This is a genomic window from Pseudomonas sp. SWRI99 (assembly GCF_014270125.1).
Lineage (GTDB): Bacteria > Pseudomonadota > Gammaproteobacteria > Pseudomonadales > Pseudomonadaceae > Aquipseudomonas > Aquipseudomonas hamedanensis.
On the sequence record NZ_JABWQR010000014.1, the window covers coordinates 1 to 115,343 of the forward strand.

General features: G+C 61.6%; 85 protein-coding genes and 1 pseudogene (1 of these 86 running past the window's edge). 42 read left to right on the forward strand and 44 right to left on the reverse strand.

The genetic code is table 11. The features are described 5' to 3' along the window. Positions 1 to 166: 166 nt before the first annotated feature. Complete coding sequence (locus tag HU743_RS13240; RefSeq protein ID WP_186649051.1) at positions 167 to 1,111, reverse strand: class I SAM-dependent methyltransferase; 945 nt, start codon at positions 1,109 to 1,111, stop codon at positions 167 to 169. 14 nt (positions 1,112 to 1,125) lie between these two features. Further along, positions 1,126 to 2,496 (reverse strand): iron-containing redox enzyme family protein, encoded by a 1,371-nt coding sequence (locus HU743_RS13245; RefSeq protein ID WP_186649053.1) that lies wholly within the window; start codon positions 2,494 to 2,496, stop codon positions 1,126 to 1,128. Positions 2,497 to 2,697: 201 nt separating this feature from the next. On the opposite strand from HU743_RS13245, the gene HU743_RS13250 reads away from it, so the two are divergent. After that, on the forward strand, positions 2,698 to 3,228 hold the full coding sequence (locus HU743_RS13250) for a DUF4142 domain-containing protein (RefSeq protein WP_186649055.1): 531 nt from the start codon (positions 2,698 to 2,700) through the stop codon (positions 3,226 to 3,228). 55 nt (positions 3,229 to 3,283) lie between these two features. Here the strand turns inward: HU743_RS13250 and HU743_RS13255 are convergent, their stop codons facing one another. Then, entirely contained in the window at positions 3,284 to 3,514 is a 231-nt protein-coding gene (locus tag HU743_RS13255; RefSeq protein ID WP_186649057.1) for a hypothetical protein, read from the reverse strand. 190 nt (positions 3,515 to 3,704) lie between these two features. Here HU743_RS13255 and HU743_RS13260 point away from each other — a divergent pair, with 190 nt between their 5' ends. The 5 genes from HU743_RS13260 (at position 3,705) to HU743_RS13280 (ending at position 6,900) form a co-directional block, all read left to right on the forward strand. Continuing rightward, positions 3,705 to 5,117 carry a saccharopine dehydrogenase C-terminal domain-containing protein gene (locus tag HU743_RS13260; RefSeq protein ID WP_186649058.1) on the forward strand — a complete coding sequence of 471 codons (1,413 nt, stop codon included), beginning with the start codon at positions 3,705 to 3,707 and terminating at the stop codon, positions 5,115 to 5,117. 204 nt (positions 5,118 to 5,321) lie between these two features. Continuing rightward, on the forward strand, positions 5,322 to 5,585 hold the full coding sequence (locus tag HU743_RS13265) for a hypothetical protein (RefSeq protein ID WP_186649060.1): 264 nt from the start codon (positions 5,322 to 5,324) through the stop codon (positions 5,583 to 5,585). An 88-nt stretch (positions 5,586 to 5,673) separates the two neighbouring features. Next, positions 5,674 to 6,225, forward strand: a complete 552-nt coding sequence (locus HU743_RS13270) for an ATP-dependent Clp protease proteolytic subunit (RefSeq protein WP_186547962.1) — start codon at positions 5,674 to 5,676, stop codon at positions 6,223 to 6,225. Positions 6,226 to 6,409: 184 nt separating this feature from the next. Beyond that, the gene (locus HU743_RS13275) at positions 6,410 to 6,664 is read left to right on the forward strand and encodes a DUF6555 family protein (RefSeq protein WP_186632723.1); all 255 of its coding nucleotides are present in this window, start codon (positions 6,410 to 6,412) and stop codon (positions 6,662 to 6,664) included. Next, on the forward strand, positions 6,661 to 6,900 hold the full coding sequence (locus HU743_RS13280) for a hypothetical protein (RefSeq protein WP_186621436.1): 240 nt from the start codon (positions 6,661 to 6,663) through the stop codon (positions 6,898 to 6,900). The genes HU743_RS13275 and HU743_RS13280 overlap by 4 nt, the downstream gene beginning before the upstream one ends. Here the strand turns inward: HU743_RS13280 and HU743_RS13285 are convergent. Further along, on the reverse strand, positions 6,897 to 7,826 hold the full coding sequence (locus tag HU743_RS13285; protein ID WP_186547968.1) for a ZIP family metal transporter: 930 nt from the start codon (positions 7,824 to 7,826) through the stop codon (positions 6,897 to 6,899). The two genes, HU743_RS13280 and HU743_RS13285, sit on opposite strands and share 4 nt — an antisense overlap. 33 nt (positions 7,827 to 7,859) lie before the next feature. After that, the gene (locus HU743_RS13290) at positions 7,860 to 8,087 is read right to left on the reverse strand and encodes a PLD nuclease N-terminal domain-containing protein (RefSeq protein WP_186547970.1); all 228 of its coding nucleotides are present in this window, start codon (positions 8,085 to 8,087) and stop codon (positions 7,860 to 7,862) included. A 256-nt stretch (positions 8,088 to 8,343) separates the two neighbouring features. Between HU743_RS13290 and HU743_RS13295 the strand changes: the two genes are divergently transcribed. Next, positions 8,344 to 9,072 carry a helix-turn-helix transcriptional regulator gene (locus tag HU743_RS13295; protein ID WP_186649062.1) on the forward strand — a complete coding sequence of 243 codons (729 nt, stop codon included), beginning with the start codon at positions 8,344 to 8,346 and terminating at the stop codon, positions 9,070 to 9,072. Positions 9,073 to 9,098: 26 nt separating this feature from the next. Here HU743_RS13295 and HU743_RS13300 read toward each other — a convergent pair whose 3' ends face one another. The 5 genes from HU743_RS13300 to HU743_RS13320 all read right to left on the reverse strand — a co-directional run bounded on the left by HU743_RS13300 (position 9,099) and on the right by HU743_RS13320 (position 40,144). Then, the gene (locus HU743_RS13300; protein WP_186649064.1) at positions 9,099 to 11,057 is read right to left on the reverse strand and encodes a MacB family efflux pump subunit; all 1,959 of its coding nucleotides are present in this window, start codon (positions 11,055 to 11,057) and stop codon (positions 9,099 to 9,101) included. 2 nt (positions 11,058 to 11,059) lie between these two features. Beyond that, the gene (gene macA / locus HU743_RS13305) at positions 11,060 to 12,208 is read right to left on the reverse strand and encodes a macrolide transporter subunit MacA (RefSeq protein ID WP_186649066.1); all 1,149 of its coding nucleotides are present in this window, start codon (positions 12,206 to 12,208) and stop codon (positions 11,060 to 11,062) included. A 67-nt stretch (positions 12,209 to 12,275) separates the two neighbouring features. Next, the gene (locus HU743_RS13310) at positions 12,276 to 20,582 is read right to left on the reverse strand and encodes a non-ribosomal peptide synthetase (RefSeq protein WP_186649068.1); all 8,307 of its coding nucleotides are present in this window, start codon (positions 20,580 to 20,582) and stop codon (positions 12,276 to 12,278) included. Continuing rightward, positions 20,579 to 33,541 carry a non-ribosomal peptide synthetase gene (locus HU743_RS13315; RefSeq protein WP_186649070.1) on the reverse strand — a complete coding sequence of 4,321 codons (12,963 nt, stop codon included), beginning with the start codon at positions 33,539 to 33,541 and terminating at the stop codon, positions 20,579 to 20,581. Before HU743_RS13315 ends, HU743_RS13310 begins: the two co-directional genes overlap by 4 nt. A 192-nt stretch (positions 33,542 to 33,733) precedes the next feature. Continuing rightward, positions 33,734 to 40,144, reverse strand: a complete 6,411-nt coding sequence (locus HU743_RS13320) for a non-ribosomal peptide synthetase (protein ID WP_186649071.1) — start codon at positions 40,142 to 40,144, stop codon at positions 33,734 to 33,736. Between the two features lie 480 nt (positions 40,145 to 40,624). Between HU743_RS13320 and HU743_RS13325 the strand changes: the two genes are divergently transcribed. The 4 genes from HU743_RS13325 (at position 40,625) to HU743_RS13340 (ending at position 44,087) form a co-directional block, all read left to right on the forward strand. After that, positions 40,625 to 41,419 (forward strand): helix-turn-helix transcriptional regulator, encoded by a 795-nt coding sequence (locus HU743_RS13325; protein WP_186547985.1) that lies wholly within the window; start codon positions 40,625 to 40,627, stop codon positions 41,417 to 41,419. A gap of 74 nt (positions 41,420 to 41,493) precedes the next feature. Further along, positions 41,494 to 42,846: an efflux transporter outer membrane subunit gene (locus HU743_RS13330; RefSeq protein WP_273508497.1), complete on the forward strand. Its 1,353-nt coding sequence runs from the start codon at positions 41,494 to 41,496 to the stop codon at positions 42,844 to 42,846. 156 nt (positions 42,847 to 43,002) lie between these two features. Beyond that, entirely contained in the window at positions 43,003 to 43,608 is a 606-nt protein-coding gene (locus tag HU743_RS13335) for an SCO family protein (protein WP_186547990.1), read from the forward strand. Then, on the forward strand, positions 43,608 to 44,087 hold the full coding sequence (locus tag HU743_RS13340) for a copper chaperone PCu(A)C (protein ID WP_186649073.1): 480 nt from the start codon (positions 43,608 to 43,610) through the stop codon (positions 44,085 to 44,087). The genes HU743_RS13335 and HU743_RS13340 overlap by 1 nt, the downstream gene beginning before the upstream one ends. Before the next feature lie 465 nt (positions 44,088 to 44,552). Here the strand turns inward: HU743_RS13340 and HU743_RS13345 are convergent, their stop codons facing one another. Next, positions 44,553 to 45,569 carry an ABC transporter substrate-binding protein gene (locus HU743_RS13345; RefSeq protein ID WP_186649075.1) on the reverse strand — a complete coding sequence of 339 codons (1,017 nt, stop codon included), beginning with the start codon at positions 45,567 to 45,569 and terminating at the stop codon, positions 44,553 to 44,555. A 97-nt stretch (positions 45,570 to 45,666) separates the two neighbouring features. Next, entirely contained in the window at positions 45,667 to 45,861 is a 195-nt protein-coding gene (locus tag HU743_RS13350; protein WP_186547997.1) for a hypothetical protein, read from the reverse strand. Positions 45,862 to 45,897: 36 nt separating this feature from the next. On the opposite strand from HU743_RS13350, the gene HU743_RS13355 reads away from it, so the two are divergent. Then, positions 45,898 to 48,108, forward strand: a complete 2,211-nt coding sequence (locus HU743_RS13355; protein WP_186649077.1) for a sulfatase-like hydrolase/transferase — start codon at positions 45,898 to 45,900, stop codon at positions 48,106 to 48,108. A gap of 63 nt (positions 48,109 to 48,171) precedes the next feature. Here the strand turns inward: HU743_RS13355 and HU743_RS13360 are convergent, their stop codons facing one another. Beyond that, positions 48,172 to 48,555 (reverse strand): hypothetical protein, encoded by a 384-nt coding sequence (locus HU743_RS13360; RefSeq protein WP_186548001.1) that lies wholly within the window; start codon positions 48,553 to 48,555, stop codon positions 48,172 to 48,174. Positions 48,556 to 48,862: 307 nt separating this feature from the next. Between HU743_RS13360 and katG the strand changes: the two genes are divergently transcribed. Beyond that, the gene (gene katG / locus HU743_RS13365) at positions 48,863 to 51,136 is read left to right on the forward strand and encodes a catalase/peroxidase HPI (protein WP_186649079.1); all 2,274 of its coding nucleotides are present in this window, start codon (positions 48,863 to 48,865) and stop codon (positions 51,134 to 51,136) included. Between the two features lie 342 nt (positions 51,137 to 51,478). On the opposite strand, the gene pepN is transcribed toward katG, so the two are convergent. Genes pepN through HU743_RS13395 form a run of 6 tightly spaced genes read right to left on the reverse strand, consistent with a single transcriptional unit; the run spans position 51,479 to position 57,997 of the window. After that, positions 51,479 to 54,136, reverse strand: a complete 2,658-nt coding sequence (gene pepN, locus HU743_RS13370) for an aminopeptidase N (RefSeq protein ID WP_186649080.1) — start codon at positions 54,134 to 54,136, stop codon at positions 51,479 to 51,481. A 10-nt stretch (positions 54,137 to 54,146) separates the two neighbouring features. Further along, positions 54,147 to 54,977, reverse strand: coding sequence for a DUF2797 domain-containing protein (locus HU743_RS13375; RefSeq protein WP_186649082.1), 831 nt, complete (start codon positions 54,975 to 54,977; stop codon positions 54,147 to 54,149). Continuing rightward, a complete protein-coding gene (locus HU743_RS13380) occupies positions 54,974 to 55,234 on the reverse strand; it encodes a DUF1315 family protein (RefSeq protein ID WP_016774215.1) in 261 nt (86 codons plus the stop codon). Before HU743_RS13380 ends, HU743_RS13375 begins: the two co-directional genes overlap by 4 nt. A gap of 35 nt (positions 55,235 to 55,269) precedes the next feature. After that, positions 55,270 to 56,139, reverse strand: a complete 870-nt coding sequence (locus tag HU743_RS13385) for a rhomboid family intramembrane serine protease (RefSeq protein ID WP_186649086.1) — start codon at positions 56,137 to 56,139, stop codon at positions 55,270 to 55,272. Next, positions 56,136 to 57,107 carry a metallophosphoesterase gene (locus tag HU743_RS13390; RefSeq protein ID WP_186621457.1) on the reverse strand — a complete coding sequence of 324 codons (972 nt, stop codon included), beginning with the start codon at positions 57,105 to 57,107 and terminating at the stop codon, positions 56,136 to 56,138. Before HU743_RS13390 ends, HU743_RS13385 begins: the two co-directional genes overlap by 4 nt. Next, positions 57,107 to 57,997 (reverse strand): NAD(+) kinase, encoded by an 891-nt coding sequence (locus HU743_RS13395; RefSeq protein WP_003224174.1) that lies wholly within the window; start codon positions 57,995 to 57,997, stop codon positions 57,107 to 57,109. Before HU743_RS13395 ends, HU743_RS13390 begins: the two co-directional genes overlap by 1 nt. Before the next feature lie 115 nt (positions 57,998 to 58,112). On the opposite strand from HU743_RS13395, the gene HU743_RS13400 reads away from it, so the two are divergent. Further along, a complete protein-coding gene (locus tag HU743_RS13400; protein WP_186649087.1) occupies positions 58,113 to 59,063 on the forward strand; it encodes a DUF1853 family protein in 951 nt (316 codons plus the stop codon). A gap of 104 nt (positions 59,064 to 59,167) precedes the next feature. On the opposite strand, the gene HU743_RS13405 is transcribed toward HU743_RS13400, so the two are convergent. Then, positions 59,168 to 60,451, reverse strand: a complete 1,284-nt coding sequence (locus HU743_RS13405; protein ID WP_186621462.1) for an arsenic transporter — start codon at positions 60,449 to 60,451, stop codon at positions 59,168 to 59,170. Positions 60,452 to 60,639: 188 nt separating this feature from the next. Further along, positions 60,640 to 61,197, reverse strand: a complete 558-nt coding sequence (locus HU743_RS13410) for an NAD(P)H-dependent oxidoreductase (RefSeq protein WP_186649089.1) — start codon at positions 61,195 to 61,197, stop codon at positions 60,640 to 60,642. Positions 61,198 to 61,380: 183 nt separating this feature from the next. Between HU743_RS13410 and HU743_RS13415 the strand changes: the two genes are divergently transcribed. Then, positions 61,381 to 61,611, forward strand: a complete 231-nt coding sequence (locus HU743_RS13415) for a hypothetical protein (protein WP_186621464.1) — start codon at positions 61,381 to 61,383, stop codon at positions 61,609 to 61,611. Between the two features lie 85 nt (positions 61,612 to 61,696). Next, on the forward strand, positions 61,697 to 62,590 hold the full coding sequence (locus HU743_RS13420; protein WP_186649091.1) for a LysR family transcriptional regulator: 894 nt from the start codon (positions 61,697 to 61,699) through the stop codon (positions 62,588 to 62,590). Here HU743_RS13420 and HU743_RS13425 read toward each other — a convergent pair. The 4 genes from HU743_RS13425 to HU743_RS13440 form a co-directional block, all read right to left on the reverse strand. After that, the gene (locus HU743_RS13425) at positions 62,556 to 63,170 is read right to left on the reverse strand and encodes a GNAT family N-acetyltransferase (RefSeq protein ID WP_186548025.1); all 615 of its coding nucleotides are present in this window, start codon (positions 63,168 to 63,170) and stop codon (positions 62,556 to 62,558) included. The two genes, HU743_RS13420 and HU743_RS13425, sit on opposite strands and share 35 nt — an antisense overlap. Before the next feature lie 398 nt (positions 63,171 to 63,568). Further along, positions 63,569 to 64,327 (reverse strand): DNA polymerase III subunit epsilon, encoded by a 759-nt coding sequence (gene dnaQ / locus HU743_RS13430; protein WP_186621466.1) that lies wholly within the window; start codon positions 64,325 to 64,327, stop codon positions 63,569 to 63,571. 222 nt (positions 64,328 to 64,549) lie between these two features. After that, positions 64,550 to 65,020, reverse strand: coding sequence for a ribonuclease HI (gene rnhA / locus HU743_RS13435; protein ID WP_007910572.1), 471 nt, complete (start codon positions 65,018 to 65,020; stop codon positions 64,550 to 64,552). A gap of 90 nt (positions 65,021 to 65,110) precedes the next feature. After that, entirely contained in the window at positions 65,111 to 65,869 is a 759-nt protein-coding gene (locus HU743_RS13440) for a methyltransferase domain-containing protein (RefSeq protein ID WP_186548029.1), read from the reverse strand. A gap of 66 nt (positions 65,870 to 65,935) precedes the next feature. On the opposite strand from HU743_RS13440, the gene gloB reads away from it, so the two are divergent. From gloB to HU743_RS13485, 9 genes are all read left to right on the forward strand, one after another. Next, positions 65,936 to 66,703, forward strand: a complete 768-nt coding sequence (gene gloB, locus HU743_RS13445; protein ID WP_186649093.1) for a hydroxyacylglutathione hydrolase — start codon at positions 65,936 to 65,938, stop codon at positions 66,701 to 66,703. A gap of 99 nt (positions 66,704 to 66,802) precedes the next feature. Beyond that, the gene (locus HU743_RS13450) at positions 66,803 to 68,266 is read left to right on the forward strand and encodes a transglycosylase SLT domain-containing protein (RefSeq protein WP_186649095.1); all 1,464 of its coding nucleotides are present in this window, start codon (positions 66,803 to 66,805) and stop codon (positions 68,264 to 68,266) included. A gap of 380 nt (positions 68,267 to 68,646) precedes the next feature. Continuing rightward, complete coding sequence (locus tag HU743_RS13455) at positions 68,647 to 70,479, forward strand: extracellular solute-binding protein (RefSeq protein WP_186649097.1); 1,833 nt, start codon at positions 68,647 to 68,649, stop codon at positions 70,477 to 70,479. Beyond that, complete coding sequence (locus HU743_RS13460) at positions 70,476 to 72,317, forward strand: extracellular solute-binding protein (RefSeq protein ID WP_186548038.1); 1,842 nt, start codon at positions 70,476 to 70,478, stop codon at positions 72,315 to 72,317. Before HU743_RS13455 ends, HU743_RS13460 begins: the two co-directional genes overlap by 4 nt. 4 nt (positions 72,318 to 72,321) lie before the next feature. Next, positions 72,322 to 73,395, forward strand: a complete 1,074-nt coding sequence (locus tag HU743_RS13465) for a microcin C ABC transporter permease YejB (protein ID WP_186548040.1) — start codon at positions 72,322 to 72,324, stop codon at positions 73,393 to 73,395. A gap of 1 nt (position 73,396) precedes the next feature. Continuing rightward, entirely contained in the window at positions 73,397 to 74,416 is a 1,020-nt protein-coding gene (locus HU743_RS13470) for an ABC transporter permease (RefSeq protein WP_007910587.1), read from the forward strand. A 1-nt stretch (position 74,417) separates the two neighbouring features. After that, complete coding sequence (locus tag HU743_RS13475) at positions 74,418 to 76,028, forward strand: ABC transporter ATP-binding protein (protein WP_186649099.1); 1,611 nt, start codon at positions 74,418 to 74,420, stop codon at positions 76,026 to 76,028. 19 nt (positions 76,029 to 76,047) lie between these two features. Then, positions 76,048 to 76,842, forward strand: a complete 795-nt coding sequence (gene fabI / locus HU743_RS13480; protein ID WP_007906751.1) for an enoyl-ACP reductase FabI — start codon at positions 76,048 to 76,050, stop codon at positions 76,840 to 76,842. Between the two features lie 147 nt (positions 76,843 to 76,989). After that, positions 76,990 to 80,160: a hypothetical protein gene (locus HU743_RS13485; RefSeq protein WP_186649101.1), complete on the forward strand. Its 3,171-nt coding sequence runs from the start codon at positions 76,990 to 76,992 to the stop codon at positions 80,158 to 80,160. Positions 80,161 to 80,230: 70 nt separating this feature from the next. Here HU743_RS13485 and HU743_RS13490 read toward each other — a convergent pair whose 3' ends face one another. The 4 genes from HU743_RS13490 to HU743_RS13505 all read right to left on the reverse strand — a co-directional run bounded on the left by HU743_RS13490 (position 80,231) and on the right by HU743_RS13505 (position 84,233). Continuing rightward, entirely contained in the window at positions 80,231 to 80,809 is a 579-nt protein-coding gene (locus HU743_RS13490) for a hypothetical protein (RefSeq protein ID WP_186621476.1), read from the reverse strand. Position 80,810: 1 nt separating this feature from the next. Further along, complete coding sequence (locus tag HU743_RS13495) at positions 80,811 to 82,970, reverse strand: xanthine dehydrogenase family protein molybdopterin-binding subunit (protein WP_186649103.1); 2,160 nt, start codon at positions 82,968 to 82,970, stop codon at positions 80,811 to 80,813. 22 nt (positions 82,971 to 82,992) lie between these two features. Then, a complete protein-coding gene (locus tag HU743_RS13500) occupies positions 82,993 to 83,448 on the reverse strand; it encodes a (2Fe-2S)-binding protein (RefSeq protein WP_186649105.1) in 456 nt (151 codons plus the stop codon). 392 nt (positions 83,449 to 83,840) lie between these two features. Then, complete coding sequence (locus HU743_RS13505; protein WP_186649106.1) at positions 83,841 to 84,233, reverse strand: GFA family protein; 393 nt, start codon at positions 84,231 to 84,233, stop codon at positions 83,841 to 83,843. A gap of 383 nt (positions 84,234 to 84,616) precedes the next feature. On the opposite strand from HU743_RS13505, the gene HU743_RS13510 reads away from it, so the two are divergent. From HU743_RS13510 to HU743_RS13520, 3 genes are all read left to right on the forward strand, one after another. Beyond that, on the forward strand, positions 84,617 to 84,970 hold the full coding sequence (locus tag HU743_RS13510; RefSeq protein WP_186649108.1) for a DUF6124 family protein: 354 nt from the start codon (positions 84,617 to 84,619) through the stop codon (positions 84,968 to 84,970). Positions 84,971 to 85,097: 127 nt separating this feature from the next. After that, positions 85,098 to 85,601 carry a VOC family protein gene (locus HU743_RS13515; protein WP_186649110.1) on the forward strand — a complete coding sequence of 168 codons (504 nt, stop codon included), beginning with the start codon at positions 85,098 to 85,100 and terminating at the stop codon, positions 85,599 to 85,601. A gap of 34 nt (positions 85,602 to 85,635) precedes the next feature. Further along, entirely contained in the window at positions 85,636 to 86,469 is an 834-nt protein-coding gene (locus HU743_RS13520) for an AraC family transcriptional regulator (protein WP_186649112.1), read from the forward strand. Positions 86,470 to 86,612: 143 nt separating this feature from the next. Here HU743_RS13520 and HU743_RS13525 read toward each other — a convergent pair whose 3' ends face one another. From HU743_RS13525 to HU743_RS13550, 6 genes are all read right to left on the reverse strand, one after another. Continuing rightward, entirely contained in the window at positions 86,613 to 87,200 is a 588-nt protein-coding gene (locus HU743_RS13525; RefSeq protein ID WP_186649114.1) for a LysE family translocator, read from the reverse strand. A 221-nt stretch (positions 87,201 to 87,421) separates the two neighbouring features. Continuing rightward, on the reverse strand, positions 87,422 to 89,659 hold the full coding sequence (locus tag HU743_RS13530) for an ATP-binding protein (RefSeq protein ID WP_186649115.1): 2,238 nt from the start codon (positions 89,657 to 89,659) through the stop codon (positions 87,422 to 87,424). Next, positions 89,656 to 90,261 (reverse strand): biliverdin-producing heme oxygenase, encoded by a 606-nt coding sequence (locus HU743_RS13535; RefSeq protein ID WP_186649117.1) that lies wholly within the window; start codon positions 90,259 to 90,261, stop codon positions 89,656 to 89,658. Before HU743_RS13535 ends, HU743_RS13530 begins: the two co-directional genes overlap by 4 nt. Before the next feature lie 173 nt (positions 90,262 to 90,434). Next, positions 90,435 to 92,084 (reverse strand): malate dehydrogenase (quinone), encoded by a 1,650-nt coding sequence (gene mqo / locus HU743_RS13540; RefSeq protein WP_186621493.1) that lies wholly within the window; start codon positions 92,082 to 92,084, stop codon positions 90,435 to 90,437. A 37-nt stretch (positions 92,085 to 92,121) separates the two neighbouring features. Beyond that, complete coding sequence (locus HU743_RS13545; protein WP_186621494.1) at positions 92,122 to 92,397, reverse strand: hypothetical protein; 276 nt, start codon at positions 92,395 to 92,397, stop codon at positions 92,122 to 92,124. Positions 92,398 to 92,501: 104 nt separating this feature from the next. Next, complete coding sequence (locus HU743_RS13550) at positions 92,502 to 92,921, reverse strand: VOC family protein (protein WP_186649118.1); 420 nt, start codon at positions 92,919 to 92,921, stop codon at positions 92,502 to 92,504. A gap of 163 nt (positions 92,922 to 93,084) precedes the next feature. On the opposite strand from HU743_RS13550, the gene HU743_RS13555 reads away from it, so the two are divergent. From HU743_RS13555 to HU743_RS13565, 3 genes are all read left to right on the forward strand, one after another. Next, a complete protein-coding gene (locus tag HU743_RS13555) occupies positions 93,085 to 94,167 on the forward strand; it encodes a trifunctional transcriptional activator/DNA repair protein Ada/methylated-DNA--[protein]-cysteine S-methyltransferase (RefSeq protein ID WP_186649119.1) in 1,083 nt (360 codons plus the stop codon). 92 nt (positions 94,168 to 94,259) lie between these two features. Continuing rightward, positions 94,260 to 94,877, forward strand: coding sequence for a DNA-3-methyladenine glycosylase (locus tag HU743_RS13560; protein WP_186621499.1), 618 nt, complete (start codon positions 94,260 to 94,262; stop codon positions 94,875 to 94,877). Positions 94,878 to 95,125: 248 nt separating this feature from the next. Beyond that, positions 95,126 to 95,608, forward strand: coding sequence for a transposase (locus HU743_RS13565; RefSeq protein WP_186649120.1), 483 nt, complete (start codon positions 95,126 to 95,128; stop codon positions 95,606 to 95,608). A gap of 215 nt (positions 95,609 to 95,823) precedes the next feature. Here the strand turns inward: HU743_RS13565 and HU743_RS13570 are convergent, their stop codons facing one another. Next, entirely contained in the window at positions 95,824 to 97,437 is a 1,614-nt protein-coding gene (locus HU743_RS13570; RefSeq protein WP_186649121.1) for a L,D-transpeptidase family protein, read from the reverse strand. Positions 97,438 to 97,589: 152 nt separating this feature from the next. On the opposite strand from HU743_RS13570, the gene HU743_RS13575 reads away from it, so the two are divergent. After that, positions 97,590 to 98,303, forward strand: coding sequence for a murein L,D-transpeptidase catalytic domain family protein (locus HU743_RS13575; RefSeq protein ID WP_186552618.1), 714 nt, complete (start codon positions 97,590 to 97,592; stop codon positions 98,301 to 98,303). Here HU743_RS13575 and HU743_RS13580 read toward each other — a convergent pair. Then, positions 98,300 to 98,917: a cell wall hydrolase gene (locus HU743_RS13580; RefSeq protein WP_186649122.1), complete on the reverse strand. Its 618-nt coding sequence runs from the start codon at positions 98,915 to 98,917 to the stop codon at positions 98,300 to 98,302. The genes HU743_RS13575 and HU743_RS13580 overlap by 4 nt on opposite strands. Before the next feature lie 197 nt (positions 98,918 to 99,114). On the opposite strand from HU743_RS13580, the gene HU743_RS13585 reads away from it, so the two are divergent. The 5 genes from HU743_RS13585 to HU743_RS13605 all read left to right on the forward strand — a co-directional run bounded on the left by HU743_RS13585 (position 99,115) and on the right by HU743_RS13605 (position 105,558). After that, positions 99,115 to 99,966, forward strand: coding sequence for a CAP domain-containing protein (locus HU743_RS13585; protein WP_186649123.1), 852 nt, complete (start codon positions 99,115 to 99,117; stop codon positions 99,964 to 99,966). A 120-nt stretch (positions 99,967 to 100,086) separates the two neighbouring features. Beyond that, positions 100,087 to 101,085: a GTP 3',8-cyclase MoaA gene (gene moaA, locus HU743_RS13590; protein ID WP_186649124.1), complete on the forward strand. Its 999-nt coding sequence runs from the start codon at positions 100,087 to 100,089 to the stop codon at positions 101,083 to 101,085. 25 nt (positions 101,086 to 101,110) lie between these two features. Beyond that, on the forward strand, positions 101,111 to 102,010 hold the full coding sequence (locus HU743_RS13595; protein WP_186649125.1) for a bestrophin family protein: 900 nt from the start codon (positions 101,111 to 101,113) through the stop codon (positions 102,008 to 102,010). A gap of 757 nt (positions 102,011 to 102,767) precedes the next feature. Then, entirely contained in the window at positions 102,768 to 104,132 is a 1,365-nt protein-coding gene (locus tag HU743_RS13600; RefSeq protein WP_186649127.1) for a glutamine synthetase family protein, read from the forward strand. A 142-nt stretch (positions 104,133 to 104,274) separates the two neighbouring features. Next, complete coding sequence (locus HU743_RS13605) at positions 104,275 to 105,558, forward strand: FAD-binding oxidoreductase (protein ID WP_186649128.1); 1,284 nt, start codon at positions 104,275 to 104,277, stop codon at positions 105,556 to 105,558. 114 nt (positions 105,559 to 105,672) lie between these two features. Here HU743_RS13605 and HU743_RS13610 read toward each other — a convergent pair whose 3' ends face one another. Both HU743_RS13610 and HU743_RS13615 read right to left on the reverse strand, forming a co-directional pair. Further along, on the reverse strand, positions 105,673 to 106,458 hold the full coding sequence (locus HU743_RS13610) for a DeoR/GlpR family DNA-binding transcription regulator (RefSeq protein ID WP_186649129.1): 786 nt from the start codon (positions 106,456 to 106,458) through the stop codon (positions 105,673 to 105,675). A gap of 255 nt (positions 106,459 to 106,713) precedes the next feature. Next, entirely contained in the window at positions 106,714 to 107,607 is an 894-nt protein-coding gene (locus tag HU743_RS13615) for a LysR family transcriptional regulator (RefSeq protein WP_238351741.1), read from the reverse strand. A gap of 86 nt (positions 107,608 to 107,693) precedes the next feature. Here HU743_RS13615 and HU743_RS13620 point away from each other — a divergent pair, with 86 nt between their 5' ends. From HU743_RS13620 to HU743_RS13630, 3 genes and pseudogenes are all read left to right on the forward strand, one after another. Continuing rightward, positions 107,694 to 108,470 carry an NAD(P)H-dependent oxidoreductase gene (locus HU743_RS13620; protein ID WP_186649131.1) on the forward strand — a complete coding sequence of 259 codons (777 nt, stop codon included), beginning with the start codon at positions 107,694 to 107,696 and terminating at the stop codon, positions 108,468 to 108,470. Between the two features lie 127 nt (positions 108,471 to 108,597). After that, positions 108,598 to 108,783 (forward strand): annotated as a pseudogene (locus tag HU743_RS13625) (PAAR domain-containing protein); the annotation flags it as partial. A 403-nt stretch (positions 108,784 to 109,186) separates the two neighbouring features. Further along, the gene (locus tag HU743_RS13630; protein ID WP_186649132.1) at positions 109,187 to 109,804 is read left to right on the forward strand and encodes a hypothetical protein; all 618 of its coding nucleotides are present in this window, start codon (positions 109,187 to 109,189) and stop codon (positions 109,802 to 109,804) included. A 22-nt stretch (positions 109,805 to 109,826) separates the two neighbouring features. Here the strand turns inward: HU743_RS13630 and HU743_RS13635 are convergent, their stop codons facing one another. From HU743_RS13635 to HU743_RS13645, 3 genes are all read right to left on the reverse strand, one after another. Then, positions 109,827 to 110,846 (reverse strand): AbrB family transcriptional regulator, encoded by a 1,020-nt coding sequence (locus HU743_RS13635; RefSeq protein ID WP_186649133.1) that lies wholly within the window; start codon positions 110,844 to 110,846, stop codon positions 109,827 to 109,829. Positions 110,847 to 110,990: 144 nt separating this feature from the next. Next, complete coding sequence (locus HU743_RS13640) at positions 110,991 to 111,413, reverse strand: HD domain-containing protein (RefSeq protein WP_186623877.1); 423 nt, start codon at positions 111,411 to 111,413, stop codon at positions 110,991 to 110,993. A gap of 16 nt (positions 111,414 to 111,429) precedes the next feature. After that, entirely contained in the window at positions 111,430 to 111,819 is a 390-nt protein-coding gene (locus HU743_RS13645) for a hypothetical protein (protein WP_186649195.1), read from the reverse strand. A 167-nt stretch (positions 111,820 to 111,986) separates the two neighbouring features. Between HU743_RS13645 and HU743_RS13650 the strand changes: the two genes are divergently transcribed. Both HU743_RS13650 and HU743_RS13655 read left to right on the forward strand, forming a co-directional pair. Beyond that, positions 111,987 to 112,418 carry a hypothetical protein gene (locus tag HU743_RS13650; RefSeq protein ID WP_186649134.1) on the forward strand — a complete coding sequence of 144 codons (432 nt, stop codon included), beginning with the start codon at positions 111,987 to 111,989 and terminating at the stop codon, positions 112,416 to 112,418. Between the two features lie 345 nt (positions 112,419 to 112,763). Continuing rightward, positions 112,764 to 113,045 carry a fructose-bisphosphate aldolase gene (locus tag HU743_RS13655; protein ID WP_186552616.1) on the forward strand — a complete coding sequence of 94 codons (282 nt, stop codon included), beginning with the start codon at positions 112,764 to 112,766 and terminating at the stop codon, positions 113,043 to 113,045. An 85-nt stretch (positions 113,046 to 113,130) separates the two neighbouring features. Here HU743_RS13655 and HU743_RS13660 read toward each other — a convergent pair whose 3' ends face one another. After that, on the reverse strand, positions 113,131 to 113,679 hold the full coding sequence (locus HU743_RS13660; RefSeq protein WP_003226097.1) for a cupin domain-containing protein: 549 nt from the start codon (positions 113,677 to 113,679) through the stop codon (positions 113,131 to 113,133). 492 nt (positions 113,680 to 114,171) lie between these two features. Further along, positions 114,172 to 115,343 carry the 3' portion of an FAD-binding oxidoreductase gene (locus HU743_RS13665; RefSeq protein WP_186623864.1) on the reverse strand. It continues 112 nt past the right edge of the window, so only the last 1,172 of its 1,284 coding nucleotides appear in the window; the start codon falls outside the window, past its right edge; it ends in the stop codon at positions 114,172 to 114,174.

A 115,343-nucleotide genomic window follows, 5' to 3' on the forward strand; every position in this document is an offset into this window, starting at 1 on the left:
CCACACGGGCCTTAGGGTGCCAGCCGGATCTGGGCCATTTCCCGGATTTTAATGTGGGAGCGAGCCTGCTCGCGAAGAGGCCCTAACATTCAACATCCATGTCGCCTGGGATGCCGCTTTCGCGAGCGAGCTCACTCCCACCCTGAAAAAGCCAGATTGTCCGCGCTCAGCGTTCTCGGGTCACGGTCAGGGCAACCACGGCGATGCGTTCGACGCGTTCGTAGCCGGGCTTGAGCAGTTCTTCGCTGAACACATCCGGGTCGAGTTCGCGATAGGTCCAGGCGTATTGTTCGCCGGCTACCATCGGCTCGATCGCCTGACGAAACGGATCCTGCCCCGCGACGATCGCCACTCCGGTGTACACCAGCAAAGTGCCGCCCACTTCCAGGCGCGGCAGCGACTCGCGCACGATACGCACCGACAGGCCTTCGCCCAGCGTGCCGCCGCCGTGGCGATAGGCGCGCTGCTGCTGATCGTTCATGTAAGGCGGGTTGGCAACGATCAGATCAAACTGCCCTTCTACGCTGGCCAGGACATCGCTGCGATAGACGCTGACGTTGCTCGCCCCGGCCAGTTCGGCATTGACCGCCGCCAGGCGCAGCGCCCGCGGATTAATGTCCACCGCGAGCACCTCGGCATCACGCCGCGAACGGCCCACCACGACCGCACCGATGCCGCTGCCGCAGCCGATGTCGACGGCGCGTCTGACCGGTGCGAAGCGTGTTTGCAACTGCGCGTCGATCGCCTGGGCGAAGCGATAACTGTCCGGGCCAAAAAATACTGCGTCAGTGTCGCTGGTCGGCCAGGCCGAATGCACAAACAACAGCTCGCCGAGCCGCGACCAGCGCACGCTACTGCGCCACAACGTGTCTTGGCGCTCGATCACCCCGGCGCGATCGAGCAGCGCCCGATCCTCGTCACTGAACAGCTCAGGATCGAACGGCATCGACCAACCGAATACATCGCGCCAATCCCGCGCCTGAGGCACCGGGACGCGCTGGTAGTAGCGCTCATGGGTCAAGGGTGACGGGGTGATGAACTGATAACCGCTGTCGAGCAAGCGCTTGCCCAGATCGAGCAACGCCCGATCCGCCGTTTGTTGTACTGACATGTTTCCTCCTGAAATCAGCGCAGTTGCCCGCGCAACTCGACAAAACGCCGGGTCGCAAACAGCCCCGCCGGCCGCCAGTGACGCCGGGCCGATAGCCACGGCAACAAGGCTTGCATCTGTTCGGCAGGCGTCAGCGGTTCGAGCTGTTCGCGCAGCGCGAGCAGCTCTGCATCCTCAATTTCGTCCTGAGCCGTGCCCGGGGCCTGAGCCGCGACGTGCGGCCGGGTCCGCGGGGCGTATTGCGTGTCAGTGATCCAGTCACGCAGCAGTTGTTTTTCATAGCCGCTGAACACCCCGAACATCACGGCCTCGCTGCCATCGATCAGTTGCCAGAAACGACTCTGTTCTACCGGCTCGCCGCGCTTGATCCAGCCTTTGCGCTGCAATGCCGCGAGGAACTCGCCCATCTGCCCCGGCACCGCCAGCCATTGATTGATCGTGCGATTTTCGAGGCGGCAATAATCGGAGTGCATGTGCTGACCGAACACGCATTTGCGTTCCAGCATGGCAATCACTTCCCGCTCCAGATCAAACGCCTGGATGACATCGGTCGAGCCTTTGCCCAGATCATTGAGTCGATACCCCAGGCTGACGCGCCGATAAAACGCCTCGCGCTCGGCGCCCAGCGGCAGCAACTGCAACAGCGCCTGCACGGCTTTGTGCGCGTGACCGGTACTGGCGTTGTCGATGGTCACGTGCAAGCGGAAATACTGCGGATCGATACCCAGCTCGCGCAGCTCATAGGTGCTGATCAACAAGTGCAGCGGCAACTGTTCGTAACCCAGGTTGTAGCCGATCACTTCCGGCAGAAACTCATCGCTGCACTGGCCCAGCGCGAGTTGCAACGCGCCTTGCAAATAGAGGTCGTCAGTCAGGCCACGCAGGTCGTCGCAATCGTGCTCGGCGAGCAGCTTGCGGTAGATCAGCACATGGTTTTGCCGAGGCAGGCCATCGCCCAATTCTTCCAGGTAAGTGTCGAGCAAATGGTCGAAACGCGGGTCCTGCCAGTGCGCGGCAATCCCGGCCAGCCAAGCGCCGTCCACTACTTTCGTCGGTGCCACATGCTGAATGAAATACAACGCGTGGGAGCGGTTGCGGAAGTAGCGCCGCTCGCCGCCCTGCTGACGCGCCTGCAAATATTCAGCGTATTGCGCGGCCACCGCCGCGCAACGATGCTGGGCCCACTGTTCAAGCTCTTCAGGGGTCGCAGGCAGATCGCTTGACAGCTCAGCCGCGCGGCGCAGTTGTGCTTGCAGCAGCGTCCTGGCTTGCCGACTGGCCTGTGAGTCCCGGGCCAGCAGCCGCTCATATTCCTGACGATACGAGGCCGCCTGAAAAGTACGCGTCGTGGAGGGGGTCTTGATCGCGGTTTCGATCATCGTCATGGCCGTTCACCTTCGCCTTGTGCGAGCAGTTTGTTCATGAACAAAAGAGTCGAACACGGAAAAAATAATTCCTTTTTTTTGCCTTGAACATGCGCTTTGCGCCGCTTGTCGCTCATGCGCCGATTTTTCTGAATCCTCGCCCAGCCGCTCAATCGAACCTCATGACCCCTGCCCAAAGCTGAACCGCAAAGGGATGCACCCATGAAAACGCTTGCCACCACATGCCTCGCCGCACTGCTCCTGAGCCTTCAGACCGTCACGCTGTGCTACGCGGTCACGCTTAATGCCTTCGTTGAAGAAGCCGCTGAACAGAGCCTGTTCCAGAACGACAGCGCGCGCATCGCCTTGGAAAAAAGTGCACTGCCCGACGTCAGGGACTTTGCCCGGCAAATGATCGCTGACCACGACCGCGTCTATTCGCAGCTCCAGAAACTGGGGCAAGCGTTGCGCATGGACGTGCCGGCGCAACCCTCGGTCGCCTCGAAAGCCAAGCGCCTGCGGCTTGAATCCCGCGACGAATCGTTCGACCGCGTCTACATCGACAGCCAGGCGCAGACCCTCGAACGCAAACTGATGCTGTTCAAGAAGGAAGCGATGTCCTCGGAGAACCCGCAGCTCAAGGCCTTCGCCAGCACCGAACTGCCAGGCATCGAAAAGCAGGCGCAAAAGGCCAAAGACTTGCAGGAACAACTCAAACCCTCGGCGGGCGCCCTGAAGTCTGCCAGGCCGTGAGGCTGGCGCGGTCGCCGCTATCGAAGGCAACGCCCGCGCAACCTCGCCCGCCGTCTCAATCGATCGGGCCGATATTGATGGTCAGGTCAGCGCCCAGCCCCGGCACCTTGGCCAACACGTCGACCGGCGTCTCGCTGGAAAAGTGCACCACATAACCCATGCCGCTGCCATCCTCCTCTATTGAGCTGACCCACAGTTCGACTTCGTCGGCGTCCAGCCCGAGGGCTTGGCCAAACTGACGGTGGCGGTGATCGGAATCGGTTTCGTCCATGGGGTAATCGTTCATGTGCAGCCTCCTCAACCGATGAATACGTGTTCGTGGATCGTCCTAACCATGGACGCCGGCGCTACTCCGGCAGTTCGTTTTTTTTGCCGCGGCTGCCCCTTGGCGCAATGCAACGGCACGGTCATGCACCGATGCGGTCGCAATAAAAAGACTTAGGTTTTTCTGCCCCGCCGCCTATCGGGAGAAGCGCATGCCAGCCGTACAACGCCAACCGTTTTGTGCACGTCTGATCATCATTGGCTATGGCAGCATCGGCCGTGGCGTGTTGCCGCTGCTGCTGCGTCACATCGAACTCGATCCAGCGCAGGTCTGGGTGATTTGCCCGTCCGGGGCCGCCGAGCAAGCGGCTCATGACTATGGCGTGCAGGTCGAGCAACAAGCGTTGATCGCAGACAACTTCCACGCGTGCCTGGAGCCGAAACTGCGCGCCGGCGATTTTCTCTTGAACCTGTCGGTCGAAGTGTCCAGCCAGGCATTGCTCGCTTTTTGCCAGACGCGCGACGTGCTGTATCTCGATACCTGCACCGAGCCTTGGGCCGGCGGGTATGACAGTGCCGAACAGCCACCCCAGGCCTGCACCAATTACGCCTTGCGTCACGGCATTCTGGCGTTGCGTGGCGCTCAGGACAGCGCCACGGCGATTCTCACCCACGGCGCCAACCCCGGCCTGGTCTCGCATTTGGTCAAGCAGGCACTGGAAAATCTGGCGGCGGACATCGGCCAGCAGCATCCGGTCTGTACTTCACGGGAGGATTGGGCGCGGCTCGCCCAAGCGTTGCAGGTCAAGGTCATTCACATCGCTGAATACGATTCGCAATATGCCGCCCGGCGCAAGGAGCCCGGCGAGTTCGTCAACACCTGGTCGGTTGAAGGCTTTATCGCCGAAGCGTGCCAGCCGGCGGAACTCGGTTGGGGCAGTCACGAGCGCGCATTGCCGGCCGATGCCCGACGACACCCCTACGGCAGCCAGGCCGCCATTTACCTGCAACGGCCGGGCGCCGCGACGCAAGTGCGCACCTGGACCCCGGGCGTCGGGCCGACCCTCGGCTTTCTGGTCACCCACAGCGAGGCTATCTCCATCGCCGAATACCTGACCGTCGGCGCAGGCGCACATCCCGATTACCGGCCGACCGTGCATTACGCCTACCGACCCTGTGACGATGCGCTGTTGTCGCTGCATGAACTTGCCGCTCGCCAATGGCAACCGCAACCGCGGCAACGCTTGCTCGACGATGACATCGCAGGCGGGCGCGACGAACTCGGCGTGTTGCTGCTCGGTCATGGGAAAACCGCCTATTGGTATGGCTCGACCTTGAGCATCGATCAGGCCCGCGCGCTGTGCCCGCACAACAGCGCGACGTCACTGCAGGTCACCGCGGCGGTCATGGCCGGAGTAGTCTGGACGATACGCAACCCTCGGCGCGGCATCCTCGAACCAGATGAGTTGCCGCACCGGGAAATCCTCGAGCTGTGCCGTCCTTATCTCGGCCCTCTGCAAGGTTTTTACAGTGACTGGACGCCGCTTGCGCAGCGCCATGTCGGCATTGATCCGCCAAGTGATGAGGAGGATCCGTGGCAATTTCGCAACCTGCGTTTCACGTGAACGACGCCCTATAACGGGCAATTCTTGGGACTCGCTGACCGCCTATCGGGCCAAGGCAAAACTTTCAAAACATTTTCGCGCTGACGGCTATCGGAAGTAGTGTCTGTTGCGATCAGGTCACGGTAGGCCATCTGACCCGCGGCGGACACCCATCAACCGCCACACAGGGATCGGGCGCGTGGCCCTTCCCCTTCGAGGTCCGCCATGAAAGCTTCGATCGAATCCCGGCCATGCGCCCCGCAACTGGAAAAAGCCGAAGAACCGGCCCATGAAATGGAAGTGTGTTCACTACCGGCTCACGTGCTCAGCGATACCCCGCAGGACACCGCCGAAACCCCGGCACTGGCCGTTTCCGTTGCCACACCGATCACGCGGCGCTGCTGTTACGAGCGCAGCCAGGGCATCGCTCAAGCAGAACGCCATTCAAGCGCAACGCACACCCGGCCGGTCTGCGAACGCGGCTCATGAGCGCCGCGCCGTTGCCGGCCGGCAGCCAGCATTCGCTAAACACCACCCAGTTGCGCAAGCGCCAGCCCCTTCAATTGCGAGGTGATTTATGCCAGTCCACGTCATTCATTTCACCGGCCCGATCAATGCTTCCACCTGCGGGCACTTGATCGAAAAAGCCTCGGCCGCGGTCCAGCAAAACGCTTCGAAGCTGATCGTCAACATTGCGACGATGGGCGGCGAATGCAGTTATGGCTTCACCATGTACAACTTCCTCTTGTCGCTACCGATTCCGGTACACACCCATAACCTGGGCACGGTGGAATCGATGGGCAACATCGTTTTTCTCGCCGGCCGTCATCGGTCGGCCTGTACCCACAGCAAATTTCTTTTTCACCCGTTCCATTGGCATCTGCAGGGCGCCGTCGACCACTCGCGCATGTCGGAATACGCCATGAGCCTGGATTACGACTTGTACCTGTATGCGCGGATCGTCGCCGAGCGCACCACCGAGGCACGGGAACGGCTCGAAACGGAAAAGTACCTGACCGCCGCCCCGCGCATCATCGATCCGTCACAAGCGCTGCTCTGTGGCCTGATCCACGCCATCGAACCGCCGATGATCAGCGCCGAATCGGTGACTTCGATCATCCACAGCTAAGCCCTCGCTTCAGCGCACGCGGCAAACCTCCAACACCCCATTGCATACGCCTCACGGCAGCGCCCGACGCTGGCTGTCGGGGGTTCGCCGTGAGGTTTTTTTGCCGGGCAATGCCGTTCATGAAATCGTTGGAATTTTTTCTTTGCGCCTTCACTCACTTGCCTATGAGCGTAAGGAGTAGCGCATGGGGCACACCGATATTTTCACCATCGAATACAAGCTGCACGGCCAAGCGAAGTCGTTCGTCATCCGCAGCAAAAGCATGTGCAACGCGGCGGCGTGGCACTGGGCAAGTTGTGACGCCGGTATTGCGCCCATACCCAAACCCGGGAAACCACCGCTCAAGGTCGTCTCCAAGCCCCAGGCCGAACGGTTCGGGATCACCGAGGTGAAATGGCGCGAGACGGCGGCACTGGACTGGACGGAGGCGTCATCATGATTTCGACAACGTCAAACGACTCGCGCGCCCACGTGGAAGAGGACGAACCGGCGCGTATCAACGCGTTGTTCTATGAAGCGGACCGGCTCGAAGAAAGCGCCTACCGGCTGTTCAATGACAGCCGCCGCGATGCGCAGACCTGGCAACGCTTCAACGAAGCCAAAGCGATGGCCGATGCCAAGCGGACCGAGGCGTATCAAGCGTGGATGCAGTTGCGCCGGCAGCCCCGGCGCTAACCCAGCGCCGTGTCGAGGAACATCATCACGCCAAACCCGAGCATCAGGCCCAGGGTGGCCGGGGTTTCATGGCCGTTGCGATGGGTTTCCGGAATGACCTCGTGGGACACCACAAAAATCATCGCCCCCGCGGCCAGCCCAAGAGCAACCGGGTATCCGAGGGCGAAGCTGTTGGACAGGCCCAGGCCGATGATCGCGCCCAAAGGCTCCATCAGCCCGGACCCCACAGCGACCAGAGCGGCGCGAATCGCCGAGATTCCCGTCACACGTAACGCCAAGGCCACCGCCAGCCCCTCGGGGATGTCCTGAATGGCGATGGCCGTGGTCAGCGGCAGGCCGACACTCATGTCGCCCTCGGCGAAGCTCACGCCGATCGCCATGCCCTCAGGCAGGTTATGCAGAGTAATGGCCAGCACGAACAACCAGACCCGATTGATCCGCTCGGCTTGCGGCCCGCGCCGCCCGCTCTTTTCGTGCTCGTGGGGGACGAAGCGGTCAAGCCCGACCATCAACGCGACGCCCAGCCCCAAGCCGACCACGACCACGCAGGCGGCGAGCAGCGGACTGTGGGTCAGCGTCTGCGCCGCCTCGATGCCCGGCAGGATCAAGGAAAACGAACTGGCCGCGAGCATCATGCCGGCGGCAAAACCGAGCATGGTGTCTTGTGTCCGCGCTGCCACATCGCGCAGCACCAGCGCCACCATGGCGCCCACCGCCGTCGCGGCAAACCCGGACAGCCCGCCCAGCGCAGCAAAGTGCAGGTTGTCCCGGTTGGCACTGACCAGGCCGGTGTAACCGCTGACCAGCAACAATACCGTGACAATGACCAGTGTCAGCCAGAACGACAGCGCGCCCCAGCCGCTGCGCGACAACTGACTCAGCCAGGCGCGCAGCGGTGCGGCGAAAGACGATGCAGGTTGCGACATGAAGCCCCCTGTTGGCAAAAAGTGAATCGATGATCAGCCCTTGCTGTGTTCCGGCGACGACGGCCCTTCCTTGACCCCGCGCGGGCCGGCAATGCCCCAGACAATCAGGCCCAGCACCGGAAACACGATCAGGCCGATGGCCCAGGCCGCTTTCACACCCACGGTTTTTTCACTGCGAAACACACTGACAATGGCCCACAGATCGACCAGCAGAATAATCACAGCGATACCTATCGAAAAATAACTGACGGCTTCGTTCATGACGCAGTCCTCCACAGGTTGGTACAGATTTGGGCCTCGTGCTTACGCCAGCGTTCAAAAAAATCCCGGCGAGACTGGACCGCCATGCCTGTGCCAGCATGGAGCCGCTTCTCGTCGGCCGAACGGCGCTTGATTGAACGCAAGCTGAAACGTTGTACTAGGATAGGATCCAAACCTGCAGCGTTTCACCGGTCAAGGAGCTTCACGCCGGTGTTTCAGGCACACGCGCCACTCATTGCCACTCATGGATGAAGACATGAATTCACACCTGTTTCCGCACATCGGCAAAGTCATCGCCAGCACCGGCAGCCGCCATTTTCCGCGGATGTTGCATGACCTGATCCGTACGCAACTGGCGGTCGACGCCACGCATATCCGGCAGATGCGCGTCGAATCGGTGGTTGCGCGCAGCGAGCCCGACCCCGCAACAGAAGCGGCGTTATTGGCCGAAACGCTGTTCTGCGAGCACAGCGACGCGTTACCGCCCGTCCCCACCACGACCGCCACCGACGCCTCGCAACTGCACCTGACCCGGCGCAAGGACGGTTACCGCTACGTGATTTCGGTGTACCGCAACGATCAGTCGGAGCGGTTTTCCGCCCGCGAGCGCAGCCTGTTGCAGGACATCTCCCCGGTCCTGCTGCCAATGGTGGAAAAACACATCAACGCCCTGCAACCGCTGGATAATGACCCGCAAAGCCCGGCGACCACGCCAGAGAGCGGCGGGCTGGAGACTTTGCGTCTGCGCTTTAATGAACGTTTGCAGCAATTGGGGCTGAAACTGTCCAGCCGTGAAAGCGAAGTGTGCATCGGCCTGCTCGCCGGGCAGACGGCGCCGGAACTGGCCGCGCAGTTGCAGCTGAAGGTCAACACCGTGGAAAGCTACCTCAAGCGCGCGGCGATCAAACTGGGCATCAGTGGCCGGCATTCACTCATGAAGTGGATGTATTCGCCGCAGCACAGCTCGGCCACCGGCGTCGCCTGATGACCGCGCTGGCACGAGCTTGAGCCTCAGTCCCGTGCCAGCGCCTCGATCGGGTCGAGCCGCGAGGCGTTACGTGCCGGCACGAAACCGAAGACGATGCCAATCAGCGTCGAACAGAACACCGCCGTCAGCACCGAGCCCAGCGAAAACACCATTTCCCACTCTTTGATGAACACCGAAAACAAATGGCCGATGGCATATGACAGGGAAATGCCGATCGCGCCGCCGAGCAGACAGACCATCACCGCCTCCACCAGAAACTGCTGCCGAATGTCCGACTGCCGCGCGCCGACGGCCATGCGGATGCCGATCTCGCGGGTGCGTTCGGTCACCGACACCAGCATGATATTCATCACGCCGATGCCGCCGACCACCAGCGAAATCACCGCGATCAGCGACAGCAGCAACGCCAGTGAGCGGCTGGTCTTCTGCACGGTCTGCATGATGCTGTCGAGGTTGTTGGTGAAGAAATCCTTGGTGCCATGACGCTGCAGCATCAACTTGTTGACGTTGTCTTCTACCACTTTGCTTGGCTGGCCGTCCTTGATACGCACGCTGATGCTGTCCAGATAGCGCTGGCCCAGCAGGCGTCCGGCAGCGGTTTCGTAGGGCACCCAGACGTTGAGTGATTTGCTCGCGGCGAACAGGTTTTTGTTTTCCGCTGCCACACCGATCACGGTGCACGGCAGATTGCCGATCAGAATCACTTGTCCGAGCGGATCGACCTGCTCGCCGAACAGACGCTGACGGGTCTTGTGATCGATGACCACCACCTGGGCCTGGCGCCGCGCATCGCTTTCACTGAAGTGAATGCCCGCCGCCATCTTGATTCCGCGTACCTGGAAATACAGGTCGCTGACGCCGTTGACCTGGGCATCGACGTCGATGTTGCGGTAGCGCAACAGCAGATTGCGCCCGACCACCGGCGTCGCGCTGTCGACGTAATACAGCTGATTGAGCGCCGCGACATCGGCGGGCACCAGGGTTTCGATGGCGGCGGAACGGCTGTCGCCGAAACTGGTGCCGGAATAGATATCGATGGTATTGCTGCCGATCGCCTGGATGTCCTTGAGTACATAACGCTTGGCCCCCTCGCCGATGGCCGAGATCGACACTACCGAGGTGATGCCGATGACAATGCCGAGCATGGTCAGCAAGGTGCGCATGCGGTGCGAAATCAGCGCGACCCAGGCCATGTTGAAGGCTTCCTTGAACAGCCCGAGGCTGGCGACCAGACGCCGCGCCGCGGTGGCTGGCCGCGCGGCCGGCTCGTCAGGGGACGACGCTTCGCTGTCGCGCACGTTGCGCCGGTCGCTGAGGATCTCGCCATCGCTGACCTCGATGATGCGCTCGGCATTGGCCGCGACTTTCGGGTCGTGGGTCACCAGAATCACCGTGTGCCCGGCCGCGTGCAGCTCTTGCAGAATGTGCATCACCTCCTTGCCGCTGGTGGTGTCGAGGGCGCCGGTCGGCTCATCGGCGAGGATCACTTCGCCGCCGTTCATCAAGGCGCGGGCGATACTCACGCGCTGTTGTTGGCCGCCCGAGAGTTGGCTCGGTCGATGCGTCAGGTGCCGCTCCAGGCCCAGGCGCGCCAACAGCTCGCGGGCGCGCGCATGGCGCTGCGGCTCCGGGGTCCCGGCATAAATCGCCGGAATCTCGACGTTGTGCATGGCGCTCAGGTGCGGCAGCAAGTGATAACGCTGAAAGATAAATCCGAAGTAATCGCGGCGCAGTTCGGCCAACGCCTCGCTGTCGAGGTCACGGGTTTCCCGGCCGTTGATCTTGTAGCTGCCGGCGGTGGCGTAATCGAGGCAGCCAAGAATATTCATCAGGGTTGATTTGCCGGAGCCGGACGCACCGATGATCGCCACCATTTCCCCGGCATGGATGCTCAGGTCGATGTCTTTCAGCGCTAGAAATTCGCGGTCGCCAGCGGTAAAACTGCGGGTGATGCCGCTCAGTTGCAGCAGGGCTTCGGCCATGATCAGGACCCCGCCACGGCGGACACCGGATCACCGATCACCACCCGATCGCCTTCAGCCAGACCGTCATTGATCTGCACCTTGACGTTGTTGTTGATCCCCACCTGCACATTGCGCGGCTGGGCCTGGCCCTTGGCGTCGAGTACGCGCACCGGAAAACTGCCGTCGCTGTTGCGCGCCCCGAGCGCCGCGACCGGGATGGTCAACACTGACCGGGCCGTGTCGAGCACTACGCGCACCTGCGCGGTCATCGAGATACGCAAGCGATGGTCCGGGTTCGGCACCTCGAACAAGGCGTTGTAAAACACTGCCATGTTTTGCTTCGGCGTGCCGGCGGGCGGCGTTTCGAGGAAGTTCTGCGGCGCCGGTTCAGTGCCGCGCAGCTTGCCGTAATAACGCTTGTCTTCGCCCAGAATGGTGAAATACACCGCCTGCCCCGGCGCGATGTGAATCACATCTGCTTCCGAGACTTGCGCCTTGACGGTCATGGTGTCCAGGTCGGCGAGTTTCAGCAGAATCGGCGCCAACTGATTAGCGATCACCGTCTGGCCTTCTTGGGTGACGATGCCGACCACATCGCCATCAATCGGCGCAATGATCCGCGTATACGCCAGATTGACCTTGGCGGTGTCGATCTGGATATGCGCACTTTTGATCTGTGCCTCCAGCGAGAGCAGGTTGGCCTGCTGCACTTCGTAATTCGATTGCGCGGTTTCGAAGTCCTGGCGAGAAATGGACGCGTCCTCCTGCAAATTCCGATAACGCTCGTACAACGCCTTGGTCTGCCGCAACTGGGCCTGGGTCGCGCGCTTTTGGGCTTGCAGGTTTTCTTCATCGACCTGGGCCTGGCGCAGAGTGTTCTGCAATACCAGCGGATCGATTTCCGCGAGCCACTGGCCCTTTTTCACCTTGTCGCCGACCTTGACCTTGAGCGACTTCAATTGCCCCGATACCTGCGCACCGACATCGACCTGCTTGATGCCCTCCAGCAACCCGGTGGCAAGCACCGCGTTCTCGATGTCACCGCGTTCTACCGTGGCGGTCAGGTACTGCGGCGCCTCCGCCGGCGCCTGCACCGCGTACAACAGCAAGCCGGCCACTGCCGCCAGCGCCACACCCATAGCGACTTTGCGCAACTTCGACTTTTCCATAAATGACTACAAATCCGTTCAGGGTTGAGCCCGGCCAGCGACCGGGCTGCAAGACGTTACACATCAATCAGGAGAGCACTTCACTGGCAGGCTCGGTGAGCCCTTCGTGCCACCACGCGGCGAAACTGAATACGTTGGGCGCCTTGAGCAGGGTGAAATGATTGCCCGGCCCGTACCACACCGTCAGATCCGTTACCTCCCTTCGCCAGCCCTCGACCATCGCCGCTTGCTCTCGCTGATTACCGGCCGCATCCAGCGTCGGATCGTCGACCAGCGCCAGGCGCACCGGGCCGCTGTAGCGCTGGTGCGGCTGATAGACCGTGCGCAAGGCGCTGGCAAAAGTGCGCGTCGAACCGATTAGCGACTGCGGCGTAGACCGTGCCGACAGCACGCCCGCGCGCACCATGCCGGCGTGCAGCAAACCCAGTTGCGTGGCGTCATCGGCGTCGACGAACGCCTCGGTATCGATGCCCAGCGAAGTGCCGGCCGACAGTTGCAGCGCCTCGATCAGCCGTTGCAGCGCCGCGGTCGCGGTGTAGGCTCTGCCGATCACGCCGTTGCCGCCGGGCGACTCGCTGTCAATCAGGGTCAACGACGCCACCTCACGTCCGTCGGCCGCAAATTGCGCGGCCATGGCATGCGCTACCCAACCGCCGAACGAATGCCCGATCAGGTGCAGCGGACCCTGCGGGTAGAGTTGCTCGATTGCCCGCCGGTAAAAAAGCGCCGCCGCCTCGACTTGACTGTGCGGCACCGCCCCACCTTCCAGCCCGCGCGGTTGCAGGCCGTGAATCGGCCATTGAGGGCCGAGGGCCTCGGTCAAATGAATGAACCCGGTGACGCTGTCGCCGGCCCCCGGCACGCAGAAAATCGGCGCCCGGGAGCTGTCGCCCGTTTGAATGGTCACCAGCGGTTGGTAGCCAGGCAATGCCGGCGCCTGCGCCGCTTCCAGTGCCTGGCTGATCGCCTGACCCAGGGCTTGGATATGCGGGGCTTTCATCATGCTCTGGTGGTCGCCCGGCACGTCGATGCAGCGCAGCTCGCTATCCGGCAACTCTTCGGCCCACCCCAGGGTCGGGCTGAGCTGCGCCATCGCCGCCGAGCGATGTTTCGCACGGAACACATGCAGCGGCAGGGGCAACGGACTGACCCGGTAATGTGCCAGCGCATGCCCGTGCGCCACCTCGCGATCCAGGTAATGCCAGGCCTCTGCCGCCGAAGCTGCCGCCAACTCAGGGTGCAGCAATTGCTGGCGCTGGCAACGTTCGAGCAGCTCGGCGAACGCCAGCGATTCCAGTTCGGCCTGCAACGCTGCAAGCGCGGCGAGTCCGCCCTGCCCGTCTTCGCCAAGACCGGCCCAGTGCGCGGTGCAATGCAAGAGCAATTGACGCTTGTGCACGTGCGCATCGTTCCAGCGCGCCTTGTGCGGATCGGCCAGACGCGGCACATAGCTGTCAATCAACCCGATAAACTCGACAACTTCATCCAGTCCGAGCAACTGTTGAGCGACCTCATAAGCCAGTACACCGCCAAACGACCAACCGGCCAGTCGGTAAGGGCCATGCGGTTGTCGGGTGCGAATGATCCCGACCATGCGCCTCGCCAGGCATTCGAGCGTGCGCAACTGTGTTTGGCCGTAGTCGATGCCCGGCAGCCCGTAGATAGGAAAAGCGCCGCCGATGTGCCGGCCCAGCGCCGGAAAATACACGTCGCGGCCACTGAATTCGTGGACCAGAAACAATGGCGTGCTCTGATCACCCGCGCGCACCAGCGTCAGCCCCGGCTCAGGCTCCGGCGCAACCCCGCCATCACGTTCAGCGAGCAGCGCAGCGGCCGCTTCAACGCTGGGATGCTGGAACAGCTCGGCCAGGGTCATGGGGAGATCGGCCTGCTGCATCTGGTTGACCAGACGCACCGCCAGCAACGAATGCCCGCCCAGCTCGAAGAAGTTGTCGTGGCGACCGACCTGCTCGACCTGGAGGATTTCGCCCCACAACCCGGCGAGACGGGTTTCAAGTGCATTGCCCGGCGCCTCGTACACACGGCTGAGCAACGCCGCCTGCGTCGGTGCCGGCAAGGCCTTGCGATCGACCTTGCCATTGTTGTTCAGCGGCAACGTCTCCAGACGCACCCACGCCGAGGGCACCATGTATTCCGGCAGCCGTGCCTGCAACAAGGCGCGCAGCGTGGCGCTTTGCAGGTCGGCATCGTCGGCAGTGAAATAGGCCACCAGCCGCGTCGGCTCCGTACCGTCACGCCGCGCCAGCACGATGGCCTCCTTGACGCCGGGGCAACCGAGCAGACGGTTTTCGATCTCGCCCAGCTCAATACGGAATCCGCGAATTTTCACCTGATCATCGTTGCGACCGATGCACTCAAGCTGCCCGGGGGCCAGCCAGCGCACCAGGTCGCCGGTGCGATACATCAGCGCGTCGGGCTGTGTGCTGAACGGGTCGCGCAAGAACTTCTGCGCCGTCAGTTCAGGCCGGTTCAGATACCCCAGGGCCACGCCCTGCCCGCCAATGTACAACTCACCCGTGACGCCGAACGGCACCGGTTGCTGACAGGCGTCGAGCACATACACCTGCGTATTGGAAATCGGCCCGCCGATCGACACGCTGTCGGCCTCTTCGGCGACAGTCTGCACGGCAAACGTGGTGGCGTAAGTGGTGGTTTCCGTCGGGCCATAACAGTGCACCAGACGCACGTTCGGTGCCTCGCTGCGCAACTTGCGAAACGCCGCCGGATCGCCGCGCTCACCGCCACAAAGCAGGATGCGCAAACCCTTCAAGGCGTCGGGAATCAGCTGCACATACTGGTTGAACAGGGCTGTGGTGACGAACAGGATGCTCGCGCCGCTGCGCTTGAGTTCGTCGCCGAACGCTTGCGGATCGAGCAAGGTGGCATGGTCAATGATCGCCACACGTGCGCCATTGAGCAGTGCGCCCCAGACGTCCATGGTGCTCGCATCGAAGGCCGGGTTGGAGGCGAACGCTATACAATCCTGGCGGTTGAAATCGGCGTAGCCGTTGTTGATCACCAGCCGCGTGATCGCCCGGTGCGGCACCAGCACGCCTTTTGGCATGCCGGTGGAGCCGGAGGTGTACATGATGTATGCCAGCGACTGCGCCGATTGCGGCAGATCCGGGTCATGACCGGGCTGGGCGTCGAGCTGCAGCGAATCGAGGTCGATCCGCCGCACCGCAAAAGCCGCCGTGGTTGTGCTGCGGGTCAGCAGCGCAGCGGCCCGGCAATCGTCGACCATGAACGCCTGGCGATCGTCCGGCGCGTGAATATCCAGCGGCACCCAGGCCGCCGCGCATTTGCCGATCGCCAGCTGCGCGATCAGCAGGTCCAGCGAACGCGGTAACAGGATCGCCACCGCATCGCCGGGCTTCACGCCTTCACTCAGCAGAAAATGGGCCAGTTGATTGGCCCGGCGGTTCAGCTCGGCATAGCTCAAGGTCTGTTCGCCATGTACCGCTGCGACAGCGTCGGGCTGTCGCGCGGCGTATTGTTCGAACAACCGCTGTACCGTGTCGGTGTGTGGGTATTCGCGATCGGTCGCATTGAAATCCACCAGCAAGCGCTGACGCTCCTCGTCCTGCACCAGCGGCACGTGGGCGAGCAGCGCCTGATCGTTGCTGACCATCGCTTGTAACAGCTGCCGCAGATAACCGGCAAAACGCTGCACGGTGGCTTCATCGAACAGCGCGGTGGCGTATTCCAGCCAGCCGCCAATGCCTTCCGGGGTCTCGCCGAGGGTCAGGGTCAGGTCGAACTTGGCAAAATGACTGGGCTCGGCCACGGCTTCCAGCGTCAGCTCGCCCAAGGCCAGCGCCGGTCCGTCGCTGTTGCGCCAGTTGAACATGCTCTGGAACAGCGGGCTGTGCGCCAGGCTGCGCACCGGACGGGTAATTTCCACCACTTGTTCGAAGGGCAGGCCCTGATGCGCCTGCGCTTGCAGGGTAATCGCCTTGACCCGCGTCAGCAGCGCTTGGCCATTCAACTCGCCAGCGGTGTCGATGCGCAATGCCAGGGTGTTGACGAACAGGCCGATCATCCCCTCGACTTCGGCGCGGTTACGGTTGGCGACCGGCGATCCGATGACCACATCGGTTTGCCCGGACAAGCGCCCCAACAGCAGCGCCCACGCGCCGAGCAGCGTCATGTACAGTGTCACGCCGTGGCGCTGGCTCAAGGCCTTGAGTCCGGCGCTCAAACGCGCATCCAGTTGCAGCGCAATGCTGCTGCCGGCGTAATCCTGCTGCGCCGGGCGCGGGCGATCCGCCGGCAAGGTCAGCAAGGCCGGCACATCACGCAGGGTGCGCTGCCAGTATTCGCTCTGGCGCTGCAACACCTCGCCGCTCAACCAGCGCCGCTGCCACACCGCATAGTCGCTGTACTGCAGGGTCAACGGCGATAACGGGTCGTCTTCACCCTGACTGAACGCCTGATACAGCGCCATCAGTTCGCGGGTCAGCACGCCCATCGACCAACCGTCAGAGATGATGTGGTGCAAGGTCAGCAGCAGCACATGGTGATCGTCGGCCAGGCGTACCAGCCGTCCGCGGATCAACGGATCGTCAAGCAGGTCGAACGGTCCTGAGGCCTCGCCCTGAATCAATGCCTGCAACGCCTCCTGCGCCTGTGGATGTTGGCGCAGATCTTCGAGACGAAGCACAAGACCGCTGTCGACCGGAGCAATCAGCACCTGCGCGTCGCCATCGAGCGGCGCGAAGCGGCTGCGCAGCGTTTCGTGGCGCGCGACGATGCGGGCCAGTGCGCGTTGCAGGGCAACGTCGTCCAGAGCGCCGCGCAAGCGCAGGGCAATCGGGATGTTATAGGCGGTGTTGGCACCCTCCATCTGCGCCAGAAACCAGAAACGCTGCTGGGAAAACGACAGCGGCAGCGCAGTGTCACGGGGCACCGGCAAGATCGGCGGTTGCGTGCAGCGCCCGGCTTCGGTCAACACCTGCGCCACTGCTGCCAGCTCGGCGTTGGCAAACAGATCGCTGAGCACCAGCTCGACGCCCAAGCGCTGCCTGACCTGCGCGACCATGCGCATGGCCAGCAGCGAATGCCCGCCCAGTTCGAAGAAATGGTCCTCGCGCCCTACCCGCTCGACCTGCAGCACGTCGGCCCAGATGTCGGCCAGCGCCGTTTCCACTTCGCCCTCCGGCGCCACATAGTCGCGGACGAACAGCGCCGAGCGCTCGGGTTTCGGCAGGGCTTTGCGGTCGAGCTTGCCGTTGGCTGTGAGCGGCAATCCGTCGAGTTTGACGAAAGCGGACGGCACCATGTATTCCGGCAACTGGGTCAGCAGCAGCGCGCGCAGCTGCGCCACGTCCAGCGCCTGCACTTGCACCTGCTCGGTGAAATACGCCACCAGTCGCGACTGCCCCGGCTGATCCTCGCGGGCCAGCACTACCGCTTCCTGAATCCCGGGCAACTGGTTGAGGCGCTGCTCGATTTCGCCCGGTTCGATGCGTACGCCGCGAATCTTCACCTGGTCGTCATTGCGCCCCAGGTATTCAAGCGTGCCGTCGCTGCGCCAGCGCGCCAGATCGCCGGAGCGGTACATGCGCGCCTGTGCGGCGTGGCTGAACGGATCGCAGAGGAAGCGTTCGGCAGTGAGCTGCGGCTGGTTCAGATACCCACGGGCCACGCCGCTGCCGCCAATGTACAACTCGCCGACGACGCCAATCGGCACCGGCCGCTGTTGCGCATCGAGCAGATACACCGTGGCATTGCTCACCGGTTTGCCAATGTGCAAGGCGTCGCCGCTGTCGATACGCCCGGAGGTGGCAACCACCGTGGTTTCGGTCGGGCCGTAATTGTTGATCACGTCGAAACGCTGGTTGCGCGTGTACTGCCGCAAGCGGTCGCCGCCGATCAACAGCGTGCGCAAGGTCGGATGCTCCAGCTGTTGGCTGAACGCGTATTCGGCCACTGGCGTGGGCAGGAAGCTCACGTCCAGCGGTTGTGCGCGCCACCAGTCAAGCAAGGCGTCGATGTCTTCACTGCCGTCGTGGGCCGGTGCGATGTGCAGGGTCGCGCCCACGCACAACGCCGGCCAGACTTCCCAGGCCATGGCATCGAAGCCAAATCCGGCGAGGCTTGAGGTGTGGCGGCCAGCACGCAAATCAAAGGCTGAGCAGTGCCAATCGATCAGGTTCGACAAGGTGCGGTGTTCGACCATGACGCCCTTGGGCAACCCGGTGGAGCCAGAGGTATAGATCACGTAAGCCAGATGCGCGGCATTGAGACTCGGCAATTGCGGGTTACCGGTGATGCCCGCCGGCCAGGTCCGCGAGTCCAGATTGAGCACTGGCACGGCCAGCATCGGCAGGCGTTCGCGCAGCTCGGTGCTGGTCAACACGGCCACGGGTGCACTGTCGCGCAGCAGATGCAGCAGGCGTTCGGCCGGGTGCGCCGGATCGACCGGCACGTAACCGGCGCCGGCCTTGAGAATCGCCAGCAGCCCGACCAGAGCCTCCAGCCCGCGTCGGCCAACGATGGCAACGCGGTCATCCGGCTGCACGCCCAGACCGATCAACTGATGCGCCAGGGCGTTGGCCTTGTGGTTCAACTCGGCAAAGGTCAGCGCCTCGCCCCCATGAACGGCCGCCAGCGCCTCCGGACGGGCCAGCACCTGCGCTTCGAAACGCTGATGAACGGGCAGCGCCGCCGGGTAATCGACCTGGCTGGCGTTGAATTCGCGCAACACTTGCTCACGCTCTGCGGCCGGCAGCACCGACAACTGGTTCAGCGGCGTCTCGGGCGCCTGTTCGAGCGCCGATAACAATTGCTCCACCGCACACAACAGGTAGGCGCAGAGACGTCCACCCTCGACGGCGCTACTGGCCAGCAACGTCAGGCTGAGCCGGTCGCCGAAGTCGTCGATGCTCAGGGTCAGCGGGTAATTGGTGCGTTCTTCCGAGCGCAACACACTGATGCCTTCCCACGCGGCGAGTGCTTCGTCGCCGGCAGCGGCACTGGAGGCGCTGTGTCGATAATTGAGCAGCGTGCTGAACAACGGCGAAGAAGCGACCACACCGCTGCAGCGTTGCGCCAGCGCCAGCGGCGCATGTTCATGACGCATCAAGGTAGTCAGCCGCGCGTGGGTGGCCTTGACCGCCTCACCGACGGCGAGCGCTGCGATGTCCACACGCAACGGCAACGTGTTGATGAAGATGCCCAGCGCGCGTTCGGTGCCTTCGGCATTTTGCATGCGCCCCATCAACACGGTGCCGAAGACCACGCTCACTTGCCCGGTCAGGGCATTGAGCACTTGCCCCCAACCGAGGTGAAACAGGCTCGCCACGCTCACGCCCAGCCGCCGCGCCTGGGCCCGCAGGCGGCGATTGAGTTGCGGGTCGAGCGCCTGGCTGAATTCGACGACGTCGCTGCCGTCACCGTGTACGCCTTGCAATCCGTACGGCAGGGTCGGCTCGTCGATGTCAGCGAGCATGTCGCGGAAAAACGCTTCGTGTTCCGCCTCGCTGATGCCCAATCGCGCTTGCGCCACGTAATTGCGAAACGGCACGGGCGGGCCCAACCGCGCGGCGTGTCCGCACAGGCAGGCCTGCAATTCCTCGCTGACCACCGCCAGGGCCGAGTGGTCCATCGCCAGGTGATGGAACAGCAGCATCGCGACGATGCGTTGCCCGCTCACATCCCGGGCATGCGCCAAGCGCAACAGCGGCGCACGGGTCACGTCGAGACGGAACTGCCTGGCGTCGAAACGGGCGTGCAACTGTGCCAGGGCATCACCGCCATCGGCTTCCAGAGTCACTTCTTCCAGCGGCAGGCGCACATCGCGCATGACCACTTGCAGCGGTGTGTCGAGGCCTTCCCAGACCACCGCCGTGCGCAGGATGTCGTGACGATCGATCACCGTTTGTAACGCATCGACAAATGCCTGCAAACGCTCTGCCCCGCTGAAAGCGAATTGAGCCTGCATGACATACGGATCGCCGTGTTGGGCGCTGACGTGGTGATAAAGAATGCCTTCCTGCAATGGCGTCAACGGATAGATGTCTTGCACGTTGGCAGCCCCGCCGGGGATGCCTTCGATCAGGTGATCCAGGGCGTCCTGACTCAGTTGCGTCAGGGTCAGCATCGCCGGGGTGATGTGCGTGCAACCAGGGCCGATGCCATTGGCCGGCACTTCGACCTGCCCGACACGCGCCGCCGAATACTCGCCGGCCTTGATCAACTCGATCAACGCCGCCTTGTGCTCGCGCAACGACGCCAGTAGCGCCGGATCGCTCAAGGCCTGCTTGTTGCCATTGACGCGCAACTGCTCGTCCGTGACCGTCAACTGGATGTCTCGGGCCTTGAGTGTCGCCAACAAAGGGTTCAGGTTCACAGGACGATCTCCATTCTTTCCGTGATTGCTGCATAGCCGGCCAGGGTCGGTTGTTCGAACAACGCCCGGACATCCGCCTCCAGGCCTTCCTGTTGCAGACGGCCGACCAGGCTCACCGCCAGCAACGAATGTCCGCCCAATTCGAAAAAGTGGTCATGCCGCCCGACTCGTTCGACATTGAGCAATTCGCCCCACAGCCGCGCCAGCGTGATTTCCACCTCGCCGACCGGCGCCTCGTAGGGGCGGTTGTTGAGCGAATCCTGATTGGGTGCCGGCAACGCCTTGCGGTCGAGTTTGCCGTTGGGGCTGAGCGGCAGGCGCTCGAGATGGACGAACGTTGCCGGGACCATGTAGTCCGGCAAGGCGTGCAGCAATGCGGCGCGCAGGATGTCGATGTCCAGCCGCAAACCGGTGTAGTACGCCACCAGCCGCTTGTCCCCCGGCACGTCTTCACGGGCCAGCACCGCCGCTTCGTGCACGCCATCGATCCCCGTCAGGCCGGCCTGGATTTCACCCAGTTCGATGCGCAGGCCGCGAATCTTCACCTGATCGTCATTGCGCCCCAGATACTCGATGTGGCCATCGGCCCGATAACGGGCGATATCGCCGGTGCGGTACATGCGCGCTTGCGCCTGCTGGCTGAACGGGTCGCTGAGGAAGCGTTCGGCACTCAGTTCGGCGCGGTTCAGATAACCACGCGCGACCTGCACGCCACCGATGTACAACTCGCCAACCACACCTTGCGGCACCGGTTGTTGCTGCGCGTCGAGGATGTACATCCGGGTGTTGGCAATCGGTTTGCCAATCGGCGTGTTATCCGGCGTGTCCTGCAGCGGCCCGGCGCAACTCCAGGCGGTGACATCCACCGCCGCTTCGGTCGGGCCGTAAAGGTTGTGCAATTGGCTGGCCGGTAACTGCTGTTTGAAACGCCGTACCAGGCTGCCGGGCAACGCCTCGCCACTGCACATCACCTGGCGCAGTGCGGCGCAGCGCTCGGTCTGACCGTGAGCAAGAAACACGTCGAGCATCGACGGCACAAAATGCACGGTGGTGATGTGTTCGCGCTCGATCAGCTCGCTCAGGTAGGCCGGCTCCTTGTGCCCGCCAGGACGGGCCAGGAGCAAGCGCGCCCCGGTCACCAGCGGCCAGAAAAACTCCCAGACCGAAACGTCGAAGCTGAAGGGGGTTTTCTGCAATACGGTATCTACAGCGCTCAGTGCATAGGCATCCTGCATCCACAACAAGCGGTTGACCACCGCGCGGTGTTCGTTGGCGACACCCTTGGGCTGGCCGGTGGAGCCTGAGGTGTAGATCACGTAAGCCAGATGCGCCGAGGTCAGGCCGCGGACCTGCGGATTGTCCGCCGGCAAGTCGTGCCAACTGTCGTGTTCCAGATTGACCACTGGCACCGCCAGCGCACTCGCCAGCGCGGCCGTGTTGCCTTGCACCAGCACCGCCACCGGCGCGCTGTCGGCGAGCATGTAAGCAATGCGCTCGGCCGGGTAGTCCGGGTCCAGCGGGACATAAGCGCCGCCAGCCTTGAGGATAGCCAACAGGCCGACAACCATCGCCACACTGCGTTCGACACAGATCGCCACCCGCGCATCGGCCTGAACCCCAAGCCCGATCAGATGATGGGCCAGGCGGTTGGCGCGCTCGTTGAGTTGCTGGAAGTCGAGGCGCTGGTCAGCCATTTGCAACGCCGGTGCGTGCGGGGTGCGCAACACCTGGGCTTCGAACAGACCGTGCAAAGTCTGCTGCAGGTTGTAATCGACCGCCGTCGCGTTGAATTCGAACAGCAGGCGCTGACGCTCGGCGTCAGGCAGGACCGACAACTGATTGACAGGTTGCTGCGGCGCGCGCTCCAAGGCATCGACCAGCGCCTGCAACGCGGTTTCCATATAAGTACAGATACGCAACGCACCGACCTGCGCCAAGGTCATCGCGGTGAGCCTGAAGCCTGTGCCCAGGTCATCGACGTTGAGCGTCAGCGGGTAGTTGGTGCGTTCCTCACTGCTTAAGGTCTCGATGCCTTGCCACGCCGGGTGTGCCTGGGCAGGCGTGGCGCTGCCATGCCGGTAGTTGAGCATCGCGCTGAACAGCGGCGCCGGCGCCGCAATCCGGCTGCAACGCTGGGCCAGTGCCAACGAAGCATGCTCATGCGCCAACAGGCCGGTGAGTTGCCCATGGGTAGCCCGGAGTGCCGCACGCACCGGTTGCGCGCCAAGGTCCACACGCAACGGCAAAGTATTGATGAACATGCCCAGCCCGCGATCGGCACCCGCCCCGCCCTGCATGCGCCCCATCAGTACGGTGCCGAACACCACCCTATCCTGTCCGGAGGTAGCGCCCAGCACTTGTGCCCAGGCCAGATGAAACACGCTCGCGACGCTGATGCCCATGTGCCGTGCCTGACCGCGCAAACGCTGCGCGAGCGCGTCGGGCAGCGCCAGCGAGGCCTCTTCACAAGCATCGGCCGCCGCGTTGACCTCACGCAAGCCGAACGGCAAGGTCGGCTCATCGACATCGCCGAGCATGTCGCGGAAAAACACCTCGTGCTCCGCCTCACTGGTGCCAAGCCGCGCCTGTGCCACGTAGTTGCGATACGGCACTGGCACCGGTAGCGAACGCTGCTCGCCGCCCAGGCTGATCTGCATTTCTTCGCGCACGACTTCCAGCGCCGTGTGATCAAGGGCGATGTGATGGAACAGCAGCAGGCCGGCCACTTGCCCAGTGGCCGGGTCGCGGGCGTACAACAGCCGAATCAGTGGTGCCTGAGTGAGGTCCAGGTTGTCCACCGTCAACTGCTCAAAGGCAACTTCTTCTACCGGCAATTGAGCTTCGCGCCACACCACCTGCACGGGGGCTGCCAGGCCCTGCCAGACAATCGCCGTGCGCAAGATATCGTGGCGCGCCATGACTTGCCGCAGCGCACGGGCGAACGCCTCGACGCGCTCGACACTGGCGAACGTCAGGCGCGAATGCAGCACGTACGGATCGTTTTGCGCAGCCGAGATGTGGTGATAAAGAATGCCTTCCTGCAACGGCGCCAACGGGTAAATGTCCTGCACATTGGCCGCACCGCCCGGCACCGTGGCAACGATGCGGTCGAGCGTCGCCTGGTCCAGTTCAAGCAGACTGAGCATGTCCGGCGTGATGTGATCGCAGTCCGCTGCGATGCCATTGGCCGGGACCACGATTTCCCGTCCGCTGCCGACGGCCGCTGCCAGCGCTGCCAGTGTCGGCTGGTCGAACAGCACGCGCACGTCGGTGCTCAGGTCGATCTGGCGCATGCGCTCGATGACGCTGACCGCCAGCAGCGAATGCCCGCCCAGTTCAAAGAAGTTGTCGTGCCGGCCGACCCGTTCGACCTTGAGCACTTCGCTCCAGATTTGCGCCAGCGCGGTTTCCACCGAGCCTCGCGGCGCTTCGTACTGGCGGCTCAGCCAGGCGTTTTGCTCCGGCTCCGGCAAAGCCTGGCGGTCGAGTTTGCCGTTGGCGGTCAGCGGCAAACTGTCCAGCCGAACATAAGCCGCCGGCAGCAAGGCTTGCGGCAGGCGCATCTGCAGATGCTCGCGCAGGTCGTCGAGGTCCAGCGGCGCGCGGGCGGTGAACCAGGCCAGCAACTGACCGTCACGCACCTGGGCGACGGCCTCTTGCAAGGCCGGATGACTGGCGAGTGCCGCTTCGATTTCGCCCAGTTCCACACGCACGCCACGCAGCTTCACCTGATCGTCGTTGCGCCCCAGATACTCCAGCGTGCCGTCGGTACGCCACCGCACAAGGTCGCCAGTGCGGTACATGCGCGCGCCCCGTTCCTGGCTGAACGGATCGGCAAGAAAGCGTTCGGCGGTCAGTTCATCGCGGTTCAGATAGCCCCTGGCCACGCCTGCACCGGCTACGTACAACTCACCTTTGACACCCACCGGCAGTGGGTTCTGTTGCGCATCAAGGACATACACCTTGGCATTGGCGATTGGCCGGCCGATGTGCAGTGGCTGCCCGCACTCGATGCGACCCGACGTCGCCACCACCGTGGCTTCGGTCGGGCCGTAGTTGTTGATCACGTCGAAGGTCTGGTTACGCGGGAACTGCCTGAGCTTGTCGCCACCGATCAGCAGCGTGCGCAAGGTCGGGTGGCCCAGCTCACGGCTGAACGCGTATTCAGCCACCGGCGTCGGTAGAAAACTCACCTGCAACGGCTGCGCGCGCCACCATTCGAGCAATTCATCGAGGTGTTCATTGCCGATCGCTGCCGGTGGCAAGTGCACAGTGGCGCCCACACACAACGCCGGCCAGACCTCCCAGGCCATGGCATCAAAACCGAACCCGGCAATGCTGGCGGTATGGCTGCCGGCGCGCAGGTCGAACGCAGCGGCGTGCCAGTGCACAAGGTTTTCCAGTGTGCGGTGTTCGACCATCACCCCTTTCGGCTGGCCGGTGGAGCCTGAGGTGTAGATCACATAGGCGAGATTGTCCGCAGTCAAACCCTCGACCTCAGGGCTGTGTTCCGGCAGGTCATGCCACCGCTCATCGCCAAGATCAATCACCGGCACCTCCACAGTGCCCGGATCCACGCCCGACACCAGCAGCGCCAGCGGTGCACTGTCGGCCAGCAAATAGGCGATGCGCTCGGCCGGATGCGCCGGATCGATCGGCACATAGGCAGCGCCGGCCTTGAGTACCGCCAGCATCGCCAGCAACATGTGCGGGCCGCGCCGGGTGGAAATCGCCACCCGCGCGTCCGGCCTGACGCCCAGTTCGAGCAGATAATGCGCGAGACGATTGGCCTGTTGATCCAGCTGCGCATAGGTCAGCTGTTGCTCGCCGGCTTGCACCGCCACAGCCTCCGGATTGAGCAAGGCCTGCGCCTCGAACAATCGGTGCACGGTTTGCGCGGGCGGGAAAGCCGTAGCGCTGGCGTTGAACTGCGTCAGCACGCGTTGATGCTCGAACGGCGGCAGGATCGCCAGACGATTCAGCGCCTGCCCGGGGTTTTCCTCCAGCGCCGACACCAGCGCCGTCAGTGCGCACTGCATCAGTTCACAGACCCGTTGTGCCCCCACCTCGCCAGGTGTCAGCACCGCCAGATCGAAGCCTTCGCCCAGATCGTTGATGCTCAGCGTCAGCGGATAATGGCTGCGCCCGTCGTGGGCGAGAAACTCGATCCCTTGCCACGCCGCCTCAGCCGTCTGGCGCGCGGCGCTGTGACGATAGTTGAGCACCGAACTGAACAGTGGCGACGGCGCCGCGACAGCACTGCATCGCTGAGCAAGGGCCAGCGAGGCATGTTCATGGCCGAGCAGCGCGGCCAGGCGTTGATGCACATCGCGCAGTGCGGCGCCGACGCCGTGTTCGGCCACCTCCACACGCAACGGCAAGGTATTGATGAACATGCCCAGTGCCCGGTCAGCGCCCTCACCGCCCTGCATCCGCCCAAGCAGCACGCTGCCGAACACCACGCGCGGCTGGCCGGCGGTGACCGCCAGCACCTGCGCCCAAGCCAAGTGGAACAGGCTGGCCGCGCTCACCCCGAAGCTGCGCGCCTGCGCCCGCAAGCGCTGGCTCAACTCCAGCGGCAGTGCGCTGACATGGGATTCGATATCGCGCCCATCTCCCGCGACCTCACGCAAACCGAACGGCAAGGTCGGCTCGTCGATATCGCCAAGCATTTCGCGAAAGAACGTCTCGTGTTCCTGCTCGCTGACGCCGTGGCGGGCCTGCGCCACGTAGTTGCGGTACGGTGCCGCTGCCGGCAGTGGCTCGGTATGGCCGAGCAGAGTGGCGTGCATTTCCTCCCGCACTACCTCCAGCGCAGTGTGATCGAGAGCAATGTGGTGGAACATCAGCAGCGCCACGACCCGCTTGTTCACGGGATCGTCGGCATACACCAGACGCATCAGCGGTGCCTGCCCGAGGTCCAGACGCCATTGGCGGGCGACGAAGCGTGCTTGCAGTTGTGCGAGTACGTCACCGTCCGCCGACGCCAGCGCAACGGCTTCCAACGCCAACGGCGCGTGCCGCCAAACCACTTGCTGCGGGCTCGGCAGCCCCTCCCAGACCACACTGGTGCGCAAAATATCGTGTCGCGCGATCACCGTTTGCAGCGCATTGGCGAACGCGTGCAGCCGATGGATGTCGGCAAACGCCAGACTCGATTGCAGCAGATACGGGTCGCCGGCGCCGGCGCTGATGTGGTGGTAAAGAATGCCTTCCTGCAACGGCGCCAGCGGATAGATTTCCTGCACGTTGGCCGCGCCGCCCGACACCGTGGCGACGATGCAATCGACACTGGCCTGATCCAGTTCGCTGAGGCTCAACATGTCCGCGCTGATGTAACGGCAATCGCGAGGTATGCGATTGGCCGGCACCGCAATCTCGCGCCCGCTGCCCATCGCTGCGGCCAGTGCGGCCAGGGTCGGCTGGCTGAACAGCACCCGCACATCAGCACTCAGGCCGAGCTGACGCAGGCGTTCGATCAAGCTCACGGCGAGCAGTGAATGCCCGCCGAGTTCGAAGAAATTGTCATGGCGCCCGACCTGCCCGACCTTGAGCAGATCGCTCCAGATCTGCGCCAGGGCGGTTTCCAGCGGACCTTGCGGCGCCGCATATTCATGGCTGAGCCACGCGCTCTGATCCGGCTCCGGCAAGGCTTTTCGGTCGAGTTTACCGTTAGCGGTCAGCGGCATGGCGTCGACGCGGACATAGGCGGCCGGGATCAGCGCCTCGGGCAGGCGACTCTGCAAATGATCGCGCAAGTCGGCGATATCTACCGCGCGGCGCTCGCTGAACCACGCCAGCAGCCGCCCGTCACGCACCAGCACCACGACGTCTTGCACGCCGCTGTGGGTCCTCAGTGCGGCTTCGATTTCGCCGGGCTCGATGCGCACGCCACGCAGTTTGACTTGATCGTCATTGCGCCCCAGGTATTCGAGCGTGCCGTCCGCGCGCCAACGCGCGACGTCGCCGGTGCGGTACAGACGCCCGTGCGGTTCATCGCTGAACGGGTCTTGCAGGAACATTTCGGCGGTCAATGCCGGGCGATTCAAATAGCCCCGTGCGACCCCGGCACCGCCGACATACACCTCCCCCGGCACACCGACCGGCACCGGTTGTTGCTGACTGTCCAGCAGATAAACTGTGCCATTGGCAATCGGCCGGCCGATGTGCAATACCTGCCCAGCCTCGATGCGACCCGATGTTGACACCACCGTGGCTTCGGTCGGGCCGTAGTTGTTGATCACGTCGAAGGTCTGGTTACGCGGGAACTGCCTGAGCTTGTCGCCACCGATCAGCAGCGTGCGCAAGGTCGGGTGGCCCAGCTCACGGCTGAACGCGTATTCAGCCACCGGCGTCGGTAGAAAACTCACCTGCAACGGCTGCGCGCGCCACCATTCGAGCAATTCATCGAGGTGTTCATTGCCGATCGCTGCCGGTGGCAAGTGCACAGTGGCGCCCACACACAGCGCCGGCCAGACCTCCCAGGCCATGGCGTCAAAACCGAACCCGGCAACGCTGGCGGTATGGCTGCCGGCGCACAGGTCGAACGCGGCGGCGTGCCAGTGCACGAGATTTTCCAGCGTGCGATGTTCGACCATCACCCCTTTCGGCTGGCCGGTGGAGCCTGAGGTGTAGATCACGTAAGCCAGATGCGCCGGGGTCAGCGCCGGCAGTCGGGGGTTGCGCGCGGACAACTGCGCCCAGCTGTCGCTGTCCAGATCGATCAACGACACCGTGCCCAGCAGGGTGCGTGTCGACGCCTCGGCCAGCACCGCTACGGGATCGCTGTCCTGCAACAGATAGGCGATGCGCTCGCGCGGATAGGCCGGATCGACCGGCACGTAAGCGGCGCCTGCCTTGAGAATCGCCAGCAGCGCGACGAGCATCTGAGGACTGCGGCGCAAGCACACGGCGACGCGGTCATCCGGATGTACGCCGAGGGCGATCAGGTGGTGGGCCAGGCGATTGGCGCGCTGATTCAGTTCGGCGTAACTCAAACGCTGCTCGCCCTGCACCGCCGCCCACGCCTGGGGATTGGCCAGCGCCTGCGCTTCGACCAGGCGCTGCACAGTCTGCGCCGGCGGGAACGGCTGGGCGGTGTCGTTGAAGGCAAACAACACCTTATGACGCTCGCCCGGCGAGACAATCGACAATTGTTCAACCGGCAGCGCCGGCGTGTGCTCGAGTGCGGTCACCAGACTGTGCAACGCGGTTTGCAGGTAATCGCAGACGCGCGCGCCATCCACCTGCGACACGGCCTGTACGTTCAACAGGAAACCGTCGCCCATGTCGTCAACGCTGACCACCAGTGGGTAATTGCTGCGCTCACGCGAGCAAAGAATCTCGATGCCGTCCCATTTCACGCTGGCCGCGTCCGGCTGACTGTGGCGGTAATTGAGCAGCGTGCTGAACAGCGGCAGCGTCGCGGCGACGCCACTGCAACGTTGGGCCAGCGACAGTGAAGCCTGCTCGTGTCCAAGCAGTTGGGCCAGGCGTTGATGGGTGGCGCGCACGCTGTCCTGCACCGATTCGGCGGCGACGCTGACGCGCAGCGGCAGGGTATTGATGAACATGCCCAACGCGCGGTCCGCACCCTCACCGCCCTGCAGGCGCCCGAGCAGCACGGTACCGAAAACCACCTCTTGCTGGCCGGACACCTGCGCCAGTACTTGTGCCCAGGCTTGATGAACCAGGCTGGCGATGCTGAGACCGAGACGCCGCGACAACGCGCGCAAACGTTGGCCGAGGCCCTCATCGACAGTCAATTGGCTGTCGACAACGGCACTGCCGTCGCCGAGCACGTCCTGCACACCGAAGGCCAGCGTGGGTTCGCTGATATCGCCGAGCATGTCGCGGAAAAACGCCGCGTGCGCCGCGTCATCGGCGCCAGCACGGGCCTGGGCCACGTAGTTGCGATACTGCACCGCTGGCGGCAAATCCTTTGTTTGCCCGTGCATCAGGTCGCTCATTTCCGTCACCAGCACTTCGAGTGCTGTGTGATCCAGGACGATGTGATGCATCAGCAGGATGCCGACCCAGCGTTGGTTGGCGCGGTCTTCGGTGTAGGCAAAACGCATCAGCGGGGCAGACTTGAGGTCGAGGCGATAGTGACGCGGATCGAAACGCGCCTGCATTTGCTCCAGCACATCGCCGACGAGCCCGTCGGCATCGACCCGTTCAAGGGTCAGTGGCGCCTCACGCCAGACCACCTGCACCGGCTCCTCCAGCCCCTCCCAGACCACGCTGGTGCGCAGGATATCGTGCCGGGCGATCACGCTGTTTAACGCGCGGACAAAGGTTTTGATCTGCGCCAGCCCGGCGAACGCGAACTGCGCCTGCAACACGTAGGGATCGCCAGCGTGGGCGGCGAGGTGGTGATAGAGAATGCCGGCCTGCAACGGCGCCAGTGCGTAGATGTCCTGGACGTTGGCGACACCGCCGGGGACGCTGGCAAGCACCGTGTCGATACCGGCCTGATCCAGATCGGCCAATGGCAGTTTATCCGGGGTGATCAACGTGCAGCCGGGTTCGATGCGATTGGCCGGTACGACATAACTCGGTGTCGCCCCGAGGGTCGCCGCCAACGCCGCCACGCTCGGCTGCCCGAACAGCACGCGGACATCGCACTGCAAGTCATGCTGGCGCATGCGTTCGATCAGCTTGACCGCCAGCAGCGAATGTCCGCCCAGTTCGAAAAAGTTGTCATGCCGGCCTACTTGTTCGACGCCGAGCAAGCGCTGCCAAATGTCCGCAATGAGATGTTCTATCGCGCCCTGCGGCGCCTCGAACCCGCGCCGTGCGAACGCATCACTGTCGGGCGGCGGCAATGCTTTGCGGTCGAGCTTGCCGTTGGCGGTCAGCGGCAAGGCGTCGAGCCGCACGAACGCACTCGGCACCATGTAGTCTGCCAGCGAGCCGAGCAGCGTGTCGCGTAATTGCGCCACGCTCGGTTCTTCGTCATCAGCGATCCAGTACGCCACCAGCCGCGGGTCGCCGGGGCTGTCTTCACGGGCGATCACCACAGCTTCGCGCACACCGTTACAGGCCGACAGGCGCGCCTGAATCTCGCCCAGTTCGATGCGAAAGCCACGAATCTTCACCTGATCATCGTTGCGCCCCAGATAGTCGAGGCTGCCGTCGGCCGCCCAGCGCGCCAGGTCGCCGGTCTTGTACAGGCGCACATCGGCAGTCGCGCTGAAAGGGTTGCGAATAAACCGCTCGGCGCTCAGCTCTGGACGATTGAGATAACCGCGCGCCACGCCCGCGCCACCGACATACAACTCGCCGGTCACACCGACCGGCACCGGTTCGCATTGAGCGTCCAGCACGTAAAGCTGCAAATCGGGGATGCGCCCGCCAATCGGGCTGACGCCGACCAACTGCGCGTCAGCTGCCTGCAGCGGTCGATACGTCACGTGCACCGTGGTTTCGGTGATGCCGTACATGTTGACCAGCCGCGTACCGGCGTTACCGACCCGGGCAAACCACGGTTTGAGCAACCCAGGCTCCAGCGCTTCGCCGCCGAAAATCACCTCGCGCAGTGAATGTTGCAGCGCGCTGCGGCCCTGCGCGGCGACTAACTGGCGGAACGCGCTGGGCGTCTGATTGAGTACCGTTACACCGCTGCGACAGAGCAACGCATAGCATTCGTCCGGGGAACGGCTGACGGTTTGCGGAACCAGCAGCAATTGCCCACCGAAGGCCAGCGCCGCCCAGATTTCCCACACCGAAAAATCGAAAGCGAACGAGTGGAACAACGCCCCGACATCCTGCTCATTGAACTGAAACCAGTCGGCGGTCGCCGAGAACAGCCGCGCCACGTTGCGATGTTCAACCATGACCCCCTTGGGCAAACCCGTCGAGCCAGAGGTGTAAATCACGTAAGCCAGATGCGCCGACGTCAGCCCGGCAACGTGCGGGTTGCCTTCGGATTCGGCGCGCAGTTGGGGGCTGCCGAGGTCGATCTGAGGCACCTCGGACGCGCCAACGCATGTGCCTGTGGCGGCTTGTATCAGCACTGCCACCGGGGCGCTGTCCTGCAACGTGAAGGCGATTCGCTCCTGCGGATACGCCGGGTCGATCGGCACATAAGCAGCGCCGGCCTTGAGCACACCGAGCAAGCCGACAATCATTTGCGGGCCCCGCTCGACACAGATCGCCACGCGTTGATCCGGACGGATACCCAGCGCCAGCAAGTGATGGGCGAGCTGATTGGCGCGGCGATTGAGTTCGCCGTAACTGAGGGTCTGCTCATCGAAGATCAACGCAGTGGCGTCGGGCCGCGCCTGCGCATGGGCTTCGAACTGTTGATGAATCAAAGGGGTATCGGCAAAGTGTGCGAGCGGTGCGTTGACGCCATACAGCAGATGCTCGCGCTCGCTCGCCGGCAGGATACCAATACTGTGCAGCGGCGTTGGCGCGCCCGTCTGCAGTGCTTCGACCAGACCTCGCAGGGTGGTCTGCAAATAATCGGCGATCCGTTGCGCGCCAAGACGGATGTCCGCCAGAGCGGTGATACGCAGATCTTCGCCCAGATCATCAATGTTGACGGTCAGCGGATAGTTAGTGCGTTCGCGAGCGCCCAATACCTGCACGCCCGGGGCGATATCAATAATCTCGGCGACTTCATCGACGCTGCTGTGACGGTAATTGAGGATCGCGCTGAACAGCGGCGTCGGCACGGCCACGGCGCTGCAGCGTTGGGCCAGCGCCAGCGAGGCTTGTTCATGGCCGAGCAACGCGGTCAGGCGGCGATGGGTCAGCAGCACGCCGGCGCGCACATCGTCCGCGCCGACATCCACCCGTAGCGGCAAGGTATTGATGAACATCCCCAACGCGTGTTCACCACCCTCGCCGGCCGCCATCCGCCCGAGCAGTACCGTGCCGAACACCACCGCCGTACGCCCGGATAACTGGCCGAGCACCCGCGCCAACGCCAGGTGCATGACACTCGCCACGCTCACGCCCAATTGCCGCGCCTGCTCGCGCAGTGCCTGGCTCAGGGCGCCGTCGAGCATCAATGAGGCTTCTTCGATCGAGTGCCCGTCGCCCTGCACGTCCCGTAACCCGCAAGGCAGTGTCGGCTCGTCGATATCGGCAAGCATTTCGCGAAAGAACGCCTCGTGGGCCGGCTCGTTCGCCCCCAGCCGCGCCCGCGCCAGGTGATCGCGATACGGCACCGCTGGAGCCACCTGCACGGTCTGCCCGAGCAAAAACGCCTGCGTCTCGCGGCGCACCACGTCAAGGGCGAGGTGATCCATGATCAGGTGATGAAACAGCAACAACGCGACCACACGGCCGTTGTCTGGATCGTTGGCGAACACCAGACGCAACAGCGGCGCTTGCTGGACATCGAGACGGAAATGTTGCGGATCATGGCGGTGCAACAGTTGCTCGAGCACGTCACCCGTGCCGCTCGGATCGAGTTCTTCGCAGTGCAACGAAGCCTTGCGCTGGACCACTTGCAGCGGTTCGTCCAGGCGCTCCCAGATAAACGAAGTGCGCAGAATGTCGTGGCGGCCAATCATCCATTGCAACGCGTCGGCGAAGGCTTGCAGACGCTCACGGCTGTCAAAGGCGAAGCGTGCTTGCGACACGTACGGATCGCCCGCTGGTGCCGACAAATGCAGGTAGAGCATGCCCTCCTGCAGCGGCGCCAAGGGGTAGATGTCCTGCAGGTTCGCCGCACCGCCCGGCACGCCGGCGACGATGCGGTCGAGGGTGGGTTGATCCAGCGTCACCAGCGGCAGCATGTCCGGGGTTATGCGAAAGGCCGGACTCAGCCAGTCACCGTTGTGCCGGGCGACCAGCTCAAGCAGTTGCGCCTTGTGGGTGGCGAGGCTGTCCCACAACGCATCGTCCAGCGCGTCGTCACTGCCCAGAATGACCAGGTCTTCATCTTCCTGTTGAAGGCGGATCGCATGGGTGGAAATAACTGCCATCAGTTCGCTGAAATGCATGGGATAACCTGCTGTAAAGACGAGAAAAAGGCACACGCTGCAGCGAGTCCGTGCACGCGGCGCGCAGCCCGGAAAAGCTAAAACATCGGCGCGGCGCTGGCTGACATGGGAAGCCGGGACAAGCCCTGCTCTGGACAGCAGCGCAGACGCATCTGCGGGCGCGCACCGCCCCCCGCAGATGCGTTCACCGGATCAGAGCCGACGCTTGCGGTTGAGCTGCGGAATCGTGGTCGGCGCGATGTTGACCGTATGCGTTTGCCGCGAGGTCTGCGCCGCCAGTGCCGCCAGCGTCGGCTGACTGAACAGCGTGTGCGCATCGACATGCAGCCCGGCCTGACGCATGCGCGCCACCAGACTCACGGCGAGCAACGAATGCCCGCCCAACTCGAAGAAGTTGTCGTTGCGCCCGACCTGGTCAATGCCCAGCGTCTCGGCCCAGACCCGCGCCACGGCCTGTTCGATGTCGCCCTCGGGCGGCACGTAAGCGCGGCTGAGCAAGTGCTCGGCGCCGGGCGCCGGCAACGCCTTGCGGTCGATCTTGTCGTTGGGCGTCAGTGGCATCGCTGCAAGCCGCACGAATGCGGCCGGAACCATGTACTCCGGCAATTGCTGCAAGACCTGCTCACGCAGGTCTTCGATGCGCGGCGCAGCGTGACCGTCGCGCACGGTGAAGTACGCCACCAGGCGCTCGTCGCGCACCAGCACCAGCGCTTCGCGCACGGCGCCATGTTCAATCAGCCGGGCTTCGATTTCCCCCGGTTCCAGGCGCAGGCCGCGCAGCTTCAACTGAAAATCGCTGCGACCGAGAAATTCGAGATTGCCGTCCGCCTGGTAGCGCACCCGATCACCGCTGCGATACAAGCGATCACCGGCCACGAACGGGCTGTCAATGAAGCGTTCAGCCTGTATCTGCGGCAATCGGTGATAGCCACGCGCGACGCCTGCGCCGCCGATGTGCAGCTCGCCGCTGACACCCAACGGCACTGGCTGATCGTTGCCGTCAAGGATATACAGCCGCGTATTGCCCAGTGCCTTGCCGATCGGTACGACGCGTTCGGGCACCGGCTCATGAGGCTCCAACGTCCAGGCACTGCTGTCGACCGTGGTTTCGGTCGGGCCGTAAACGTTGTGCAGGCGCACCCACGGTAAGCGTTCGCGCACGGCCCGGGCCAACGCGACGGTCAGGTCGCCACCACCACAGAACACGTCGGTGAGGCTGGTGCAGGCACTGACATCGTCCTGCTCGAGGAATTGCTGCAACAACGCCGGAACGAACTTGACCACGCTGATGCGCTGTTCGCGGATCACTTGCGTGACGTAAGCCGAATCGCGGTTGCCATCAGGACGCGCCAGCACCAGCCGCAAGCCAGCGCTCAATGGCCAGAAAATCTCCCACACCGAGCTGTCGAAGCTGAACGGCGCCTTTTGCAACAGCGCGCCGTCTGCGGTCGGCGGTCGAATCTGCGAGCCCCAGTGCATGAGGTTGCAAACACTGCGGTGTTCAATCATTACGCCCTTGGGTGTCCCCGTGGAGCCTGACGTGTAGATCATGTAAGCCAGGTTCGACGCATTCAGGCCCGGCACTTGCAGGTTGCCGCTCGGCGCGTCGTCCCAGGTGCTGCGGTTGAAGTCGACCACGGTAGCATCCGTGTCACCTATCAAATTGCGAGTCGCCGCGTGCAGCAGCACCGCCACCGGAGCGCTGTCGCGCAACATGAATTGCAGACGCGCCAGCGGATAGTCCGGGTCCAGCGGAACATAGGCGCCACCGGCCTTGAGAATCGCCAGCAAGCCGATTACCAGCTCAAGACTGCGCTCGACACAGATCGCCACCCGGTCATCCGGTTGCACGCCTTGTTCGCGCAGGTGATGGGCCAGGCGGTTCGCCTGTTCATTGAGTTGTCGCCAGGTCAGTTGCGCGTCGCCGGCCTGCAACGCAATCGCATCCGGCTGACGTTGCACCTGCCGTTCGAACAACACGTGGAGCGGCTGCTCGAGCGGACATTCGACTTCGGTTGCGTTGAAGTGGGTCAGCAACTGCTCTCGTTCTGTCGGCGGCAGAATCGGTAGTCGGTTCACCGGCAGATCCGAGTCCTGTTCCAGGGCGTCAACCAGCCCGCTCACGGCCATCTGCATGTACCCGCCAATCCGTTGCGCGCCGATGCGGGTCAGCGCCCTGGCAGTCAGTTGCAAGCCATCACCGAAATCGTCGACGCTCAAGGTCAGCGGGTAATTGGTGCGTTCTTCGTTGGCCAGGGTTTCGATGCCGTGCCAGTCCGGCCCTTCGGCATTGCCGTTCTGACGGTCGCTGTGCCGATAGTTGAGCAGCGTGCTGAACAGCGGAGTCGGCGCCGCCACGCCACTACAGCGCTGGGCCAGCGCCAGCGAGGCGTGTTCGTGCCCGAGCAATCCGGTCAGGCGCTGGTGGGTGGCCTGCACGGCGGTTAGCGCAGTCGCAGCGACATCGACCCGCAAGGGCAAGGAGTTGATGAACACGCCCAGTGCGCGGTCGGCGCCCTCGCCGCCCTGCATGCGCCCCATTAACACCGTGCCAAACACCACTCGCTCACGCCCCGACGTGGCCGCCAGCACCCGCGCCCAGGCCAGGTGAATCAGGCTCGCTACGCTGACGCCGAGCCGGCGCGCCTGCTGGCGCAGACGTCCGTCGAGTTCGGCGGCCAGTGGTTGCTGCGACTCCTCGATACCGCGGCCATCGCCTTGTACGTCGTGCAGACCGAACGGTAGCGTCGGCTCATCGATATCGCCGAGCATCTCGCGAAAAAAGCCTTCATGCTCCGTCTCGCTGACGCCCAGCCGCGCTTGCGCCACATAGTTGCGGTACGGCACAGCTGGCGGCAACGGCTCGCGCTGCCCGGCAAGGCTGGCGGACAGTTCGGCACGCAGCACTTCAAGCGCAATGTGATCCATCGCCAAGTGATGGAACAACAACACACCGACCATCCGCCCCTTGCCCGGATCGCGGGCAAACAGCAAGCGCAGCAGCGGTGCCTGGCTGACGTCGAGGCGATAGCGGCGCGCGTCAAACCGTCGATGCAATTGATCGAGAACGTCACCCTGGGCGGGGTCAATCCTGACCTCCTGTACCGGCAGTTCGACTTGGCGCAGAACCACCTGCACCGGCGTGACCAGCCCCTCCCAGACCACGGCAGTGCGCAGGATATCGTGTCGGGCCATGGCCTGACGCAATGCATCGGCAAAGGCTTCGACACGCTCCAGACTGTCGAAGGCGAGGTGCGATTGCAGCAAGTACGGATCGCCCTGCGTGGCGGTGATGTGGTGGTACAGAATGCCGTCCTGCAACGGTGCCAGCGGATAGATATCCTGCACGTTGGCGGCACCACCGGGCACGCTGGCAACCACGCGGGCGAGGGTGGCCTGATCCAGCTCGACCAGCGACAGCATGTCGGGGCTGATAGCGGTGCAACCGTCCGGAATGCGATTGGCCGGCACGTCGACTTCACGCCCGCTGCCAACGGCCGCCGCCAGTGCGGCCAGGGTCGGCTGGCCGAACAACACCCGCACGTCACAACTCATGCCGAGCTGGCGCATACGCTCGATCAAATTGACCGCCAGCAGCGAGTGCCCGCCGAGTTCAAAGAAATGGTCGTGGCGGCCGATCCGCGTTACCTGCAACACCTCGGCCCATATCTGTGCCAACGCCGTTTCGACGTCGCCCTGCGGCGGCGCATAGTCACGGCGAATCAAGGCGTCCGGGCCCGGCGCCGGCAAGGCCTTGCGGTCGAGTTTGCCGTTGGCGGTCAGCGGCAGCGTCGTGAGCCGCACGTAGGCCTGCGGCAACATGGCACTGGCCAGGCGTGCTTGCAGATAAGCATGCAACTCGACGATGTCCACGGGCCGGCGTTCGCTGAACCACGCCAACAACTGCCCATCGCGCGCCAGCACCACCGCCTCCCGGACGGCGTCGTGGCTGCTCAGTACAGCCTCGACTTCGCCCGGCTCGACACGCACGCCACGGATTTTTACCTGGTCATCACTGCGCCCCAGATATTCCAGCGTGCCGTCGTGCTGCCAGCGTACCCGATCACCAGTGCGATACAGACGCGCCTCGGGCACTTCGCTGAACGGGTCGCGCAGGAAGCGTTCGGCGCTGAGGTCTGCGCGGTTCAGGTAACCTCGCGCGATACCGGCGCCGCCGATGTACAGCTCACCGGCGATACCGATTGGCAGCGGTCGCTGCTGTTCGTCGAGGACATACACCGTTGCGTTGTTCACCGGTCTGCCGATATGCAGCGTACGGCCGGCCTCTAATTTGCCGGAGGTCGCGACCACGCTGGCCTCGGTCGGACCGTAATTGTTGATCACCTCGAACGATTGCGCGCGGTTGAACTGGCGCAGGCGATCGCCGCCGATCAACAGCGTGCGCAGGGTCGGATGGTCGAGCTGGCGGCTGAACGCATATTCGGCGATGGGTGTCGGCAGAAAACTCACGTCCAGCGGTTGCGCCCGCCACCACGCCAGCAGTGCGTCGATGTCTTCGCCGCCGTCCTGAGCCGGGGCCAGGTGCAGGGTCGCGCCCGCGCACAGGGCCGGCCAGACCTCCCAGGCCATCGCGTCAAAGCCGAATCCGGCCAGGCTTGAGGTGTGCTGGCCAGGGCCGACGTTGAAGGCCTGACAATGCCAGTCGAGCAGATTGCCCAACGCGCGGTGTTCGACCATCACGCCTTTGGGCACGCCCGTGGAACCGGACGTGTAAATCACATAGGCGAGGTTCGCCACGGTCAATCCCGCCACCACAGGGTCGGCGTCGGTGTCGGTCGGCCAGTCGCGACGATCCAGCTCAATCACCGGTACTTGCAGCAACGGCAAGCGGGCGCGCAAATCGCTTTGCGTCAGCACAGCCAGCGGTGCGCAGTCTGTGAGGAGATAGCTCAAGCGCTCGCTCGGGTGAGCCGGGTCGACCGGCACATAAGCCGCGCCAGCCTTGAGTACCGCGAGCAGTCCGGTCAGGGTATCGAGGCCACGCCGGGCGACGACGGCAACGCGATCATCGGGCTGAACTCCGAGCGCAATCAGATGCCGGGCGAGAAAATTGGCTTGGCTGTTGAGTTGGCCATAGGTCAGTTGCTGCCCTTGATAAAGGGCAGCAATGGCGTCGGGCCGCTGCGCTGCTTGCGCGGTAAAGCGCTGGGCAATCGTCTGGTCTTGCGGGAAGTCCGCCTGCGTGGCGTTCCACTGCTGTAACTGACTCGATTCATCCGCGGTGCTCAGGCAGAACTCCGCCGTCGTCAGCGCGGGCTGCTCCAGCCCCTGCTCGAGAATCAGCAGCAAGCGGGCACCCAGCGCTTCGACTTCGGCGGCGTCAAAATAAGCTTGATCGTAAACAAGATGCAGCCAGGCCTGATCGTTGAAGCGATTGCTGCGAAGGTGAACCGCCAGCGGTGTCGCTTCATGACCATTGGAGACTTTGACGGTGTGTGCCGAGGCCGCGCCATAGCGGTAATCGTGGTCGTCCTGCTCGTAGGACACCGAGACTTCGAACAGTTGGGCGCGGTCCTCGCGCAGCAGACCCAGCGCACGATTCATCTCACTCAGGGAAAAGCGCTGATGGCGCAGATCCTGTTTCAGCTCAGCCGCGATGGACCGCACAAGGTCTGCAAACGGCAACTCGCGAGCGAAGCACAAGCGCACGGCGCTGACTTGAGCGAACAAGCCGAGGGTGGTTTTAAAGCGCGCACCCGAGCGATTGAGCAGCGGCAAGCCCACCACCCATTCGTCACGCTGCGCGGTGCGGCTGAAATACACATGCAACGCCGCCAGCAACACGTGGAACGCCGAAGTGCCAAACTGTCGCGCCGACTGTCGCATGCGCTGGTGCAGCAATGCAGGCAACGCTTGCACATAAGCCTGTGACGGTCGCGCCCCTTGGCTGGAACGCTCACGATGACGCGGTAACAACAGCGGCTCCGGCTGCGAACGGTACTTGTCGAGCCAGTAGGCGCGATCACGGGCGTAGCGCTCCGAGGCCTGATAACGCGCATCGTCGTGAATGAATTCGACGTAGGATGGCGGCGAAATCAGCGGTGATTGCCCCTGACTCAGCGCGCTGTAGATGTCGCCCAGGGACTTGAGCATTTGCCCGAAACCCCAGCCGTCCAGAATCAAATGATGGGTCTGAGTCGCCAGCCAATGGCGGTGGCTGTCCAGACGAATCAGACAGAAGCGGAACAGCGGCTGGCCTTCCAGCGGATAAGCCTGCGCCATCTGCTGTTGCACCAGCGCTTGCGCGGCTGTTCGCGCTTCGGCGTGCACGGAAAAATCAAACAGCGGCATCGCCACCGGCATTGTCGGGGCGAATCGCTGGCGGGGCATGCCTTGCCTATCAGCCCCCGGCAGCAGCACGGTGCGCAACGCGTCGTGGCTGGCAACCAGGCACTCGAGCGCCGCGTGCATCACGGTCTTGTCCAGCGGGCCGCACAGTTCGACGTAACCGCCAATGTTGTACAGCGGCGAGTCGCCACGGCTCAACTGGTCCAGCCAGATGTCCCGTTGGGCGGCGGTCAGCGGAAAAGTTTCGCAAGGCACGGACAGATCGTCCGCCGCGTAAGCAGAAGTTGACTGCATAAGATCCATCTCATGTGATTTGCCGCGTATTCAAGCATCGGCCCTGATGAGCGCATGACACCTGAAACCCGGACAAGCGCAACCGACCCCGCATGGCTCTGGACAGCCCTTACACAGCCAGCGGCCTGGCGTTTTCTGCCGGAGCATTGCTGAAAAATCTGTAGGAAAAACACCATGCGCCGATGCTGCCTTTCGCCCAGCCCTGACCGCTGGAAAATCCTTCCGGACCGATCTACCGGGCGCCCGCCGTGACCGGACAGTCACAGAGTTCGTTTGAGCGCCAGTGAGAACCGTCAGGATCCCAGCGCCAACATTCCAAAATAGTGGCACTTTGTGTCCCTGTTTTCCCCTACAGACGCAGGACGAATGCATAGGCTTAAATCCGCTCCAGATCAGTTCAAGGAGAAGTGATCACGCGGTGGCTTTTGGCAGAAACGGCAGACGAAGCAGTAATGGCTCTGAACCAGGGATGAGAAGGATATGAATCTGACCGGCAGTATTCGCAACATGGAAAACCCGCATTTTTATTGGCAACTTGGAGAGCTGATAGCCAGCACCGGCGACGATCACTTCGCCAGCAACATGTTCCAGTTGGTCGACACTTTGGTGCCGGTCAACCGCCTCGATCTCAGCGAGTGGACGCTGGATGAGCGCCAGGCGAGCGTAGTGGAGATCAAGCCGCTGGGCAGCGCAGGCCTGCCGCAGGCCGGCGCCAGCCATGCCACGCTGGAGCGGCCCGACGATCATCCGCTGTTGCAGAAGATGATCGAGATGAACGATTCACTGCTGATCCAATTGAAAGCTTCACTTTTGCCACGTCATCCGCAGCACTGCGTGCATCAATGCAATCTGGTGTCGCGCACCTCCAATCGCCGCTGCGTCATCTCGGTTTATCGCCCGCATACGCAGCGGGTGTTCTCCCTGCCGGAGCTGGCGTTTCTGAAAAGCTTGTCCGACACCCTGCTGCCGCTGATCGAGCGCCATGCGCAGATGACCCGGCAGAACCTTGCCCGCCAGCCACGCCCGCCGCTGGCCGAGCGGGATCAGGCACCGCTGGCGCAAGTCTTCGATGAACGCCTGGCTTTGAGTAACATCGTCCTCTCGGCCCGCGAGAAGGAAGTCTGCCTGGGCCTGCTGACCGGCGGCACCGTGCCGCAGATGGCGGAAAAGTTGCGGGTCAAGAACAGCTCCATCGAAACCTATCTCAAGCGTGCCGCCGCCAAGCTGGGCGTCAGTGGGCGGCATGGCTTGGCGAAATGGATGGCCGGGGCTTGAACTCATCTCAGTCTTTCCAGCGTCTGAGGCGCAAACGCGCCTTACGGCTTCCCCTGTTCTGCATGATCCTGCTGATGACGGGTTGCTCGTTGATCCCGGAATACCAGCGACCGCCATCGCCCAGTGCCGCGCAGTACCCCATGGCAACGCGGCCGGCTACAACCGGCGAAGACTGGCGAACCTTGTTCAACGATCCCGCACTCAAGCAACTGATCGAAAGCGCTTTGGTCAACAACCGCGACCTGCGCATGGCCGCGCTGAATGTTCAGGCGTTCCAGGCGCAATACCGCATTCAACGCGCTGACCTATTGCCGGCGGTCTCGGCCAATGCCAACGAACTGCGCCAGCGTCTGCCCTCCAGCGTCACCGGTGGCCAGGCGCAGATCACCTCGGCCTATGCGGTCAATCTGGGTATCAGCGCCTATGAACTGGATTTCTTCGGTCGGGTGCGCAGCCTCAGCGAGCAAGCCCTGCAGACATGGCTCGCCACCGAGCAGGCCCGGCGCAGTGGCGAACTGAGCCTGGTAAGCAATGTTGCCAATGCCTACCTGACTTGGCGCGCCGATCAGCAACTGCTCGAACTCAGCCGTGACACCCTCGCCGCCGATGAGCAGAGCCTGCACCTGACCACACGCAACCGCGAAGCCGGCAAATCTTCGGCGCTGGAACAGGCACAGGCGCGGACCAGCGTCGACAGCTCGCGGGTCAATCTGGCGCGCTATCAGCGTCTGGTCGCGCAGGACCTCAACAGCCTGACGCTGCTGGTGGGTGCGCCGGTGCCGGCGCAACTGCCGGCGCTGCCGTTGGCTGGCGAGCTGGTTTCGCCGCTGCCGGCCGGGCTGCCGTCGGACCTGCTGCAACGGCGTCCGGATATTCTCCAGGCCGAATACCGACTTAAAGCCGCCAACGCCAATATCGGCGCGGCACGTGCAGCCTTTTTCCCCAGCGTGAGCCTGACTGCCAATGGCGGCACGGCCAGCCGTGATCTCTCCGGTTTGTTCAGCGCGGGCTCCGGCGCGTGGACTTTCCAGCCGCAAATCAGCCTGCCGCTTTTCAACGCCGGCAGCCTGCGCGCCAGTCTGGATTACGCCAGGCTGCAAAAAGACGTGGCCGTCGCCGAATACGAAAAATCGATTCAGACGGCGTTTCAGGAGGTCGCCGACGGACTGGCGGCGCGCAGCACCTACGGGCAGCAATTGCAGGCCCAGCGCGATTTGGTGCAGGCCACCCAGGATTACTACAACCTGGCGCAGCACCGCTATCGCAACGGAGTCGACAGCAGCCTGACGTTTCTCGACGCGCAGCGCTCGCTGTTTGCGTCGCAACAAGGGTTGATCACCGACCGCCTGGCGCAGCTGGTGGCCGAGGTCAATCTATACGCCGCGCTGGGAGGTGGCTGGCCGACTGATGAACGCCTCGCTCGGTAAACGCCGGTCATTTCTTCTTACACCTTTTGTCGCCCGATCCTGTGCGGACCGGCGATCCGCGGCCGGCGGTCGCGCTCAGTTTGCTATCATGCGCCGCTTTTACGGTTAACCCCCCGCCAGTCCTGTCGACTGACGGGCTGCAAAAGGCGGTATCAAATGACGGCTTTGTTGACTCGCCGCAAGGTGCTTGCGGGAATGGGCGTACTCGGGCTTGGCCTGCTCGCCGGCTGCGACACCCGTGGCCAACTGTCGTACAAGTACGGCAAGGATCTGAGCGACAAGATCCTCGGACGCACCTTCAAGCTGAAGAACACCGAGGGCGAAACCATGTCGCTGTCGAGCTTTCGCGGAATGATGCCGATGATTTTCTTCGGCTTCACCCAATGCCCGGCAGTCTGCCCTACCACCCTCGCCCGCGCGGCGAAGATCAAGAAACTGATGGGCCGCGATGGCGATCGCCTGCAGGTGATTTTCATCACCCTGGACCCGGAGCGCGACACGCCGCAAATCCTCGACGCCTACGTCAAAGCCTTTGATCCCAGCTTCGTCGCGCTGTACGGCACGGTTGAGGAAACCAAGGCCACGGCCAAGGAATTCGACGTGTTCTACGAGAAAGTCCCGGCTGGCGACACTTACACCATTTCCCACACGGCCACCAGCTACGTCTACGACTCGCGTGGCGAATTGCGCCTGGGTCTGTCTACATCGCTTTCGGCAGAAGAATGCACGGAAGATTTGCTCACTGTTATGGAGGTCTGCTGATGCGTCCTGTTCTGAATCATCTCAAACGCACCGTGTGTGCACTGTCCCTGCTCGGCCTGGCATTCCAGGTGTCGGCGCAGACCCGGGTCGACGACGCTTGGGTGCGGGCCACCGTGCCGACGCAGTCTGCCAGTGGCGCGTTCATGGCCCTCACCGCCGACAGCGACAGCAAGTTGCTCAGCGTCGCCTCGCCAGCGGCCAAAGACGTGCAGATCCACGAAATGAGCATGAAAAACGACGTCATGAGCATGGGCCCGGTGAAGTCGGTTGACCTGCCTGCCGGCAAAGCCGTGAGCTTCGACCCGAACGGCTACCACGTCATGCTGATGGGCCTGACCGGCCAGTTGAAAGAAGGCGACAGCGTGCCGCTGACCCTGACCGTGGAAAACGCCAAGGGCGAGAAAGAAGCCATCGAAGTGAAAGCGCCGGTTCGTGCGCTGACCAACATGGGCGGCCACGATCACAGCAAAATGCATTGATCGCTGACTGAAATACTGTTCGCCCGAAAAAAAGCGGGGCGGCTCGATCGATGATCGGACCGCCCCGTTTTTTGTTGCGTTCAGGTAAATTTGGCGCTGGTCGTGGCATTAAAAGACAGCGTCAATAACCTGATCAGGTCGGTGAATGGGCAGAATTGACCTGCCGTGGAATAGCGCTAAACCCGCGGGAGTGAGCCTGCTCGCGAAAGCGGAGTGTCAGTCATCAAGTACTGAATGATCTGACGCTTTCGCGAGCAAGCTCGCTCCCACAGTGGTTCTGGATGATGCTCTATTTCACGCTTGCCACAGATCCCTTTGTAGGAGTGAGCCTGCTCGCGAAAGCGGTGTGTCAGTCATCAAAGTGCTGAATGATCTGACGCTATCGCGAGCAGGCTCACTCCTACAGTAGTTCCGGGGGACGCCGTTTTCCGGATTCGGCAAAACTTGTGGGAGCTGACGGAACCCTCAACTCCCCTCACCACCATGCGCCTCTTCAAAAAAGTAATCCTTCCAACTCGCCGCCTTGTTTTTCAGCACACCCAATTCCTGCAATTTCTGCGCATAGATAAAGGTGCGCTGCGGCACCACGGTGAAGTCGATCTCCGGGTCCTGGACGATTTGTTCGACCAGGGTCAGCGGCAACTTCGATTGCTCTACGCGAATGTACGCCTGCGCGGCGGCGGGTTTGTCGGCCTTGATGATTTGCTCGGCCTCGGCGAGCGCGTCGTAGAACGCCTTGTAGGTTTTCGGGTTTTCGTCGTGGAATCTTTCCGTCGTGTACAACACATTGAATGTCCCCGGACCGCCAAGAACGTCGTAGGAACTCAGCACTTTGTGCACGTTGGGATTTTGCAGGGCCTGGTACTGGAACGGCGGGCTGGAAAAGTGCGAATTGACTTCCGAGCCGCCGGCAATCAGCGCGGCGGTTGCGTCCGGGTGCGGCAGGCTGACCGAGATATTGTCGAATTTCTTGAACTGGTCATCACCAAACTGTTTGGCGGTTTCGATCTGCAAGGTGCGCGACTGAAAACCTACGCCGGCAGCCGGCACGGCGATGCGGTCCTTGTCACTGAAGTCCTTGAGGGTCTTGATGTTCGGGTTGTTGGTCAGCAGGTAGTTGGGCATCGAGCCCAACGCGGCGATGGCCTTGACGTTCTGCTTGCCTCGGGTGCGATCCCAGACGGTGAGCATTGGCGGTACGCCGGCAGAAACCACGTCCAGAGCGCCAGTCAACAGTGCTTCGTTCATCGCCGTCGCACCGGAAATGCTGTTCCAGTCGACCTTTATATCCAGGCCCTGCGCCTTGCCGTGTTTCTCGATCAGTTGCTGATCGCGTACCACGTCAAGAATCAGGTAGCCAATGCCGAACTGCTGGGCAATGCTGATTTTGCCTTCAGCCTGGGCAGCGCTGCTGAACAGCGCGCCCGCCGTCAGGGTCGCGGTCAATAAAGCCAGCGCGGAACGTTTGAACGATGGGGCCATGACAACCTCGCAGCTAAGGGAGTGAGCTGAAAGGCCTGACTTTATCGATATAAAAAATATAAATTAAATACCTTTATTGCATAACGATAGCACTGAGTCATTTGGCTATCCATTGCACCGCTATCGCGAGCAGGCGATGGCCAACAACAGCCTGAAACAAAAAACTCAACTCAGCGAACAGCGGCTCTTCGTCCAGAACGCCCGCAAACACTGAGCGTCCGGCGATTTGCGAATCGTAGCCCAGCCATTTAAAAAGCCGATCAGCGCGCCTGCCCTTGGTATCATCACCCACACTTTCTTGACCCTTTCATGACATGCAGGCTTTTTTGTGAGCGCTCTTTTTAACCGGCTGCGGCGGCCGAATGTCCGCCTTCTTTCCCTCATCGTCCTGGTGCTGATCGTGCCGGTGTGCCTGCGCACGGCGCTGGGCTGGTCGACGCCGCTGGGCTATTTGTCAGATCTGGCCGTTGGCAGTTTGCTGGTCGTAGCGCTGCATCGTCGCGCGTGGTGGCTGGCCTTGCCGGTGCTGTTGTTCTGGGCGCTGCTGGCGATCGCCACGGCGGAACTGGTCAGCGCTGTCGGCCGCCTGCCGACGCCTTCCGATATTCATTATCTGATCGACCCGCAGTTCGTTGAAAACTCCACGGGCGGCGGACTTGCGCACCCTGCCCTGGCCATCGCTTTGTTGGTGGCACTGATTTTCTGGCTGCTGACTCAATTTGTCGGGCGCGGCCTGGCTCGTCCGGGTTTGCCGCGTTCTGTCTGGGCTGCGCCAATCGTCTTGTTCGCCGCCCATTGGGGCGCACAAAACCTGTGGCCTGACGACGGCGATGCCTGGCGCCTGTACAACCTGCCGCATCAGTTGCTTGCCAGCGAAGTCGCCGATTGGCAGATTCAGGCCGAGGAATGGCTGGACGGCGACGTCGAAGAACCGGCGCCGGCCATGGCCGGCCTAACCGATGTCGATCTCAACGGGCAGAAACTGCTGGCCGCGCCGGGTCAGGCGCGCAACGTGCTGATCATCGCCCTGGAAGGCATTCCCGGCGCCTACATTCGCGCCAACCGCGAGGCGATCGGCAGCCATTATCAGGAAGACCTGATGCCCAACCTCAGCCGCTGGGCCGAGCGCGGCATGAATACCCCGGATTACGTGCTGCACACCCATCAGACCATTCGCGGCCTGTACGCCATGCTCTGCGGTGATTACGACAAGCTCAACAACGGCACGCCCAAGGGCGTGGAAATGCTCACCCTGACCGAGCGCAATCAGGCCTGCCTGCCGGCGCAACTGCGCGAACACGGTTTCAGTACGCACTACTTGCAGGGCGCCGGCCTGCGCTTCATGGCCAAAGACAAGATCATGCCGCACATTGGTTTCGATGCGACCCATGGCCTGGAATGGTTCAGCAACAGCAATTATCTGGAATTCCCGTGGGGCAAGGACGACAAGGCCTTTTTCGAGGGCGCGCTGGATTACGTCGGGCAACTGAAAAAGCACCAGCAGCCTTGGATGCTGACGCTGCTGACCGTGGGCACCCACCAGCCCTACTCCGCACCGGAGGATTATCTTGAGCGCTATGAAACGCCGAAGCAGGCCGCTGTCGGTTATCTCGACGACGCGCTGGACCAGTTCCTCTTGGGGCTGGAGCGTCAGGGCATTCTCAAGGACACCCTGGTGGTGATCACCTCGGACGAATCCCACGGCATCGATGGGGTCCGGCTGGCCTCGTCGTGGGGTTTCAACCTGACCCTGGCACCGGAACAGGCGCAACTGCCGCGCCTGAACGTCGGCGTTTATGGCCATGTCGATCTGAGCACCTCGATTCTCGACTACTTCGACCTGCCGGTGCCGAGTGCGCTGAGCGGTCGTTCGCTGTTCCGTGATTACGAGTCCGGGCGCGAAATAATGTCGTTCACCAACGGCAAGCTGCGTTACCACAACGGCCAGGGGATCTTCTCCGAATGCGACCTGCCGCGCCGCTGCCGCTATTACGAAAGCGCCGGGTTCATCGCCGACAGCGCCACCTACAAAGGCATCTATAGCGGTCACCTGGCCAGGCAGATCGCCGCGCGCGCCAATGCGCTGGACCTCTCCTTGCTGCGCACGTCGCTCAACCATCGCTACCAGTTCGGCAGCAACAACGTTATCCCGCTGCAAGCACAGATCAAGGATGACTGGGCCGACAATCTCATCGGCGCGCAATACCTGGAAATGCCCAAAGGCTCACACACTCGCGTACGCGTGACGATTCGCTCGGTCGACCCGCAGCAGGCGGCGTATATCCAGCTCAAGGCCAAGGAGTTCGAACAGGACGTGCAACTAGGCCTGCCGGCGGAAATGGTCGCCACGGCGGATCAGCCGCTGGAGATGGACTTCAGCTTTGAGAACCCGCAGCCGCGCAAGGCGTTTTCCTTTCATTTGTTGGGGTATGGCAATGGCGCGGTCGAGGTGACGGACTTCAGTGTGATTACTGAACTGCCGGGGCAGGAGGATATACTTGACGAAGTGCCTGAAGACGACACTGCACAGTCAAGTTGACGCTACCCCCCATTCAGCAAAGCGCTTCCCGGTTGTTAAACAACCGGGAGCCCGAACGTACTGTTACGCTGGACCGGGATTTTGCAGATTAAAGGTCCCGGTCACTTTCCTCTCATCTTTGAGATTGAAACTGATCTCCCCTACTGCACGTCTGTAGTCGTAATCAAAAGTAATGCCTGCAGAGCCGGATTTAACCAGATGACTTCCGGGTTCGTTTTTGAATTGGACGTGCCACTCAAGCGCGCCTGTATAGGGGTAGATTATGTGTTTTATACCTTCTACCAGCTTCGCAGGAACACTGAAATTCACTGCATTTCCTTCTCCGTCCTCCGCAGTCAACAGATAATTCTCACCGGCGTTATGGAGTCTGCGATAAATACTACGAAGAAATGGGACGCCATCAACCTCTGCGTCAAAAGTTCCGATTGAACTGTCTGGTCGTGACATTTTGTTACTCCTGAAGGATATTAGCGCCAGCGTTCAGCTGCATTGATTTGAAGAAAGGCACGGCCCAAGTTGCCGCAGTGGTGACTAAACTAAGTGCTTCTCAGCACACGCTCAACTGTCAGGAATGACAGTTTTTTAGACGTATTTGAAATAACGTCCCATTTTTAACTCGCTACCCCGTCACCTCTGAAAGTCTGCGTCTATCACCATGCAATAGTCGCGCTATTAGCCGACTCCCCAACTCGCGTCTAGCCTTACCAGTCCGAAGTCGGCACGAGCCGGCCGCAGACCTGATAGGGACACGAACATGGCAAACGAATCGAAATGCCCGTTCAACCACGCTGCCGGTGGAGGTACAACGAACCGTGACTGGTGGCCGAACCAACTCAACCTGAGAATCCTCAGTCAACATTCGTCCAAGTCAGATCCGCTAGGCCCGGAATTCGACTACGCCAAAGCGTTCAAAAGCCTGGACTTCCAGGCCCTGAAACAAGACATCAAAGCGCTAGTGACCGACTCCCAGGACTGGTGGCCAGCGGACTTCGGCCATTACGGCCCGCTGTTCGTGCGCATGGCCTGGCACAGCGCCGGGACTTATCGCACCGCCGATGGACGCGGTGGCGCCGGTTCCGGTCAGCAACGGTTTGCTCCGCTCAACAGCTGGCCGGACAACGTCAGCCTCGACAAGGCCCGGCGTCTGCTGTGGCCGGTCAAACAGAAGTACGGGCGCAATATTTCCTGGGCCGACCTGATTGTGCTGACCGGTAACGTTGCGCTGGAGTCCATGGGCTTCAAGACCTTTGGGTTTTCCGGCGGCCGCGCCGATGTCTGGGAGCCGGACGAAGACGTCTACTGGGGTTCGGAAACCGAATGGCTGGGCGGCGATAACCGTTACGGCAAGAGCAACGGCCCGGTGCAGGAACCCGGCGACGGCACGCTGGTAGCTGAGCCGGATTTACATGGCAAGGAAGAAAGCCGCACCGATCAGGGCGAACGCAACCTGGAAAATCCCCTTGCCGCGGTGCAGATGGGCCTGATCTATGTGAACCCGGAAGGCCCTGAAGGCAATCCGGATCCGGTGGCCTCGGCCAAAGACATTCGCGAGACCTTCGGCCGCATGGCCATGAATGACGAAGAAACCGTGGCGCTGATTGCTGGCGGCCACGCCTTTGGCAAGACCCACGGCGCAGGGCCTGCCGACAACGTCGGTCCCGAGCCGGAAGCGGCCGGTCTGGAACAGCAAGGCCTGGGCTGGAAAAACGCCTTTGGCAGCGGTAAAGGCGCCGATACCATCACCAGTGGTCTGGAAGTCACCTGGACCACCACCCCCACCCAATGGAGCAACAACTATCTGGAAAACCTGTTCGGCTTCGAATGGGAACTGACCAAGAGCCCGGCCGGCGCGCACCAGTGGCAACCGAAAAACGGCGCCGGCGCAGGCACCGTGCCCCATGCTCACGACCCGAACAAACGCCTGTCGCCGACCATGCTCACGTCTGACCTGGCGCTGCGTTTCGATCCCGCTTACGAACAGATTTCCCGGCGCTTTCTGGCCCATCCAGAACAGTTGGCCGACGCCTTCGCTCGCGCATGGTACAAACTGATCCATCGCGACATGGGCCCGCTGTCGCGCTACCTCGGTCCGGAATTGCCGCAAGAGGAATTGCTCTGGCAAGACCCGATTCCCCAGATAACGCACGCGCTGATCGATGACAGTGATGCCACTGCCCTGAAAAACACTGTGCTGGCGTCAGGACTGTCGGTATCACAACTGGTGTCGACCGCCTGGGCGGCCGCTTCGACCTTTCGTGGTTCGGACAAACGCGGCGGCGCCAATGGCGGACGTTTGCGTCTGGCGCCGCAGAAGTTCTGGCAGGCCAACCAGCCGGAGCAACTGGACAAGGTACTGACGACACTTGAAGGCATTCAAAAAGACTTCAACGGCACGGCAACCGGCGGCAAGCGAATTTCCCTGGCAGACCTGATCGTTCTGGCGGGCAATGCCGGGGTCGAGCAAGCCGCGAGAAACGCCGGGCATTCGATTTCGGTGCCGTTTTCACCGGGCCGCGCCGACGCCTCGCAAGAGCAAACCGATGTCGAATCGTTTGGGTTTCTTGAGCCGACTGCCGATGGCTTCCGTAACTACAGCAAGGGCAAATATACTGTTGCGGCCGAAACGTTGCTGATCGACAAGGCACAACTGCTCACCCTCACCGCACCTGAAATGACCGTGCTACTGGGCGGTTTACGAGTGTTAAACAGCAATGTCGGACAAACGCGGCATGGCGTGTTCACCGATAACACCGAAGCGCTGACCAATGACTTCTTCACGAATCTGCTGGACATGGGTGTGGAGTGGACGCCGACGTCACGGGATGCCGATGAGTTCGAAGGGCGCGACCGCAAGACCGGTGCCGCGAAATGGACGGCGACGCGAGTGGATCTGGTGTTCGGCTCCAATGCACAGTTGCGTGCATTGGCCGAGGTGTACGCCAGTGCGGATGCCAAGCAGCAGTTCGTCAACGATTTCGTCAAGGCATGGACGAAGGTGATGAATCTGGATCGGTTTGACCTGAGATAACTGACGAAACGCAACCTCTGTAGGAGTGAGCCTGCTCGCGATCGCGGTGTGTCAGACACTGAAATATGACTGATACAACGCCATCGCGAGCAGGCTCACTCCCACATTGGATCGGTGTGTTAACACGATTCTGAGTACACCGCTAAAAACTGGGAGTGGGCTCGCTCACGAAGAGGGTGTGTCAGGCAACGAATTCGTTGGATGACACACCGCATTCGCGAGCAAGCTCGCTCCCACAATAGGTTTTGCGTGTTGTCGCGATTCCGAGTACACCGCTCCCACCATAGGATTTATGGGCTGTCGCGAATCTGAATACCACCAGCCCACAGATTGGCCTAGGCGTTACGCCAGGCTTTTGCTCACTACTTCATAGACGTCGCTCGACAGCTGACCCGATGCCAGAATCCGCTCCAGCTCACCCTTCATCAGCGCCTGACGCGCGCTGTCGTATTTGCGCCAGCGGGTCAGCGGGGCCAGTTGGCGCGAGGCGATCTGCGGGTTGAAGCCGTTCAGCTCGATCACCAGATCCGCCAGGAAGCGATAGCCAGAGCCGTCCGCCGCATGGAAGTTGATCAGGTTCTGCCCGGCAAACGCGCCGATCAGTGCACGCACCTTGTTCGGGTTCTTGATGTTGAACGCCGGGTGCTGCATCAACGCCTTCACCCGCTCCAGACCGCCCGGCAAGGTGCTACCGGCCTGCACGCTGAACCACTGGTCCATGACCAGCGGGTTGTCCTTGAAGTGCTCGGCGAAACTCGCCAGCGCCAAAGCTTTCTGTTCTTCGAACGGCGAGTTGACCAGCACCGCCAGCGCAGTCAGGCGCTCGGTCATGTTGTCGGCGTTTTCGAACTGTTCCAGCGCAGCCGCAAGGACTTCCGGCTTGCCGCTGAGCATCAGGTACGACAGGGTGATGTTCTGCAACGCACGACGGGCGAAGTGCTCGGCCTCGGCCACGTATGGGGTTTTCTTCGACAGGTCGCGGTTGGCCTGATAACGCAGCCACAACGCCTCGAACAGACCTTCAGCCAATTGCTTGCGGGCGAATTCGCGAGCGATATGGATCGCCTCGACGTCGGCCACTTCGCTGATTTCGGTGAGATACGCCTCACCCGGCAGAGAGAGCATTTCTGCGACCATCGCCTGATCCAGCGACTCGTCGGACAGCACCGTGCGCAGCGCCGAGACCAGACGCGGGTCGAGCGTCAGGGTCTCGCCCTTCTGCTGTTGGCCGATCAGCTCTTGTAGCACCTGCACCGCCAGTTGCTGGCCGGCGTCCCAGCGGTTGAAGCCATCGCTGTCGTGCTGCATCAGGAACATCAACTGATCGCGGTTGTACGGGAAGCTCAGTTTCACCGGCGCCGAGAACCCGCGCAGCAGCGATGGCAGCGGTTGCTCGTTGATATCGACGAAGGTGAAGGTCTGTTCTGCTTCGGTCACCGAGATAACCCGAGTGGTGCCCTGGGCGGCGGCTTCACCGCTCAGACGCAGGGCCATCTCGTTGCCCTGGCTATCGAGCAGACCCAGCTCCACTGGAATCACAAACGGCAGCTTCTCGACTTTGTCCGGGGTTGCCGGGCAGCTCTGGCGGAAGGTCAGGCTATAAGTCTTGGCAGCGGCGTCATAGGACTCGCTCACCGCCAGACGTGGCGTACCGGCCTGGCTGTACCAGCGCTTGAACTGGGTCAGGTCGACACCGTTGGCATCTTCCATGGCCTTGACGAAGTCATCGCAGGTAACGGCCTGGCCGTCGTGGCGTTCAAAGTACAGATCGCTGCCTTTGCGGAAGCCTTCGGCGCCCAGCAAGGTGTGGATCATGCCGACTACTTCCGAACCTTTTTCGTACACGGTCAGGGTGTAGAAGTTGGAAATCTCGATGAAGCTGTCCGGGCGCACGGCGTGGGCCATGGGGCCGGCATCTTCGGCGAACTGGTGGGTGCGCAGGTACGCGACATCCTGAATGCGCTTGACCGTGGCCGAGTTCATGTCCGAGGAGAAACCGGCGTCGCGGAACACCGTGAAGCCTTCCTTGAGCGACAGCTGGAACCAGTCGCGGCAGGTCACGCGGTTGCCCGACCAGTTGTGGAAATATTCGTGAGCGACGATTGCTTCGACCCGCTGGTGCGCGGCGTCGGTGGCGGTTTCGGCGCGGGCCAGCACGGCGCTGGAGTTAAAGATGTTGAGGCCCTTGTTCTCCATTGCGCCCATGTTGAAATCGTTCACGGCCACGATCATGAAAATGTCCAGATCGTACTCGCGACCATAAACCTCTTCGTCCCAGCGCATGGATTTCTTCAGGCTGTTCATCGCGTGCTGGCACTTGTCGATGTTTTCCGGCTCGACGTAAATACGCAGCGCGACGTTGCGCTGACTCATGGTGGTGAAGGTGTCTTCGACACACCACAAATCACCGGCGACCAGCGCGAACAGGTACGCCGGTTTCTTGAACGGGTCTTCCCAGGTCGCCCAGTGCCGGCCGTCTTCACCGGGGCCGGAAGCGATCGGGTTGCCGTTGGAGAGCAGCACCGGGTAGCTGTGCTGTTCGGCGACCACCGTGGTGGTGAACTTGCTCATCACGTCCGGACGGTCGAGGTAATAGGTGATCTTGCGGAAACCTTCGGCCTCGCACTGGGTGCAGAACATCGTGCCGGATTTGTACAGGCCCTCCAGCGCGGTGTTGGTTTCCGGGTGGATGCGCACGCTGGTGTCAAGCGTGAAGGTTTCGCTGGTCGGCTGCAAAGTCAGGTGGCTGTCGGACACCTGGTAGTCAGCGGCGCTCAGCTCCTGGTCTGCGAGCGTTACCGAGAGCAGCTCCAGTTGCTGGCCGTCGAGCACCAGCGGCGGCAGGCCCGCGCCGCGCTCGGGGTTGCGGCGCATCACCAGTTGCGCGTGGACCAGGCTGTGGTCCTCGAACAACTCGAAGGTCAGGTGCGTTTCGTCGATCAGGTACTCGGGCGCCTGATAGTCCTTGAGGTAAATCATCTTCGGTTGGTCGGTGCGCATGCTGGAGTCCTTATTGATGCACGGCGAGCTGGTAAGCCGTGTATTTACGAATGTTGATCACGCCGGTGTCAAAGATCAGGTACTGGCCCTTGATCCCCAGCAGCGTGCCTTCGGCAATCGGGTTCTTGTCCAGGTTGAAGCTGACGATTTTCGCCGGGTATTGCTCGACGGGATAGCGGATTTCCAGCGGTTCGACATCGGCAATCGTCTGAATCGCCTGTAGGCCGAATCGCTCCTGTAAACCTTGAAGGCCTTCGGCGCAGCTTTCGAACAACTGATCGCGCACCTGCGCCAGATCCACCGCCGCTGCATCGCCCTTGAGCAAGGCGCGCCAGTTGGTCTTGTCCGCCACCTGACTGCGGAACAGGTCTTCTACAAAACCCGATTGCTGCCGCGTGGACACGCGCATGATCGGCAAGGCCTGACTCGCCCCTTGATCGAGCCAGCGCGTCGGCAACTGCGTTGCACGGGTGATGCCAACCTTGATCCCCGACGAGTTGGCCAGGTAAACCACGTGATCGGTCATGCAGAACTGCTCGCCCCACGCCGGATCGCGACAGGTGCCGGCGTCAAAGTGGCAGCGCTCCGGGCTCATGATGCACAGGTCGCACTGCGCCAGTTTGGTCATGCAAGGGTAGCAATAGCCCTGACTGAAGCTGGTTTTGGTCTTGCGCCCGCAATGGGTGCAATGGATTGCCCCCAGATATTCCAGACGCAGCGTGCTGCCGATCAACGGATTGACCGGCACCTCGACGTCGTCCAGACGAAACGCGTACTGCACGTTCGACCCGTCCAGGCGCGCCGACATTTTGCTGATTGCACCGCGGCCAATCTCGATCAATGGATGGCATCCGACTTGAACAGAATGTTCGGCACTTCGATCGACTTCGACGCACACTCTTGCGGACCCATGTAACCGGTGCGCTGATCTTCAGGCAGGTTCTGGATTTCCCAGGCAATCATCGCCTGCAACGACAGCTCGCGCTGCTCGGCGGTGAGTTTGTTGCCGTCGGACCATTTGCCGATTTCCACGGCCAGTTTCAGGCTTTCGTAGATGTCCGGGGTGATGTTGTTGATCATGTCGTTGAAAGAGGACATCAGGGGTCTCCGTGCTCTTTACTGAAACAAAAAATTTAGACGACCAGTTTACGGCGGTTATACAAACCGCCCAACAAACCGGTGAAGCATCCGATGAGTAACCCGCTCAAGTGTGCGGCGTTGGCAATCTGGCCGAAACCGATCAGCGAGATCAGCCCGGACATGCACACCAGCAGCCACACCAGCATCATCACCAGCACGCCGCGCGGCAGGCGATAGGCCGGGTTCGGCGCCAGCAGCTGGAAAATCCAGCAATGCCCGAGCAAGCCGTAGAGCACGCCGGACAGACCGCCAAACAGGGTCGGGCCGCTCCAGACGAACTGCGCATAGTTGGACACCAGGCTGAACAGCAACGTCAGGCCGATCAAATTGATGCTGCCCTGGCGCGATTCGATGCGCCGCCCCAGTTCCCAGTACCACATGCCGTTCATGGCCAGGTGGAGGATGCCGAAATGGATCAGCATCGGCGTGATCAGCCGCCACCACTGCCCCGCCGCCAGACTGTCAGCCAATGGGGTGAACTGGATGTACTCACCGATCACGCGAAAATCGAGGAAGGTCAACCAGCGCAGCGTTTCGAGGTTCTCGCCGAGAAAGGTCAGACCGCCGACAATCAGGCTCAACAGCAGAATGAAACCGGTGGCCCGGGCGTGTTTCAGTTGTTCGGCGAAGCCCGGACGCTTGAGGGTCTGGCCCAGCGGAATGTCCAGTTGCTGATCGGGATCGCCGGCCGGGAAGCGTTCGTACAGCGAACGCACATCTTCGCTGATTTCAGCCGGCGCCCACAGCACCTGCTCGCCCGCCTCCTCGCTGACCCGATGCGGGACTTGCATGCGTTGCAGGAGTTTGACGAAGCCGCTCAGGTCCACCGCCAGGGGCAGGCGCAATACCGCTACCGCACTCATTGCAGCACCTCCGGCCGCTCGACATCGACCCAGACAAATTTATCTGGATCAAGGCGGGTTTCCTGATCCAGACGATAAGCGACCAGTTTGCCGTAGAGCACCGCGCTGTAATCCAGGCAGGCGAGGTTCGGACGGATCGGCGCCGGTTGACCGCTGCGCCAGTAGTGGCCGACGAACAGCAATGGCTCGTCGACGCCATAACGCAGCAGGGCATTCTTTTCCGTTGAGGACAGCGGCGTCTGCGCCACCGGTTCCGGCAGGGCATCGGGCTGGAAGACGATGTCACCGTAGGTTTTCGGGTCGTCTTCCCAGAACTTGGTGCGGAAGAACGCACGCACCAGACCGTCGCCACTGGTCATGGTCAGGCCGCCCGGCAGGCGCATGTCCGTGCCGCGCAGCAAACGATCGAACACGGTGCAGGCGAAGCTGCCGGGAACCGCCGAGGCCTGCAGGAAATGTTCATCGACGCAGCCGTCGGGAAACAACGCGCGCAACGGCTCGATCAGACCGGCATCCCAGCACGCGTGCACGACCCGGAAACGTCCGGCATCGATGAACAATGGCAGCTCATAGAACCATTGTTGAAAGTCATGCCAGTCACCCGGATGGTCTTCGAATTGGCTCAGCGTTTCGTGCAGCAGGCGGGCATGGCGCGGCGTGTGTTCACGAACGAATTGCTTGCCACTGCCCGGTGGCGCCGGGGTGCTCCAGCCCAGGGCGTTGAATTCGTGGTTGCCCATGATGCACAAGGCCTGACCGGCCTGGACCATGTCATGAACGATGTGCAGCGCCTCGCGGATTCGCGGGCCACGGTCGATGATGTCGCCGACGAACACGGCCATGCGCGATGGATGCCGCCAGACCCCGCCCTGCTTGTGATAACCGAGACGGTCAAGCAAGTGCTCCAGGGTCAGGGCGCATCCGTGCACGTCACCGATCAGGTCGTAACTGCGCGCGGGATCGAGCATCAGTCGCCTCCGCCCCCCAACTTGCTGCCCCAGCCGAGCTTGGTACGGCAGACTTCATAATAGTTGTGGTCGAGTGGATGGATCAGCCGCAATTTCTGCGCTTTTTTACTGACGGTGATGGTGTCGCCCGGCGCGCAGGTGAAATGGTTCTGCCCGTCGCAGGAGACTTGCGGGTAAATCTGCATGTTTTTCGACACGACGATTTTCAGCTCACTGTTGCCATCGACCACAATCGGCCTGCTCGACAACATATGGGGGTACATCGGCACAATCACAATGGCGTCGAGCTTGGGGTGCATGATCGGGCCACCCGCCGACAGCGCGTAAGCGGTGGACCCGGTGGGCGTGGCGACGATCAGGCCGTCGGCCTTCTGGCTGCAGACGAACTGACCGTCGATATACAGCTCGAATTCGATCATCCGCGTCGATTTGCCGGGATGCAGCACGACATCGTTCAGCGCATCGCCCTGGCCGATGGCCTCGGCGTGGCGGCGGACTTCGGCTTGCAGCAGGAAGCGGTTTTCCACCAGATAATGGCCGTCGAGCACCTTGGCGACTTCGACTTCCAGTTCATCCGGGCGAATGTCGGTGAGAAAACCGAGGCTGCCACGGTTGATCCCCAGCACCGGAATATTATGCTTGGCCAGGGCGCGGGCGGCGCCAAGCAGGCTGCCGTCACCGCCGACAACGATGACCATGTCGCAGACCTCGCCGAGCATCTTGCGTGACGACGTTTGCAGGCCATGGCCCGGCAGGACTTCAGCAATGGTGTCTTCGAGAATCACGTGCAGATGCCGGTCGAGCAGAAACCGTTTCAGTCGGCGGACGGTATCCAGCACTTGGGAACTGCCCAGGCGACCGATGATGCCGATATTACGAAATTGCTCCATGGGACCTCTGCGGACAATCGAAAACGCGAAAAGCACGATTATGGGCGAAAGCGCCAGATAGACAAAATCCTTTCAGCCTCAAGGGTGTGCTCAGGTTTAAGGCTATGCTCGCAAGATGATCCTGTTTCCCGATTTGCTTCAGCTCCCTCATCAACTGCGCCATCCGGAGGTGCGCGACCTGGCGTGGGTGATCCTCGCCCCGCCGATGCTCGCCGCTACGCCCTGGCCGCAGCGCCACCCACTGGCCGGAAGTGATTGGGTGCAAGACCCGCCACGCCTGGAACACTGGCTGCGCCAACTCGACCGTGACAGTTACGGCTTGCTGCACTGGTTGTCGCAGGCCCGGACAAGGCGTCTGGGCCTGTATTACGAACGCTTGTGGCAGTTTGCGGTGGAGCATGCGCCCGGCATCGAGCTGATCGCCGCCAACCTGCCAATTCGGCGCGCCGGCCACACCCTCGGCGAGCTGGACATGCTGCTGCGTGACCGCGACGGCGTGCATCATCTGGAACTGGCGATCAAGCTCTACCTCGGCCCGCAAAACGGCGACGGCCATGATCCGGCGCAATGGCTGGGGCCGGGCTGCCATGACCGGCTGGATCGCAAACTGGCGCATCTGGCCGCGCACCAACTGCCGATTTCGGCGCGCCCGGAAAGCCGCGAAGTGCTGGCGACGCTGGATATCGAGACGTTCAGCGCGCATTTGTGGCTCGGCGGTTATCTGTTGTATCCATGGCCGGGACAGTCTGCGCCCCCGCAGGGCGCACACCCGCAGCATCTGCGTGGCAACTGGTTGCATCAGAAGGATTGGCCGGCGTTTGTCGCGCAACGTCCGGCCGGGCGCTGGCAACCGCTGCCGCGTCATGCCTGGCTGGCGCCAGCGCATTATCCGGCTGATCAGGTCTGGACAGCGGAACAGTTGCGTCTGTGGCTGGCGGACTTGTCGCCGCTGGCTCCGGCGCAATTGCTGGTGCGCCTGAGCGAAAATGCGCAGGGCGACTGGGAAGAGGCAGAGCGGTTGTTTCTGGTGTCGGATCTTTGGCCGAATGTGCCTGGTCAACCCTGAGATTTGTGATGCCTGGACCACCGCCATCGCGAGCAGGCTCACTCCTACAGGGGATCGTATTTCAATTGTAGGAGTGAGCCTGCTCGCGATGGAGTCACCTCGGTCTACAGCGAAAGCCGCAGCGCCAGCGCCGCCAAGGTCACCAACAACACCGGCACCGTCAACACGATCCCGACCTTGAAGTAATAACCCCAACCAATATGGATGCCCTTGCGTTCCAGCACGTGCAGCCACAACAACGTTGCCAGACTGCCAATCGGCGTAATCTTCGGCCCCAGATCGCTGCCGATCACGTTGGCGTAAATCATCGCTTCCTTGATCACCCCGCTGGCCTGGCTGGCATCGATCGACAGCAAGCCGATCAGCACCGTCGGCAAATTGTTCATGATCGACGACAGCAGCGCCGTCAGCACGCCGGTGCCCATGGCCGCGCCCCACACGCCGTGGCTGGCGAAGACATCCAGCCATCCGGCGAGATAACCGGTGAGCCCGGCATTGCGCAGGCCGTAGACCACCAGATACATGCCCAACGAGAAAATCACGATCTGCCAGGGCGCTTCTTTCATCACTTTGCGCGTGGAGATCTTGTGACCCCGTGCGGCGATGCCCAACAGCAGCGCGGCGCACACCGCGGAAATGGCGCTGATCGGAATGCCCAGCGGTTCGAGGGCGAAGCAGCCGATCAGCAGGATTGCCAATACCGCCCAACCGGCATAGAACGTCGCCTTGTCGTGAATCGCGGTGTGCGGGTTTTCCAGCTGCTCAGGGTCGTAGGCCGCTGGAATATCGCGGCGAAAAAACCACAACAACATGCCCAACGTCGCCGCCACGCTGACAAAGTTCACCGGCACCATTACCGCGGCATAGCGATTGAAACCAATGTGAAAGAAGTCCGCCGAAACGATGTTGACCAGGTTCGACACCACCAACGGCAGGCTCGCGGTGTCGGCAATAAACCCGGCGCCCATGACAAAGGCCAGCGTCGCCGCCGGGGAAAAGCGCAGCGCCAGCAGCATCGAAATCACGATGGGCGTGAGGATCAGCGCCGCGCCGTCATTGGCGAACAATGCCGACACCAGTGCACCCAGCAGCACCATGAAGGCAAACAGCTTACGCCCGCTGCCCCGCCCCCACCGTGCTACATGCAGCGCCGCCCACGCGAAAAACCCGGCCTCGTCGAGCAGCAGGCTGATGATGATCAGCGCCACGAACGTGCCGGTGGCGTTCCAGATGATTTGCCAGACCAGCGGGATATCCGTCAGGTGGACGACGCCAAAGATCAATGCCAGCACAGCGCCCAGGGTCGCACTCCAGCCGACGCCAAGGCCTTTGGGCTGCCAGATCACAAGGGTAATGGTCAGCAGGAAAATCAGTGACGCAGCGAGCATTCGCAGAAGCCTTGTTCAAATGTAGTTTTTAGAGCGTTCAGGATACCTGTGGCGAGGGAGCTTGCTCCCGCTCGGCTGCGCAGCAGTCGCAAGTCCATCGCACACGGTGTGCCAGTAAGAATGCAGAGGGGCCCGCTTCGCGACCCAGCGGGAGCAAGCTCCCTCGCCACAAGGTTTCTCAGGCTGGCCTATTTTTTGTGTTGCTCGACGAACAGGCCGTACGCGTCGATGAATTTCTGCAGAAACGGCTTGACCGATTCGCTCAGCTGGCCCGCCTCGTCAAACGCAGTGCCGGCCCCGCCCAGATAGGCTTCCGGCTGTTGCAGGCAGTGAATATCGAGAAAGACGAACGTCTGGCGCAGGTGCTGGTTGGCGCCGAAACCACCGATGGCGCCTGGCGAGACGCTGATCACCGCGCCGGGCTTGCCGCTCCAGGCGCTCTTGCCATATGGGCGGGAACCGACGTCGATGGCGTTCTTCAATGGCGCCGGGATCGAGCGGTTGTACTCGGGGGTAACAAAGAGCACCGCGTCGGATGACGCCACTTTCTGACGGAAAGTGCTGTAGGCTGCGGGCGGGGAATCGCCGTCGATGTCTTCGTTGTACAGCGGCAGATCACCGATTTCGACAATCTCCAGTTTGAGATTGGCCGGGGCCAGTTCCGCCAGGGCCAGGGCGACTTTGCGATTGATCGATGCTTTGCGCAGGCTACCGACCACTACAGCGACGTTGTAGACATTGCTCATGGAAGACTCTCGAAGGTCCGTGGGAGGAGCCGGTAGTTATAGATGATCCGGTGACGATTCCACCAGCAGTCATTGGATTTTCCTGCGCGTGAAATATTTTTTTCCGGCAGGAAAACTTACCAAGCTTGACAGCGGTCTACCAAGCCGCAAATCAAGCGTTTTATCTCCAGAGGTTCTAAGCAGATGGCAGCAGTACTCGTCGGTCAGTTTCATGCAAGAGATGCGGAAGGCCGCGTTTATTCCGTGCATGAATTCCAGGAATCGAATCCGTCTGCAGACGGTTCCACTGGCTCGGAGCCCATTTACAGACTGGCTATTGGTGACCGTGTCAACAAAGTCAGCGAGAGCGAGTTTATCCTGGTTCAGTCAGGTATCACCCTGATCCGCGAACCTGAGCCGATCGCCGCTCAATAACCGACGGTTATGAGCAGAAGTCTTGAATGCAGACTTGGGGTAGGATTCAGCCTCTGACCCCACCTGCTGAACATGGACTTCACGCATGCGTTTACGCCATATCGAAGTGATTCATGCGCTCTTGCAGACCGGTCATCTGGGCACCGCCGCCGAATGGCTGCAATTGCCAGTGACCGAAATCGAAGAGCGCTTGCGCGAAGCCGAGAGCCAGTTGGGGTTCATGCTGTTCGCCAGCGTTCGCGGGCGCCTGCAATCGACCCCGGAAGCCCGGGCCTTGCAGGTGGAGATCGCGCACATTTATGAAGCGCTGGAACCGGTGCAGCGTCTGGCCAACAGCCTGAAGCAGTACCTCGCCCCGCCCTTGCGCATCATCGGCACCCCGCCGCTGACCCAACAACTCTTGCCACAAAGCCTCGCCGCCCTGCGCCGACGTCTGCCCGACGCACCTTGCAGCCTGCTCAGTGCGCCGACCCGCGACATTGTTCGCAGCCTGTTGTTGCGCGAAAGCGATCTGGGCCTGAGCCTGCACGACCCCGAGCATCCCGATATCGACTGCCAACCCCTGGCGCAGGGCAAGCTGCAATTGCTCGCGCCGCACGGCTGGCTGCAGCCGAAGCAGAAATATGTCTCTGTGCAGGATCTGGCCGGACAGTCCATGGTCGGCCTCGAAGGTCAGGATCCGTTGAGCCCGGCGCTGGAACACAAGCTCCAGGCCTTGCGCCCGGCACCCAGCGTCCAGATCCGCGTGCAAACCCACCAAATGATGCGCAGCATGGTCGAGGCTGGCGAAGGGCTGGCCATCGTCGACCCGTTCACCGCGTTAGGCGCGCGCGCCGGCGGGCTGGACGTCTGCCCGTTGTCGCCCGCCGTGCCGATCAGCCTATACGCCCTGACCTTCAAGCACGCCGTGCCGTCGGCAGCGATTCAGACGCTGCTGGGCATCGTCACGGAACAAGCCGAGGCGATGCTGTCGGGCTGAGCGGGTTTTCCAGCGGATTGTCGAACAGGCGATACCAGAACAAGGCCACTTCGGCGGTGTGCGGATCGATGCCGCGATAGCGCAACTGGTCGATGCCACCCATCACGTAACCGCACCGCTCGTACAACCGACAGGCGCCGAGGTTGTTGTTCTGGGTTTCGAGCATGATGCCTGGGAGCTTCTTCTTGCGGCTCCAGAACTGCGCGACATCCAGCAACGCCTTGGCCACGCCGTGACGCCGCGCCGGGGCGTGAACCGCCAGTTCGTCGATGTGCGCAAAGCCGTTCCAGTTGGTGCTGATCACCAGGTGCCCGACCGGCTCATCGTCCAGCCAGGCCATGAAAATCGCACTGTCGGGCGCGTTGTGAAAGGCGCTGAATTCCTCAGGGTCGATCCCGTAGCATTTGCGGTACGGCACGATGGGCGTCACTGGCCACTGCTCGACCGGCTTGCCGATCTGCGCCGCGCCATACGCCGCGACCTCGAAACTGAAGTCACTGCCCCAGATATACGGCGCAAAGCCTTCGTCGGCTACACGCACCGACAACCCAGGGTATTTCGGATTCATGACCGGTTGCATACTGGGAAAAGTCCTCATTCCTTGACGCAGCCGACAGTGTCGACCTTGATGTCGCGATGGATGATCGCCAGCGTAAATTTCAAATCTGTGTACATGAAGCTCAATATCCTGAAGCGGCAGGTTTGCACCCGACCCGTGCACTCAGGGTAGAGGGTTGCAGCGGATGTGGCGAGGGTGGCCAGTTGGCTTCATCGATGGAAACCGCGGCGCGCTGGCAAGTATCGCTCAGCTTTCGTGGCGAGGGAGCTTGCTTGCGCCGGGATGCGGAGCAGCCCTTTGCTTACTTTCAGACGAACCGGATTCAGCGTGTTTGCGACTGCTTCGCAGCCGAGCGGGAGCGAGCTCTCTCGCCACAGGGGACGTCGAGGGGGAGCAAGCTCCCTCGCCACAGCGACGTGTTACGCCTGAGCGTCAGCCTCGGCAATCTGCGTCCACAGCGCCGGCCCGCCGGCAGACTTGGCGATGATCTCCAGCCGCGCCAGATGTGCGGCCAGTTCTTCCTCGGTGGCACGAATGATTCGCGCGGGCTGGCGATCAGTCGGCAGGCGACGGATTTCCGTGGCCGAGTTGTCTGCGCCCTCACCCGTGCCATTGCCGTCGGAGGCGTTGCCGGCCAGTGACAGGCTGGTCTGGCCGCCGGTCATGGTCAGGTAGACATCGGCAAGAATCTCCGAGTCGAGCAAGGCGCCGTGCAGTTCCCGACCGGAGTTATCGACGCCATAGCGTTTGCACAACGCATCGAGGCTGTTGCGCTGCCCCGGGTGGCGTTCCCGGGCCATCATCAAGGTGTCGAGGATGGTGCAATGCTGGGTGATGTCAGCGCGGTCGTGCTGACCCATCAAGGCGAATTCGTTGTTGATGAAGCCAACGTCGAACGCCGCGTTATGAATGATCAACTGCGCGCCTTTGATGAACTCGAAGAATTCATCCGCGACTTCAGCAAACCGCGGCTTGCCGACGAGAAATTCGTTGGTGATGCCGTGAACGCCGATGGCGCCTTCGTCACTCTCGCGATCCGGTTGCAGGTAAACGTGAAAATGCCGGCCCGTCAGGCGCCGACCGATCAGTTCGACGCAACCGATTTCAATGATCCGGTGACCATCGGTCACCGGCATGCCGGTGGTTTCGGTATCGAGTACAACGGATCTGGTGGCCATCAGGTGCTCAGCTCTCAACGGGTCTATCGGGCAAAAACGCGGATGTTAACACGCTCGGCGGGGTGTTTCAGTCAGACCGAGGCGCGCCCTTCGCGAGCAGGCTCGCTCCCACATTGGAATGAATTCCAATTCAAGGAAGAAGCAGAATCGGATCTGGAATGCATTTCCCTGTGGGAGCGAGCCTGCTCGCGAATGGGCGCGCCACTGTTTTTTCAGAAAAACTCAGCTCTGCTTGTACCCGCGAACCTCATCCACGCCACGGTTGGCCAACTGGTCGGCCCGCTCATTGCCGTGATGGCCAATGTGCCCGCGTACCCATTTCCAGGTGACTTTGTGGCGGTTGACCTGCTCGTCCAGCTCTTTCCACAGATCGGCGTTCTTCACTGGCTCTTTTGCGGCGGTTTTCCAGCCGCGCTTTTTCCAGTTCGCCATCCACTCGTTGATGCCCTTCATCACGTATTGCGAGTCGGTCACCAGCAGCACTTCGCACGGCCGCTTCAAGGCTTCGAGGCCACGGATGGCGCCGAGCAGTTCCATGCGGTTGTTGGTGGTGTTGGCTTCGCCGCCCCACAATTCCTTCTCGACGCCCTTGCACACCAGCAAAGCGCCCCAGCCGCCGGGGCCGGGATTGCCCTTGCAGGCGCCGTCGGTGAACAGTTCTACGGTGTCGACGCTTTCAACGCTTTCGCTCATGCCAGCCTTTCCAGAAAAATGCCTGTCTTGCCAATCACGGATCGACAATGACCGAGGCCGGGACAAGCCCGGCCACAAATAAAAGAAGGTTTACGGTTCGATGTGGCGACGATTGACCTTGGCCATCGGCAGCGGAATCAGCTTGCCCATCGGCTCGCGGCGCTCCTGGCGCAATGGCCTGAGTCCGACCACAATCTTGCGCGCGACCAATAAATAGAAACCGCCGCCCGACAACTGCCAGCCACCGGCCTTGCGTTCCCAGCCGGCCAGACGGTTCTGCCACTTGGGCGACGCGAGCGGCGGACGATAGCATCCGAAGCGGCGTTTCTCCAGCGCGAAGCCCAGCAGATTCAACCAGTCGGCAACCCGTGACGGCGAGATGCAGCGCGCCTTGCGCAGGGCGTCGTGGGCGAAGACATGACGCAGCCCCCAGGTGCTCCACGGATTGATGCCGATGATCAGCAAATGCCCGCCGGGCCGTACGCTGCTCGCCGCTTCACGCAGTAAACCATGGGGCGACAGGCAGAAATCCAGGCCATGCTGCATCACCACCACGTCGGCGGCGTGTTCGCTCAACGGCCAGGCCTGCTCCTCGCAGACAATCTCGACCCCCGGCAACGGCGCACCCAGGCGTACGTTGCGCTGCACCTGCGGCGCGGCCGGCGGGGTTTCGGCGGACGGGCCGTAATGCACAAGATAGCCGCCAAAGAACCTGCCCAGCTCGTCGTCGAGCATGCGCCGCTCTTCATCCAGCAGAAATTGCCCGAGCGGACCCGCCAGCCATTCACGGGCGGCGCTGATCAATGCCAGCCAGTCGGGATCGGCCTGAGCGAACGCTTTATCGGTCATGTCATTCTCCAACGCGCCAGGAACCTCTAAGATGCGCCAATGTTTTCCGCTTGGCGAATTCCGACGATGATACAGATCAGTGCCCTGCCCGCGTTCACCGATAACTACATCTGGTTGTTACAGGATCATCAGACCCAGCGCTGCGCAGTGGTCGATCCGGGCGATGCCGCCCCGGTGCAGGCATGGCTCGAGGCCCATCCGGGCTGGACGTTGAGCGATATCCTGATCACCCACCATCATCATGATCACGTCGGCGGCGTCGAACGACTGAAAGCGGCCAGCGGCGCGACCGTCTACGGGCCGGCCAGCGAGCGCATACCCGGGCGCGACGTGGCGCTCAACGACAACGATACGGTCAATGTGCTCGGCTGGGACTTCGCCGTGTACGCGGTACCCGGTCACACCCTGGGACACATTGCCTATTACCACCACGGCCTGCTGTTCTGCGGTGACACCCTGTTCGCCGCCGGTTGCGGTCGGTTGTTCGAGGGTACGCCTGCGCAAATGCACCACTCGCTCGACCGCCTCGCCGCCTTGCCTGAAGATACGCTGGTTTACTGCACCCATGAATACACCTTGAGCAACCTGAAGTTTGCTGCGGCGGTGGAACCGGGCAATCGGCACATTGCCGCCCGTCTGGAAAAAGTCAGCCAGCAACGACAAAACGGCGTCATGACCCTGCCCTCGACCCTGGCCCTGGAAAAGCTCACGAATCCGTTTTTACGCACTTCTGAAACATTGGTTACACAAAAAGTGGACGAACGGGAAGGCGCTCAAAACCGGGCGCCGAGTGAGGTATTTGCGGCATTGCGAGCATGGAAAGACACGTTCTGAGGAGCGCACCGGCTACCGCGAAAATTCTCAATGGTTGACCGCAGGGGGTGCGCTTTCTAGAATCGCCCGACATTTTTGCCCGGAACTTACTTCCAGCCAATGTCGTCATCCATACGTAAGTCCGCCCAATCAGATGCATTGACCCGCCTGGCGCAAGCCATCGCGGTGGCTGTGTCCGCCACGCTGGCGGGCTGTTCCAGCCATGCTCCGCAGACTGAAGCGACGCATACGCCGAACATTGCTGCGCGAGCCAAGCAGAAGCCGATCTGGCTGACTGAAAAGCCCAGCCCACAGATTCCCCAGGACATCTGGGAACGCATGCGCCAGGGCTTCCAGTTGCAGGAAGGCCTTGGCGTGAACCCGCGCATCGAGCAGCAGCGCCTGTGGTTCGCCAGTAACCCCTCTTTCCTCGAGAATGCCGGCGAACGCGGCAGTCTCTATATTCATTACATCGTCGAACGCCTCGAAGAGCGCAACATGCCGCTGGAGCTGGCCTTGCTGCCAGTGATCGAGAGCGCCTACAACCCGATGGCCTATTCCCGGGCCAATGCGGTGGGCCTGTGGCAGTTCATTCCGTCCACCGGGCGTTACTTCAACCTGCGCCAGACCCGCTTCTACGATGGCCGTCGCGATATCACCGCCTCGACCACCGCGGCAATGGATTACCTGACCCGCCTGCACGATATGTTCAACGGCGACTGGCTGCTGGCCCTGGCGGCCTACAACGCCGGTGAAGGCACTGTCAGCCGCGCCATCGAGCGCAACGAGAAGCTCGGCCTGCCGACCGACTACTGGAACCTGCCGTTGCCGGCGGAAACCCAGGCGTACGTGCCGAAACTGCTGGCGCTGTCGCAAGTGGTGCTGGCGCCGGAAGCCTATGGCGTGAACCTCAACCCGATCGCCAACGAACCCTATTTCCAGGTCGTCGAAATCAACCAGCGCATGGACCTGTCCAAGGTCGCTGCCGTGGCCAACATCGACGAAGACGAACTGTTCCAGCTCAACCCGGCGTTCAAGCAGCGCACCACCATCGACGGCCCGCAGCATTTGCTGGTGCCGACGTCGAAGGCGCAATTGCTCACCGCCAGCCTGCAGACCATGCGTCCGGACGAGCTGATCAGCCCGCGCTCGCTGAAGCCGGTGTTCGAAGGTGCCGATCCGTCCGAGGTTGCCCAGCTCAAGCGCGCTTATCGGGTCAAGCGTGGCGATAACCTGGGTTCCATCGCCAAGGCCAACAAGGTTGAAGTGAAAGACCTGCAACGCTGGAACAAGCTGACCGGCAAGAACCTCAAGGTCGGCCAGACCCTGGTCATGCAGGACAACACCCAGCGTACGCCGACGCGCAAGTCCGGCCGGGTCAACACCGTGATCGCGGCCAACAGCAAGACCAAAGGCAAGGCCGAGAGCAAGCAGCAGACCCAATACAAGGTCAAGCGCGGCGACACTCTGTATGTGGTGGCCAAGCGGTTCAACGTCGAGATGCAACACCTCAAGCGCTGGAACCCGGGTGCGGGCAAGGCGTTGAAGCCTGGGCAGATGCTCACGGTGTATCAACCGCATTGATTGAAAAGCCCCTGAATTCAGGGGCTTTTTTATTGCCAGAATCCCTTGTGGCGAGGGAGCTTGCTCCCGCTGGGGCGCGAAGCGGCCCTCTACACGTTTCCAGGCAAATCCCATGCACCGGTTTTGCGCCTGCTTCGCAGCCGAGCGGGAGCAAGCTCCCTCGCCACAGTCAGCTCATCAAGCAAGCTCCCCTCACAGTCAGCTCATCGAGCAAGCTCCCTCCACAGTCAGCTCATCGAGCAAGCTCCCTCCGCAGTCAGCTCACCGTCCACCGCATTCCCACCACAATTACCGGTGCATCAAGCCGCTATCTTTTTCCTGTCCAGACAAGCTGTTACTGTACGGCCCACAAAGCCCGAGCCGCCTGGATCAGATCTGACTTGAAGCGTCCCCTCCTCCTGCTGCTGATCAGCCTGGCCTTGAGCTCACCCGCAAGCGCGACGATTACCGAGAGCCACGGTTATGCGCAATTCGGCACGCTCAAGTACCCGGCCAGATTTACCCACTTCGACTGGGTCAACCCGCAAGCGCCCAAGGGCGGTACGTTGCGGGTAATGGCGTTCGGCACCTTCGATACGGTCAACCCCTACACGTTCAAGGGCACCAGCCCAGTCACCACAGCGAATTTCCTCCAGTACGGCATCAACGAGCTGAACGAGCCGCTGATGGTTGGCACCGGGCAGTATTCGCCCTCCGGCGATGAACCGGCGTCCAGCTATGGCTTGATCGCGCAATCGGTGGAGTACAGCGAGGATCGCAGCTGGGTGGTGTTCAACCTGCGTCCCGAGGCGCGTTTTCACGACGGCACGCCGATTACCGCCTACGACGTGGCGTTTTCCTATCGCCTGCTGCTCAAGGACGGCCATCCGCTGTACCGCACCGCCCTGCAGGAAGTGCTGCGGGTCGACATTCTCAACAAACAGCGCATTCGCTTCGTGTTCAAGCGCTCGGGCAATCCGCTATTGATCCTGCGCCTGGGCGAGTTGCCGGTGCTGCCTCAGCATTACTGGAAGGATCGCGACTTCAAGGCCACCACCTTCGAGCCGCCGCTGGGCAGCGGGCCATATCGCATCACCTCGGTCACACCGGGACGCCAGTTGATTTTCGAACGGGTCAAGGATAACTGGGGCAAGGACTTGCCGGTCAATCGCGGCAAGTACAATTTCGATCGCATGGACGTCGAGTTCTACCGCGACAGCGACGTGGCCTTCGAAGCCTTCAAGGCCGGTGAGTTCGACATTTACATCGAGCATCAGGCCAAGAACTGGGTCAATGGTTACAACTTTCCGGCCATCCGCCGCGGCGAGGTGATCAAGGCGCAGATTCCTCATCGGATCCCGACCCAGAGTCAGGGCCTGTTCATGAACACCCGCCGCGCGACCTTTGCCGACGTCAAGACTCGCGAAGCGCTGGGTCTGATGTTCGATTTCGAGTGGACCAACCGCGCGTTGTTCAGCGATGCCTATAAACGCAGCACCAGTTATTACCCCAACAGCGAATTCAGCGCCAGCGGCCTGCCGGTCGGGCATGAATGGCTGATGCTCAAGCCGTACAAGGATCAGCTCCCGGCCAAGCTGTTCACCGAGCCGTTTACACTGCCGCAGACCGACGGCCGCGGCATCCCGCGCGAAAGCATGCGCAAGGCGTTGGCACTGCTCGCCGAAGCCGGCTGGAAGCTCAACGGTCAACGCCTGCAAAACGCGCACGGCCAACCACTGCGCTTCGAGCTGTTGCTGGTCAATCCGAACCTGGAGCGCCTCTACCAGCCGTATATCGAAAATCTCAACAGCATCGGCATCGACGCGCGCCTGCGCACCGTCGATCGCGCGCAATACAAACAGCGCCTCGATCAATTCGATTTCGACATGGTCTCGATGACCCTCGGCCAGACCTTAAGCCCCGGTCTGGAGCAATGGCAGTACTTCCACTCCAGCCAGGTCGGGGTCAAGGGCAGCAAGAATTACGCGGGCATCGCCAACCCGGTGGTCGATCACCTGCTCGAACAGTTGCTCGCCGCGCGCACCCGCGACGAGCAGGTCGCCGCCGGCAAGGCGCTCGACCGTGTGCTGCTCTGGCAGCATTACAGCATTCCCAACTGGTACCTCAATTATCACCGTCTGGCCTACCGTAACCGGTTGGCCTTTGTCACCACGCCGCCCTATACCCTGGGCCTGAGCGCGTGGTGGCTGAAGTCTCCGGAGAAAGATCGATGAGCCCTATCCGCGCCCTGCTCGTGCAGGCCAGCGGCTTGCTGTTCGCCGGGCTGGCCTGTGCCGCCCCGCAACACGCCGTGACCCTGTACAACGAGCCGCCGAAATACCCCGCCGATTTCAAGCATTTCGATTACGTGAACCCCGATGCGCCCAAGGGCGGCGTGTTCCGTCAGGCCGGGTTCGGCGGCTTCGACAGCCTCAATCCGTTCATCAGCAAAGGCGTGCCCGCCGATGACATCGGGCAGATCTACGACACCCTGACCAGGCACAGCCTCGACGAACCGTTTACCGAATACGGCCTGATCGCCAGCAAGATCGAGAAAGCCCCGGACAACAGTTGGGTGCGCTTCTATCTGCGCCCCGAAGCGCGCTTCCACGACGGCCACCCGGTGCGTGCCGAGGACGTGGTGTTCAGCTTCCAGACGCTGACCAAAGAAGGTTCACCGATGTTTCGCGGCTATTACAGCGATGTCGCCGAAGCCGTCGCCGAAGACCCGCTCAAAGTCCTGTTCAAGTTCAAGCACAGCAACAACCGCGAACTGCCGCTGATCCTCGGTCAGTTGCCGGTCCTGCCGAAACACTGGTGGGCCAGTCGAGACTTCAACAAGGGCAATCTGGAAATCCCGCTGGGCAGCGGCCCGTACAAGGTCACCGAGGTGAAGGCCGGGCGTTCGGTGCGTTATGAGCGGGTCAAGGATTATTGGGGCAAGGACCTTCCGGTCAACCGTGGCTTCTACAACTTCGACACGATGACCACCGATTACTACCGCGACAATACCGTCGCCCTCGAAGCCTTGAAGGCCGGGCAGTTCGATTACTGGCTGGAAATGGCAGCAAAAAACTGGGCCAACGCCTATAACGTTCCCGCCGTCACCGAGGGCCGCTTGATCAAGGAGTTGATCCCCAACAGCAACCCGACCGGCATGCAGGGTTTCGTCTTCAACCTGCGCCGCCCGGTGTTTCAGGATGTGCGCGTGCGTCAGGCGCTCGGTCTGCTGTTCGATTTCGAATGGACCAACAAGCAACTGTTCAACGGCGCCTACGTGCGCACCCGCAGTTATTTCGAGAACTCGGAAATGGCCGCCACCGGCCTGCCCGACGCCGAGCAACGGGCGATCCTCGAGCCGTTCCGCAGCAAACTGCCGGCGCAGGTGTTCAGCGAAGCCTTTGAGAATCCGAAAACCGACGCCAGCGGCATGATCCGCGCCCAGCAACGCGAGGCCTACCAACTGCTGCAAGAGGCCGGCTGGAAGATCGTCGACGATAAGATGGTCGACGCCACCGGCAAACCGGTGGTGATTGAGTTTCTCCTCGCCCAGACCGAATTCGAACGCGTGCTGCTGCCGTTCAAACGCAACCTCAGCGACCTCGGTATCGATTTGGTGATCCGCCGCGTTGACGTTTCGCAGTACATCAACCGTGTGCGCTCGCGAGACTTCGACATGATGGTCGGCAGCTTCCCGCAGTCCAACTCACCCGGTAACGAGCAGCGCGAATACTGGATGAGCGCCGCCGCCGACAAATCCAGCAGCCGCAACAGCATGGGCCTGAAGGATCCGATCGTCGATCAACTGGTGGAAGACCTGATAAACGCCGACTCGCGCAAAAGTCTCGTAGCCCATGCCCGCGCGCTGGACCGCGTGCTGCAATGGGGCTATTACGTCGTGCCGAACTGGCACATCAAGAGCTGGCGCGTGGCGTACTGGAACCACATCGGCCACCCGAAAACCTCGCCCAAATACGACATTGGCATCAACACCTGGTGGGTCAAGCCTGACGCCAAGCCTGCCGTAGAAGTCGAAACCCAACTGCAAGCCGACCCTGCGGGCACGGAGTAATCAGATGCTGGCGTATATTTTTCGGCGACTGCTGCTGATCATCCCGACCCTGTTCGGCATTCTGCTGATCAACTTCGTGATCATCCAGGCCGCGCCCGGCGGGCCGGTCGAGCAGATGATCGCCAAGCTTGAAGGCTTCGAAGGCGCCACCAGCCGCATTGCCGGCGGCGGCGCCGAGGTGGCGGTGGCCGGCTCGTCCTATCGCGGCGCGCAAGGGCTGGACCCGGCGCTGATCAAGGAAATCGAGCACATGTACGGGTTCGACAAGTCGGCCCCGGAACGCCTGTGGATCATGGTCAAGAACTACGCGCAGCTGGATTTTGGCGACAGTTTCTTCCGCGACGCCAAGGTCATCGACCTGATCAAGGAGAAGATGCCGGTATCGATCTCGCTGGGGCTGTGGAGCACGCTGATCATGTACCTGGTGTCGATCCCGCTGGGGATCGCCAAGGCGACGCGGCACGGCAGCCACTTCGACGTCTGGACCAGCTCGGCGATCATCATCGGCTACGCGATCCCGGCGTTTCTGTTTGCCATCCTGCTGATCGTGGTGTTTGCCGGCGGCAGCTATCTGGACTGGTTTCCGCTGCGCGGCCTGACATCGAACAACTTCGACGAGCTGAGCCTGGGCGGCAAGATTCTCGACTACTTCTGGCACTTGGCATTGCCGGTGACCGCGCTGGTGATCGGCAACTTCGCGACCATGACGCTGCTGACCAAAAACAGCTTCCTCGATGAAATCAACAAACAGTACGTGGTCACCGCCAAAGCCAAAGGCCTGACCCGCCATCGCGTGCTGTACGGCCACGTGTTCCGCAACGCCATGCTGCTGGTGATTGCCGGTTTCCCTTCGGCATTCATCGGCATCTTCTTTACCGGCTCGTTGCTGGTGGAAGTGATTTTCTCCCTCGACGGCCTCGGCCTGATGAGTTTTGAAGCGGCGATCAACCGTGATTACCCGGTGGTGTTCGGCACCCTGTTCATCTTCACCCTGCTCGGGCTGGTGGTGAAACTGATCGGCGACCTCACCTATACCCTGGTCGATCCGCGCATCGACTTCGCAAGCCGGGAGCATTGAGATGAACCTGTCCCCTCTCAACCGCCGCCGCTTCGAACTGTTCAAGGCCAACAAGCGTGGCTGGTGGTCGCTGTGGCTGTTTCTGATCCTGTTCGGCCTGAGTCTGGGCGCCGAGCTGATCGCCAACGACAAACCGCTGGTCGTGCACTACGACAACAACTGGTACTTCCCGGCGATCAAGCGCTACCCGGAAACTGCCTTCGGCGGCGAATTCCCACTGGAAGCCAACTACAAAAGCCCGTACATCCGCGAACTGCTCAAGGCCAAGGATGCTTGGGTGTTGTGGGCGCCGATTCCCTACAGCTACCAGAGCATCAACTACGACCTGAAAGTCCCCGCGCCGGCACCGCCCTCGGCGGACAATCTGCTGGGCACCGACGATCAGGGCCGCGATGTGTTGGCGCGGGTGATTTACGGTTTCCGCATTTCGGTGCTGTTCGCCCTGACCCTGACCGTGCTCAGTTCGATCATCGGCGTGATTGCCGGTGCGCTTCAGGGCTTCTACGGCGGCTGGGTCGATCTGGCCGGGCAGCGTTTTCTGGAAATCTGGTCAGGGCTGCCGGTGTTGTACCTGCTGATCATCCTTGCCAGTTTCGTCCAGCCGAACTTCTGGTGGCTGCTGGGGATCATGCTGCTGTTCTCGTGGATGAGCCTGGTCGACGTGGTCCGCGCCGAGTTTCTGCGCGGTCGTAACCTTGAATACGTGCGCGCCGCCCGGGCGCTGGGCATGCAAAACGGCGCGATCATGTTCCGCCACATCCTGCCCAACGCCATGGTTTCGACCATGACCTTCATGCCGTTCATCCTCACCGGCGCCATCGGCACGCTCACTGCGCTGGACTTCCTCGGCTTCGGCTTGCCGGCCGGCAGTCCGTCGCTGGGCGAACTGGTCGCCCAAGGCAAATCCAACCTGCAAGCGCCGTGGCTGGGCATGAGTGCTTTTGCCGTGCTGGCGCTGATGTTGAGTTTGCTGGTGTTTATCGGCGAGTCTGCTCGCGATGCCTTCGACCCGAGGAAGTGAAATGAATCAGGACAATCTGATCGAAGTGCGCGACCTCGCCGTCGAGTTCGGTTTCGGCGAGCGCGTGCACCGCGTGGTCGAGAGCGTGAGTTTCGACATCAAGCGCGGTGAAACCCTGGCGCTGGTCGGCGAATCCGGCTCGGGCAAATCGGTGACGGCACATTCGATCCTGCGTTTACTGCCCTACCCGATCGCCCGCCATCCAGCCGGCAGCATCAATTACGCCGGGCAAAACCTGCTGGATCTGAGCGAAAAGACCCTGCGCCATATTCGCGGCAACCGCATCGCGATGATTTTCCAGGAGCCGATGACCTCGCTTAATCCGCTGCACTCGATCGAAAAGCAGATCAACGAAGTGCTCGGCATCCACAAGGGCCTCAGCGGCAAAGTCGCGACCAAACGCACTTTGGAACTGCTGGAGATGGTCGGCATCCCCGAGCCGCACAAACGCCTCAAGGCCCTGCCCCACGAATTGTCCGGCGGTCAGCGTCAGCGGGTGATGATCGCCATGGCCTTGGCCAACGAGCCGGAATTGTTGATTGCCGACGAACCGACCACTGCGCTGGATGTGACCGTTCAGCTGAAAATCCTCGATTTGCTCAAGGAACTTCAGGCTCGCCTGGGCATGTCGCTGCTACTGATCAGTCACGATTTGAACCTGGTGCGAAGAATTGCGCATCGCGTATGTGTCATGCAGCGCGGTTGCATCGTCGAACAGGCATCGTGCGCAGAGCTGTTCCGTTCGCCACAGCATCCGTACACTCGGGAATTGCTCGGCGCGGAGCCCAGCGGCGGCCCGGCGAGCAATGAAATCGGCGCGCCGCTGCTCGAAGTCGAGGACCTGAAAGTCTGGTTCCCGATCAAGAAAGGCCTGCTCAAGCGCACGGTGGATTACGTCAAGGCAGTGGACGGCATCAATTTCAGCCTGCCTCAGGGTCAAACCCTGGGGATTGTGGGCGAAAGCGGTTCCGGCAAGTCCACCCTGGGTTTGGCGATTTTGCGGCTGATTGGCAGCAAAGGCGCGATCCGCTTTGAAGGCAAGCAGCTAGACTGCCTGACGCAGAACGAGGTTCGCCCGTTGCGCCGGGAGATGCAGGTGGTGTTTCAGGACCCGTTTGGCAGCCTGAGCCCACGGATGTGCGTCAATGACATCGTTGGCGAAGGCCTGCGGATACACAAGATGGGCACCGCGACCGAACAGGAAGCGGCGATCATTGCGGCATTGAAGGAGGTAGGTCTGGATCCGGACACCCGGCACCGCTACCCCCACGAATTTTCCGGTGGGCAGCGGCAGCGAATTGCCATTGCCCGGGCCCTGGTGCTGAAACCGGCGCTGATCCTGCTGGACGAGCCGACGTCGGCCCTCGACCGCACGGTGCAGCGGCAAGTGGTGGAGCTGTTGCGTTCACTGCAAGCCAAGTACAACCTGACGTATTTGTTCATCAGCCATGACCTGGCTGTCGTCAAAGCGCTGAGCCACCAGTTGATGGTGGTCAAGCATGGCCAAGTGGTCGAACAGGGAGACGCGCAAAGTATCTTTGCCGCCCCCCAACATCCGTATACACAGCAGTTGCTGGAAGCCGCTTTTCTGGCACCAGCCACTGCGCAATAACCTGAAAGAGGAGCAACACATGGGTTTTCTCGCCGGTAAGCGCGTACTGATCGTCGGTGTCGCCAGCAAGCTGTCCATCGCATCCGGCATCGCTGCCGCCATGCATCGCGAGGGCGCTGAGCTTGCCTTCACTTATCAGAACGACAAACTCAAGGGTCGTGTCGAAGAGTTCGCACAAGGCTGGGGCTCCAGCCCTGAGCTGTGCTTCCCGTGCGACGTGGCCAGCGATGAAGAAATCGCCAAGGTCTTTGAAGCGCTGAGCAAGAAGTGGGACGGCCTGGACTGCATCGTCCACTCCGTCGGCTTCGCCCCGGGCGACCAACTGGACGGCGACTTCACCGAAGCCACCACCCGTGAAGGTTTCCGCATCGCTCACGACATCAGCGCCTACAGCTTCGTCGCCCTGGCCAAGGCCGGTCGCGAAATGATGAAAGGCCGCAACGGCAGCCTGCTGACCCTGTCGTACCTGGGCGCCGAACGCACCATGCCGAACTACAACGTAATGGGCATGGCCAAAGCTTCGCTGGAAGCCGGCGTGCGTTACCTGGCCGGCTCCCTGGGCCCGGACGGCACCCGCGTCAACTGCGTCTCGGCCGGTCCGATCCGCACCCTGGCCGCTTCCGGCATCAAGAACTTCCGCAAGATGCTGGCCGCCAACGAAGCGCAAACTCCGCTGCGCCGCAACGTCACCATCGACGAAGTCGGCAACGCCGGCGCCTTCCTGTGCTCCGACCTGGCGTCGGGCATCAGCGGTGAAATCATGTACGTCGACGGCGGTTTCAACACCACTGCGATGGGCAACATCGAAGAGTGATCTTCGTGTAGCCATAAAAAACCCGCCAATCCGGCGGGTTTTTTCATGCCTGGAAAAAAGTCACTGCACTACATGGATACCACCACCGCCCCTGCCCTCGCTTCGATACTCGGCGCTTGCTGCTAATGAGCCGCCAAGGAGGCGCAGATGAACGATATACCGGTACATGAACAGACGCTGATCCAGAACCTCATCGCGGAATTGACCGCTGTACCGGTGGTCACCGCCGCCGACTCGACACGCACGCTGGAGGTGCCCCGGCCATGCCTGCTGCGCGAATGGATGGAGCTTTACTGGACCGCGCTGGAACGGCCTGAATTTCTGGACTGGGCCAGCCGCTTCCATATCGATCTGGACACTTTGCAGATCAAGGGCGACACCCTGCAAGCGCAGATCCCGTCTAACGGCACCACGGGCGTGCGCACCTTTACCCTGGAAGATGACTCCGGCTGGTGGCAGATGGCGCCGATGCTGCTGTCGATCTCCCAGCGTATCGATCCTGCCGGGCTGGGCTTGCCGTACATCGGCGGTAAATCCGCCAACCCACTGTATCGGTTTCCACGGCAAGTGGTGCTGGCGTTCTACGGTTACCCGGAGCCGCAAAACGCGGTTCAGGCCAGGATCATCGTCGCTGAACTCAAGGCCAGCGGCCTGGCCAGCCTTGATGAAAACGGTCACACCCGCTCGGCGGTGGTCAAGGAGCGCAACGCTCAACTGGAGGATTTGCGGGCCATCGCCAACCTGATCGATGAGCGCGTGCTGATCAGCGATCCCTTCGAGCAGCGCGGTTTCGCCGACACCCCCGTAACGCTGAACTCCTCGTCAGTGTCCGCTACCCGCGGTGGTCCTCGCTTCAAGCTCGGCGAGCTCCTGGGCCGCTACGAACTGCCTGTGCCGGAAGACGCCACGCAGGCCACAGCACTTGCGCAACGACTGCGGCAGCAGAGCTGGCCGCCATTGCCCTACGTCAGTGATTACGTGCAGACCGGCGCGCCCATTCGCAGCTATCGCGAGAGTTTTGCCGATCTCGAAGACGGTCGGCATATTGTTCGGCGTCTTGAAGCGCTGAGCTGGAACAAGGAGCCCACCGCAGGGATCGACTACGCGGAGTTCAGTGAACCTCATCCGGATTCGGCACTGGCGCAGTGGATCGCGGCAGGCAAGCAGGAATTGGAAATGCTCAGGTCCAAAGCGGCCTTTCAGCTCATTCTGCAGCAGCTCGCATTACCCGCCGACAGCCCCCTGCTCTTGACCGAATCCGGGCAAATTGGCACGGCCAGCGAACGAGGCTGGGTGACTTTGACATCGCAGGTTGAAAAGCACGCCGATCTGAAACTCTATCGCGACCGGCTCAAAACCAAGGCTCGCCAGGCAGGCGGCGCCTTGCGCAGCAGCGGGACGGTCACGCTGGGGCAAATGCTGCGCTTTTACCAGCTACCGCTGCCCGGGACGGTCCAGCAAGCCCTTTCCCTGGCGAAATGGAACAAGATCAACTTGCATATGCGTCCCGGTCACATGAACCATTGGTATCTGTTAGGTCTGCCGGGCACCAGCACCGAACGTCTTACCACCGGGCAACGTCAGCAGATTATCGATATCACCCGAACGTTCCTGCCCAAAGACGCCCCGCCATTGATCGATTACCTCAGTGAAGGCGTCGATACCGATCTACCGCTCGAAACCCTCAAAGCGAAAGCCGATTCGCTGATCAGCCGCATCCTGATCACGCCACGGGCTCAGTCATTGGGCAACCAGTTGCTCGAACACATCGCGCCGCCGGCGCAGAACAAACGCCTTCTGGCCACCAATCGCGACCGCCTGCTGCTCGCTGCGTTGATTCTCAGTCTGGAGCCGAGCGCCGGTGAGGATGTGCACCGCATCATTGACCAACGCCTGGAAGACAGCTTTTTCTGGGGCGAAAGTTATAACGAGATACGCCGGCTCATTGACCAGCAATTTCATCTGGCGCGGACCAGGAACAAGACCCTGGCAACCCATCTCTTGTTGTCCGGTATCGCACCGGAGTTTCTGATCCGCGACATCCCGTCCTCGCTGCCTTACATGAGCTGTCGGCGCTGGGTCAGGTTCAAACAGGTCGTGCTGTATATCGAAAGCCGTTTACCGGGTGTGTCGCGCCTGATGTCGTTCGAGCTACTGAACGGCCTGACGAAGGGGCCGGCGCCTGCGGACTTCTACACATTCGTGCGCAGCGAGCCCTGCGCCTCGCTCATTGTCGACTGGGCGGTTGCCAGAGGGCTGATCCAGCGTGATGCCGAATGTCCGGTCACCGTGTATGACGCCGCCACGCTGAAGCAGGCCGACAGCACTTATCGCGAGCATAACCGGCGCCTGAACGGACTGTGCCGCCGGGCTTTCCTGACGGCGCGGCCAACGCCTGAGACCATCGCCCTGAAGGACCTGCGCAACGTCTTTGCCGACAATCCGCACTTGAAAGAACAGGTGCTATTTGTTTCAGCCACAGACGATGAAACCTCGGCACCGTGTTACTCGTTGAGTGAGCTTCACCTGGCCGGCAAACTGTCAGGCGACCTGCAGGACTGGCACTCGAGCACTGCGCAACTGCAGCTGGCACCCATGCTCACATCGTTGACCAGCCTTGGTCATGTGCCGACGCTTTTCCATGCGGCACTCGGCGCCCGCCTCACGCAAATGAAAGACGCCCACACCGCGTTGATCAAGGAAGCCTTCTGCCTGTTGCCGCTGGGGCAGAGGCTCGATGTTGAAGTTTACGCGCTGGAATTGCTTGCCCTGCGACCACTGCCGACTACCGCAGACAAGAACGCTACCGTCGCGCCCTTTGGAATCCTTGCGCTGCTGCACGGAAAGCCGTCCAGAGTGTTCGAGGTTTTCACCCGCCAGTCGAAAGTGGTCTTGCGCCGTGATATCGACATTAGTTTGCTGACGCCCTCTGCCGAGAACGAGGCGGCGAAGTTGCTGCCCTTTGACGCCGAGGCTTACCGGCATGGAACCCTCGCCAGCAATAACGCGAGTTGCAAGGCATTCATCACGCGCCTCGACATTGAAGGCGCGCCACTGGAGCAACAGCCATACGTCCCCGTGCCCGACACCTTTGCGTCGAACAAGGTCAACGCCATCGCCAGCACCGCCGTCCGGCATCTGTTCGACGCCTACGAAACAAAAGCCTTGCAAGAGGCATTGCTCGCGCCGGCTCTGGAAGATGCCGCAGGCAGTCATGAGAAATGGCTGAAGTTTTACCAGATGCTGAGCCCGCCCAAACACCGAACCCCGGCCGACACTGCGTTGACTCGGCTGGCGCTCCGGCGTTGGGATTGGTGAATACTGCGGACCGCGGCCAAGCCACGCGCCGGGCAGTCATGGATTGAACGCAGCGTCAAATCGCCGTGACTCACATGTGCGCCACCGGACACGGCCCGCCCGCATCGGCCCAAAGTTTGAATTGCGCGACGAAAATGTCGTGCGGCACCGGCACCGGCGCGCGCCCTGCCCCGGGGTTCCAGCCCCAGAGCACCAATTTGTCTTCGCTGACGTGTTTGATCAGTGCAGCAAAGTCGCGGTCGCCGTTGCTCGCGCGGTCCTTGATCATTGCGCAGAGTTTGTCCGGCGGCAGGCCGATCCAGGCCATTTTGTGCGCCGCCGGCGGCAAGCTCCAGTGCGGCGCGCCCGGGGGCGCATGGGGGCCATAACTGGCCGGCGGATTGCTCTCGGCGTGGCACGTGGCGCAGGGCAAACCGGCAGCGCCCTTGCCGTCCATGCCGCGCACCACATTCATCGCGTGGGGGCTGCCAGCGTCGAACTGCAACGGCGCATCGCCGGGAATGTGGCAGTTCTGACAACGCGGGCTCTGGAAGACTTTCTGCACCGTGCCGAACGCTTTCAACGCCTCTTGATCCTCGGCAAACAGGTCCGGGGCATAGCCACCGAGGCCCAGTAACACCACGGTGCCCAACACAAGATGTCGTGTCATCTCACACCCCCGACAGCTGCAGTGGCAGCTCGCGCAGGCGTTGCCCGGTCAGGGCGAATACCGCGTTGGCCACGGCCGGCGCCGTGGGTGGCACACCGGGTTCGCCGATGCCGCCGGGTTTCTCGCTGCTGGGAACGATGTGCACTTGCACCACCGGCATTTCGTTGAGCCGCAGCACCTGATAATCGTGATAGTTGGACTGCACCACGCCGCCGTCCTTGACGGTGAGCTTGCTGTGCAGCGCCATGCCGAGGCCGAAACTGATGCACGATTCCATCTGCGCGGCGATGCTCCGCGGGTTGACCGCAATGCCGCAGTCCACCGCGCAGACCACCCGATGCACGCGAATCGCCAGATTGTCCTGGGACACCTCGGCGACCTGGGCCACGTAGCTGCCGAATGACTCGTGCACAGCCACACCGAGGGCATGGCCGTCCGGCAACGGTGCGCCCCAGTTGGCCTTCTCCACCGCCAAATTGAGCACGCCGAGATGCCGCGGGTGCGCCTTGAGCAACGTGCGCCGGTATTCCACCGGATCCTTGCCCGCCGCTGTCGCCAGTTCATCGATCAGCGACTCCATGACGAACCCGGTGTGGGTGTGTCCCACCGACCGCAGCCACAGCACATTGATGCCGGTCTGCGGCGAGTGCAGTTCAACCTGATGATGGGGCAGATCCTTGATGTAGGGACTGTCGGCCACGCCTTCGACCGAGGTCGCATCGATGCCGTTCTTGACCATCGCCGCCTCGAGCATCGTCCCGGCCATGATCGACTGGCCCACCAGCACATGCTGCCAACTCATCGGCAGGCCATCGGCGCCCAGCCCGATTCGGGCGTGATGCAGGTACATCGAACGGTAATAGCCGCCGCGAATGTCATCTTCGCGCGCCCACACGGTTTTCACCGGCAGGCCCGCCGCTTTCGCCACTTGCACCGCTTCGGCGACAAAGTCCGAGGTCGGGTTGGCCCGCCGACCGAAACCACCTCCGAGGAATTCGGTGTGAATCTCGACTTGCTCGGGTTTCAGGCCGGTGATCTTGCTGGCAACCATTTGGTCCAGCGTCTGAAATTGCGTGCCGGTCCAGATTTCGCATTTGCCGGCGCTGATTTTTACCGTGCAGTTGAGCGGTTCCATCGGCGCGTGGGCCAGATACGGCACGCTGTATTCGACATCGATTTTCTTCGCGGCCTTGCCGAAACCGGCCTTGGCGTCCCCGGCCTGTGTGGCGGTGGTGCCCGGCGTCGTCGCCAGTTTGCGGAAACTCTCCAGCAGCTTTTCACTGCTCATGTCGGCGAGTGGTCCCAGATCCCAATCGACCTTCAGCGCATCGCGGCCCAGCTTTGCCGCCCAGAAATGCTCGGCCACCACGGCGACACCGCTGGGCACCTGCAGCACTTTGTGCACACCGGGAATCGCCAGCGCTGCGGCGCCTTCGAAGGATTTCACCGTGGCGACAAACACCGGCGCACGGGCGACCATCGCGGTCATCAGACCCTCGAACTGCACGTCCATGCCGAATTTGGCGCGTCCGGTGATTTTCTCTGGAGTATCGAGGCGGTTGGTCGGTTTGCCGATGACTTTCCAGTCCTTGGCTTGCTTGAACGTGATGGTTTTCGGGTCGGGCACCAGCAGTTTCCCGGCTGCATCGGCCAGTTCGCCGTAGGAAGCACGTTTGTCCCCCGCGAACAGCACGCCCGACTCGGTGCGAACCGCCGACGGCGCCACGCCGAAGCGTTGCGCTGCGGCTTCCACCAACATCTGCCGCGCCGTCGCACCGGCCAGTCGATAGCGGTCGAACTCCATCCAGGTCGAAGTCGAACCACCGGTAATCTGCATGCCGCCAAACGCCGGCAAGCCGTAGTCCGCCGCCGAGGCTGGCGAGTGTTCGACGCGGACTTTCGACCAGTCAGCGTCCAGCTCTTCGGCGATCAGCATGGTCAGGCCAGTCCAGATGCCCTGACCCATTTCCGAATGGCCGAGCAGCACGGTGACGCTGTTGTCCGCCGCGATGCGCAAAAACGCATTGGGCGCGAAGGTCTTGCTTTCATTCTCCGCCGCCCGGGCAAAACGATGGGCCACGGGCACCATGAACGCCACCATCAGGCCGCCGCTCAGTACGGCGCTGCCCTTGAGAAACCCACGACGCGATACAGGATTCATCGTCTACCTCCCACAGAGTGAATCAGCCGATTTGCGCAGCGCGTTTGACCGCCGCGCGAATGCGCGGATAGGTGCCGCAGCGGCAGATATTGCCGGCGAGCGCCTGATCAATATCGCTGTCGGTGGGGTTGGGGGTCTTCGCCAACAGTGCGGCGGCGGACATGATCTGCCCGGACTGACAGTAACCGCACTGCACCACGTCCAGTTCAGCCCAGGCTTGTTGCGCAGGGTGCGAACCGTCGGTAGACAAGCCTTCGATGGTGAGGATCTTCTGGCCGTGGGCAACCGCAGTGGCCGGGGTGATACAGGCGCGTAACGGCGCGCCATCGACATGCACGGTGCAGGCACCGCACTGGGCCATGCCGCAACCGAACTTGGTCCCGGTCAGGTGCGCGACATCGCGCAGGACCCAGAGCAGTGGCATGTCCGCCGGAACATCGAGGTCTTGATCCTTGCCATTGATATTGAGGGTCAGCATCGGGGGGATTTCCTCAGACTCGCGGTGTGCTGAAGGGGCGTTGCTGTGGCCGCAAAGCCTACGCACGCCCGTGCTTATCCCTTTCAGCAAAGCCTAATTTGCACAGCAAGCGAGACGTTGTGACCAGCGGTCATGCAAAAGCCATGTGGTGCCTGGCAGGACGCCTTCGCGGGCAAGCCCGCTCCCACACTGGATTTGCCGAGCGCCCGGGATTTATGAGCGTCACAAAAAAACTGTGGGAGCGGGCTTGCTCGCGAAGGGGCGAGTTCATTCAGAACTGCTGCGTCTGACCCACCGCCTTCGCGAGCAAGCCCGCTCCCACATTGGATCTGCTGAGTATCTGGGATTTGCGGGTACGACAAAAATTCCGCTATGCCCAACCCTTGCGGCAACTAACCCTCAGAACGCCCGCGCCCTTGGCGATCACCCTTGTAATGCCTGGCCAATGGGAACTGCGGCAGCCACGATTCGCGCCGTACGGTCCAGCTTTCGTAGGTGGGTTGCAGTTGATCCGGCGCGTCGAGGGCGCCGAGGTTGATTTCGATTTCATCGGCGGTTCGATTGAACACCGAAGAGCCGCAGCGCGGGCAGAAATGTCGCCCGGCGTATTCACCGGTTGCGCCGCGGATGGTCACTGCGCCTTCGGGAAAAATCGCCGAGGCATGAAACAGCGCGCCGTGGAATTTGCGGCAATCGAGACAATGGCACAGCCCGACGCGGTAAGGCTGGCCGCTGGCTTGAAAACGCACATCGCCGCACAGACAGCCGCCGGTGTATGGGTTCATGGTTGATCTCCTTCGCACCTTGTATAAACACAATTTCTTGATGGTGTTTAAAAGACACTCAGTGTTACGACGCCCAGCCTACAACACCTTGCGTCGTTACCTACGTGTACGCCAGAATCCGCCGGCTTACGCGGCTATGAGGTTGGCTTTATCGTTTGCCCGTCACTGACAAAAAGCAGTGATCGGGTTTGGTAGCCCGTCTCTAAGCGTTATGACGCCAGACGCAGTCTCTATAGAGGCTCAGTTCATGGTGGCCATGCGTGGGGCTCCTTCGGGAGCGCCGGGTTTCCTGCTTAGACCGGTCTACCAACCTGCGTATGGTCGCCACCCTCGTTTGGTAGCGAGAGTGATGACTCCTTATTCTGTTAAGCAGGAGTTTCATCATGTTCAAAGTAACCCCCAACCCGCCAATCCCCCACGACCCCGCGCTCGATCCGCTAAAAGTCCAGGAAGCCACCGACCGCGCCCTCGATTACTACCTCACCCCCGAAGCCCTGGAAGTCCCGCCGCCACCGCCCAAGGCTCGCCCGCTCTACATCGTCGATCCGTCGCTGGATGACGAGACCCTGCTGGTCGAGGCCTGTGAATCGCTGTCTTCGGCCAATGCCATGGCCGGCAATATCGCCAATTCGCTAGGCGGCCCGACGCGCGGACCACTGCTGGCGCTGCAACAGCTGATCATGCTGAACGAGCTGTTGGTCAATCGCTTGCTGGACAAGCTGCGCTTGCCGCAGTAATCGCCAATGATGCCGCCGCCGTGCAGGCGATGTCCGCTTGCACGACGGGCCGATCTACGGCATCACCGGCCAGCGCGCGAATGACTACGCTGATAGTCCAGCCTCTCATCTGCCGGGGATGATCACCATGCAACGCCTTCAAAAACTCACGCCGTGCTTGTGGTTCGACGATCAGGCCGAAGCCGCCGCGGCGTTTTACTGCTCGATCTTCGATCATTCGAAAATCACTGGCCTGACCCGTTACAGCAAGGTCGGCGAGGAATTTCACGGACAACCGGACGGCGCGGTGATGACCGTCAGTTTCGAGCTCGACGGCCAGGCGTTTACAGCGCTCAACGGCGGGCCGGTGTTCACCTTCAACGAGGCGATCTCGTTTCAGGTCAATTGCCGGGATCAAGAAGAAATCGACCATTTCTGGGGCAACCTGTCTGCCGGCGGACCGCTGGAGGCTCAGCAATGTGGCTGGCTCAAAGACAAGTTCGGCGTGTCGTGGCAGATCCTGCCGGTGGCGTTCCTGCACATGCTGCAAGACCCGGACACAGGCAAGTCGCAACGGGCGATGCAGGCCATGTTCCAGATGAAAAAGCTCGACCTCGCCGAACTGCAGCGAGCGTTCGATGGCCAGAGCTAATACACTCGGACGCTGACCTGCCGGGAAGATAACAATGAAACACGCCGCCGCGAGAAATCCCGAAAAAGCCCCGCGCTTCTGGCGCGACGACGCCCTGCCCTTCATCGAGGCGCGCGCCATCGCCGATGGCCGCGACGTCTGCTACGCACGGCATTCCCATGCGCACTTTTCGATTGGCGCGATCACCGCCGGGCGCAGCACGTATGTGCATGAACACGCCCAGTGTGAAGTGGCAGCGGGCACTGTGGTGTTGATGAATCCGGGCGATGTGCACGCCTGCAATCCGATCGATGATCAGCCGTGGTCGTATGTGATGTTGTATGTCGAGACGCCGTGGCTGACGGATCTGCAGCATCAATTGGGCTTTGCGGCTGAGCTGGAGTTTCGGCGATTTTCCGATACGCATCTGGCCGACGCCGAGCTGTTCGGCAGGCTGATGGCCCTGTATGAAACGCTGGTTGACGATCAGCAAGAGGTGCTGCACAAACAGAGCGCGGCGGTCGAGTTTTTCAGCGATCTGCAGTTACGCCTGAATCCGGTTGAGCAGCCTGTCCCTGAGCCGAATTTCAAGCTTGAACGCGCCGCCGATTTCATCCGCGAACACTGCACCGAGGTGCTGAGCCTTGAGGCTATTTGCGCCGCGGCGCAGCTGTCGCCGTCCTACCTGATTCGCGCGTTCAAGCAGCGTTACGGCATGACGCCCCATGCGTTTGTGGTCAACCAGCGCATCCAGTTTGCCCGCGAACGCTTGCGCAGCGGCCAGTTGATTGCCGACGTGGCGCTGCAGGCCGGGTTTGCCGATCAGGCGCATTTCCAACGGGCGTTCAAGCAACATCTGGCGGCGACGCCGGGGCAGTATCGCGGCTGATACCCTATCAGAAAGCCAACACCTGCCCCCTGTGGGAGCGAGCCTGCTCGCGAAAGCGGTGGATCAGTGAGTGCAACTGGAGGATGACACAGCGCATTCGCGAGCAGGCTCGCTCCCACGGTAGCTTGTGCCTAGCCTGGCAATCAGGTGAACAGCAGATACATCGCGCTGAGTGCCAGTAACAAGGCCATCAGCCGATTAAACCAGCGCATCCCCGCGGCATTGCTCAGGTACCCGCGCAGAAACGTCCCGGCATAGGCCCAGCAGCCCACCGACAGATAACAGATCACCAGATACACCGCCGCAAACTGCCAGACCAGCCGCGTCTCGCCGTCGGCGACAAACGCACCCATGCCTGCGACGCAGGCCAGCCAGGCCTTGGGGTTGAGCCATTGCATGACAGCGCCATAGAGCATCGATGGCGCCCGGCCTGCCTCGCTGGCGTTCAGCTGACCGTCATCCGTGGCGAGTTTCCAGGCCATGAACAGCAAGAACGCCACCCCGGCCCACTGCACCACCCGGGTCATGAACGGCCACAGTTCCAGCGCCTGATGCAGCCCCAACCCCATCAACACCAGCAACAGCACAAACCCCAGCGTCGCCCCGGCCACGTGCCGCTGGCTGGCGCGAAATCCGTACTGTGCGCCGCTGCTCAGCGCGACGATGTTGACCGGCCCGGGGGTGATGGACGCGGCCAGAGCAAACGCCGCCATGGAAAGAATCAGACTCATTGCACACCTGCTTCAAACGAGGAACGAGGTGGCTACGGTAGCGAGCGGGGGATTTGCGGTATTGAAGAAAATGCCCCTGAGGATGCGAATCTTCTCTGGGTCATTCAATCCTGAGCGCAGCGCAAAACCCTGTGGGAGCTGGCTTGCCAGCGATGGCGCCAGCACCATCAGTCAATAAATGCCTGATCCAACGCCATCAGCAAGGCCCCCACCAACAAGGGTCAGTCCAGACGCGGCACGGTAAAGCGAAATTCACTGCCCTGCCCCGGCTCGCTTTCGGCAACAATATGTCCGCCATGGGCTTCGACGATGCCTTGGGTGATGTACAAACCGAGACCGGTGCCGGTCGGGTTGCCTTCCTTGATCGTCCAGTAGCGATCGAACACGTGGGGCAAGTGTTCCTTGGGAATTCCCTCGCCGCTGTCACGCACCGAGAAGACGATTTCATTGCCAACCGATTTGGCGCACACGCCCACCGTGCCCAGGCGTGGGGTGAACTTGATGGCGTTGCCGATCAGGTTCGACAGCACCTGGAACAACCGCTCGGGATCGGCATGAACACGCAGGTCGGGATCGGCCTCGAAGGAAATGCTGATGTCCTTGTCCTGCGCCAGCGGCGTCAGCAGCGACTGCGCTTCTTCGAAGATGTGCCCGACGTCCAGCGGCTGCGGCGAAATGGTGTAGCGCCCGGCATCGATTTTCGAGGTGTCGAGCAGATCTTCCAGCAGTGTGTTCATCCGCGCCGTGGCTTGCTGCATGGTGTCGATGGCCGTGGAGATACGCCGCGAGGTGTGCGCACCATCGGAGCTGAACGCCTTCTGCATCATGCCGCAGAGCATGGAAATCACCGTCATCGGGTTGCGCAGGTCATGGGACACCACCGCCACCAGTTCATCCCGGGCGCGCACGGCTTCCTGCTCGCGCCGCACCTGACGGGCCAAGTCGTTTTCCAGGGCCGATCGGCGCAGGTCGTTGGCGGCGAACACGTCGCCATGGCTCCATTTCCTCGAGATCCCGGCCATCTCGACCTTCCAGATCTCGAACGAGGTACGCGGGCGCAGACGCAAGCCAGCGTCGGAATTTTCCAGGTCCAGCGGCTTGCGCGGGTCGCCGCTCCAGTTGATGTTTTCCTTCACTTCCGCGCGAAACCACAACACGCCGTTATCGACCGGTTTGGGCAAGCTCATGGCAAGCACACCGCTGGCCACTGACTGATACTGCGCCGCTGGCGGATAGACGCTGGACAGGTGATGACTGGCGAAGACCGGTTCGTCGCGCGCCTGTAGCCATTTGTGCAGGGCACGAATTTCTTCCGGCTCCGGGCAGTTGCCGTAACGGTGCAACTGCTTGTCTTCGATCATTGCTATGCCGTCAGCTTCGACCAGCGCCATCAGCGTCGCGGGATGCTGCGCGAGACCATCGAAGACGCTCTGCGACGAGTCGATCATTGCCTGATTAAGCAGCGCCAGCGCCTCGACCTTTGCTTCACGCTGGCGAGTCAGTTCCAGCGTTTCCATGGCGCTGATCTGCAGCGACAGCACCTGGCCAATGGTCTGGCAGGCCATGCGCAGTTCGTGGGGCACGTGCAATGGCTGGCGATTGCCGCAGCTGATCAGGCCCCAAAGGCGGTCGCCCTTGAGCAAGGAGATACTCATGGACGACAGCACGCCCATGTTCTTCATGTACTGGCAGTGAATCGGCGAGACGCTACGCAGGGTGGCGAAACTCAGGTCCAGCGGCGTCTGGGTGTCGGGGCGCAGCTTCGGCACCAGCGGCACCGGTTGGTAATCGGCGTTGGGGATGATTCGCAGCCAGTTGGTGCGGTACAGCTCGCGCGCTTGCTCGGGAATGTCCGAGGCCGGGAAGAACAGGCCGTTGAACACTTCCATCGACGGGTCGGACGCTTCGGCGATGACCTGGCCATGGCCCTCTTCCTCGAAACGGTAGATCAGCACCCGGTCGTAACCGGTCATTGCCTGGATTTCCTTGACGCTGATGTCGTACAAGGCCTGCAAGGTGGTCGCGGCTTGCAGGCGCTGAAGCATGCGACCCAGGTGGATGTTGATCCCGGCGACATTGCGCGGCTGGAAGCTTTTGACGTGGATTTCCAGTTCCAGAATCAGCACACCCTGATGGCGGTGCAACAGGCCCTCGAACGCGGTGCCATTGAGTTCGAAATGCAACGGCGCCGCCTCGGAAAACGCCGACTGCGCCAGAGCATCCAGCACTTGCGCGGTGTGTTCAGTGCCGATCAGGCTGTGCAGCGGCTGACCAATCAGCGATTGCGGCGTGCGCGCCAGCAGGGTTTCGACGTTGGCGCTGACCTGAATGATCTGCAGCGCTGGTTCGCTCAACGTCAACAGCAGACCGTGGGGCTGGATCGCGCCGGGAAAGCGGATCGGTTCGTCGGCGCAGTTGGCCAGCAGTTCTTCAAAAGCGTCCTGGTCTTGCGGGGTCATGCCAGTACCTCCTGGCTTTCGAGCCAGCGCTCGAAACAGCTGAATGTGGTTTGTGCCGCAGCGACGACAGCCGCACGTTCGGCGGCGTCCAGGGGGCGGCTGCCCAGGTATTCGATGAAATCGCGCCAGCGCCGGCCGGTGGCTGCGCCGTAAATATCGAGAAAAGCGGCACCGTTGTCGGCGTCCAGATTCAGCCGCGCAGCGATTTCCCGGCGCAGGATCTGCCCGCCCAGCGTCGCGCCTTCAAGCACGTACAACACGCCGAGGCTGGCGGCGCTGGCGCTGATCAGCGGCAGCTCGCGGCACATTGGCAGCGTTGTGGACGCTGCGCCTAGCGTCTGCAGGTCAGCGTACAGGGTTGCAGCCTTCAAGCGCGGCGTCAGGTCAAAATCGTCGGGGATCACGCCACTGTCGAGCAGCGCCTGCTCCAGCGGCTGATAAAAGCCGTAATAGGCCTGCATCAACCGCCTGAAAGCGTTGATATCAAGGGTGTCGGAGAAAAAAGGCAGGCGTTTTTCCAGTGCGATATGCAGTTCGGCAGTACCGGCGCGCAAATCCTGCAGTACCGGTGGCACATAAACCTCACGGGCCTTTACTTGCATGTAGGTCGCTCTAGGTGGGGCCGCCTGGGCCATTGGGGGTTCGCGCAACGCGGGCAAATTTATCACGGCGAACGCCCAAACTGACCACATGGCCCGTTTTTTCTACCGTCATGTCACCCAGGTCAGAGTGGCGCCGGTGGACAAAAGTTCGCCCGGCGCCAGCCCCGTCGAGGTCAAGGCTTGAGATCCGGATCGCTGTCCAGGTGTTTCTGCTGCACCGCGTCGATGTGGGTCGGCGGGTTCACCGGCTGCGCCGGGTCAATGGCTGGTGGTGGCGTGAGTTGCAGCACTTCGCTGGTGTAACGCCATTCCTGCATGACCTGCTCGGGGTGTTCGTTCAGCCGCGTGCCGTAGCTGGGGACAATCTGACGCAACTTGTCCTGCCAGGGCGCAGACGCCAGTTTGTCCTTGAACACTTTGCCCATCAGATCGAGCATGATCGGCGCCGCAGTCGAGGCCCCTGGCGAGGCGCCGAGCAGTGCGGCGATGCTGCCGTCCTTCGAGGCCACCACCTCGGTGCCCAGCTTGAGCACCCCACCCTGCTGCTCATCTTTCTTGATGATCTGCACGCGCTGACCCGCCTGCCACAACCGCCAGTCTTCTTTCTTCGCCTGAGGGAAATAGGCTTGCAGCGCGGCGAAACGGTCGTCGTCCGATTGCATCAACTGGCCGGCAAGGTATTGCACCAGATCGAATTCGCGCACGCCGACGCGCACCATCGGCCAGAGGTTATGCAGGGTGGTACTGGCCGGTAGATCGAAATACGAACCCTCCTTGAGAAATTTGGTCGAGAACGTCGCGAACGGACCGAACAGAATCACCCGTTTGCCATCGAGCACCCGCGTGTCCAGATGAGGCACCGACATCGGCGGCGCCCCGGTCGAGGCAATGCCGTAGGCCTTGGCCATGTGTTGCTGCGCCACTTGCGGGTTGTCGGTTACAAGGAACGAGCCACCGACCGGAAACCCCGCGTAGTCTTTCGCTTCCTCGATGCCGGATTTCTGCAGCAGTGGCAATGCCGCGCCGCCGGCGCCGATGAACAGGAATTTAGCGTCGGTGGCCGCTGTCGTGCCGTCCTTGAGGTTCTTGTACTCGACGTGCCATGAACCGTCGTCGTTGCGGGTGATGTCGCGCACTTCCGTCGATAGTTTGAGCGAGAAATTGTCGCGGTTTTGCAGGTGCCCAACGAACTGCCGGGTGATCTCGCCAAAATTGACGTCCGTGCCGATCGGCGTCCAGGTCGCCGCGATTTTCTGCGCCGGGTCGCGCCCTTCCATCATCAGCGGCACCCACTGCCGGATCTGTTGCGGATCTTCGGAATACTGCATCGGGCGGAACAACGGGCTGGCCTGCAAGGCCTCATAGCGTTTTTTCAGAAAGCGGATGTTGTCGTCGCCCCAGACAAAGCTCATGTGCGGCGTCGAATTGATAAACGAGCGCGGGTTTTTCAACACCCCGGTTTTGACCTGCCAGGCCAGAAACTGCCGGGTAATCTGAAACGCCTCGTTGATTTCCACGGCCTTGGTGATGTCGATCTTGCCGTCTTTCTCCGGGGTGTAGTTCAGCTCGGCCAGCGCCGAATGGCCGGTGCCCGCGTTATTCCAGCCGTTAGAGCTTTCCTCGGCGACCTTGTCCAGGCGCTCGACCATTTCCATCGACCAACCCGGCTCCAGTTCGCTGAGCCAGACCGCCAGTGTCGAACTCATGATGCCGCCGCCCACCAGCATGACATCGACTCGTTTGGTTTCTGCGGCGTACGTCTGGGCGCTACCGATTGCGAGGGTCAACGCGAGCAGCGCACAGGGGCGCATCGGATTTTTCATGGGAAGCCTCCTGGGGTGTACCGGTCCGCGAACCGGCTCAATCGGCAGTGTCGTTCTGCACAGATGGATCGCCGTTGGCCGGCACACGGGTGTCAGGCGCGGGCCGCGTCGGGTCGTTTTTTTCAGCCCCGGGGTAACCGGGCAGACCGCGACTATCGGCCGGGGTCATCACATCGCCGCCGGCACCGGCGTGGTCCCAGTCGGTGGTGGCGTTCGGGTCTTCATCGCGCCCGGCGGTGCCAAGGACGAAACCGTCGTCATTCGGATTGACCGTGTCATCGAGCGGTTTGTCGCTGCTGGATGGGTTGCTCATTGGCTGCCTCCAAAAAGTGTGGATCGGACTTGTTTGGAATGCCGTGCAAGCGTCGAGTGCAATGCAAGAGACCAACGGTGCATGCCTCCTGAAGCGCGCCGGCATCAATCTGGCGCTTCGCTGGCGCCTTTGAGTTCGACCTGATTGCCATCCGGATCGAAACAGTACAGCGACAAACCGTAACCCTCGGCGCCGAAACGCCTGGCGGCTTTTTCCACCGCCAGCCCGAACGATTGCAGGTGCGCAGTGAGCGCTGCTTCGTCGAACGGCTCGATGCGCAGGCAGAAGTGGTCGACGTTGCGCCGCTGCGCCTGCGCCGCACCGCCGCCCTTGCGGCCGAGTTCGCCCTCAAGGTCGACCAGATCGATCATCGAAGTCCCGGCGCGCAGATGCACCAGCCCCAGCGGCTCGTTGTGCCTGACCACCTCGGCGCCCAAGACCTGGCGGTAAAAGTCGATGCTGCGTTGCAAGTCGGCGACGCGCAGCACGATATGGTCGATGTGGCGCAGGGTAAACGGGTGCATAGTCGATGCCTCACTCCGATGGGGTTGGCGCAGGTTGTGAACGGTTGCTTTACACCTGAAAAGATCGCAGCTTGCACCCGCATCTACAGTAGTTCAGAGCTTGCGGGAATTCACTGTCGATTTTCCGGTGGAGCCATCGACAAAGCGGATTTACTCTCAAGCCATGAACATACAGACCGCTGTCCTGCCGCCCCACGCCGAAATGGTTCGCGCCATGCTTGAACGCGACACTGCCTATGAAGGCGTGTTCTTCACGGCGGTAAAAACCACCGGAATCTTCTGCCGCCCCAGTTGCACGGCACGCAAGCCGAAACCGGAAAACGTCGAATTCTTCGCCCACGCCGACGAGTGTCTGTGCGCCGGGTATCGCGCCTGCCTGCGCTGCAAACCGCTGGACGCGGCGGCCGTCGCCCCGGACTGGGTGCAGCGCCTGCTCAGCGCCGTGGACACCGACCCCGAGCGCCGCTGGAGCGACGCACAGTTGCTGGCCGAAGGTATCGAACCGCTGAAGCTGAGGCGCTGGTTCAAACAGCATTTCAGCATGACCTTCCACGCCTGGCTGCGCACGCGCCGACTGGGCATGGCCCTGGGCGGTATCAAACAAGGCACCTCGATTGACCACGCCGCGTTCGACTCTGGCTACGAGTCGCTCAGCGGTTTTCGCGACGCCTTTCAGAAATCCTTTCACATCACCCCGGGACGCGCCGCCAACAGCGAGCCGTTGCTGTTTACGCGGCTGACCACCCCGCTGGGGCCAATGATTGCCATGGCCGAACGGCGTGGCCTGGTGCTGCTGGAGTTTCTTGACCGGCCGGCATTGACCCGCGAAGTCGAAGCCCTGCAAAACCGTTATGGCTACGCCGTGGCACCGGGGCATAACGCGCATTTGCAGCAGATCGAGGCGCAACTGGCAGATTACTTCGCGGGCAAACTCAGCGAGTTCAGCGTGCCGCTGCACTTGCCAGGCAGCGCGTTCGCCCGCGAGGTCTGGGCGGCGCTGCTGCAAATTCCCTACGGACACACCAGCACCTATGGCGCCATTGCCGCGCAACTGGGCAAACCCGGTGCCAGCCGTGCGGTGGGTCTGGCCAACGGACATAATCGGCTGTCGATCGTGGTGCCGTGTCATCGGGTGATCGGTGCAGATGGCTCCCTGACCGGCTATGGTGGAGGGCAGCCGCGCAAGGCCTTTCTGCTCAGGCTGGAAAACGCGGCGCTGCAACTGACGCAACAACTGGCTTTCTGACGCACTCCTTTCAGTCAATAAAAAGGGATTTTCGATGAGTACGCTCGACATTCATCACCTCAGCGGTACAGCCGACGGCTTGCTGAACGAGCATGCCTGAGGCCTACCAAGCCGCCAGCGCCTTTCTCGCCGCGCTGGATGCCGACTGGCAGCGCCACATCAGCGCCGTCGGCCCGTGCCGGCACCAACCTCATCCAGCGCGCGATCCTTATGAGTCGCTGGTGCGGGCGATTGCCTATCAGCAACTGCATGCCAAGGCCGGTGATGCGATTATCGGCCGACTGGTGGGGTTGTTCCCCGAACAACCCTTTCCGCGCCCGGCGCAAATCCTCGCCTGCGATGTCGCGCGGCTGCGCAGTTGCGGGTTTTCCGCGAGCAAAATCGCGACGATCCAGGGAATAGCCCAGGCGACACTGGACGGCGTAGTCCCGGATTACGCCACGGCCCGGGCCATGGCCGACGAAGCGCTGATCGAGCGCCTGATCAGCCTGCGCGGCGTCGGCCGCTGGACCGTGGAAATGCTGCTGATCTACAGCCTGGAACGCCTGGATATCCTGCCGGCAGATGACTTCGGCGTGCGCGAAGGCTATCGGCGCTTGAAAGGCCTGGAGGTGCAGCCGACTCGCAAGCAAATGATCGACATCGGCCAGGCGTGGCGGCCGTACCGCACGGTCGCGGCTTGGTATTTGTGGCGGGTGGCGAAGGGGTAGACCGTGTCATCGTTCTTCGTGAGCAAGCCCACTCCCACAGGTTTTCGGCCTGACACAAAATATCTCGATAGCGCCGATGTCATGTGGGAGCGAGCTTGCTCCGGGCGTCGTTCCGACGAAGGCGTCTGATCAGACGGTCTCTTCGATCAGTCTGAAAGGTTTTCAACAGACACATCCTGCCAACAATCCTTCCCGTACCTCTCTATCTACAGATCTAACCTTTCAGTTCCTCTTGAAAGGGCAAGGGAATGCCAAAACTATCAGCCTCACATCGTTTGCGTCTCGGCCGTTATGACGAACCCAACCGTATATATTTATTAACCGCAAATACGCTATTCCGCGCACCTGTTTTCAGACAAGTTGCATTGGGTAGATTGGTCGCAGAGCAATTCCGCCAAGCTCAGGAGCTGGGCTTCGCTGATTCGCTGGCCTGGGTTGTCATGCCGGACCACTTTCACTGGTTGATCGATTTGAAGCGTGGGTCACTGAGTGAATTGATGCAGAGAACAAAATCCCTGAGCGCGCGGGTGGTGAATATGGCTGCGGGTCGAGAGGGAAGTCTCTGGCAACCGGGCTTTCATGATCGTGCACTGAGGCGGGACGACGATCCGGTACAAATGGCTCGATATGTGGTGGCCAACCCCCTGCGGGCAGGCTTGGTGCAAAAGCTTGACGACTATTCACTGTGGGATGCGATTTGGGCCACCAGAACCTCATGCCCCTCTTCGTGAGCAAGCTCACTCCCACACTGGCCCCATTCCTGCCACAACCACCCCGCGCGCCCCCCCATCCACTGTGGGAGCGGGCTTGCTCCGGGCGGCGTTCCGACGAAGGTGGCAGGTCGGCCAGCATCGATGGTGAATGTGCCGGCCTCTTCGTGGGCAAGCCCACTCCCACAAGGGTCCGGGGCCAGCCACATAACTCCTGAACGTCACCGATCTCGCCCTCAATGTGCCCGATCAAGCCCTACCAACAGCGCGCTGTCGTGGCTGTAGATGTCCGGCGCATAATGCACCTGGCCTGCGCTATCGACCTGTGCGGTCCAGTAGGTCATCAGGATGGGCACCGGGGCCGACAGGCGGAATTCGTGGGTGCTGCCGCTGGCGAGCAAGGTTTCGGTACGGGCCTTTTCCGCCGGGGTGAGTAGCAGATCGCGCAATTGCATCGGGTGTTCGACCCGTACGCATCCGGAACTGAACGCCCGTGGCCCCTTGTCGAACAGCGCCTTGCTCGGTGTGTCGTGCAGGTAGACCGAGAACGGGTTGGGGAAGCGAATGACCATTTGCCCCAGCGGATTGCGCGGGCCGGCGTCCTGTCGCAAAAGGACATTGCCGGGATTGTCCCAATCGATGTCCGCCGCCGCCAACGGTTGGCCGTTGGCATCGAGCACTTGCAGGTTATGGCGGCTGAGAAAGGTCTGGTCCTTGCGGATTTCCGGCAGTTTGTCCTCTTTCCAGATGGTCGGCGGCACCGTCCATGTCGGATTGAGGGTCAGCCGCGTGACGCGGGATTTGAGCAGCGGCGTCTGGCGCTCCGCCCGGCCCACCTGAGTGCGGGTTTGCCAGACCGGCTGGCCGCCGTGATAAAGCGTGAGTTCTGCGGCGGCGACGTTGACCAACAGGCCGTCGGCTTCCATGTCCTGCGCCAGCCAGCGGAACCGCTCAAGGTTGATGCGCAACTGATCGCGGCGGGTCAGCGGGCTGATATTCAGTTCGGCAATCGTCCCCGGGCCGACCACGCCGTCAGCCTGCAGCGAGTGGTTGGCCTGAAAACTTTTCACCGCGTCCACCAGTTCGCCTTCGTAGGCGTTGCCGGACGCGACCGGCTCAGGCAGATAGCCTTCGCTGTGCAGACGCTTGGCCAGTTCCGGCACGCGTTGGTCTTCCATTGCCGGGCGCAGCAGTGGCCCGCTGCCGATGGACTGCCACTGCGGCAAGGCCTGGAGTCGTTGCGCCGCATAAAGGTGGCGCAGGTTGCGGTACTGAACCAGATGCGGACGGGCCAGCTCGAACGCCGCCGCAATATCCTGCAGTCCGGGCACGGCAATGCTCAGCAGTTGCGCCTGACGATCATGCGGCGGGCCGTCGACGCGCCACAGCGGCTCGAAATGCGCTTGCAGCAGGCGCCCGTAATGCAGGTCCTGCAACGCCTGGAGGTACTGGCGGCTGATATCGATGTCGGCGCATAACTCGCCATCCTGCGGCGCGGTGGTCGCGACGGCATAGCGATTCGGATTCAGGCCATCGTCAACCAATAGTTGCAATTGCGCGCGCAACGTCGGCAATCGTGCAGGGTCCTGCGCCCAGACCGGCATCCAGTCCTGTTGTTCATAGAACGCCTGCAATTGTGCCAGTGCCGGGCCGTTGAGCTGCCCGGCGATGGCCGGACACGACTGCGGCAAGCTGATCATGACCGCGTGTAACGGGCTGCGTGGCTCGACCGGAATTGGCGCAGGCGGCGGCGCCAGCGTCGGCAAGGGTGGCAGCGGCTCCTCAGCGCAAGCGACAAACGGCGCAGCGAGCAAACAAATGCTCAAGTAGCATGCGTACTTTTTGAACAACTGCTTTACTCCAATCCATGGCCGTCTCGATGACGGTCAACCTTACATTAGCTGCGCTGAACAGTCAGGCTCGATCTTCGGGCCTGCGGGTAACGACTGGGAGTCAGGAACCAAAAGTGCCGTTTATGTCGCCAGTGAGGACACTTTATAAAATGTTGACGTTTTTGCGCCGACTCCTGTTGACCACCGCGACCCTTGTCGCCGTGACCAGTCCAGTATTTGCCGCCGGCAAGCCATCGCCGGTTCTCTACACCAGCCTCGCCCAAGCCGCGCCGGAACTCAATCCCCATGCGCTCAAAGGTGCATTGAGCGCCATGCAATGCGCAGTCAACAACGGCGCCCGGCCCTCGCGTCATCTGGCGATCATCGACTACTCGCGACCGTCCACCGAGCGCCGCCTGTGGATTTTCGACCTGAGCAAAAAGAAGCTGGTGCTGCGCGACCTGGTCGCCCACGGTTCCAACTCCGGGGAAAACTTCGCCACGCAATTTTCCAATCGTGAAGGCAGTTATCAGTCCAGCCTGGGCCTGTTCCGCACCCAGGAAAGCTACGAAGGCACCCACGGCTACTCGCTGCGCATGGACGGCCTTGAGCCGGGCTTCAATGACCTGGCCCGGGACCGCGCCATCGTCATCCACGCCGCCAGTTACGTGAACCCGTTATGGAGCAAGCGCCAGGGGCGCATCGGCCGTAGCCAGGGCTGCCCGGCCGTGCGGCCGCAGATTGCCAGACAAGTGATCGACCGCCTGAAGAATGGCCAGTTCATGTTCTCGTGGTATCCCGACCAGCGCTGGCTGCAAAAGTCGCCTTATCTGAACTGCCAGCCGCAGCAAGTGGCGAGCATTCTCAGCACCCACGCCAGTTAACGCGCGTCGCCGCCGGCAGGTTTGTAGAACAGAAACCTGCCGGTCTGCGCCGTGTTGCGGTACGCCTTCGCCCAGCTCGGGTGCACGCCGCGATCATGAAAATACAGGGCACCGCGGGTGCGGTCCTTGAGCTGGCGGTTCAACGCCTTGCCGGCGATTTCCTTGGCCAGTGCGTATTCGGCATCTTCCTTGACCTGATCAGGCTTGCCATCGCACCACCAGGAAAACTGGCAGTTGCCGCTCTCCGAGCCTTGCTTGACCACCGCGCACACCGTGTCGGGAAAGCCTTCGTGGCCGAGGCGATTCATCACCACGCTGGCCACAGCTTCCATTTCCGGGGTGTCCTTGCCCTTGGCTTCCCAATAGATGCTGCGCGCCAGACAGGTCAGCGGATCGTCCAGCGGCGCGGCGCCGGCCGGGTCTACCGCTTGCGCCTCGGTCGGCGTGATCGCTTCGGACTTCGGCGCAGGCGCACTGACGTTGTCCGCCGCTTTCTCCTCCAGCACCTCGGCTTTTTGTTCAGCCTTGGCCTCGATCGGCGCCTGCGCGTTCGCCGAGCTTGCGTGGATCAACAGGGTTAATACGAAACAGCCGGTCAGGCCTTTTAATCGCATTGTGGATTCCCTCAACGCCCGCAGCGGGCAAAGTGTTACGTCGGTGAGACGCCCGGATTTCGGGGGCCTGCGCAGATTGTAGCCGGACAATTGGCGGGCATCGTGGCGTAGAAAAAACCATTGGAAAAGAAAAAGACATTGCGCTCACCGGGGGCCTTTCGCGCATCATGGGCGCATTGCGCTCAAGGGGGATTTCCATGCGTTTCATGCCATCGGTTTTGCGTTGTGCCGCGTTGTCGCTGGGCGTGGTCTTTGCCGCCTCGGCGCTGGCTGCCGATGAACTGCAATTGATCGAGTCGATCAACAGCTATCGCAGCCAGCCGCAGCGTTGCGGCAATCAGGCGTCGAACGAACTGCCACCGCTGGCGGCCGACCCGCGCCTGCGCCTGCCGGCGAGCGGTGCGGTCGACCTGCAGCAAGCCATGGCCAGCGCCCGTTACCCGATGGTCAACGTCCAGGCGATCACCCTCAACGGCCCGCGCGATGCGGCGTCGGCGATGCAGGCGATCAAGGAAAGCTTCTGTCAGGTCGTGCTTGATCCGCAGTTCGTCGATGTCGGCGTCAGCCGCGTCGATCGCGACTGGCGCATCGTGCTGGCGCGGCCGTTGCTCTCGGCGCAGCTGGGCGATGCGCAAAGTGAAGGGCAAAAACTGCTGGCGCAACTCAACACCGCCCGCAGCCAGCCGCGCCAATGCGGCGCTCAGGCGTTTGCCGCGGCGGCCCCGCTGGCCTGGAACGCGACATTGGCCACCGTCGCCCAGGATCACAGCCGCGACATGGCCAATAAAAATTACCTCGACCACAAGGACGGCGACGGCCGCACTCCGGGCGACCGCGCCGAACTCGCCGGCTACAGCGGGCAGTTGGTCGGCGAGAACATCGCCGCCGGGCAAGACAGCGCCAACAAGGTCGTCGAAGGCTGGCTCGCCAGCCCCGGCCACTGTGCGAACCTGATGAACCCGCAGTACAAAGAACTCGGCGCGGCGTATGCGACCGACCCGAAGAGCAATGCCGGCATTTACTGGACGGCGATGTTCGGCGCGCAGTGACCACCCTCATCGACGCCGTCAATCACTCGGTCAGCCAGAGTGATTGGACGACACGACGAGCGCCCCTTACCCTGCGCAGTCTGCGCCCGATACCGGCGTCCAACACCCACGAGGCGGCCTATGACAGAGCGTGAATTGATCGATGGTTACAACCGCCGCGTCGACTATTTGCGCCTGTCGGTCACCGACCGCTGTGATTTTCGCTGCGTCTATTGCATGGCCGAGGACATGCAATTTCTGCCGCGCCAGCAAATCCTCACGCTGGAAGAGCTGTTCCAGGTCGCGCAAAGCTTCGTCGCCTTGGGCACGCGCAAAATCCGCCTGACCGGCGGCGAACCGCTGATTCGACCCGGCGTCGTGCAACTGTGTGAACAGATCGCCGCCCTGCCCGGCCTGCGCGAATTGTGCCTGACCACCAACGGTTCGCAGTTGGGTCGGCTGGCCAAGCCGTTGTTCGAAGCCGGGGTCAAGCGCCTCAACATCAGTCTTGACAGCCTCGACCCGCAGCGTTTCAAGGAACTGACCCGCACCGGCGACCTGGCGCAGGTCATCGAAGGCATTGATGCCGCGCGCGCTGCCGGCTTCACCCGCACCAAGCTCAACTGCGTGGTGATGCAGGGGCGCAACGACCATGAAATCAACGATCTGGTGAGTTTCGCCATCGACCGCGACCTGGATATCTCCTTTATCGAAGAGATGCCGCTCGGAGCGATTGCCGAGCACAGCCGTGCCGAGTCGTTCTATTCCAGCGCGCAGGTTCGCGAGCGTATCGCCGAGCGGTTTACCCTGATCGATTCGGCCGAATCGACCCAAGGGCCTTCGCGCTATTGGCGAGTTGCCGAAGCACCGAACATTCGCCTGGGCTTTATCTCGCCACACAGCCACAACTTCTGCGGCACCTGCAACCGCGTGCGCCTGACCGTCGAAGGTCGCCTGCTGCTGTGCCTGGGCAACGAGCATTCGATGGACCTCAAAGCGGTGTTGCGCGCCCATCCGGGCCATCCGGAGCGCCTGGAAAACGCGATCATCGAGGCAATGAAACTCAAGCCGTATCGGCACAACTTCGAAGTCAACGACGACGTGCAGGTGGTGCGGTTCATGAACATGACCGGCGGCTGACCCGCCGCCTAACCGGGACCGCGAGATGATCGTAAGACCGAGACCCAATCAGTTCGCCGTACTGTTCACCCTCAAAGGCTCGATCGCCAAACGCATCGCCATGCGCACCTTGATGCTGACGCTGCTGGCGGCGGCGATTGTGCTGATCGAACTGCTTGTGCCGAGCTATTTCGCCAAGATCAACGCGACACCGTTCACCCTGCTCGGCCTGTCGCTGTCGATTTTCCTGAGTTTTCGCAACAACGCCTGTTATGACCGTTGGTACGAGGGGCGCAAAGCCTGGGGCGAGGTGCTGTTGCGCGTGCGCTCGGTGATGCGCGAGACCCAAGGCATCGAAGACGCCAGTCTGCGCGCGCCGCTGTTGCGCAACCTGTGCGGTTTCGCCCATGCGCTGAACGCACGGCTGCGCGGCGAAAGCGAGGCGCGGGCCAGTGCCGACTGGGTCAGTCCGCCGATCGATGGGGCTGCGCCGGATCACTGCGGGCAGATCATCCATCAGGTCGGGCGGCAGTGTTCAGCGCTGGAATCGGCTGGCGTACTGTCGCCATGGCGCTATCAGCTGCTGGCCAATCACCTCACCAGCCTGACCCAGGCCCAGGCCGTGTGCGACCGGATCAAGAACACGCCACTGCCCTTCCCTTACACCCTGCTGCTGCACCGCACGATTTACCTGTTCTGCCTTCTGCTGCCCTTCGCCATGGCAGAATCCCTCGGTTGGCTGACGCCGCTGTTCACGGCGATTGTCAGCTACACCTTCTTCGGCTTCGACGCCATTGCCGACGAACTGGAAGACCCGTTCGGCCGCGATGAAAACGACCTGCCGACCGACGCATTGGTGCGGACGCTGGAGCGCGACGTGCTGTACGAACTTGGCGTGTCGCCGCTGCCGCCCGCGCCGCAACCGGACGACTACGTGCTGCGTTGAATGACACAGCAGCAAGAAACGATAGGGCCCGGCGTGTTCACTCTGGGCCGAGGTGCGGCCATTCGCGAGCAGGCTCGCTCCCACAGTTGAAATGCATTCCATGTGGGAGCGAGCCTGCTCTCACAGTTCAAATGCATTCCAATGTGGGAACGAGCCTGGTCTCACAGTTCAAATGCATTCCAATGTGGGAGCGAGCCTGCTCGCGAAAAAGGCAACTCGGTCAATCAGACCAAACGCAGCAAGTGCCACCGGAGAATCTCCCGTTTACACGCTGGCAAATTCCCCCTTACTATCCGGGCACACCGGTCGCCGGGGTTCGCCCTGCTGCCGACGCTTTCCGCCAACGGAAATACGCGTTATGAGTACGTCACCACAACAACCCCAAAGGTTGAGCGTCTCTGCCATACGCGCCCACTGCAACAGGGGCCGCGTATGAACCGCATCGTCAATCTGCCCATGGCCCTGCGCCGCTCCAAACTGCGTCACTCCGCACGCCCGCCGGATATCGCCTGCTGATTTCTGTCAGTCAGTAAAGATCCATTGTGGCGAGGGAGCTTGCTCCCGCCGGACTGCAAGGCAGTCCCCAGCCCTTGAATCATAAAGCGAGAGCCGCTTCGCGCCTCAGCGCAAACAAGCGCCCTCGCCACAGGTTCTGTGTCACCCCTGACTGAAATCCATTTGAAATCCCTGCCGGAACATCCTCCATGAGTCCGGCCAGAATCTGCGCGCCTGTGCGGCGCCATCGTGAGTGAACATTATGAAATTCGCAGCCATTGAAGACGCACGTCAGTTTCTTGAGCAGAACCCCGACATCGACATGATCGAGCTGTTTATCCTCGATGCCAACGGCGTGCCGCGTGGCAAGCTGTTGCACCGCGAAGAACTGCTCGCGGTCTATGAAAGCGGTCGGCCGTTGCCGAGCACCATCCTTGGCCTGACCGTTCAGGGTGAAGACGTGGAAAACTCCGGGCTGGTCTGGGACGTCGGCGATATCGACTGCCGCGCCTATCCGCTGGAAGGCAGTCTGGTGCGCCTGCCATGGCGGCAGATTCCGACCGCGGCGGTGCAGGTCAGCATGCACCCGACCGAGGGCCTGCCAGCGAGCATCGCCGACCCGCGCCATCTGCTGATCAAAGTGATCGACGCGCTCAGAGCCGAGGGCTATCACCCGGTGATGGCCTGCGAGCTGGAGTTTTATCTGCTCGATGCCAAACGCGATCACAACGGCCGACCGCAACCGGCGCTCGATGCTGACGGTGGCCGCCCGCGACACACGCAAGTCTACGGTCTGCGCGAACTGGAGCAGATCGAGCCGTTCCTCGCCGACCTCTACAGCGCCTGCAAACTGCACGGCATTCCGGCGCGCACGGCGATTTCCGAATACGCACCGGGCCAGGTGGAAATCACCCTCGAACATGGCGAGGCACTGGCAGCGATGGATCAGGCGGTGCGCTACAAACGTCTGGTCAAAGCCGTGGCGCACAAGCACGGCATGCAAGCGACGTTCATGGCCAAGCCGTTCGATGATCTGGCCGGCACCGGCATGCACATGCACGTCAGCCTTGCCGACGCCGAGGGCCGAAATCTGTTTGCGTCTGAAGACCCAGCTGGCACGCCACTGTTGCGCACAGCAATTGGCGGCATGCTCGCCTCGCTGCTTGATTCGCTGCTGCTGTTCTGTCCGAACGCCAATTCCTACCGGCGTTTTCAAGCCAACAGCTACGCACCACTGGCGCCGACCTGGGGCGTCGACAACCGCACCGTGAGCCTGCGCGTGCCGGGTGGCCCGGCCCCCACGCGACACATCGAACACCGCATCTGCGGCGCCGATGCCAACCCGTATCTGGCGGCAGCGGCGATTCTTGCCGGCATTCATCGCGGCATTCGTGAGGAGCTGGATCCGGGTGCACCGGTCGAGGGCAATGGGTATGCGCAGGCGAAAGAACTGCTGCCGACCGATTGGCTGACGTCGTTGCAAGCGCTGGAAAATTCCGCGTGGGCGCGGGAGGCGTTGGGGCAGGAATTTCTTGGGGTGTATCTGGCGGTGAAGCGTGCCGAGTATCGGCAGTTCATGGCTGAGGTGGGTGAGCAGGATTGGCGCTGGTATCTGACCGAGGCCTGAGTATTCACCAGCCCCCTGTAGGAGTGTGCCTGCTCGCGATGGCGGTGTGTCAGATAGCTGATTTTTAACTGACACACCGCCATCGCGAGCAGGCTCACTCCTACAAAGGACCGTGTACACCCCGAATTTATGTGGACCCAACATGACTATTCGCTGCAATTCCTACTACACCGCCACCCTCAACCAGGACACCGACTACCCGACCCTGCAAGGTCGGCACAAAGTTGATGTGGTGATCATCGGCGGCGGTTTCACCGGTGTCGCCACGGCCGTGGAACTGGCCGAAAAAGGCCTGAAAGTCGCCATCGTCGAAAGCCATAAAATCGGCTGGGGCGCCACCGGGCGCAATGGCGGGCAAGTCACCGGCAGCCTGTCCGGCGACGGCGCGATGCGCAAACAGATGCGCGCGACACTCGGTGATGACGTCGATGATTTCATTTGGCACCTGCGCTGGCGCGGGCATGAAATCATTCGTCAGCGCGTGGAAAAATACGCGATCCAGTGCGACCTCAAACACGGCCATCTGCACGCGGCGTACAAGCCGAGCCACATGAGCGACCTGCGCAAGGATTACGCAGAAGCAGTGCGTCGCGGTCTGGGTGACGAAGTCAGCCTGCTCGACGGCAATCAGGTCCGCGACCTGCTGCAAAGCGATCTGTATCACGGCGCAATCAAGAACACCCGCAACCTGCATCTGCACCCGCTCAACCTGTGCATCGGTGAAGCGCGGGCGGCGCAGAGTCTCGGTGCGCTGATCTTTGAGAACAGCGAAGTGCTGGAGATCATTCACGGCGATACACCCGGTGTGAGAACGGCCCACGGCCGGATCGACGCCAATCAGGTGATGCTCGCCGGCGACGTCTATCACAAGCTCGAACCCGCCCAGCTCAAGGGCAAGATTTTCCCGGCCATGGGCGGCATCGTCACCACCGCGCCGCTCGGTGAGCTGGCCCGGCAGATCAACCCCGAAGACCTCGCCGTGTACGACTGCCGCTTCGTCCTCGACTATTACCGGCTCACCGCCGACGGTCGCTTGCTGTTCGGTGGCGGCGCCAACTACAGCGGCAAGGACTCACGCGACATCGCTGCCGAACTGCGCCCGTGCATCGAGCGCACCTTCCCGGCGCTCAAGGGCGTGCAGATCGATTATCAGTGGAGCTGCGCCATGGGCATTGTGATCAACCGTATTCCGCAACTGGGCAAGCTGTCGGATAACGTCTGGTATTGCCAGGGTTACTCGGGGCACGGCATCGCCACGACGCACATCATGGGTGAAATCATGAGCCGGGCCATTACCGGGCAGATGGAGCAGTTCGACACGTTCGCCGCGTGCCAGCATGTTCGCGTGCCGATGGGTGATCTGCTCGGCAACCCGTTGCTGGCGGTGGGGATGTGGTATTACCAGATGCTTGAGCGGTTGCGCTGAATTCACTGACCTCATCGCGAGCAGGCTCACTCCTACATCGGATTTGTGAACGACACAAACCCCCTGTGGGAGCGAGCCTGCTCGCGAAGACGCCCTCAAACCCAACACAAAACCTCAATCCGGCAACTGCTCCACCACAATCCCCAACCGCCGGTAATCCTCCACACTCCCCGACCCCAGATGCAGCTCTGTAATCAGCCTGTGCAGACGCGTACACGGCGCCACCACAAACGGCTCGACCGCGCCCAGCTTGTCCGCCGTGGTCACTGCAATCACCTGCGTCGCGCCGTTGAGCATCGCCTGTTTTATCGGCACTTCATCGAAATGCAGCGAGGTGATCCCCACTTCAGGATGGATCGCACAAACCCCGGTAATAGCCAGATCAGCCTTGATGCCCGCCAGCAGTCGCAGCGCCTCCTGACCGCTCGCCGACATCGAGTGTGGATTCAGTTCCCCGCCGGCCAGAATCACTTTCACGCCTTTGTATTCGGACAGCGCAATCGCCGTCAGCGGTGAAGCGGTCACGGCCGTGATGCGGATTGCAGCGGGTAACGAGCGCGCCACCTGCAAGGTGGTCGAACCGGAATCGAACAGCACAATCTGCCCGTCCTTGATGTGCTGCGCCGCCAGTTGCGCCAGGCGCACTTTGACCTCGTCGGTCTCATCCAGACGGGTGAAGTAATCCTTGCCGGAGTCCTTGGGTCGCGGCAACGCCCCGCCATGCACTCGCTGCACCAGCCCGGCGTTGTCCAGTTCGGCAAGGTCGCGGCGAATGGTGTCTTCGGACACCGCAAAATGCTGGCTCAGCTCGGAGGCCATGACCTTGCCGTCGCGCTCAAGCAGCAAAAGGATTTTCTGCCGGCGCAAGGAAGGCAATTCGGCGATGGAATGATCGTGCATGGTTATGCCTGTTTGTGCTTGTAGTTGCAGGTTTCGCTGAGACTAGCGAAAGCCTCAGGCAAATACAAACGCAGCGGCTATCAAAGATTTTGATCATTGGAATCGACAAGGCGAATTTTTTCTTTGCGTTGCGCCTGTTCACAATGGCCTCACTCTTAAAGCCTCAGGATGAACAACTGATGAATCTCAATTTCGCCTTCGCGTGCATGATCGTCGTGTCGTTCGCGATTGCCCTCGGCCACGCCTGACAGCGCGTCAGACCGAAGCCAGCAATTGCTCACGCAACCATTTGTGCGCCGGATCGCGGTGCACACGTTCAGCCCAGAACATCGCCATTTCATAGCCTGGCACCGGCAACGGCGCATCGACTACTTGCAGCGCCGGATTGCCGCGCACCAGGCGTGACGGCAGCATCGCCACCAGATCGGTGCTGGCCAGCACCGACATCGCCATCAGAAAGTGCGGCACCGACAGCACCACTTTGCGCGCCAGTCCGACCTCGGCCAGCGCCTTGTCGGTCACGCCGAAAAAGCCCCCGCCCTCGCGCGACACCAGCACATGTTCCAGCGCGCAGAACTGCTCGCGACTGGGTGCCTTCATCAGCCCCGGATGGCCGATGCGCCCGGCCAGCACATAGCGTTCGGTGAACAGCGGCCGTCGATGCAGCTCCGGCGGCGCGTCTTCGCTGATGTGCAGGGCCAGATCGAACACGCCCTGCTCGGCCTGCTTGACCATCTGCGCCGGCGTCAGATCTATGATCGCCAGCCGTGTGCCCGGTGCCTGTTCGCGTAAATGGCTGAGCGCCGGCAGCACGACAGTGGACTCGCCGTAGTCGGTCGCGGCGATTTTCCAACTGTGCGTTGCCTGCGCCGGGTCAAACGCACTGGCCGGCGTCACCGCCCTCTCCAGTGCCTCCAGCGCTTCACGCAGCGGCTCACGCAATTCATCGGCGCGGGCTGTCGGGCGCATGCCTCTGGGGCCGGGCAATAACAGCGGATCATTGAAGATCTCGCGCAACCGCGCCAAATGCACGCTCACCGACGGCTGCGACAAATGCAGGCGCTGCGCCGCGCGGGTGACGTTGTGCTCGGCCAGCAACACATCAAGCGTCAGCAGCAAATTGATATCCAGGCGTCTCAAATTATTCATGGCTATACCAGACATATCAGACATTCATTTCAAATATACCGGGCGAGCGACGATCCTGCAGTCACCCAACTCAAGGAGCACGCGACATGAACGTATTACTGGTCTACGCCCACCCTGAATCGACTTCGCTCAACGGCTCACTGCGCGACTTCACGGTCCAGCGCCTGCAAACGGCCGGCCACACCGTGCAGGTCTCCGACCTCTACGCGATGAAGTGGAAACCCGTGCTCGACGCCGACGACGCACCGCAGCGCGACCCATCGCACCCCTTCCACGCCTCGCTCGATTCCAAACGCGCCTACGCCGACGGCACCCAGGCCGCCGACATCGCCCGCGAGCAAGAGAAACTGCTCTGGGCCGACGCGCTGATTCTGCAGTTCCCGATGTGGTGGTTCAGCATGCCGGCGATTCTCAAAGGCTGGTTTGACCGCGTCTACGCTTACGGCTTTGCCTATGGCGTCGGCGAACACTCCGACAGCCGCTGGGGCGAGCGTTACGGCGAAGGCAAAATGAAGGGCAAACGGGCGATGCTGCTCGTCACGACCGGCGGCTGGGAGTCGCATTACAGCCCACGCGGGATTAACGGGCCGATGGATGAGCTGCTGTTTCCGATCCAGCACGGGATTCTGTATTACCCGGGGTTTGAAGTGGTGCCGCCGTTCGTGGTGTATCGCACCAGTCGCATGGACGAAGCACGCTACGCCGAGACCACCGCTGAACTGGGGCTGCGCCTGGACGAATTGTGGAGTGCCCGGCCGATCGGATTTCGGCAACAGAATGGCGGGGAGTATGAGATTCCGGCGTTGACGTTGAAGGATGAGATTGCGCCCGGACTTAGTGGATTCGCTTCACACATCGTTTAAGTTACTTTGACCTTGGGTAACCCGAACGCTCTCTAGGTACGCTTAAGCCATATGAACAGAACCATGGCCCACCTCAGCGGTGTTGTGTAACACTTCCGGAACACTCGTTTTTACAAGGAAGTTCACAATGTCTGGAAAACCTGCTGCCCGAGTTACCGACCCTACCTCATGCCCCCTACCGGGGCACGGTGTTAATCCAATTGCCTCTGGCTCACCAGATGTGTTTTTTGATGGTTTGGCTGCCGCCCGTCAAAACGACAAGAGCGCATGCGGCAGCCCCATCGCAGGAGAGGTTGCTTCAACCGTCCTCATAGTAAAAAATATTGATAAGGAAGTATTGATCCAATCAGAAAAAGTACCCGCCAGTGCAATTTTTACCCCCGCATCAGAGAAAGCAACAAGAGCATTTATCAAGGGCGCAAGAGTAGTTCGAGTATTCGCTATCGGATTCACCGCTTATGACTTGAAAATTGCTACAGAAGAATCATTCAAACAAAATAGCGTTAAACCAATTTCCGTCGAAGTGGTGAAGCAAGCTGGCGGCTGGGGCGCTGCTATCGCCGGAGCACGAATCGGTCTGGTAGCAGGCGCAGCAGTCGGCATAGAAACGGGGCCTGGAGCGATAGTTAGTAGCGCTATCGGTGGGATAGTATTTGGTACTGCCGGGTATCTAGGAGCAACTTGGTTGACTGAATATTTACAGGAATAAACTACCCATGAATTTTTTTCGTCGAATATTCCGCTCATTTAAATCGGGGCCAGATGAGCAAATAATTGGTTATAGCCCGCCAGAACTGGAAAAACTATTCCCTCACCCTTTGCAGACTGTGGATTTTCCGAATTACCCTCGTACTTTTCCATTAAAAAATATAGGCATCAATGCTTTCTATTCCAGCTTTCTAATCAGCATTGATGACATTGATAACTTTGAGGCGGTTGTCACTTCTGATTCCAACTTAGAAAGCAAACGATATTTTAACGACTTACCGGTTCTTCACTATACAGACGCGACTACGTCCGCTAAAGCTATATATTCGATTTCCACTCGAGAGTTCCATTCAGCCACTATCCGAATGATAACGGACAGTGCAGAGCTCCTGTTACGCTTGAAGGATGAAAAGTTCTTTTTGCCGCCGCCATGGATTGCATTTCCTGATTACGAACCGTCGTGGTGGGGTGGAAATATGGAAGGAGCCCAAGGCTATTATGACGAGAACTATTTCTATCCTTTTTTCACAAATCTGAATGACAGCGAAAAGCACGCTTACTACCAAAAATTTAGCGCATCGCAAAATTGGATCAATAGATTAGAGCTTATGTACGTCGACGATTAATCCCACATTGGTGCCTGAAATTTCAGGCACCCGCGCGACTGCGCCGCATCTGTACCCATAACGCCGGCGCGAAATGCAGCAATACCATCCGGCTCAGGTGATGCGTCAGGATAAACACCACATTCAGCCCGCCACCAAAGGCGACAATCGCAATTGTCTCGATCGCCCCCGGCATGTACGCCAGCCACAGCGACAGCGGATCACTGCCCAGCCAGCGCGCGGCGACTTCGGCAAATACCGCTGCGACGACAATCATCAAACCTACCGAGACGAAAGCTGTGCGGCCATGTCGCGCCAGTTCAGCGATGCCGAGTCCCTGGAACCGTGAGCCGATGCGCACGCCGAGAACCAGTGCGGCGAGGTTCAGACTCCATTCCGGCATGTGAAAGCCGTGCAGCCATCCCGACTTCACAAACGCGGCCGTGACGATGATCGCGGTGAGCATGAAGGGCGCCGGGACGCCGATCAGCAGTAGCAGGCGTCCGAGCAACAGGCTCAAAACAATGACCGAGAACGCGATCAGCGCCATGCCTGTGGTCAGTGCGTCGTCGGCGACCTCGGCCGCCGCTGTGTGTCCGGGGATCAGCAAACTCACCAGCACGGTGATTAGCAGCAACCGCATCAAGTGCACGATGATGACTTTGCTCGAGGCCTTTTCCGACTCAAGCAAATCGAACACTGCGGCCAATGCGCCGGGATAAACCGCCAGCAGTGCGTCGGTGCGATTCCAGCCGGCGCCACGTGTGAGCCACCATCCGGCCAACGCGATCTGTACAGTCAGGCAGATCAGCAGCACGCCAAGGCTGGGCAACATCGTTGAGGCCGTTTCGCTGTGCCAGGCGCCGAACATCAGCCCGGTGGCGATGCCCAGTGTGACCTGAATGTAGCCCAGCCCATAAGGGGTTGCCGGGGCGATGCCGGTCTTACTGGCAAACAACGCGGTAACGACGATCGAGCCCAACAGCAGGCCGTGGGGCACGCCTTCGAACTGCAACAACGCGCCGAACGCGGCAGCAATCAACAAACACACAATGGATTTCATAGTCGCCTTCCTGGCTATTCAACTGACACACCCCTATCCATTGTGGGAGCGAGCCTGCTCGCGAAAGCGTCTCGCCAGTCACTGATGAATACTGATCTGCCGCATTCGCGAGCAGGCTCGCTCCCACAGGGAACCCCGCACGCCTTACATACGCAACCGCGCCATCGCCCGCCGATATTTCTCGATCCGCTCCAGATCCTCCCAGCTCGGCGAGGCGATCCGCGAGAGATCGCTGTTCTCTTCCAGATCCGCCAGCTTCACCACCCGCCCGATCGCGTTCTGCGCGGCGCGGTCGACGAAATCGTCGTAAGACTCGCCGGGGGCTTTAGTCACCGATGCGATGGCCGTCAGCACCTCTTCGCTGAAACCTTCCCGGCGCAAGTCATCGAGACTGACGCCGCAATCCTCGACCACATCGTGCAGCACGGCGACGATGCGTTCTTCCAGCGTGGCCATGCGCATCATGACTTTCAGCGGATGCAGAATGTACGGCGCGCCGCCCTTGTCCACTTGCCCGGCGTGGGCCGTGGCGGCAATGGCGATGGCGCGTTCGAGGGTTTGAACCATGGAAATTCTCCGGGGTTTAGATGCCGTAGCGGCCGCCGATGTGGATGTTGCGCTTGAACCAGCGGCCGATGGCTTTCAGGCGTCCAACGGGCTTGTTTGGTTGCTGATGGCGCTGGAGGATCAAAGACACCAGCGTGGCCTGATCGGCCTGCGGATGGGTATCGATCAACTCGGCCACCCAGGCGCAATCGGCCTTCTTCAAGTGTTCGCGCCATTCGCCGGGCCAGGCGTCGAGTTCATCACGCGCCAAAAACCGCGCACCGCCATGCTCCATGTGCCCGCCGCCCATGGACTGCTCAAAGCAAAACGGCGTGTCCGGCTGGCCTGGATCGATATGGAACAGGTAGATATCGTGGAAGGGCTGTTGTGAGCTGGGCGCATTGTTGCGGCGGCCGATTTCGATCATGACGATGTTCCAATCCGTGGGGCGCTGAATGTGTCCGATTGTTTTGCAGTGTACGCGAACGGCGCCGCCTGGAAACCCGATTGAACCTGGCGCGCCACCGCGATCTCGAAAGCAGACAAGCGCCCAGTCACCGATCAGACGCGGCGCCATTGGAGAGGAAACTGCCGATGAACACCCGACTGCTGCTCCTGATCGCCGCGTTTTGCCTTATTCCCACCTGCGTCATGGCCGAAGGCTGCGACGTCCAGACCCGCTCCTCCAGCGCCTCGGTGCCGGCGGTGGAAACCCACAGTTGCTACGAGTATGAGGGCGTGCCCGTAGACTCGATCAACTGGTCGTGCAGCAACGAAACCAAAGACACGCTCAATGCGACCAAGAAAAAAGTCGAACGCTGCGACGATCACTATCAGGCCACCTGCACTGCCCGCCTCACCCAGGAATCCCTGGCCAACCCGCACTCGACCAGCAAAGACAAAAGCGCCAAACCGCTGAACCTGCCTGACAACGCGCATGTGACCACGTACTACTACGACGCCGAACATTTGGCTCAGGCCAGGATTGATTGTGAAAACGGTGGCGGACAGTGGAAGGCGAAGTGATCGCCGAGTGGATGTTTGCGCAGGACTGAAACCCCGGCTGGCCGCGTTGGGATTCTGAAAGATTCGTAGGAAAACACACCGAGTGTCGAGGGAGCTTGCTCCCACTGGGCTACGAAGCAGTCCCGTAGTCGAATAATCCGTTTCATCAGTGAGCGTGCGATTGTCGGATTACGCCGCCTGCGTCGCCAAACGGGGCGGTATTTTTCGTCTGCGCGGCGGGTTTTACGTCCTACAGGCCGGTTGCGACAAGCGAAAACGCGACCTAAAGTGATCCGCCGCTGACCGCTGTCACCCTATGGATCGCAGCAAACGGAAGGTGTTGCTTCCCGATGAAAGGACCCGCTAATGGCCGTACACAAACCGCTTCACCATTACGCCCACATGTCCCACCCCGCCACCGAACGCCCCGTGCTGCTCATCGACGCCGACGCCCCGTTGCGCGATCTCCACGCCTGCCTTGCCGAGCGCCTCAACGCCGTCCTCAAATACCTCGACCTGATCGCCTGCACCAGCCTCCCCGACTATGCCGAAAACGACATCAACACCGTGACCAATATCGCCAGGATCATGGTGCAGGATGTCAGTGATGTGTTTCGGGTGATTGAGCGGCGGGGGCTTGCCGATTAGTGAGTCAAAACGAAGAAACCGCGATTACGCGGTTTCTTATGGTTCGCCAATGCGAAAACGGCGGAAGGAATCCAACAGCTTCGCTTTAAAAGTTCGCCGGCGTATTCGCGCTGATAATTTCAGCCTCATCCGCCCCGATATTGCGAAACTTGTGAGGCAACGTCGTCGGGAAGTAATAGCCATCCCCGGCATTCAACACGCTCACCTGCCCGTCCACCGTCAGTTCGACGGTGCCACGGGTGACCAGCCCGCACTCTTCGCCTTCGGCATGCACGATCGGCTCTTCGCCGGAGCTTGCGCCCGGTGCGTATTGCTCGCGCAGCAGGCGCATCTGCCGGCTGGGGACGGAGGCGCCGATCAGCAGCAGGCGCAGGCCGTGGCGGCCGAGGTCGGGTTGTTCGTTGGCGCGGAAGACGTATTGGTGCTCGCGCGGGGGCTGGTCGAAGGTGAAAAAGTCGGCCAGGGACATCGGTATGCCTTCGAGCAGCTTTTTCAGCGAGCTGACCGAGGGGCTGACGCGGTTCTGTTCGATCAGCGAGATGGTGGCGTTGGTCACGCCGCTACGCCGGGCGAGCTCGCGCTGGGAGAGTTTGTAGCTTTCGCGTACTAGTTTGAGTCGAGAACCCGTATCCATGACAGCCTTATGTAAGAACGACTTAAGGGCGATGGGGGTGGGTGGCGGGTGCCGCGCAGGTCGCGCGGATCACGTTGCTCCCGTGTCCCGGAACCGTGAAAGGCGGCTATTAAATCACGTTTGCAGGTGTTGCTCAGCAGGTTCGATGGATGGTGATACGAAAGTCCGTCTTGCCTTGGCAATACAGTCAATGTGGGAGCGGGCTTGCTCGCGAAAGCGGTGTGTCAGGCGACATGAGTGTTGGATGATATGGCCCCTTCGCGAGCAAGCCCGCTCCCACAGTTGGATTTTGGTGTGTCAGGACGTCTTTCGGTGGCTGGACTGGCCTCATCGCGAGCAGGCTCACTCCTACAGTGGGATTTTGGTGTGTCAGGAAGTATTTCGGTGGCCGGGCTGGCCTCTTCGCGAGCAGGCTCGCTCCCACTATGGATATCGGTGCGCTTGCCAAAGTGAAAAACCGGCGGGGCTTGGGGCCGCCGCCGGAGTGGTAACTTAGACGCCGAAACGGTCGCGCAGCGAGTAGTAGACGGCACCAAGGGCGGTCAGCGGTGCGGAGAAGGTGCGTCCGCCGAGCATCGGCATGTGCGGCAGGGAGGCGAAGGCGTTGAAGCGTTCGGCGTCGCCGCGAATCATTTCCGAGATCAGTTTGCCGGCCAGGTGCGAGCAGGTAACGCCGTGACCGCTGTAGCCCTGCATGTAATAGGCGTTTTTCTCGATGCGGCCGAATTGCGGCATGCGTGACATGGTCAGCAGGAAGTTGCCGGTCCAGCGGTAGTCGATTTTCACGTCTTTGAGCTGCGGAAAGGTCTTGAGGATCTTCGGGCGAATCAGTTGCTCGATGTCGTCCGGTTCCCGCGCGCCGTAGACCACGCCGCCGCCGTAGAGCAAACGGTTATCGGCGGTGAGGCGGTAGTAATCGAGCAGATAATTGCAGTCTTCCACGCAATAGTTGTGGGTGATCAGGCCGCGCGCCTGCTGCTCGGTCAGCGGTTCGGTAACGACAATCTGCGAGCCGCACGGCATGCTTTTCGCGGTGACACGGTTATCCAGACCTTGCGGCAGATACGCATTGCCGGCGATCAGCAGGTATTTGGCGCGCACCAGACCTTTGCCGGTGCGCACGGTGATTGGCTCGCCGTAGGTGATTTCCACCGCCGCCGATTGCTCGTAGATCTTGCCGCCCAGGCGCACGATCGCAGCCGCTTCACCGAGCGCCAGGTTCAGTGGATGAATATGGCCGCCCTGCATATCCAGCAGCCCACCCACGTAAGCATCGGAGCCGACTTCACGACGAATGTCGGCTGCGTCGAGCATCTTCAGATTGCGGTTGCCGTAGCGCTCCCAGTTGCGCTTCTGCTCGGCGAGGCCGTTGAGCTGTTTCTTGTTCATCGCCGCGAAAATACCGCCCGGGCGATAGTCGCACTTGATGTCGTAATCCTTGATGCGCGAACGGATGATGTCGGCGCCTTCGAAAATCATGCTGCCGAGGATTTCCGCAGTCTTGTCACCGTAACGTTCTTCGATCACATCGACGTCGCGACTGTAGGAGTTGACCAGTTGGCCGCCATTACGCCCGCTGGCGCCGTAGCCGACTTTCGCCGCTTCGAGCACCGTGACTTTGTAGCCGGCCTCGCTGAGGAACAGCGCCGAGGACAGACCGGTAT

What these genes read in the sequence shown, in the direction of transcription:
- HU743_RS13320 (WP_186649071.1), bottom strand. Translation starts at nt 40,144, where the DNA reads ATGCAGTCAACTTCTGCTTACGCGGCGGACGATCTGTCCGTGCCTTGC.
- HU743_RS13265 (WP_186649060.1), top strand. Translation starts at nt 5,322, where the DNA reads ATGAAAGCTTCGATCGAATCCCGGCCATGCGCCCCGCAACTGGAAAAA.
- HU743_RS13580 (WP_186649122.1), bottom strand. Translation starts at nt 98,917, where the DNA reads ATGCGATTAAAAGGCCTGACCGGCTGTTTCGTATTAACCCTGTTGATC.
- HU743_RS13340 (WP_186649073.1), top strand. Translation starts at nt 43,608, where the DNA reads ATGCGTCCTGTTCTGAATCATCTCAAACGCACCGTGTGTGCACTGTCC.
- macA (WP_186649066.1), bottom strand. Translation starts at nt 12,208, where the DNA reads ATGGAAAAGTCGAAGTTGCGCAAAGTCGCTATGGGTGTGGCGCTGGCG.
- HU743_RS13245 (WP_186649053.1), bottom strand. Translation starts at nt 2,496, where the DNA reads ATGACGATGATCGAAACCGCGATCAAGACCCCCTCCACGACGCGTACT.
- HU743_RS13270 (WP_186547962.1), top strand. Translation starts at nt 5,674, where the DNA reads ATGCCAGTCCACGTCATTCATTTCACCGGCCCGATCAATGCTTCCACC.
- HU743_RS13400 (WP_186649087.1), top strand. Translation starts at nt 58,113, where the DNA reads ATGATCCTGTTTCCCGATTTGCTTCAGCTCCCTCATCAACTGCGCCAT.
- HU743_RS13415 (WP_186621464.1), top strand. Translation starts at nt 61,381, where the DNA reads ATGGCAGCAGTACTCGTCGGTCAGTTTCATGCAAGAGATGCGGAAGGC.
- HU743_RS13330 (WP_273508497.1), top strand. Translation starts at nt 41,494, where the DNA reads ATGACGGGTTGCTCGTTGATCCCGGAATACCAGCGACCGCCATCGCCC.
- HU743_RS13620 (WP_186649131.1), top strand. Translation starts at nt 107,694, where the DNA reads ATGAACGTATTACTGGTCTACGCCCACCCTGAATCGACTTCGCTCAAC.
- HU743_RS13360 (WP_186548001.1), bottom strand. Translation starts at nt 48,555, where the DNA reads ATGTCACGACCAGACAGTTCAATCGGAACTTTTGACGCAGAGGTTGAT.
- HU743_RS13460 (WP_186548038.1), top strand. Translation starts at nt 70,476, where the DNA reads ATGAGCCCTATCCGCGCCCTGCTCGTGCAGGCCAGCGGCTTGCTGTTC.
- HU743_RS13390 (WP_186621457.1), bottom strand. Translation starts at nt 57,107, where the DNA reads ATGCTCGATCCCGCGCGCAGTTACGACCTGATCGGTGACGTGCACGGA.
- HU743_RS13630 (WP_186649132.1), top strand. Translation starts at nt 109,187, where the DNA reads ATGAATTTTTTTCGTCGAATATTCCGCTCATTTAAATCGGGGCCAGAT.
- HU743_RS13550 (WP_186649118.1), bottom strand. Translation starts at nt 92,921, where the DNA reads ATGCACCCGTTTACCCTGCGCCACATCGACCATATCGTGCTGCGCGTC.
- HU743_RS13250 (WP_186649055.1), top strand. Translation starts at nt 2,698, where the DNA reads ATGAAAACGCTTGCCACCACATGCCTCGCCGCACTGCTCCTGAGCCTT.
- HU743_RS13405 (WP_186621462.1), bottom strand. Translation starts at nt 60,451, where the DNA reads ATGCTCGCTGCGTCACTGATTTTCCTGCTGACCATTACCCTTGTGATC.
- HU743_RS13485 (WP_186649101.1), top strand. Translation starts at nt 76,990, where the DNA reads ATGAACGATATACCGGTACATGAACAGACGCTGATCCAGAACCTCATC.
- HU743_RS13275 (WP_186632723.1), top strand. Translation starts at nt 6,410, where the DNA reads ATGGGGCACACCGATATTTTCACCATCGAATACAAGCTGCACGGCCAA.
- HU743_RS13555 (WP_186649119.1), top strand. Translation starts at nt 93,085, where the DNA reads ATGAACATACAGACCGCTGTCCTGCCGCCCCACGCCGAAATGGTTCGC.
- HU743_RS13530 (WP_186649115.1), bottom strand. Translation starts at nt 89,659, where the DNA reads ATGACCCCGCAAGACCAGGACGCTTTTGAAGAACTGCTGGCCAACTGC.
- HU743_RS13300 (WP_186649064.1), bottom strand. Translation starts at nt 11,057, where the DNA reads ATGGCCGAAGCCCTGCTGCAACTGAGCGGCATCACCCGCAGTTTTACC.
- HU743_RS13525 (WP_186649114.1), bottom strand. Translation starts at nt 87,200, where the DNA reads ATGAGTCTGATTCTTTCCATGGCGGCGTTTGCTCTGGCCGCGTCCATC.
- HU743_RS13660 (WP_003226097.1), bottom strand. Translation starts at nt 113,679, where the DNA reads ATGGATACGGGTTCTCGACTCAAACTAGTACGCGAAAGCTACAAACTC.
- HU743_RS13520 (WP_186649112.1), top strand. Translation starts at nt 85,636, where the DNA reads ATGAAACACGCCGCCGCGAGAAATCCCGAAAAAGCCCCGCGCTTCTGG.
- HU743_RS13645 (WP_186649195.1), bottom strand. Translation starts at nt 111,819, where the DNA reads ATGATCGAAATCGGCCGCCGCAACAATGCGCCCAGCTCACAACAGCCC.
- HU743_RS13565 (WP_186649120.1), top strand. Translation starts at nt 95,126, where the DNA reads ATGCCAAAACTATCAGCCTCACATCGTTTGCGTCTCGGCCGTTATGAC.
- HU743_RS13440 (WP_186548029.1), bottom strand. Translation starts at nt 65,869, where the DNA reads ATGACCGATAAAGCGTTCGCTCAGGCCGATCCCGACTGGCTGGCATTG.
- gloB (WP_186649093.1), top strand. Translation starts at nt 65,936, where the DNA reads ATGATACAGATCAGTGCCCTGCCCGCGTTCACCGATAACTACATCTGG.
- HU743_RS13255 (WP_186649057.1), bottom strand. Translation starts at nt 3,514, where the DNA reads ATGAACGATTACCCCATGGACGAAACCGATTCCGATCACCGCCACCGT.
- HU743_RS13600 (WP_186649127.1), top strand. Translation starts at nt 102,768, where the DNA reads ATGAAATTCGCAGCCATTGAAGACGCACGTCAGTTTCTTGAGCAGAAC.
- HU743_RS13345 (WP_186649075.1), bottom strand. Translation starts at nt 45,569, where the DNA reads ATGGCCCCATCGTTCAAACGTTCCGCGCTGGCTTTATTGACCGCGACC.
- HU743_RS13335 (WP_186547990.1), top strand. Translation starts at nt 43,003, where the DNA reads ATGACGGCTTTGTTGACTCGCCGCAAGGTGCTTGCGGGAATGGGCGTA.
- HU743_RS13490 (WP_186621476.1), bottom strand. Translation starts at nt 80,809, where the DNA reads ATGACACGACATCTTGTGTTGGGCACCGTGGTGTTACTGGGCCTCGGT.
- HU743_RS13470 (WP_007910587.1), top strand. Translation starts at nt 73,397, where the DNA reads ATGAACCTGTCCCCTCTCAACCGCCGCCGCTTCGAACTGTTCAAGGCC.
- HU743_RS13280 (WP_186621436.1), top strand. Translation starts at nt 6,661, where the DNA reads ATGATTTCGACAACGTCAAACGACTCGCGCGCCCACGTGGAAGAGGAC.
- HU743_RS13655 (WP_186552616.1), top strand. Translation starts at nt 112,764, where the DNA reads ATGGCCGTACACAAACCGCTTCACCATTACGCCCACATGTCCCACCCC.
- HU743_RS13610 (WP_186649129.1), bottom strand. Translation starts at nt 106,458, where the DNA reads ATGCACGATCATTCCATCGCCGAATTGCCTTCCTTGCGCCGGCAGAAA.
- HU743_RS13615 (WP_238351741.1), bottom strand. Translation starts at nt 107,607, where the DNA reads ATGAATAATTTGAGACGCCTGGATATCAATTTGCTGCTGACGCTTGAT.
- HU743_RS13640 (WP_186623877.1), bottom strand. Translation starts at nt 111,413, where the DNA reads ATGGTTCAAACCCTCGAACGCGCCATCGCCATTGCCGCCACGGCCCAC.
- pepN (WP_186649080.1), bottom strand. Translation starts at nt 54,136, where the DNA reads ATGCGCACCGACCAACCGAAGATGATTTACCTCAAGGACTATCAGGCG.
- HU743_RS13295 (WP_186649062.1), top strand. Translation starts at nt 8,344, where the DNA reads ATGAATTCACACCTGTTTCCGCACATCGGCAAAGTCATCGCCAGCACC.
- HU743_RS13560 (WP_186621499.1), top strand. Translation starts at nt 94,260, where the DNA reads ATGCCTGAGGCCTACCAAGCCGCCAGCGCCTTTCTCGCCGCGCTGGAT.
- HU743_RS13285 (WP_186547968.1), bottom strand. Translation starts at nt 7,826, where the DNA reads ATGTCGCAACCTGCATCGTCTTTCGCCGCACCGCTGCGCGCCTGGCTG.
- HU743_RS13475 (WP_186649099.1), top strand. Translation starts at nt 74,418, where the DNA reads ATGAATCAGGACAATCTGATCGAAGTGCGCGACCTCGCCGTCGAGTTC.
- HU743_RS13575 (WP_186552618.1), top strand. Translation starts at nt 97,590, where the DNA reads ATGTTGACGTTTTTGCGCCGACTCCTGTTGACCACCGCGACCCTTGTC.
- HU743_RS13420 (WP_186649091.1), top strand. Translation starts at nt 61,697, where the DNA reads ATGCGTTTACGCCATATCGAAGTGATTCATGCGCTCTTGCAGACCGGT.
- HU743_RS13290 (WP_186547970.1), bottom strand. Translation starts at nt 8,087, where the DNA reads ATGAACGAAGCCGTCAGTTATTTTTCGATAGGTATCGCTGTGATTATT.
- HU743_RS13585 (WP_186649123.1), top strand. Translation starts at nt 99,115, where the DNA reads ATGCGTTTCATGCCATCGGTTTTGCGTTGTGCCGCGTTGTCGCTGGGC.
- HU743_RS13595 (WP_186649125.1), top strand. Translation starts at nt 101,111, where the DNA reads ATGATCGTAAGACCGAGACCCAATCAGTTCGCCGTACTGTTCACCCTC.
- HU743_RS13605 (WP_186649128.1), top strand. Translation starts at nt 104,275, where the DNA reads ATGACTATTCGCTGCAATTCCTACTACACCGCCACCCTCAACCAGGAC.
- HU743_RS13495 (WP_186649103.1), bottom strand. Translation starts at nt 82,970, where the DNA reads ATGAATCCTGTATCGCGTCGTGGGTTTCTCAAGGGCAGCGCCGTACTG.
- HU743_RS13535 (WP_186649117.1), bottom strand. Translation starts at nt 90,261, where the DNA reads ATGCAAGTAAAGGCCCGTGAGGTTTATGTGCCACCGGTACTGCAGGAT.
- HU743_RS13650 (WP_186649134.1), top strand. Translation starts at nt 111,987, where the DNA reads ATGAACACCCGACTGCTGCTCCTGATCGCCGCGTTTTGCCTTATTCCC.
- fabI (WP_007906751.1), top strand. Translation starts at nt 76,048, where the DNA reads ATGGGTTTTCTCGCCGGTAAGCGCGTACTGATCGTCGGTGTCGCCAGC.
- dnaQ (WP_186621466.1), bottom strand. Translation starts at nt 64,327, where the DNA reads ATGGCCACCAGATCCGTTGTACTCGATACCGAAACCACCGGCATGCCG.
- HU743_RS13635 (WP_186649133.1), bottom strand. Translation starts at nt 110,846, where the DNA reads ATGAAATCCATTGTGTGTTTGTTGATTGCTGCCGCGTTCGGCGCGTTG.
- katG (WP_186649079.1), top strand. Translation starts at nt 48,863, where the DNA reads ATGGCAAACGAATCGAAATGCCCGTTCAACCACGCTGCCGGTGGAGGT.
- mqo (WP_186621493.1), bottom strand. Translation starts at nt 92,084, where the DNA reads ATGAAAAATCCGATGCGCCCCTGTGCGCTGCTCGCGTTGACCCTCGCA.
- HU743_RS13545 (WP_186621494.1), bottom strand. Translation starts at nt 92,397, where the DNA reads ATGAGCAACCCATCCAGCAGCGACAAACCGCTCGATGACACGGTCAAT.
- moaA (WP_186649124.1), top strand. Translation starts at nt 100,087, where the DNA reads ATGACAGAGCGTGAATTGATCGATGGTTACAACCGCCGCGTCGACTAT.
- HU743_RS13410 (WP_186649089.1), bottom strand. Translation starts at nt 61,197, where the DNA reads ATGAGCAATGTCTACAACGTCGCTGTAGTGGTCGGTAGCCTGCGCAAA.
- HU743_RS13380 (WP_016774215.1), bottom strand. Translation starts at nt 55,234, where the DNA reads ATGTCCTCTTTCAACGACATGATCAACAACATCACCCCGGACATCTAC.
- HU743_RS13510 (WP_186649108.1), top strand. Translation starts at nt 84,617, where the DNA reads ATGTTCAAAGTAACCCCCAACCCGCCAATCCCCCACGACCCCGCGCTC.
- HU743_RS13260 (WP_186649058.1), top strand. Translation starts at nt 3,705, where the DNA reads ATGCCAGCCGTACAACGCCAACCGTTTTGTGCACGTCTGATCATCATT.
- HU743_RS13385 (WP_186649086.1), bottom strand. Translation starts at nt 56,139, where the DNA reads ATGAGTGCGGTAGCGGTATTGCGCCTGCCCCTGGCGGTGGACCTGAGC.
- HU743_RS13515 (WP_186649110.1), top strand. Translation starts at nt 85,098, where the DNA reads ATGCAACGCCTTCAAAAACTCACGCCGTGCTTGTGGTTCGACGATCAG.
- HU743_RS13395 (WP_003224174.1), bottom strand. Translation starts at nt 57,997, where the DNA reads ATGGAGCAATTTCGTAATATCGGCATCATCGGTCGCCTGGGCAGTTCC.
- HU743_RS13500 (WP_186649105.1), bottom strand. Translation starts at nt 83,448, where the DNA reads ATGCTGACCCTCAATATCAATGGCAAGGATCAAGACCTCGATGTTCCG.
- HU743_RS13325 (WP_186547985.1), top strand. Translation starts at nt 40,625, where the DNA reads ATGAATCTGACCGGCAGTATTCGCAACATGGAAAACCCGCATTTTTAT.
- HU743_RS13315 (WP_186649070.1), bottom strand. Translation starts at nt 33,541, where the DNA reads ATGCATTTCAGCGAACTGATGGCAGTTATTTCCACCCATGCGATCCGC.
- HU743_RS13465 (WP_186548040.1), top strand. Translation starts at nt 72,322, where the DNA reads ATGCTGGCGTATATTTTTCGGCGACTGCTGCTGATCATCCCGACCCTG.
- rnhA (WP_007910572.1), bottom strand. Translation starts at nt 65,020, where the DNA reads ATGAGCGAAAGCGTTGAAAGCGTCGACACCGTAGAACTGTTCACCGAC.
- HU743_RS13240 (WP_186649051.1), bottom strand. Translation starts at nt 1,111, where the DNA reads ATGTCAGTACAACAAACGGCGGATCGGGCGTTGCTCGATCTGGGCAAG.
- HU743_RS13425 (WP_186548025.1), bottom strand. Translation starts at nt 63,170, where the DNA reads ATGCAACCGGTCATGAATCCGAAATACCCTGGGTTGTCGGTGCGTGTA.
- HU743_RS13505 (WP_186649106.1), bottom strand. Translation starts at nt 84,233, where the DNA reads ATGAACCCATACACCGGCGGCTGTCTGTGCGGCGATGTGCGTTTTCAA.
- HU743_RS13450 (WP_186649095.1), top strand. Translation starts at nt 66,803, where the DNA reads ATGTCGTCATCCATACGTAAGTCCGCCCAATCAGATGCATTGACCCGC.